Raw genomic sequence first — 115343 nt, forward strand, 5'->3', positions numbered from 1 at the left:
TAATCGCGTTCAATGCATTTTCATCACTGTTGATGGGGGCTATGGCCCCCATTTTTATTGGCTAAATAACTATGACTGATATCAGCCGTACGCAGGCGTGGCTCGAAAGTCTGCGTCCAAAAACGCTTCCTCTGGCTTTTGCCGCCATTATCGTCGGTACCGCACTTGCCTGGTGGCAGGGGCATTTCGATCCCCTGGTGGCTGGTCTGGCGCTTGTCACCGCCGGGCTACTGCAAATCCTCTCTAATCTCGCCAATGATTACGGCGATGCGGTAAAAGGCAGCGATAAACCTGATCGTATCGGGCCGCTGCGCGGGATGCAAAAAGGGGTGATTACCCAGGCACAGATGAAGCGGGCGCTGATTATCACCGTGGTGTTGATTTGCCTGTCCGGCCTGGCGCTGGTGACGGTCGCCTCGAAAACCACCAGCGATTTCATTGGCTTCCTGGTGCTGGGCTTGCTCGCCATTATTGCAGCAATTACCTATACCGTCGGGACGCGTCCTTACGGGTATATTGGTCTGGGCGACATCTCCGTACTGGTGTTCTTCGGCTGGCTGAGCGTCATGGGAAGCTGGTACTTGCAGGCGCATACGGTGATCCCCGCCCTGTTCCTGCCCGCGACCGCCTGCGGTCTGCTGGCGACGGCGGTGCTGAATATCAATAACCTGCGCGACATCGACAGCGACCGTGAGAACGGTAAGAACACGCTGGCCGTGCGTCTGGGCCCGGTGAATGCCCGCCGCTATCACGCCTGCCTGCTCATCGGCGCGCTGGTCTGCCTGGCGCTGTTCAATCTGATCTCTCTGCACAGCCTGTGGGGCTGGCTGTTTGTGCTCGCCGCACCGCTGCTGGTTAAGCAGGCCCGCTATGTCATGCGTGAACTCAGCCCGGCTGCCATGCCGCCGATGCTGGAGCGCACGGTAAAAGGCGCGTTGCTGACTAACCTGCTGTTCGTCATCGGGATTGTCTTAAGCCAGACGCTGAGTTAGCTGACAAATATCAATTAACAATTGATGATTTTGCCAACAAGGCATTTCGCACGATATACTGAACACATTCGCAGCAACAGAGCGTTAAACCTATGAAATACGATACCTCCGAGCTTTGTGACATCTACCAGGAAGATGTCAACGTCGTTGAACCCCTGTTCTCCAACTTTGGTGGACGGTCGTCGTTTGGCGGACAAATCATCACGGTGAAATGTTTCGAGGACAACGGGTTGCTATACGATCTGCTCGAAGAGAACGGCCGTGGCCGCGTTCTGGTGGTCGACGGCGGCGGTTCCGTGCGCCGTGCATTGATTGATGCTGAACTGGCGGGAATTGCCGTCCAGAACGAGTGGGAAGGCATTGTGGTGTACGGTTCCGTGCGTCAGGTGGACGATCTCGAAGACATGGATATCGGGATTCAGGCCATCGCGGCCATACCGGTAGGCGCAGCGGGCGACGGCATCGGCGAAAGCGACGTGCGCGTTAACTTCGGCGGCGTGACCTTCTTCTCGGGCGACCACCTTTATGCTGACAATACCGGCATTATCCTTTCTGAGGATGCGCTGGATATTGAGTAGTTAATCGGTAAGCGAGATGCATAAAAAAACCGCCAACAGCAATGTGGCGGTTTTTTTGTCCCTCGGGATTCGCGGTCCGTTGGGTGATATTGCAACCTTTAACCAGGATTTTTATCTTACCCTGATTCATTCCTCAGGTAACCCCTGTCGACCCTTTATGAATTCCTAATTATGTGTGGGAACCTTAACTCCGCAGGTGTTGCTCATTATGATGCTGTGTCCCTTTCCGCCATCTCGCAAATGGGCGCCGGTCCAGGGAAAGGTGTATTCACAACCGTAAAGCAACCTTTAACCGGGCTTGTGTCCACCGACTTATCACCGGTGGTGAACGGTGTAGCGGTAAGCAGCAGGGACCGCATAATGAAACGCTATTTATGTATCGCGTTCATTGTCGCCAGCGTACTCGTTGTAAAGAGTGATGAACCGAGTGGGTTTGTTGCTTATGCTATGACAGCGCAGGACAAGTAGCGTTAAGGCCGCCTCTGGCGGCCTTTTTTATGGTTGAAATCCGTGAGCAATAACCATAAAAAAGCCGGGTGGCGGCTTCGCCTTACCCGGCCTACTCAATTCATTCCCAAAGGAAATCAGACTTCTTCCATACGTCCCAGCAGTGCCTGCAGGCGATCCTGCCAGCCGTTCTGCTGTTCGCGCAGCTGGTTGTTTTCGCGCTCCAGTTCTTCACGGCTGTGCTGAGCATTCTGAACTTCCTGGGACAGGGAGTTGTTTTTCTCTTTCAGCTCTTCAATTTCCATCTGCAGCAGGGTGATGGTGTCGATCGCCTGCTGTACTTTCGATTCCAGTTTCTCAAACACTTCTAAAGACATGATGCTACCTCTCCTGAATTGCAAGGCGACGCTTTAACGTAAACGCGCACGACATATACCGTCGATTGTATGGAGCGCGGCGCTCTGTGTCCAGCGACACACCGCGCAGATCGCGGTTTGCAACACTTTTAGGTCTGGTCCTGGTGCGTTCGCGGCATATACCCCTAAATTGTTAACTCTTTAGTTAATGAAATGATTCAGCTCACATTATACCGTTGATGCAAAAACGCGCTTTATGGCGCGAAAACGCTCATTTTATTGACACAGACCACACATTTTGATTTCGATATTTCTCGTTTGTGCTCGTTAACGATAAATTAACACTATGTCTACAGGGCATCGTGGCTGTCACGGGCGGTCACGCAAACAATAAACATTACTCTTTTGCAGGATTCCGATTATGAGTCAGACATCAACCTTAAAAGGCCAGTGCATTGCCGAGTTCCTGGGTACCGGGTTGTTGATATTCTTCGGAGTAGGCTGTGTCGCTGCACTGAAAGTGGCAGGTGCCAGTTTTGGTCAGTGGGAAATCAGTATTATCTGGGGTTTGGGCGTGGCGATGGCCATCTACCTGACCGCAGGGGTTTCCGGCGCACATCTTAACCCGGCGGTGACCATCGCGTTGTGGCTATTCGCGTGCTTTGACGGACGCAAAGTTGTCCCTTTCATCATTTCACAATTTGCCGGCGCCTTTTGCGCAGCGGCGTTAGTTTACGGGCTTTATTACAATCTTTTCACCGACTTCGAACAGACGCATCATATGGTGCGTGGCAGTGTCGAAAGTCTGGATCTGGCAGGCATTTTCTCAACGTATCCGAATCCGCATATTAATTTTGTGCAGGCGTTCGCAGTTGAAATGGTGATTACCGCTATTCTGATGGGCGTCATTATGGCGCTGGGCGACGACGGAAACGGCATTCCGCGCGGCCCGCTGGCACCACTTTTGATTGGCCTTCTGATTGCGGTAATTGGCGCATCCATGGGTCCGCTGACCGGCTTTGCGATGAATCCGGCGCGTGACCTGGGTCCAAAAACCTTCGCCTTCTTTGCAGGATGGGGCGATGTCGCCTTTACCGGCGGCAAAGACATTCCTTACTTCCTGGTACCGCTGTTCGGGCCAATCGTAGGGGCGGCGCTGGGCGCATTCGGCTATCGCAAATTAATTGGTCGCCACTTACCGTGCGACACCTGTGTGGAAGAGGAAAAAGAGACGACTTCCACCACACAACAAAAAGCTTCGCTGTAATCTGACTACGGGACACATACCATGACCGAAAAAAAATATATCGTTGCGCTCGACCAGGGCACTACCAGCTCCCGCGCTGTCGTAATGGATCATGACGCGAACATTGTCAGCGTGTCTCAACGCGAATTTGAGCAAATCTATCCGCGTCCAGGCTGGGTTGAACACGACCCGATGGAGATCTGGGCGTCACAAAGCTCCACGCTGGTGGAAGTGCTGGCGAAAGCCGACATCAGTTCTGACGAGATTGCCGCTATCGGTATCACCAACCAGCGTGAAACCACCGTTGTCTGGGAGCGCGAAACCGGTAAGCCCATCTACAACGCCATTGTCTGGCAGTGCCGCCGCACCTCAGAGATCTGCGAAAAACTGAAGCGCGACGGAATGGAAGAGTACGTGCGCAGTACAACCGGTCTGGTCATTGACCCCTATTTCTCCGGCACCAAAGTGAAGTGGATCCTCGATCACGTGGAAGGTTCACGCGAACGTGCACGACGCGGCGAGCTGCTGTTTGGCACCGTCGATACCTGGCTTATCTGGAAGATGACTCAGGGACGCGTTCACGTCACCGACTACACCAACGCCTCGCGCACCATGCTGTTCAACATCAACACCCTGGAGTGGGATGACAAGATGCTGGACGCGCTGGACATTCCGCGTGCGATGCTGCCAGACGTGCGCAAATCTTCAGAAGTATACGGCCAGACCAACATCGGCGGTAAAGGCGGCACCCGTATTCCTATCGCCGGTATTGCCGGTGACCAGCAGGCGGCGCTGTTCGGCCAGCTGTGCGTCAAGGAAGGGATGGCGAAGAACACTTACGGCACCGGCTGCTTTATGCTCATGAACACCGGCGAGAAAGCGGTGAAATCAGAAAACGGTCTGCTGACCACCATCGCCTGCGGCCCACGCGGTGAAGTGAACTATGCCCTGGAAGGGGCGGTGTTCATGGCGGGTGCCTCCATTCAGTGGCTGCGCGACGAGATGAAGCTGATCAGCGATGCGTTTGACTCCGAATACTTCGCGACCAAAGTGAAAGACACCAACGGCGTATACGTGGTGCCAGCGTTTACCGGTCTGGGCGCACCGTACTGGGATCCGTACGCCCGCGGCGCGATTTTCGGCCTGACGCGCGGTGTGAACTCAAACCACATTATTCGTGCGACCCTGGAATCCATCGCCTACCAGACGCGCGACGTGCTGGAAGCGATGCAGGCGGACTCCGGCATTCGTCTGCACGCCCTGCGCGTGGACGGCGGTGCGGTAGCCAACAACTTCCTGATGCAGTTCCAGTCCGACATTCTGGGTACCCGCGTTGAACGTCCTGAGGTGCGAGAAGTAACGGCGCTGGGCGCGGCGTATCTGGCAGGTCTGGCGGTTGGCTTCTGGCAAAACCTTGACGAGCTTCAGGAAAAAGCGGTGATCGAACGCGAATTCCGTCCTGGCATCGAAACCACCGAGCGCAACTACCGCTACAGCGGCTGGAAGAAAGCGGTGAAACGTGCCCTGGCATGGGAAGAGCACGACGAGTAAGACAGACTCACCCCTCACCCTAACCCTCTCCCCAAAGGGGCGAGGGGACTTAAAACACCCTCTCCCCTTTGGGGAGAGGGCCGGGGTGAGGGGCTCAGACTGCACCACCCCTCCCCCTCCCCACTCTGTGATAAACTTCGTGCAATTCCTTTTGATTGTACGAGTACCTCATGAAACGTGAACTTGCTATCGAGTTTTCCCGCGTCACCGAAGCTGCCGCCCTCGCAGGCTACAAGTGGCTGGGCCGTGGCGACAAAAATACCGCAGACGGCGCAGCCGTCCACGCCATGCGCATTGTGCTTAATCAGGTCAATATCGATGGCACTATCGTCATTGGCGAAGGCGAAATCGACGAAGCCCCGATGCTCTACATCGGTGAAAAAGTCGGGACGGGCAAAGGCGATGCGGTGGATATCGCGGTCGACCCGATCGAAGGCACGCGCATGACGGCGATGGGCCAGGCCAATGCGCTGGCGGTGCTGGCGGTGGGCGATAAGGGCTGCTTCCTCAACGCGCCAGATATGTACATGGAAAAGCTGATTGTCGGTCCTGGTGCTAAAGGCGCTATCGACCTTAGCCTGCCGCTGGATGCCAACCTGCGCAATATCGCAGCGGCGCTGGGTAAACCGCTCAACGAACTCACCGTGACCATCCTGGCGAAACCGCGCCACGACGCCACCATCGCTTATCTGCAAGCACTCGGCGTGCGCGTATTTGCCATTCCTGATGGCGACGTTGCCGCCTCTATTCTGACCTGCATGCCGGACAGCGAGGTCGACGTGCTTTACGGCATCGGCGGCGCGCCGGAAGGTGTGGTCTCTGCGGCAGTGATCCGCGCGCTGGACGGCGATATGCAGGCGCGTCTGCTGCCACGCCATGAGGTCAAAGGCGACAGCGACGAGAACCTTCGCATTGGTGAAGACGAACTGGCGCGCTGTGCGGCGATGGGCATCGAGGCCAATAAAGTGCTCGCGCTAAACGAGATGGCTCGCAGCGATAACGTGGTCTTCTCCGCAACCGGCATCACCAAAGGCGATCTGCTGGATGGCATCACCCGCAAGGGAAACATGGCCACCACTGAAACCCTGCTGATCCGCGGCAAATCCCGCACCATTCGCCGCATTCAGTCCATTCATTATCTCGACCGCAAAGACCCGGACGTACAGACGCACATTCTGTAAAACCGTTTGATCGATAGAGCTTTCCGGCCCGAATGGGCTGGAAATGTTTCCCACAAGTACGGAAGATAGAAGAGAGAAACAGCACAGGAGAAGATCATGGCGGACTGGGTAACAGGTAAAGTCACAAAGGTACAGTTCTGGACCGATGCGCTATTTAGCCTCACGCTGCACGCTCCCGTTCATCCGTTTACCGCCGGGCAGTTTGCCAAGCTCGGGCTGGATATCGACGGTGAACGCGTACAGCGCGCCTACTCTTACGTTAACGCGCCTGATAACCCGGATCTCGAATTCTATCTGGTCACCGTCCCGGACGGTAAGCTCAGCCCGCGCCTCGCCGCGCTGAAACCGGGCGATGAGGTGCAGATTGTCTCCGACGCGGCGGGGTTCTTCGTGCTGGATGAAATCCCCGACTGTGACACGCTCTGGATGCTGGCGACCGGCACGGCCATCGGCCCGTATCTCTCTATCCTGGAGTACGGCAAAGATCTGGAGCGCTTTAAGAATATCGTGCTGGTTCACGCCGCGCGCTACGCCGCAGACCTGAGCTATTTGCCGCAGATGCAGGCGCTGGAACAGCGATATGGCGGGAAGTTAAAAATTCAGACGGTGGTCAGCCGCGAAACCGCAGCTGGCTCGTTAACCGGCCGCGTTCCGGCGTTGATTGAAAGCGGCGCGCTGGAAGAGGCGGTGGGTTTACCGATGAATACCGAAACCAGCCACGTGATGCTGTGCGGTAACCCGCAAATGGTGCGCGATACGCAGCAACTGCTGAAGGATACCCGGCAGATGACGAAACACCTTCGCCGCCGACCGGGCCATATGACCGCCGAACACTACTGGTGATCAGCGGTACTTCACCTCAAGGGTATCTTTTCCGTATTTGTTCTCGCTCTGGGTGCCGATAAACGCGCCCAGTTCGACAACCATCATCACAAAGATAACCGTCGGCAGCAGTCTGCCCACCACCCACGGGAGGATGGAGGGCAGCATTGACCAGTTCCCCGCCACCAGCATCCACGCCAGAATAATCAGAAAAGCCCAAGCGCCGGAGCGACCGCGATCGTGCAGACGTTTCACCACCACGGCGGCGGTTGGCCACAGTAAACAGACCAGCGCAAAAGCCGCAGTTTGCGTGCTCAGCCAGGCGTTATAGGCAACAAAAAACAGAAGCAGCATGGCGACAACCCACGCTGCCATCCAGATCCAGAAGTCACGGCGTCCAATACGCCCTTTGAATGAAAACAACCACTGCTGTATGGTCATGTAAGGTTCCTTATTATTGTTTAGCCCGCATTTTACCCTGGAGTTGTGACCTTTTGACAAGCCGACCAGATATCGTTTTAATCATGGGCAATGACGGCCAGGGGCAAAGTTGATGAAAAGTTCGGCACACTCTCTTTATTTGTGTTTAGCGATGCTGAGCGCCAGTTTTTCTCTGCACGCCGCGGAACCGGCTTCCCCGGTCACCGCCCCCTACCTTCTGGCGGGCGCCCCCTCTTTCGATCAATCTATCAGCCAGTTCCGCGAAGCCTTCAATAAAGAAAACCCCTCGCTTGCGCTGGGGGAGTTCCGTGCGATTGACGGTGCCCGCGATACGCCAACCCTGACCCGCGCTGCCAGCAAAATTAACGAGAATCTATATGCTTCCACTGCCCTTGAGCGCGGAACGTTAAAAATCAAAAGTATGCAGATCACCTGGCTGCCGATTCAGGGCCCAGAGCAGAAAGCGGCGAAAGCGAAAGCGCTGGAGTATATGAGCGCTATTCTGCGCGCCTTTACCCCCACCTTCACGAAAGCGCAAAGCCAGCAAAAGCTGCAAAAACTGCTTACCGCCGGGAAAAACAAACGCTATTACGCCGATACGGAAGGTGCCGTTCGCTATGTCGTCGCAGATAACGGCGAAAAGGGGCTGACCTTCGCGGTTGAACCGATTAAGCTGGCCCTATCAGACGCACTCGAGGGGGCGAATTAATGACAAAAAGCAAAGCCTTTCGAGGGAAAATCTCTATACTGATTCACAGACCATGCTGCCCTTAAGGGTGGCCATATTCCTTAATTCGCTTATTGAGCGTGGAGAATTGAAATGCGACATCCTTTAGTGATGGGTAACTGGAAACTGAACGGCAGCCGCCACATGGTAAACGAACTGGTTGCTAACCTGCGTAAAGAGCTGGCTGGCGTGACCGGCTGCGCGGTTGCTATCGCTCCGCCGGATATGTACCTGGATCTGGCTAAACGTGCCGCTGACGGCAGCCACATCATTCTGGGCGCGCAGAACGTTGACGTTAACCTGTCTGGCGCGTTTACCGGTGAAACCTCCGCTGAAATGCTGAAAGACATCGGCGCGAAATACATCATCATCGGCCACTCTGAGCGTCGCACCTACCACAAAGAATCTGACGAGTTCATCGCGAAGAAATTCGCTGTGCTGAAAGAGCAGGGTCTGATCCCGGTTCTGTGCATCGGTGAAACCGAAGCAGAAAACGAAGCGGGTAAAACCGAAGAAGTGTGCGCACGTCAGATCGACGCTGTGCTGAAAACCCAGGGCGCGGCAGCGTTCGAAGGCGCGGTTATCGCTTACGAGCCAGTCTGGGCGATCGGTACCGGCAAATCTGCAACTCCAGCGCAGGCACAGGCGGTGCACAAGTTCATCCGTGACCACATTGCAAAAGCAGACGCGAAAGTGGCTGAGCAGGTCATCATCCAGTACGGCGGTTCCGTTAACGCATCAAACGCAGCTGAGCTGTTCACCCAGCCAGACATCGATGGCGCGCTGGTTGGCGGCGCATCCCTGAAAGCAGACGCTTTCGCGGTGATCGTTAAAGCGGCAGAAGCGGCTAAGAAGGCGTAATTGCCTTTGGGGCGGGTGGCGCTTCGCTAACCCGCCCTACAAAACCACTACAAACGTCCTAATACGCTAAACCACAAATAATCCAGCGGCAGCAGCACCAGATACGTCGCAATCGCCAGCGCCAGGCAGAGCAGCATCCCCGCCTTCGCAGGCACTTTCCCTAAGCCCATCGCCACCACGATCGGCGACGCCTGATACGGCAGCAGCGGCGTGGAATACCCCAGCACCTGAATCATGATCACCGACAGCAGCGGGAAGCCGGTCGCGTCGGAGAAGCTCTGCGCCAGCGTGGTGTACAGCGCCGGAACGCCGTTGGCGGTCATAATGAAGTTGAGCGCCGTGGTGATCCCCGTCAGCGCCAGGAAGCTGGTAAACGGGCGGTCTGCATCCAGCGGCATGATATGGAGCAACGCATCGCCTACGGCCGCACCGATACCGGTCTGCGTCACCGTAATGGCCAGCCCGAGTATACCCGCGACGTAAATACAGGTGCGCATATTCACCCCCGCCGAGAACTCCTCGCCGGTGATAAATCCGATGCGCGGCAGCATAACGATGACCGAGGCCGCCAGCCCTGTCCACGCTGGGCCCACGCCGTGCCAGCTCTCCGTTACCCACATCGTCAACACCACCGCCAGCAGCCAGGCGAGTCGTTTTTCGTCACGCCCCATCGATTCCGATGGCGCGAGATCCTTCGCCGGTTTTGGGTTGCCGGGAAACAGCCAGCAGATCAGGCCAATCAGAATCAGGCCTTTGAGAATACCCAGCACCGGCGTGTGCAGCAGCAGATACGGGACATAGTTGAGGTGGATGCCGTATGAGCCCTCCGCCGCGCCGCTCATCACCAGGTTTGGCACGTTAGCGGGCAAAATAGTGGCCGAGAGCTGGAAGGTGCCAAACCCGACCGCCAGCGCCAGGCCAAACCAGGCCCGCGAGCCATCAGGAATGCCGGCCCGCTTCGCCATCGCGGCGACAATCGGCATCAGCAGCGCAATACGTCCCATGTTCGACGGCATCACGAATGCCAGGGCATAGCTCAGCAGCACAACGCTTGCCACCATCAGCACCCAGGAGTCGGTAAGCTTTGCCGACAGCGCCCGGGCGGCCCTGTCCGCCAGGCCGGTTTTCCGAATCGCCACGCCCAGCACAAAGCCGCTGAACACCAGCCAGAAGGCAGACGAGGCGAAGCCGCCAAAGATCACTTCCGGCGGGGCGATTCTGGCGGTCATCGCCGCCGTAAAGAACAGCAGCGCGGTGATAAATTCCGGCAACAGCGACGTCGCCCACAGCACGATGGTGACGCCGACGATCAGCGAGGGAAGCAGCAGAGGATGTGTTAACCAGAGCGACATACCTGTCTCCTGTAGAATTTTTCAGCAAGTCTACGGCGACAGGCAGGGCGAGTAAACGCTATTTATAGTGGGGTCACTTCAGGATATCGCATTGATGATCCTGCAATTCCTCAGCCGACGCACGGTTAAAGGTCAGCAGGTTACGCTCCGTCGCCAGCAGTACAAACGAGCCGTCCGACTGCTGCGCCATCGCCAGCGCGAAGCGTCCCATATGGTCGCGCGCTTCCGGCAGCTCTTCCGCCAGCATCATAAACGGGCTGCGCTGCACCAGTTCGTTCTCCGTCACCCGACGGGCAAGGTACTCATGCCCTTCCAGCCCGCCCGGAAGCGGTAGCCACTGGGTGCTGATTTGCCCCTGCGCCGCGTTCAGCTTCTCGCGCACGTCCGGGCGCAGGCAGGAGATGTGGATATGAAAATGGTTCTGCGTGCGCCCGGTCGGGGAGTTGATGGTCAGAGAAACAGCGCTGTCAGGCACGTCGGCTCCCCGTTTCATGCTCATAAAATGACGAGACTGCCATGCCAGCCAGAAGAAATTCGGTGTCTGAGGCTCAGTCAGCAGCGGGCTTTCGGTGCCGTTGATACGGTACGTGGGCATCAGCAGGTATTGCAGCGGTCCGTTGCGGTCCTTGAACACCACGTAGCCCGCATCTGGCATCACCTGCGCACACGGTGCCGGGTTACGGTTATGCAGCTGGTTGGGCACACACTGGTCGAGAACGATATGACGCAACGCATTCGGATTACCCGCTTTCATCCAGTACACGCCGCCTGCGGCAAGGGCGATAACGATCAGAATCAGTAAGATAATTTTTTTCACAACGCGTTCCCTGTTTTCAATAGAGGCAAAAGAGTAACGCAAAATGATGACCAAATAAAAAACCCGGTGGATTTCTCACACCGGGTTACCGTGTCGTTCTTTGTAAAACGCTTAGCGCTTGCTGATCTGGTCGAAGGTGCCGCCGTTAGAGAAGTGCTCTTTCTGCGCTTTGGTCCAGCCGCCAAAAACATCATCGATAGTAAACAGCTTCAGTTTCGGGAAGGCGTTTTCGTATTTCTTCGCGACGGCCTCATCGCGCGGGCGGTAGAAGTTTTTCGCCGCAATTTCCTGCCCTTCCGGTGAGTAGAGGTACTTCAGGTAGGCTTCCGCCACCGCTTTGGTGCCCTTCTTATCAACAACCTTATCGACGACGGAGACGGTCGGCTCAGCCAGGATGGATTCGCTCGGGGTCACGATCTCGAATTTGTCTTTACCCAGCTCGTTGGTCGCCAGCAGGGCTTCGTTTTCCCAGGCAATCAGCACGTCGCCGATGCCGCGCTCGACGAAGGTGTTAGTTGCGCCGCGCGCGCCGGAGTCCAGCACTTCGACATTTTTAAACAGCGCTTTCACGAATTCCTGCGCTTTAGCCTGGTCACCGTTGTTGTGGTGCAGGGCGTAGCCCCAGGCCGCCAGGTAGTTCCAGCGTGCGCCGCCGGAGCTTTTCGGGTTCGGCGTGATGACAGACACGCCCGGCTTAATCAGGTCGTTCCAGTCTTTAATCTGTTTCGGGTTGCCTTTGCGCACCAGGAAGACAATGGTCGAGGTGTATGGCGCAGAGTTGTCCGGCAGGCGCTTGATCCAGTTTTTGTCGATACGGCCACGCTCCGCGATCGCGTCTACGTCATAAGCCAGCGCTAGGGTAACCACATCGGCTTCAATGCCGTTGATCACCGATGTCGCCTGCTTACCTGAACCGCCGTGAGACTGGCGAACCACCACGTTATCGCCGGTTTCCTGTTTCCAGTGCGCCGCAAAAGCTTTGTTGTACTGGTCGTACAGTTCACGCGTCGGATCGTACGACACGTTCAGTAACTGAATGTCCTTTGCCAGAACGCTGGTCGATGCCAGCAATAATGTTAACCCCACGCCCCATTTATTCATCGCCCGGCTCTCTTGTGTAGTGTTTTGATGAATGCAGCGTGCCAGAAAGCTAACCGATGATTAAAGAATAAAAAAAGATTGGCTATAACGTGGAGGAATAAAAAAAGGATGGGCACAAAAAAGCCGGGTGGCGGCTACGCCTTACCCGGCCTACGATCCGTGCTTTTGTAGGCCCGGTAAGCGCAGCGCCACCGGGCAACAGAGCCGATCAGTACAGTTTTTTCGCGCAGTCCAGCCAGTCACCTTTGAACGGACGCTTCATGTTTTCAATGGCGTCGATGATGTCATGGTGAACCAGTTTCTCGTTCTGAATACCGACGCAGCGGCCGCCGTGGCCCTGTAGCAGCAGCTCGATCGCGTACGCACCCATGCGGGACGCCAGGATACGGTCGTACGGGCCTGGGGAACCGCCACGCTGAATGTGACCCAGAACGGTCGCGCGGGTTTCGCGTTTGGTTTCGGTTTCGATGTACTTCGCCAGCTCGTCAACGTCACAGATGTGCTCGGTGATAGCAACGATGGCGTGTTTCTTACCTTTCGCGATGCCGGCTTTGATCTCTGCGACCAGATCTTCACGGCTGAACTCTACTTCCGGAACTACCACGAACTCACAGCCACCGGCAATGGCCGCCGCCAGGGTCAGGTCACCGCAGTAACGGCCCATCACTTCAACAATGGAAATACGCTGGTGAGAGGAAGAGGTGTCACGCAGGCGGTCAATCGCTTCCACAACGGTACCCAGCGCGGTGAAGTAACCGATGGTGTAATCAGTGCCTTTGATGTCGTTGTCGATGGTGCCAGGCAGGCCGATGCACGGGAAGCCCATTTCAGTCAGACGTTTTGCACCCATGTACGAGCCGTCGCCGCCGATAACCACCAGCGCATCCAGACCCCGTTTTTTCATGTTTTCGATAGCCACTTCACGGATGTGTTCGTCACGGAATTCCGGGAAGCGCGCGGAACCGAGGAAAGTACCGCCACGGTTGATCATGTCAGACACGCTGTAGCGGTCGAGCTGAACCATGCGGTCTTCATACAGACCCAGGTAACCGTCATAGATACCAAAAACTTCCAGACCTTCCGTCAGCGCTGCACGGACAACCCCACGGATTGCCGCGTTCATACCCGGCGCATCACCGCCGCTTGTCAACACACCGATTTTCTTAATCATGACTACCTCTGAACTTAGGAATGCAAAATTGAAATCTGCTGCCGGAAGAAACTGTTCAACCGTCGAATACTGCAAATAGTATATCAATCCCTTCCAGCTGAATTGATTCAGGTCAGGCCATATGGCGGTAATTTATCCACAAAATGCTGGTCTGGCTCACTTTTTTACAACGAATTACGAAAGCTCAAAACGCCCTGGGGACGACAGAGCACGGATCCTGGTGAATAATGACGTCTGACCCAGGGAAACGCTGCAAAATCGCCTGCTCCACCTGTTCAGCGACCATATGCGCCTGAACCAGTGGCAGGTTGTCTTCCATTTCCAAATGAATCTGAATAAAGCGGGTCGGCCCTGACTGCCGCGTACGAAGATCGTGAGCACCACTGACGCCAGGCCAGTGGGTCACGATGGCATAAATTTCATCACGTTCTGCATCCGGAAGCGCACGGTCAAGAAGCGACTGTACCGCGTCATACCCCATCCGCAACGCGCTGTATAAAATATAGATCCCTATCCCTAACGCAAACAACGCATCGGCACGATGCCAGCCATACCAGGCCAGACCGAGCGCAATAAGAATAGCCCCATTCATCATAACATCAGACTGATAATGAAGCATATCGGCCCGTACAGCCTGGCTTTGTGTTTTGCGTACAACCCAGCGCTGGAACGTTACAAGAACAAGTGTGCTTATAAGTGCAACTACGGTTACGACCACACCAACGCCCGGATCGTTCATCGGAGAAGGCGAAATAAGATGCTGAATGCCGGTCAAAAACAGGAAAAGCGCGGAGCCCGAAATAAACATACTTTGTGCCAGCGCGGCCAGCGATTCCGCTTTGCCGTGGCCAAACGTATGCTCTTCATCTGCCGGTTGCAGCGAATAGCGCACCACCAGCAGGTTGGTCAGCGAGGCGGCAATATCCACAAGTGAATCCACCAGCGCCGCCAGAATACTAACCGACCCGGTGTACCACCACGCGAAAATTTTAATGATCAGCAAACACGACGCCGTCACCGTCGCGGCTATTGCGGCCCGGCTTACCAGCCGTCCATAGGATTGATTCATAAACACTCCTGTCATGCCATGGCGCTAGTATAACGGATGGCGGTGGAGTGAAAGGATGAATAAAGCGTTAACAACACTGAACGATGGGCAAAAAAAACCCCCACATCATGTGGGGGAAGACAGGGATGGTGTCTATGGCAAGGAAAACAGGGTTTACTGGTTACTACGGGTACTGCTATTGCTACTGAAAAGCGTCATATCTGAGCTTCGCTGCATCCGTGCAACCTCACGCAACTGGTTCATACGTTGCTGATGTTTGGTATTCAAAACCGCTTGCTGCTCGGGCGTTAGCAGGTGGAACATCTGGTTGCGAACCTTCGCCATTTCTACCTGGCGGGCAACCTGTTCCTGCGCCATTTTTTCTGCCTGAGCGCGTACAGCGCTTTCGTCAAAATTTTCTGCGGTGACAAGGCGATGCATTGTCTCCATTTCGCTAACATTAACAGGGGGCTGGTCGTGTCGTGCCCTCTGCATCAGATCTCGCATCTGTTGACGCTGATGTTCGGTTAAACTTATGCCGTCAAACATATGGCTTTGGCTGCTGTGCTGCGTTGCGCCCTCTGCTGAGGAACCGTTATCGCTGTTGATAGCTACAGCAGCCTGGCTAAACGCACAGAAGGCCAGCGTTGAGGCCATGACGGCAGCGGTAACTTTGCGCATCACTTGCTCCCAAAATCTTTCGTGTCGCGATTCAACGAGAGACAGTCTACGATTCAGGCTGCAAACATGCGTCAGGGGGTGTAAAACAACGTAAAGTCATGGATTAGATAGCCTTGATGTCGTAATTTCTGCCTCGGAGGTATTTAAACAATGAATAAAATCCTGTTAGTTGATGATGACCGAGAGCTCACATCTCTTTTAAAGGAGTTGCTCGACATGGAAGGTTTCAACGTCCTGGTTGCCCATGATGGGGAACAGGCGCTGAGTCTCCTTGACGACAGCATCGATTTACTTTTGCTCGACGTCATGATGCCGAAGAAAAACGGTATTGATACGTTGAAAGAGCTTCGCCAGACACACCAGACCCCCGTCATTATGCTGACCGCGCGCGGCAGCGAGCTTGACCGCGTACTCGGCCTTGAGCTGGGTGCGGATGACTATTTACCTAAGCCGTTCAACGACCGTGAACTGGTGGCCCGTATTCGCGCGATCCTGCGCCGCTCTCACTGGAGCGAGCAGCAGCAGAATACCGACAACAGCTCACCTACGCTGGAAGTGGACTCCCTGAGCCTGAACCCGGGCCGCCAGGAAGCGAGCTTCGACGGTGAAACGCTGGAGCTAACCGGCACCGAGTTCACCCTGCTGTATCTGCTGGCGCAGCATCTCGGCCAGGTGGTGTCGCGTGAACACTTGAGCCAGGAAGTGCTGGGCAAACGCCTCACCCCGTTTGACCGCGCCATCGATATGCATATCTCGAACCTGCGCCGTAAACTGCCGGAGCGTAAAGACGGTCACCCCTGGTTTAAAACCCTGCGTGGTCGCGGTTATCTGATGGTTTCCGCTTCATGATAGGCAGCTTAACCGCCCGCATCTTCGCCATCTTCTGGCTGACGCTGGCACTGGTTTTAATGCTCGTTTTGATGTTGCCAAAACTCGACTCACGCCAGATGACGGAGCTGCTCGACAGCGAGCAACGTCAGGGCGTGATGATCGAGCAGCACGTGGAAGCGGAGCTGGCAAACGATCCGCCGAACGATTTAATGTGGTGGCGCAGGCTGTTTCGCGCTATCGACAAGTGGGCGCCCCCCGGACAACGTCTTTTACTGGTCACCAGTGAAGGCCGCGTGATTGGGGCCGATCGCAATGAAATGCAGATTATCCGCAACTTTATTGGCCAGGCGGATAACGCCGATCACCCGCAGAAAAAGAAATATGGTCGGGTAGAAATGGTGGGCCCTTTCTCGGTGCGGGATGGGGAAGATAACTACCAGCTCTACCTGATTCGCCCCGCGAGCAGTTCCCAGTCCGACTTCATCAACCTGCTGTTTGACCGTCCGCTGTTGCTGTTGATTGTCACCATGCTGGTTAGTTCCCCACTGCTGTTATGGCTGGCGTGGAGCCTGGCGAAACCGGCGCGTAAGCTGAAAAACGCGGCGGACGAAGTGGCGCAGGGCAACCTGAGGCAGCATCCGGAGCTGGAATCCGGGCCGCAGGAATTCCTGGCCGCCGGAACCAGTTTTAACCAGATGGTGAGCGCGCTTGATCGAATGATGACGGCCCAGCAACGTCTGCTGTCGGATATCTCCCACGAGCTGCGGACGCCGCTCACGCGTTTACAGCTGGGTACCGCCCTGCTGCGCCGTCGCAGCGGTGAGAGCAAAGAGCTGGAGCGTATTGAGACGGAAGCGCATCGCCTGGACAGCATGATCAACGATCTGCTGGTGATGTCGCGCAATCAGCAGAAAAACGCGCTGGTGAGCGAAACGGTGAAAGCCAATCACCTCTGGCATGAGGTGCTGGACAACGCGGCGTTCGAAGCGGAACAGATGGGCAAATCCTTCACCGTCAATTTCCCGCCGGGCCCGTGGCCGCTGTACGGTAACCCCAACACGCTGGAAAGCGCGCTGGAGAATATCGTGCGTAACGCCCTGCGCTACTCGCACACGAAGATTGAAGTGGCGTTTTCGGTGGATAAAGACGGGATCACTATCATCGTGGACGACGACGGTCCAGGCGTCAGCCCGGAAGATCGCGAGCAGATTTTCCGTCCGTTCTACCGTACCGACGAGGCGCGCGACCGTGAATCTGGCGGTACGGGGCTGGGTCTGGCAATTGTTGAAACAGCCATGCAGCAGCACCGTGGCTGGGTGAAAGCCGATGACAGCCCGCTGGGCGGGCTGCGGCTAACGCTGTGGCTGCCGCTGTATAAGCGTTCGTAATCCCCTCACCCTAACCCTCTCCCCATAGGGGAGAGGGGACGGCTCGGTGCGGTCTTTTCACCCTCGCCCCTTTGGGGAGAGGGCCGGGGTGAGGGGCAATTATTTCCCCCATAATCTCCGCGAACTGCTCTCGATCTTGCCGCTTATCCGCCGCTTCTGCATCGTTCTGGTCCAGCTGGTGGATAATCCTGCCGCTGACAGCAGGCGGTGAAACTGTTCATCGTCGAACGGCATATGCCAGGCAATGGCACAGGCCTCGAATACCGACACCTCACTCAGGCGCGAAGCCAGCTCAATCGGCGCATCCGCCGAAACCTGTCCCGCCTGCACAACGCGATACAGCCAGCCGGTTTTACCCGCGTTTTGCAGCTGGGCCGACATATCCTGAATGCCAAAATGGTAGTTAAGTTTGAAGCACGGCGAGCGCGGCTGGGTGACCTGAATCAGAGCATCGCCCCAGCGATAAATATCGCCAATAAAGACGTTCTTCTCCGTCAGCCCTTCCGTTGAGAGATTTTCGCCAAACGCGGGGGCGACGAAAAGGTCCGCCTGTTCAGGAAATTCGGTTTTCCAGTGCTGATAGTGCTCGCGCGGATAGTGGCACAGCGCACGATCGGGCCCGCCGTGGATTTTCTTTTCGGCCTGCTGGTCACCCGCCAGACCAAGCTCGGTAAGCGTCAGCTCACCGTCGACCTGCACTTTGGCTATAGCGCTCGAGCGACTGCCTTCGTACTCCCTTACCTTGCCTGTAAACACATTCACCGGGTAATGCATCTCCACTCCTTCAGATACAAAAAAAGCGAGTCATCAGACTCGCTTCTCACAGGCGTCAATGCAACCTTATTTTTTAGCGGCGAAACGCGCTGCTGCTTCGTCCCAGTTCACTACATCCCAGAAGGCTTTGATGTAGTCAGGGCGACGGTTCTGGAACTTCAGGTAGTAAGCGTGTTCCCACACGTCCAGACCCAGAATTGGGAAGCCGGATGCGCCAGAGATAGCTTCACCCATCAGCGGGGAGTCCTGGTTTGCGGTTGAAACGACCGCCAGTTTGTCACCTTTCAGGACCAGCCACGCCCAGCCAGAACCGAAACGGGTTGCAGCGGCTTTTTCGAATTCCGCTTTGAAGTTGTCAACGGAACCGAAGTCACGCTCGATAGCCGCTTTCAGGTCGCCCTGAAGGGTGGTGCCGGTTTTCAGGCCTTTCCAGAACAGGCTGTGGTTAGCGTGACCGCCCGCGTTGTTGCGCAGCACGGTTTTCTTGTCTGCTGGCAGCTGGTCCAGTTTGGTGATCAGCTCTTCAACAGGCAGATTAGCGAACTCTGGCAGGCTTTCCAGCGCAGCATTCGCATTATTCACGTAGGTCTGGTGATGTTTAGTGTGATGGATTTCCATCGTCTGCTTGTCGAAATGCGGTTCCAGTGCGTCGTAGGCATACGGCAGGGATGGCAGTGTATAACTCATAATCCTCTCCATTATTGTCGGGCGGCACAGCTGTTAATGCCGCGTAAGCAGTTGGTTCATTATAGTTAATTAAATGATATTGAAAATGATTATCAATGCCGTAGTTTTTATAAGGTTATTCGGTTTTTGAGAAATGAAGGAATTGTGAGTCTGCTCACGCGGTTAACGAGCTGATTGCCATTCAAAACAAAAGTGCGGCAACCTTCTGAAGGTTCCCAAACCGCCTAATTTTTACACTCATCAAGTCGGCGGGAAGCCTCCGGCTATAAAAACGATGAGGATGTAAAAATGAATCATGCGATTACGATGGGTATTTTCTGGCATTTGATAGGCGCGGCCAGTGCAGCCTGTTTCTATGCCCCGTTTAAAAAGGTGAAAGGCTGGTCATGGGAAACCATGTGGTCCGTTGGCGGTACCGTGTCCTGGCTGATTTTGCCGTGGACAATCAGCGCCATGCTGCTGCCCGATTTCTGGGGCTACTTCTCCTCCTTCAACGCCTCCACCCTGCTGCCGGTATTCCTGTTCGGCGCGATGTGGGGTATCGGTAATATCAACTACGGCCTCACCATGCGCTACCTCGGCATGTCGATGGGGATTGGCATCGCGATCGGCATTACGCTGATTGTTGGCACCCTGATGACGCCAATCCTCAACGGCAACTTCGATGTGCTGATCAACACCCAGGGTGGGCGAATGACGCTGCTGGGCGTGCTGGTAGCGGTGATCGGCGTGGGAATTGTCACCCGCGCGGGCCAGTTGAAAGAACGCAAGATGGGCATCAAAGCCGAAGAGTTCAACCTGAAGAAAGGGCTGCTACTGGCGGTGATGTGCGGCGTCTTCTCGGCGGGCATGTCGTTCGCGATGAACGCCGCCAAACCGATGCACGACGCCGCTGCAGCGCTGGGCGTCGACCCGCTGTACGTTGCCCTGCCAAGCTACGTGGTGATCATGGGCGGCGGCGCGCTGGTAAACCTCGGCTTTTGCTTCATTCGTCTGGCAAAAGTGAAGAATCTGTCGGTAAAAGCCGACTTCTCGCTGGCAAAACCGCTGATCGTCACCAACGTCCTGCTTTCCGCCCTCGGCGGTCTGATGTGGTATCTGCAATTCTTCTTTTACGCCTGGGGTCACGCCAGTATTCCGGCGCAGTATGACTACATGAGCTGGATGCTGCACATGAGCTTCTACGTGCTGTGCGGCGGGCTGGTTGGGCTGGTGCTGAAAGAGTGGAACAACGCCGGGCGTCGTCCGGTTGGCGTGCTGAGCCTGGGCTGCGTGGTGATAATTATTGCGGCCAATATCGTCGGCCTCGGCATGGCGAACTGATTACGCTGCCTTTCGACTGCGATGACGCCACTGAACCGGCGTCATCCCCACCTCACGGTTAAACACCACCGAAAAGTAGTTACTGTCCTCAAAGCCGCAGCGCATCGCCACTTCACTCACCATCAGCTCAGTATGCTGTAACAGATACTGAGCGTGGCAGATGCGCAGCTGGCGCAGATAGTGGTTTACCGTCATCCCCGTCTGGGTGCGGAACTGCTGGCGCAGCGCGCGCTCGCTGCACTGCTCCTGCTCGCAGAATTTTTCCAGCACGAAACTCTTGTTAAGACTGCCCGCAAGCCGGGTGATGAGCTTATCCAGCAGCGCTTCCTGCGTGGTGGCAGAGGGATTATCCGTAGCGTAACGATGGCGCTTCAGGGTCATCACCAGCTGGGCAAAAAGCAGCTCCGACATCTGGTTTGCCACCGGATCGCTCTTCTGGCTCTCCTGCTCCAGCTGGGAAATCGTCTGGCGCACCTGAGCCATGCCGTTGCTGCTTAAGCGCCAGTGCGGTTCGCCTCTGGCATCATGTAAACCGGGGATATTGCCCGCCCAGTCGACATTCAGTTTAAGCCTGTCAGGGCAGTAGATGACGTTCTGCAACACCAGATCGTTAACCGAGGCGTAAGAGTGTTTATCTTCGGCGCGGATGTAGAACAGGTCTCCGCGCGTGATGCGGTAGGGACGGTCGTTGAGGACGTGCAGGCCGTTGCCCCGCCACACCAGCACCAGCTCGCAGAACTCGTGGGTATGCTCGGCAAAGACGTTTTGCGGATAGCGGTCCGCCACCGCGACGGCCTGACTCGCGGAGGCAAAAAAATCATCTTTACGAAGAATTAACTGAGCAGCCACACCACAACCTCGACGGCGAATAACCGGACATTATTAGCCTTTCTGCGGTAAAAAAACGGTGACTGCCCTCGCGTTACTGAAGCAACGCGTCTTTCCCCTGACGGATATCGCGCGGCGACCAGCTAAATTCCCGACGAAACAGCGTTGAAAAGTGGTTACTGTCGCCGAAACCGCAGCGATAGGCGATATCCGTGACGCTTTCATCCGTGTGCCTTAAAAGGTGACGCGCTTTGATCAGGCGCAGACGGTTGAGGTAGCGCTGCGGCGTCAGCCCGGTATGCTGCTTGAGCTGACGATGCAGCGTGCGCAGCGAGAGCGAAAAGTCATCCGCCAGCGTTTCCCAGCAGACATCTTCGGCAAAATGATCTTCCAGCCAGGCCATCAGCTGATTCAGGCGCGCATCGTTATTTTCCAGCCCTTCCACCAGGCTGCTGCGCCGCAGCAGCACCAGCAGCTGCATAAACAGCATCTCGCGGGTAGCAATGGCGTGCGTCTCCTGTCCATCCTCGCTCTGCTCCATCTGGCTTACCAGCTGACGCACCTGCTGCAACGTGGACTGATTCACCCGCCAGTGCGACGGGTAGTGGCCGTCCTTCTCCTGCGGCAACAGCTGATTCAGCCCGGAGAGAAACTGAAACGCATCCGGAGAACGATAGAGCACATTGGTCAGGCACAGGTTATCGGTATGTTCATACAGGTGCCTGTCGTGATCGCGCACGAAGCACACCGTACCGCCGCTGATGGTATACGGCTGACCGTTAAACACGTGGATGCCCGTTCCGTGCTCAACAATCACAATTTCATGAAAATCATGATGATGTTCCGGGAACGCAGCCTGAGGCAGCCGTGGCTCAATCGCAACCGGCGAAGCCCCCGAAGGAAAAAAATCGACGCTGTGCAGTACGGTCATAACGGCCTCTACCAATGAGAAAAGTTCTCAAAATAGTAATTAAGGCCTTCCCCGCTCACCTTAAATTTTTGACAGCAAACCGCGCAAAAGCTGCCGGTTTTTCAAGAAACAGGCGGAAAGATCGGGAAATGCGGTCAGCGTCACACTGCCTGCAAACCCCGCGATTACTGGAAACTGTGAACTCCCTCACGTTCATCTTTGCTTTCTTGCCAGCGCGAGATTTGGTCTGTCAGTGGCGAGAAGGTGGCTATTTCTTCCCTTTCTTACACTCCTCGCTAATGACTTAAGAAAGGACCCGACCATGACTTTTCGCCATTGTGTGGCTGTCGATTTAGGCGCATCCAGCGGCCGTGTAATGCTCGCCACCTGGGACTGCGACCTGCACACCCTTACGCTTCGCGAAATGCACCGTTTCGCCAATTGTCTGCAAAAACAGGACGGTTTTGTTACCTGGGATATCGACGCCCTGGAAGCAGAGATCCGCACCGGACTTCACAACGTCTGCGAAGACGGTATTCGCATCGACAGTATCGGCATTGATACCTGGGGTGTGGATTACGTGCTGCTGGACAGTCACGGCGAACGCGTCGGCCTGCCGGTCTCCTACCGCGACAGCCGCACCGATGGGCTGATGGCGCACGCCATCGCGCAGCTTGGCAAGGAGAACATCTATGGTCGCAGTGGCATCCAGTTCCTGCCGTTTAACACGCTGTATCAGCTACGTGCGCTGGTTGAGCAACAGCCTGAGCTGGTCGAAAAGGTGGCGCATGCGCTGCTGATCCCGGACTACTTAAGCTACCGTCTGACCGGCAATATGAACTGGGAATACACCAACGCCACCACCACGCAGCTGGTCAACATCAACACCGATAACTGGGATGAACATCTGCTGGCCTGGACGGGCGCCTCGCCGTCCTGGTTCGGCGCACCAACCCATCCGGGCAATGTGATCGGCCACTGGCTTTGCCCGCAGGGGAATGAAATCCCTGTTGTCGCCGTCGCCAGTCACGACACCGCGAGCGCGGTCATTGCCTCGCCGCTCGCCGACAAAGATGCGGCCTATCTCTCTTCCGGCACCTGGTCGCTGATGGGCTTCGAGAGCAAAACCCCGTACACCAGCGATGCCGCGATGGCGGCGAACATCACCAACGAAGGCGGTGCCGAAGGCCGCTACCGGGTGCTGAAGAACATCATGGGGCTGTGGCTGCTCCAGCGGGTGCTGAAAGAGCAGGCCATCACCGACCTGCCCGTGCTTATCGCGGAAACCGAAACGCTGAATGCCTGCACCTTCCTGATCAACCCGAACGACGATCGCTTTATCAACCCGGTGCACATGAGCGCCGAAATCCAGGCCGCCTGTTTTGAAGCGGGGCAGCCGGTACCTTCCCGCCCCGCCGAGCTGGCACGCTGCATTTTTGACAGCCTCGCCCTGCTGTATGCCGACATCCTGAGCGAGCTGGCTGACCTTCGCGGCAAACCGTTCACACAACTGCATATCGTGGGCGGCGGCTGCCAGAACCAGCTGCTGAACCAGCTCTGCGCGGATGCCTGCGGCATTACCGTGGTGGCAGGTCCGATTGAAGCCTCCACGCTCGGCAATATCGGCATTCAGCTGATGACCCTGGACGAACTTTCAAACGTCGACGATTTCCGTTCGGTGGTGACGGCGAATAACAGCCTGACCACCTTCACCCCCCATCACTGCCATGAAATTGCCCGCTACCGGGCGCAGTTTCAGCAAAAACGACTGACTAAGGAGCTTTGCGCATGACCACTCAACTTGAACAAGCCTGGGACCTGGCTAAACCGCGTTTCGCCGCCGTCGGCGTGGATGTCGAAGAGGCGCTGCGCCAGCTCGACCGTCTGCCCGTCTCCATGCACTGCTGGCAGGGTGATGACGTCGCCGGTTTCGAGAACCCGGGCGGTTCCCTGACGGGGGGTATTCAGGCCACGGGTAACTACCCGGGCAAAGCGCGCAACGCCACCGAACTGCGTGCGGATCTGGAGCTGGCGCTGAGCCTGATCCCCGGGCCAAAGCGCCTGAACCTGCACGCCATTTATCTCGAATCCGACGAGCCGGTCGCGCGTAACGAAATCAAACCGGAACACTTTAAGAACTGGGTGGAGTGGGCGAAGGCCAACCGGCTGGGTCTGGATTTTAACCCATCCTGCTTCTCGCACCCGCTGAGCGCGGACGGGTTTACCCTTGCGCACGCCAACGACGAAATCCGCCAGTTCTGGATCGACCATGTCAAAGCCAGCCGCCGCGTCTCGGCGTATTTCGGCGAGCAGCTTGGCACGCCATCGGTAATGAATATCTGGATCCCGGACGGCATGAAGGACATCACCGTAGACCGACTGGCCCCGCGTCAGCGTCTGCTGGCCGCGCTGGATGAAGCTATCAGCGAAAAACTGGACCCGGCGCACCACATCGACGCCGTCGAGAGCAAGCTGTTCGGCATTGGCGCAGAGAGCTACACCGTGGGCTCAAACGAGTTCTACATGGGTTACGCCACCAGCCGCCAGACCGCGCTGTGCCTGGATGCCGGCCACTTCCACCCAACCGAGGTGATCTCCGACAAAATCTCCGCCGCCATGCTCTACGTGCCGCGCCTGCTGCTGCACGTCAGCCGCCCGGTGCGCTGGGACAGCGACCACGTGGTGCTGCTGGATGACGAAACCCAGGCCATTGCCAGCGAAATCATCCGCCACGACCTCTTTGACCGCGTACATATTGGCCTCGACTTCTTCGACGCCTCCATCAACCGCATCGCGGCGTGGGTTATCGGCACCCGCAACATGAAGAAAGCCCTGCTGCGCGCGCTGCTGGAGCCTGTCGCCGCCCTGAAACAGCTGGAAGAAAACGGCGACTACACCGCGCGCCTGGCGCTGCTGGAAGAGCAGAAATCCCTGCCGTGGCAGGCGGTGTGGGAGATGTACTGCCAGCGTCACGATGCGCCTGCGGGCAGCCAGTGGCTGGACAACGTGCGGGCATATGAGGAAGACGTGTTGAGTCAGCGCGGGTAACTGCCCCCTCACCCCTGCCCTCTCCCCAAAGGGGAGAGGGAGCAAACCATCCCCTCTCCCCTTTGGGGAGAGGGTTAGGGTGAGGGGTTCAACCTCACCGCGATAACTGGAAATGAAAACTATGCAGACCATCACCACTTCCTGGTTCGTCCAGGGCATGATCAAAGCCACCTCTGACGCCTGGCTCAAAGGCTGGGATGAGCGCAACGGCGGCAACCTGACGCTACGCCTGGACGACGCGGATATCGAGCCATTTGCCGCCGATTTCCACCAGAAGCCGCGCTATATCGCCCTGAGCCAGCCGATGCCGCTGCTCGCCAGCACGCCGTTTATCGTCACCGGTTCCGGGAAGTTCTTCCGCAACGTCCAGCTCGACCCGCAGGCCAACCTTGGCGTGGTGAAAGTGGACAGCGACGGTGCGGGCTACCACATTCTCTGGGGTCTGACGGACGACGCGGTACCGACATCCGAACTCCCGGCACACTTCCTCTCCCACTGCGAGCGCATCAAGGCGACCAATGGCAAGGACCGCGTAATCATGCACTGCCACGCCACCAACCTGATCGCCCTGACCTACGTGCTGGAAAATAATTCTGATTTCTTCACCCGCAAACTGTGGGAAGGCAGTACCGAGTGTCTGGTGGTGTTCCCGGACGGCGTCGGCATTCTGCCGTGGATGGTGCCGGGCACCGACGAAATCGGTCAGGCAACCGCAACGGACATGCAGAAGCACTCACTGGTGCTGTGGCCGTTCCACGGCGTCTTCGGCAGCGGCCCGACGCTGGATGAAACCTTCGGCCTGATCGACACCGCCGAGAAATCCGCGGAAGTGCTGGTGAAGGTCTATTCCATGGGCGGCATGAAGCAGACCATCACCCGGGAAGAGCTGATCGCCCTGGGCAAACGCTTTGGCGTCACCCCCATGCAGTCGGCGTTAGATCTTTACCAATAACAACATCGCGCCCCGCTCATTGAGACGGGGCGAAAACCACCTGCAATCCCTACAACTAACTCAAGTCAGTGGAGTAAAAGCAATGAAAATAAAAGCAAGCTTGATCCTCACCGTTGCCGCTCTGGCGTTGTCCGGTTCCGCTTTAGCAGAAGTGAAAATCGCCCTGGTGGCGAAGTCCTTAGGAAATGGATTCTTCGAGGCAGCGAACGTCGGCGCGCAGGAGGCGGCCAAAGAGTTAGGCGATGTGAAAGTGATTTATACCGGCCCGACCACCACCACGGCGGAAGCGCAGATCGAGGTGCTGAACGGGTTGATCGCCCAGGGCGTGGATGCGATCGCGATTTCCGCGAACGATCCGGACGCCGTCGTGCCGGTGCTGAAAAAAGCGATGCAGCGCGGCATTAAGGTTGTGTCGTGGGACTCCGGGGTGGCGAAAGCCGGACGCCAGATCCACCTCAACCCGTCCAATAATGCCCTGATTGGCGAAACCAACGTGAAGCTCGCCGCCGACGCGCTGAAAGCGCTGAATGTCGAGAAAGGCGACGTGGCGGTGCTGAGTGCCACGCCAACCTCCACCAACCAGAATACCTGGATTGCGGAGATGAAAAAGGTGCTGCCGAAGTACCCGTCCGTCAATCTGGTGACCGTGGCCTACGGAGACGATCTCTCTGACAAAAGCTACCGCGAAGCGGTCGGCTTGCTGAAAACCTACCCCGAACTGAAAGTGATTGTTTCGCCATCGTCCGTGGGCATCGTGGCCGCTGCGCAGGCGGTGAAGGACCAGGGCAAGATTGGCAAAGTGTACGTCACCGGTTTAGGCCTGCCGTCCGAGATGGCGGGCGCGGTGAAGTCCAGCGCGAGCAAGAGCTTTGCCATCTGGAACCCGATCGACCTCGGCTATGCGGCAACCTACCTGGCGGATGACCTGGTGAAAGGCACGGCCACGAAAGGTGAGGCCAGCATGGGCAGACTGGGCAAAGTGAAGCTGGATGCTGACGGCAACGGCGCGATGGCCGAGCCGTTCGTCTACGATGCCAGCAATATTGATAAGTTCTCGAAAATCTTTTGATGCAATTTGTAGGCCGGATAAGCGTAGCGCCATCCGGCAAAAGGCGGGTGGCGCTGCCGCTTACCCTCCCTACAAATTCCTCTGTCCAGGAGAACTATCATGACCCCATTGCTACAGCTTTCTGGCATCACCAAGGTGTTCCCCGGCGTGCGTGCTCTTGAGAACGTGCAGCTTGCGCTGTGGCCCGGCAAAGTGACCGCCCTGATAGGCGAAAACGGCGCGGGCAAGTCGACGCTGGTCAAAGTGATGACCGGCATTTACCAGCCCGACGAGGGAGAAATTCTCTACAAGGCGATCCCCGTTCACCTTCCGACGCCGGAGTCGGCGCATAAAATGGGCATCACCGCCATTCACCAGGAAACCGTCCTGTTCGATGAACTCTCGGTCACCGAGAATATCTTTGTCGGTCAGTACCTTCACAAAGGCTTCCTGAAAAAGCTCGACTGGCCGGAAATGCACCGCCGGGCGCAGGCGATCCTCACGCGGCTGGAAGTGCAAATCGACCCGCGCGCGACGCTGAAAACCCTGAGCATCGCCCAGCGTCACATGGTGGCGATTGCCCGCGCGCTGTCGTTTGAGGCGCAGGTGGTGATCCTCGATGAACCGACGGCGGCGCTGTCGCAGCATGAAATCCTCGAGTTTTACCAGATTGTGGAGCGCTTAAAGCAGGAGGGCAAAGCCATCCTGTTTATCTCCCACAAGTTCGACGAGATTTTTGAGCTGGCCGATCACTACACTATTTTGCGCGACGGCGCGTTCGTCGGTGCAGGTGCAATAAATGAGATCACCGAGGAGCGGATGGTGTCGATGATGGTCGGGCGCGCCATTACCCAAACTTTCCCTAAAATCGACTGCGAAAAAGGCGAGACGGTGCTGGAGGTGAAAAACCTCTGCCATCCGACCGAGTTTGCGCATATCTCGTTCTCCCTGCGTAAAGGGGAAATCCTCGGCTTTTACGGGCTGGTGGGGGCCGGGCGTACCGAGCTGATGCAGGCGCTTTCTGGCGTCACGCGGCCATCGTCCGGGGAAATTATCCTCAACGGACAGCCCCGGCGCTTCCGCCAGCCTGCGGATGCGATCAAAGCCGGTATCGTCTGCGTGCCGGAAGAAAGACAGAAACAGGGGGCGATTATCGCCCTGCCGATTGCCCAGAACATCAGCCTGCCTCAGCTCAGCAAGCTCAATCCGAACGGTGTGCTGCATGACGACCGTGAATGGAAGCTGGCGGACGAGTACGCCAAACGCCTGCAAGTGAAAGCCTTCAGCTGGAAGCAGGCGGTGGAGACCCTCTCTGGCGGCAACCAGCAAAAGGTCGTGATCGGCAAATGGCTGGCGACGCACCCTGACGTGATTATCCTCGATGAGCCGACAAAAGGCATCGATATCGGCTCAAAAGCAGCCGTGCATCAGTTTATGTCCGAGCTGGTCAGTCAGGGGCTGGCGGTAATTATGGTCTCGTCCGAACTGCCGGAAGTGATGGGCATGGCGGATCGCATTATCGTCATGCACGAGGGGCTGATGGTGGCCGAGTACCAGGCGGGAGACGCGACGGCGGAAACCATCGTCAGCGCCGCCAGCGGTGCAAAACAGGAGGCGGCATAATGCTTAGCTCACTCTTAAAACACCGCGAAGCCCTGCTGGGCGCGGTGATTATCCTGATGATCGTCGCCATTGGCAGCCGCGTGCCATCGTTTATCGCGCCGGGCAACCTGGTGGAGATGTTTAACGACACCGCCATTCTGATCGTCCTCGCGCTCGGGCAGATGATGGTGCTGCTCACGAAAGGCATCGACCTGTCGATGGCGGCCAATCTGGCCCTGACCGGGATGATTGTCGCCCTGATTAATTTCCATTACCCGGACGTGCCCGTCTGGGCGCTGCTGATCCTTGCCAGCGTGCTTGGGCTGCTGATGGGCGCGATAAACGGCCTGCTGGTGTGGAAGCTGGGCATTCCGGCGATTGTGGTAACGCTCGGCACTATGAGCATCTACCGCGGAATGATCTTTTTGCTCTCCGGCGGCGGCTGGGTGAACTCAAACCAGATGGGTACAGATTTCCTCGGCCTGCCACGTGCGTCAGTGCTGGGCTTGCCGGTGCTGAGCTGGTGCGCCATCGCCGCGCTGCTGCTGGTGGGCTACTTCCTGCGCTACAGCCGCACCGGACGAGCGCTCTACACCGCAGGCGGTAATGCCACGGCAGCGTACTACACCGGGATCAACGCCGGAAAAATGCAGTTCATTAGTTTCTGCCTTTCCGGTCTGCTGGCCGGGTTCTGCGGCTACCTGTGGATATCGCGCTTTGCCGTTGCGTATGTTGACGTCGCTAACGGTTTTGAATTGCAGGTGGTGGCAGCCTGTGTGATTGGGGGGATCAGCACCATGGGCGGTACCGGGCGCGTGCTCGGCTGTCTGTTTGGCGCACTGTTCCTCGGGGTGATTAACAACGCCCTGCCGGTGATCGGCGTCTCCCCGTTCTGGCAGATGGCGATTTCCGGCACGGTAATTGTGATAGCGGTGCTGCTGAACGAGCGCGGCAATAAACGTAAAGGCCGATTGATACTGCGCGATGCGGCGCTGGCACGTCAGAAACTGGCGGTGAAATCATGAGCAAAATGATGACATCTGAAGCAATCAAACCCACTTCTGCGCCGGGCATCTTCCAGCGTCTGCTGTGCTGGGAGGGCTTCCTGCTGGCGGTGACGCTGGCGGTGTTCGTGGTGAACGCGCTCGCCTCACCCTACTTTCTCAATATCTGGAACCTCTCCGACGCGACGTTCAACTTCACCGAAAAAGCGATCATCGTGTTGCCGATGGCGATGCTGATTATCGCCAGGGAAATTGACCTGTCGGTAGCCTCCACCATCGCGCTAAGCTCCACGGTGATGGGCTTTTGCGCGGCAGCGGGCGTCGATACGCCACTGCTGGTCTGCGTCGGATTAGGCGTCGGGCTGCTGTGCGGACTGTTCAACGGCATTCTGGTGACGCGCTTTAACCTGTCGTCCATCGTCATCACCATCGGCACCATGAGCCTGTACCGCGGGATCACCTACATCCTGCTCGGGGACCAGGCGCTGAACAGCTACCCGGAGAGCTTCGCCTGGTTCGGCCAGGGCTACGTCTGGGGCGCGCTGTCGTTTGAGTTCGCGCTGTTTATCGTGCTGGCCGCTCTGTTTGCCTTTGTGCTGCACCGCACCAACTTTGGCCGCCACACCTACGCCATCGGCAATAACCCGACCGGCGCGTGGTACTCCGGCATCAACGTGAAGCGCCACAACCTGATCCTCTTCGCGCTGGTTGGGCTGATGTCCGGCCTGGCGTCGGTGCTGCTTACCTCGCGTCTGGGCAGCACCCGCCCGACCATCGCGATGGGCTGGGAGCTGGCGGTGGTGACGATGGCGGTGCTCGGCGGCGTCAATATTCTCGGTGGGTCCGGCAGCATGGTGGGCGTGATTATCGCCGCCTTCCTGATGGGGCTGGTGACCTTCGGCCTGAGCCTGCTCAACGTGCCCGGCATTGTGATGTCGGTGATTATCGGCGCGATGCTGATCGTGGTGATTTCGCTGCCGATTATTACCCGCCGGATGATGCAGCGAAGACGGAATTAAATTGCCCCTCACCCCTGCCCTCTCCCCTGAGGGGAGAGGGTGAAAAGCCGCACCGAGCAGTCCCCTCTCCCCTCCGGGGAGAGGGTTAGGGTGAGGGGAACGGATTACCTTAAAAGCATATTAAGGAGAATTATCATGAGCTTTATGTTGGCACTCCCCAAAATCAGCCTGCACGGCGCGGGCGCGATCGGCGATATGGTCAATCTGGTGGCAAACAAACAGTGGGGAAAAGCGCTGATTGTCACCGACGGCCAGTTGGTGAAGCTGGGCCTGCTCGACAGTTTGTTTAACGCGCTGGACGCCCATCAGATGTCGTATCACCTGTTCGATGAGGTATTCCCGAATCCGACGGAAGCGCTGGTGCAAAAAGGCTATGCGGCATATCAGGATGCGGAGTGTGATTACCTGATTGCCTTTGGCGGCGGCAGCCCGATTGATACCGCCAAGGCAATCAAAATCCTCACCGCCAACCCCGGTCCGTCAACCGATTATTCCGGCGTCGGCAAAGTAAAAAACGCGGGCGTGCCGCTGGTGGCGATCAACACCACCGCAGGCACGGCAGCGGAGATGACCAGCAACGCGGTGATCATCGACGCCGCGCGTCAGGTGAAAGAGGTGATCATCGATCCGAACATCATCCCCGAAATCGCCGTGGACGATGCCAGCGTGATGCTCGATATTCCGGCCTCCGTAACCGCCGCAACCGGCATGGACGCGCTAACCCACGCCATTGAAGCTTACGTGTCCGTAGGTGCACACCCGCTGACCGATGCAAACGCGCTGGAAGCCATTCGTCTGATCAACCTCTGGCTGCCGAAAGCGGTCGACGACGGTCACAACCTGGAAGCGCGCGAGCAGATGGCTTTTGGGCAGTATCTGGCGGGCATGGCGTTTAACAGCGCCGGGCTGGGGCTGGTGCATGCTCTGGCGCACCAGCCGGGCGCGACGCACAACCTGCCGCACGGCGTCTGCAACGCCATCCTGCTGCCGATCATCGAAAACTTTAACCGCCCGAACGCGGTCGCCCGATTCGCCCGTGTGGCACAGGCGATGGGCGTTGACACGCGCAGCATGAGCGACGAAGCGGCCAGCATGTCCGCCATTCAGGCGATTCGCGATCTGAGCGCCCGGGTCGGCATTCCGTCCGGATTTAGCCAGCTCGGCGTCACCAAAGCCGATATTGAAGGCTGGCTGGATAAAGCGCTCGCTGACCCGTGCGCGCCGTGCAACCCACGTACCGCCAGCCGCGATGAGGTCCGCGAGCTGTACCTGGAGGCATTATGATCCGCAAAGCGTTTGTGATGCAGGTAAACCCGGATGCGCACGAGGAGTATGCGCGCCGCCACAACCCGATCTGGCCTGAGCTGGAAGCGGTACTGAAAGCCCACGGCGCGCACCACTACGCCATTTACCTCGACAAAGCCCGCAACCTGCTGTTTGCGACAGTGGAGATTGAATCGGAAGAGCGCTGGAACGCGGTGGCAAACACCGACGTCTGCCAGCGCTGGTGGAAACATATGGCTGACGTTATGCCGTCTAACCCGGACAACAGCCCGGTGAGTGCGGAGCTGAACGAGGTGTTTTACCTGGACTGATGTGTTAACGCTGCTGCCCCTGCGGTAGCAGCAATCTCCCGCCTGCCACTCAGCGTAAATGCCGACACCACCGTAATCGCCAGCACGAAGCAGCCCAGCATCAGGTACGTCTCCTGGAAGCCGACCCGGTCATACATATTTCCGGCAAAGGCGGAGAGGAAGATCGCCGCCGACTGTTTGGCAAACTGGAAGCCAATCAGGTAGATGGTGGCCGACAGGCGCGTATCAAACACCCCGGTGATGTACTTGAATGCCCCCACCAGCAGGAACGGGACTTCCAGCGCGTGCAGCATCTTCAGGGCAATCACCTCCACGGCGGTTGTGGCAAACGACGATCCGATAATGCGCGTCGCCATGATCACCCCGGCAATCAGCAGCGTGTTTTTCGCACCGATGCGGTTAATGATCCACGGCGAGCAGAACATGATGATCGCGTTACAGATTTCCCCCGCTGTGGTGGCGAAACCAAAGGCGCGGGTCCCCTCCTGCGGCGTGGCGAAGAAGGTTTTGAAGAAGGTAGCAAACTGCTGGTCGAAGACGTCATATACGCAGGCCACGCCAATCACGTACAGGATGAACATCCACATTCTGCGCTGGCGGAACAGGTTGAACACGGTTTTAGCAGTGATCTGCCGCTGGTTCGCGCCCAGGGCGTTCATGACCTGCGCCGTCTGGTTGGGCTTCGGTTTCGCGACCATCAGCAGCAGCATCAGCAACAGCGCCGCCGCCGATCCCATCCAGAAAACATACGACGGATCGATGCCGAACAGGATGCCGCCCGTTGAAGCGCACAGCCCCCAGCCGAGGCAGCCAAACATGCGCGCCTTACCGTACTCAAAAAAGCTGTTGCGGCTCACGCGTTCAATGTAGGCCTCAATCGCCCCGGATCCGGCTGAAAAAACAAAGCCGATATACACCCCGCCGCTCAGCGCGCCCAGCCAGATATTGGCTTTCAGCAGTGGTGCAAAGACGTACAGGAAAAACGGCGCGAACAAAAACAGCAGCACCGAAATGATCCACAGCAGGTGTTTTTTCAGCCCCAGCTTGTCCGAAATGACCCCCAGCACCGGCTGGAAGGCAATGGCCGACAGCGAGATGCAGGAGAACACAATCCCGGTATGGGTTTTGTTCAGGCCGATGATGTCCGACAGCCAGATCGGCAGGAACGGAAAACAGGTGGCCATGATGAAGAAGTAGAGAAAGAAGAACAGCCCGAAGATCCAGAAGTTAGGGTTGTCTTTGTGGGTACAGGTTGTTGTGTTCATTATTTTTATCCTCAACGGAGGGCCGGTTGCCCGGCCCGTCACCCTTACACGCGTTCCACACCAATCAGAATGGCGGTTTCCGGATCCAGAATTGGCAGCGCAATACCCGCCTGCATCAGCCATTCACCGCTTACCGTTTGCGGCGCGTCCATCCACGCCGGCAGCTTGCGCATGGTGTGCCCGCCCTCGCCCGTAATCTGAATGTTCGGGTGATCGAGCAGCGTGATGCGGTACTGCGCGCTGGCGTCTAACCCCGGCATGCGCAGCGGCATCATCAGGGTGTAATCCGGCATCGCGAGCTGGCTGACCAAAAACAGCCCCTGCGTCTTGTCTTCGCTCACTATACCCTGCGCCAAAGTGGTGGCGTCCGGCATATCCACACGCCACTGGGTGCCGCGATGAATGACCTCGCGCCACCGCTTATACAGCGCGGCGTAATGGCGATAGCCTTCACGCTCCTGCGCATCGACGGTGAGCGGATCCAGCTCCAGCCCCATGTGACCAAACAGCGCCGTCAGCCCGCGGAACTGAATGCTGTGCTGGCGGAAGGTGGCGTGACATTTATGATGACCGATATGCGCCCCCATCACCTCCGGTGGGAAGAAGTAGCTCATGCCGCGCTGGATAGTGTTGCGCTCCAGCGCGTCGTTATTGTCGGACGCCCAGAAGCGGTGGCAGCGGGTCAGCACTTCATAATCGATTCGCCCGCCACCCGACGAGCAGGATTCAAACTCAATGTGCGGGAAACGCTCGCCCAGCACGTCCAGCAGGCGATAAAACTGGCGGGTCTGGGCATCGGCGGCGGCTTTGCCCTTGTGCCCTGGCTGCACCAGCTCGCGGTTCATGTCCCACTTCACGTAGTCGACCGCATGCTCGCCCAGCAGCCAGCTCATGCGCTCGACCAGATAATCAAAGGCCTGCGGAATATTAAGATTGAGCACCAGCTGATGTCGCCCGGTCGCCTGGGCGTAGCCCGGCAGCGCCAGCACCCAGTCAGGGTGCGCGCGATACAGATCGGAATCCGGGTTAATCATCTCCGGCTCAACCCAAATACCAAACTCCATGCCAAGCTGTTTAACGTGATCGATCACCGGCTTAAGGCCGTTCGGGTATTTTTTCTCGTCCAGATACCAGTCGCCCAGCGCCGCGTGGTCATCGTTGCGGCCTTTGAACCAGCCGTCGTCGATAATAAAGCGCTCCACGCCCAGCGCTGCGGCCTCGTCGGCCATGCGCATGATGTAGTCCGGATCGTGGTTGAAGTAGATCCCCTCCCAGGTGTTGAGGTGCACCGGGCGCGGTTTATCTTCCGGGAAGCGGATAACGTTGTCGCGCAGATAACGGTGGAACTGCTGGCTCATGCCGTTCAGCCCGTGCGGGGAGTGGCTGGCATACAGGCGCGGCGTCCAGAGCGTTTCCCCCTCTTCAATCGCCATTTCACCCGGCAGGTAGAGCGCTTCGGCCTGCATATAGCGGCGGCCATCGGTTTTCACCTCTGCGCGCAGGCGGTGGTTGCCGCTCCAGCCCAGATGCACACCCCAGACGTGGCCGTGCATTTCACTGAATGACGGCGTACCTGAAATCAGTGCCGGGAAATGTTCGTGGGAGGTTTTACCCCGGCGGTTTTCAATCACGAAGCTGTCGTGCTCAAGCATCACGCGGTGCGGCTGAAACTCCCTGATCCAGCGTCCGTGGAAGGCCATCACCTCCTGCGCGCGCTCGGCAATCGGGAGCGTCACGGCAAAGCGATCCACCTGCCACGCCTGCGTTTTCAGGTTGGTTAACCCATGGCGCACCACCAGTACGCCGCTGGCATCCAGCGTTAATTCACTGGTCAGGCGCAGGCCCGCCTGTTTATCTTCCGCCGTTACCGTCAGGGTTTGCCCCTGCTGTTGTACGCCTGTGGTGGTGAAGACAGGCGATCCGTCCAGCCCCTGACGATGCCCCTCGATGCCGGGCGAACCAAACAGGCCGTGCCCCAGCTCTGCCATCAGCGTGACGGGGGAGTCGACGTCCAGCCTGCCGTTAGCAACCGGGCGCGCAATACTCAGGACATCCTGCGGCGAGAAGTGCTGAAGGTGCGGCCCCCAGTAGAGAATTTCGGCGAAAGGGTGGGTTTTTAGCACCACGTCAACCGTATTGCTTTCAAGTCGAAAAATGGCATCTTGCATCGGACATCTCCTGTCATCGGGATGTCCTGAGTTTTGATCCGAAACGTTTCGGATATAAACCACAACGTTTCGGATCTGTGATCGAGTTTTGAATTTTTGGTGTAATCAGGCCGTCTGGCCTGGGGAAAATTCCGGCTGCCAGAGCACCTGAAGCGTATCAATGTCGTCGCCGTTAATCAGCTGGCGCACCATATCGGCAATCTGTTTCCCGACGCCCTGACGGGTAGACTGGATCACCGCCGCGACGTCGATATCGACAATGCTGTCCTGCGGTAAACCGTCATAGACCACCAGCGAGACGGCATTTTCACCGGTTAAGCGCCCCATCTGCGCCAGAGCCATCGCTGCGCCGTCGCCGTGAGTGTTGCAGTCGGTAATGATGGCCGTGGGCGGCTGCGGCAGGGAGAGAAGTTCTTGCGTGGTGGCATACCCCACGCGGCGCGAAGGGGGCAAGGCGCGCAGCCATTCGCTGGAAAGACCGGCTTCCCGCAGCGCGTCCAGGAAGCCCTGGCGACGCTGGGTGATGAATGCCTGGTTGTTGCTTTCGCCCAGCAGCGCAATGCGCTGATGGCCTTTCTCGATCAGCCAGCGGGTGGCCTGATACGTACCGGCATAGTTGTCGAAATCGAACCACGCGTACGGCTGCGGCAGCTGGCTGCGGCCGAGCGCCAGGAACGGGAACCCGGCGGCCTGAAGCTGCTCAAGACGCGGATCGTGATCCAGCGTATGCGCCACTATCAGCGCATCCACGCGTCGGCTCTGCACCATGCGCATATAGCTGTGTTTGTCCGCCAGATCGTCGTCAGCGATGAGCAGCAGGTCAATCTCATGTCGCGCCAGTTCGTGGCTAATTTCGCCGACCATGTCCATAAAAACGCTGTTATTGAGCGGAACAGGATGCACCGGAAACACCAACCCGACGGCGTCGATTTTGCCCATCTTCAGGCGACGGGCAAAGGTATTTGGTCGGTAGCCACGGCGCTGGGCCTCCGCTTCCACGCGGGCGCGCGTCTCAGCAGAAACGTCGTCATATCCGTTGAGGGCGCGGCTGACGGTGGTAACAGACAGCCCCAGTTCTTTGGCAATGGCTTTAAGCGACATGATTTTCCGTATCTTCGTTAGTTTTGTTCCGCCACCAGCAGCGCGTGCGTATCTGGCTCCAGCGCCTTAAAGATATGCGGCTGGTCAGCGGGATAGCAAATGTAATCCCCCGGGCCGAGCTCTTCCGCCGCGTCGATCAGGCCGACCATCGCCCGCCCCTGGGTCACGATAATATGCTCAACCGACCCTGGCGGATGCGGCTGGGAAATACGGTCTGCCCCCGGCTGAGTCAGCAGCAGGTAGATATCACGACGCGCCCCCGGCGGACACGCCGCGAGCAAAATCGCCTCGTAGTTCGCCTGCCCGGCGACAACTTTTGTGCCCTCGCCGCGGCGGATCACCTGCGTGACGGGCTGCTGTGGCTCCAGTAACCGGGCAAACGGAATATCCAGCGCCACGCAAAGCGACCAGAGCGTTTCCAGGCTAGGGTTGCCGTTGCCAGACTCCAGTTGTGAAAGCGTGGATTTGGCGATCCCGGCACGGCGGGCGATCTCCGCCAGCGAAAGTCCGGTTCGCAGGCGTTCTCGCACCAGGCTTCTGGCGATTACGCTGATTGGCTGCGTCATAATAACGGCCTCATTCTCTCTATAACGAACGAATCGTTCGCCTTGTAAAACGTTTTTGATGCGTTCATTATAATGGAAATACGTTCGATATGGCTAAAATGGTATGAAGAATCACCTCTCTTGCCTGAAAGGCGACACGATAAAAGCGATCGTCCTGGTCTGCCTCGCGGTGGGCGTGGTCGGCATGTCCTACGGCTCGCTGGCGATGGCCTACGGCTTCCCGCTGTGGGTGCCATTTGTCCTCTCCCTCACGGTGCTGGCAGGCGCATCCGAGTTTATGTTTATCGGCATCGTGGCGAGCGGCGGCAATCCGCTGGCGGCGGCCGCTGCGGGTTTACTGGTAAACGCGCGCCATGTGCCGTTCGGCGTGACGGTGCGTGACCTGGTGGGCAAGCGCGGCCTGAGCTTTCTGGGCTGTCATATCATGAACGATGAAAGCGTGGTGTTTGGCCTGTCGCAAAAAACCGCCGAGCAGCGTAAAGCGGCCTACTGGCTGTGCGGGTTAGGCGTTGCAATCATCTGGCCGCTGGGCGCGGTGCTGGGGGCGATGGTCGGCAAGCTACTGCCAGACCCGGAAACCATCGGGCTGGACGCGGTGTTCCCGGCGATCCTGCTGGCGTTAGTGGTGCCGGCATTTAAAAACCGTACCACGCTGATCCGCGCCTGTAGCGGCGCGTTGTTGTCGCTGGCAGCCGTGCCGTTCGCACCGGTGGGCCTGCCGGTGCTGCTCTCTTTGCTCGGCCTTGCCGCGAGGAAAAAATAATGGAAAACATGACGGTCTTTATTCTCGGCATCGCCATTCTTTCTGCCGGAACCTATCTGATGCGTCTCGGCGGGGCAAAACTCGGCAGCCGGCTGGCGCTTTCTGAACGGTCGCAGGCGCTGCTTTCAGATGCGGCTACCGTTTTGTTGTTCTCCGTCGCGCTGGCGACAACGTTTTATGAAGGGGACCATTTTGCCGGGATGGCGCGCGTGCTGGGGGTGGGGTTCGCGGTGTTTTTGGCCTGGCGCAAAATGCCGTTAATTGTGGTGATCGTCGCGGCGGCGGTGGTGACGGCGCTGCTGCGTCTGGCGGGCATAAACTAAAAAAGCGCCCCAGGGGCGCTCTTTCGACGGTACTGCGAAATTATTTGTTCAGTTCAGCGGTCATGTGTACGCGGTTACCGGTGAATGCCTGAGTAATTTTGTAGGATGACGCGCCCGCTTCCTGAGCCTGTGCGGCGATTTTAGCTTCTGCACCGTCCAGCGTAGAGGCGGATGCGGTCACAGTCTGCGCAGCGAAAGAACCGAAAGATGTAGCCAGAGCGATTACTGCGACAAAAGTTTTGATGCTTTTCATGAGATAAACCCTTTCGTTAAGTTGTTTAGATAAGGCACCGTGCCTTGATGAGATAAATACTAGACCTCATCATGAACAACTAAAAGCGGAAGGATTTGCTATACTCATTCAAAATTACTGATTAACAATTAATCGCTGCGGATGGGTGTAAATTGTCGCCCTGCCTGGCTTGCAGAACCCCACCAGCGTCAGGTTGCAGCGCTCCGCCACTTCAACCGCCAGCGTGGTTGCCGCTGACACCGCAAACAAAATTTCCACGCCGCACATGGCGGATTTTTGCACCATCTCGTAGCTGGCGCGGCTGGAAACGAGCGCGGCCCCTTGCTGCCAGACGTTGTTTTCCCGAGCGCGACGGCCCAGCAGCTTATCCAGCGCGACGTGGCGGCCAACATCTTCATGCCCGCCTGCAATGCTCCCCGACGGCAATACCCACGCCGCCGCATGCGTACAACCGCTGAGCTGGCCGATGGGCTGAACGTCATTCAGGTGCTCAAGCGCCCGATCAAGATGCGCCAGATTGAACGTCTGGGTGAACGGCAGCGGGATAATGGGTTTGCCGATATCGTTAAGCTGTTCAACACCGCACACGCCGCAGCCGGTACGTCCGGCCAGCGCCCGGCGGCGCTCTTTCAGCCCCATAAAGCGGCGGCTGGAGAGTTCGATTTGCACTTCGAGACCGTTACAGGCCGGTACGACGTCCATGCCGTAGATCTCCTGCGGATGCGCAATGATGCCTTCCGAGAGGGAGAAACCGATGGCGAACAGCTCGAGATCTTTCGGCGAGGCCATCATCACCACATGCGAAATCCCGTTGTAAACCAGGGCAACGGGGACCTCTTCCGCCAGAAAATCCGGCGTGGCATGTGAAATGTGAGGCGGTCTGTGTACCGACAGTTCCACAATGCCCGCAGGCAGTGGCGACGCGTGGGTAGCACGGTTTTGTTTAAACACGACGGTATTCCTGAACAACCACGGAAGTGAGCCTGCTATTGCACCACAAACAGCGGACCTTACGCATAGTATGGATCAACTTTTCAGCATCCATTCTCCTACTCAATTCGGAGGGGTGCAACCGGTCATCTGCTACACACCCTTAACATCCGCAGAGAGAAATGTGATTGATATCACACTTTATAATCAATGCCGTGATAATACGTTCACTTTGTTTTAACGCCGTTGGAACAGGCGTACCGACATTGTGGTATTCTGGGCTTATCCCTCGGAGAAATGAGGGATTAACGCAAATTTTTCTCCTTTGCGGTTAATTCTCAACCGCAAAGTAAAACTACATAGCAATGTCGTAATGAACCAAGGAGTGACCCATGCAGGTCAGCAGAAGGCAGTTCTTTAAGATCTGCGCTGGCGGTATGGCAGGCACCACGGCGGCGGCACTGGGCTTTGCGCCCGGCGTAGCGCTGGCGGAAACTCGGCAGTATAAACTGCTGCGCACCCGCGAAACCCGTAACACCTGTACGTACTGCTCCGTCGGCTGTGGGCTGTTAATGTATAGCCTCGGCGACGGTGCGAAAAACGCCAAAGCATCTATTTTCCACATCGAAGGCGATCCGGATCATCCGGTCAACCGTGGTGCGCTGTGTCCGAAAGGGGCCGGTCTGGTAGATTTTATCCACTCCGAAAGCCGCCTGAAGTTTCCTGAGTACCGCGCTCCCGGCTCTGACAAATGGCAACAAATCAGCTGGGAAGAGGCGTTCGATCGCATCGCTAAGCTGATGAAAGAAGACCGCGATGCCAACTTTATTGCGAAGAATGCCGAAGGCACCACCGTTAACCGCTGGCTCTCCACCGGCATGCTGTGTGCTTCAGCGTCCAGTAACGAAACCGGCTATTTAACCCAGAAATTTACGCGCGCACTCGGTATGCTCGCGGTCGACAACCAGGCGCGTGTCTGACACGGACCAACGGTAGCAAGTCTTGCTCCAACATTTGGTCGCGGTGCGATGACCAACCACTGGGTCGACATCAAGAACGCCAACCTTATTGTGGTGATGGGCGGTAACGCCGCTGAAGCGCACCCTGTCGGGTTCCGCTGGGCGATGGAAGCCAAAATCCACAACGGCGCGAAGCTGATTGTGATCGATCCCCGCTTTACGCGTACAGCGTCAGTGGCGGATTTCTACACCCCTATTCGTTCAGGTACTGACATCACTTTCCTGTCAGGCGTATTGCTGTACCTGATGACCAACGAAAAATATAACCGCGAGTACACCGAAGCCTATACCAACGCCAGCCTGATCGTGCGTGAGGATTACCACTTCGAAGATGGCCTGTTCAGCGGTTATGACGCCGAAAAACGCAGGTACGACAAAACCAGCTGGAACTACGAGCTGGACGAAAACGGCTTTGCGAAGCGCGACACCACCCTGCAACACCCGCGCTGCGTGTGGAACCTGCTGAAAGAGCACGTGTCCCGCTATACGCCAGAGGTTGTCGAAAACATCTGTGGGACGCCGAAGGCGGACTTCCTGAAGGTGTGCGAGCTTATCGCCGAAACCAGCGCCAAAGATAAAACCGCGTCGTTCCTGTATGCACTCGGCTGGACGCAGCACTCCATCGGCGCGCAGAACATCCGCACCATGGCGATGGTTCAGTTGCTGCTCGGCAACATGGGGATGGCAGGCGGCGGCGTTAACGCCCTGCGCGGTCACTCCAACATCCAGGGTCTGACCGACCTTGGCCTGCTGTCTCAGAGCCTGACGGGTTACATGAACCTGCCGAGCGAGAAACAGACTGACCTGCAAACCTATCTGACGGCCAGCACGCCAAAACCGCTGCTCGAAGGCCAGGTAAACTACTGGGGCAACTATCCGAAGTTCTTCGTCTCGCTAATGAAAGCCTTCTACGGCGACAAGGCGACGGCGGAAAACAGCTGGGGCTTTGACTGGCTGCCGAAGTGGGACAAAGGGTACGACGTCCTCCAGTACTTCGAAATGATGCACCAGGGCCAGGTCAACGGCTATATCTGCCAGGGCTTTAACCCGGTGGCGTCGTTCCCGAACAAGAACAAGGTTGTCGAGTCTCTGTCGAAACTGAAGTACCTGGTGACGATTGACCCGCTCAATACCGAAACCTCGACGTTCTGGCAGAACCACGGTGAGTCGAACGATGTCGACCCGTCGAAGATTCAGACCGAAGTGTTCCGTCTGCCGTCCACCTGCTTCGCGGAAGAGAACGGCTCTATCGTCAACTCTGGCCGCTGGTTGCAGTGGCACTGGAAAGGCGCGGACGCCCCGGGCATCGCCCTGAACGACGGCGAGATCCTGGCCGGTATCTTCTTACGCCTGCGTAAAATGTACGCGGCTGAAGGCGGCGCAACGCCTGAGCCGGTGCTGAACATGACCTGGAACTATTCGACGCCGGAAAACCCTGCGCCGGAAGAAGTGGCCATGGAGAGCAACGGTAAGGCGCTGGCGGACGTTATCGACCCGGCGACCGGCACCGTGCTGGCGAAGAAAGGCGATCAGCTCAGCACCTTCGCACACCTGCGTGACGACGGTACGACGTCAAGCGGCTGCTGGATCTTTGCCGGTAGCTGGACGCCGAAAGGCAACCAGATGGCCAACCGCGATAACGCCGACCCGTCGGGCCTCGGTAATACGCTGGGCTGGGCATGGGCATGGCCGCTTAACCGCCGCATCCTCTATAACCGTGCCTCTGCTGACCCGCAGGGCAACCCGTGGGATCCGAAGCGTCAGCTACTCAAGTGGGACGGCGCGAAATGGGGCGGCGTGGATATTCCGGACTACAGCACTGCCGCACCAGGCAGCGATGTCGGGCCGTTTATCATGCAGCCTGAAGGGATGGGGCGCCTGTTTGCTATCGATAAGATGGCGGAAGGTCCGTTCCCGGAACACTATGAGCCGTTTGAGACGCCGCTGGGTACTAACCCGCTGCACCCGAACGTGGTCTCTAACCCGGCAGCCCGTATCTTCAAGGGCGATTTTGAAGCGCTGGGTAAAAAGGACAAGTTCCCGTATGTCGGCACCACTTACCGTCTGACTGAGCACTTCCACTACTGGACCAAGCACGCGCTGCTGAATGCCATCGCGCAGCCGGAACAGTTTGTGGAGATCGGCGAGAAGCTGGCGAACAAACTCGGCATCGCCCATGGCGATACCGTGAAGGTCTCCTCTAACCGCGGCTACATCAAAGCCAAGGCGGTGGTGACCAAGCGTATTCGCACGCTGAACGTTCATGGTCAGCAGGTGGATACCATCGGCATCCCAATTCACTGGGGTTATGAGGGCGTGGCGAAGAAAGGGTTCATTGCGAATACCCTGACGCCGTTCGTCGGTGATGCGAACACGCAGACGCCGGAGTTTAAGGCCTTCCTCGTGAACGTGGAAAAGGTGTAACGGAGACGACTTATGGCTTATCAATCTCAAGACATTATCCGTCGTTCCGCGACTAACGGTTTCACGCCCGCGCCTCAGGCGCGGGACCACCAGCAGGAAGTGGCGAAACTTATCGACGTGACCACCTGTATCGGCTGTAAAGCCTGTCAGGTGGCTTGTTCAGAGTGGAACGACATCCGTGACGAAGTGGGTCACAACGTCGGGGTGTACGACAACCCGGCGGACCTGACCGCCAAGTCCTGGACGGTAATGCGTTTCTCGGAAGTGGAACAGAACGACAAACTGGAATGGCTTATCCGCAAAGACGGCTGTATGCACTGTGCGGATCCGGGCTGCCTGAAGGCGTGTCCGTCAGAAGGGGCTATCATTCAGTATGCCAACGGCATCGTCGACTTCCAGTCTGAGCAGTGTATTGGCTGCGGCTACTGCATCGCGGGCTGTCCGTTCGACGTGCCGCGCATGAACCCGGAAGACAACCGCGTCTACAAATGTACGCTGTGCGTTGACCGCGTAAATGTCGGTCAGGAGCCAGCCTGCGTGAAGACCTGCCCAACCGGCGCTATCCACTTTGGCTCTAAAGAGGATATGAAAACGCTGGCGGCAGAGCGCGTGAGCGAGCTGAAAACCCGTGGTTACGATAACGCGGGCCTGTACGATCCGGCCGGGGTTGGCGGTACGCACGTGATGTACGTGCTGCACCACGCCGACAAGCCGAATCTGTACCATGGCCTGCCGGAGAACCCGGAAATCAGCGCCACCGTGAAGTTCTGGAAAGGTATCTGGAAACCGCTGGCCGCGGTCGGTTTTGCGGCCACCTTTGCAGCGAGCATCTTCCACTACGTCGGCGTTGGTCCGAACCGCGCGGAAGAGGAAGACGATAACCTGCATGAAGAGAAAGACGAGGTGCGCAAATGAGAAAACGTGACACCATCGTGCGCTACACCGCGCCGGAACGCATCAACCACTGGGTCACCGCCTTCTGCTTCATGCTGGCGGCGATAAGCGGGCTGGGGTTCTTCTTCCCCTCCTTCAACTGGCTGATGCAGATACTGGGCACGCCGCAGCTGGCGCGCATCCTGCACCCGTTCGTGGGTGTGGTGATGTTTGCCTCGTTTATCATCATGTTTTTCCGCTACTGGCACCATAACCTAATCAATCGGGATGATATCTTTTGGGCGAAGAATATTCGTAAGATCGTCGTCAACGAGGAAGTGGGTGATACCGGGCGTTATAACTTCGGCCAGAAATGCGTATTCTGGGCGGCGATTATCTTCCTGGTCCTGTTGCTGGTGAGCGGCGTGATCATCTGGCGTCCGTACTTTGCGCCTGCTTTCTCAATCCCGGTGATCCGATTTGCGCTGATGCTGCATTCATTTGCCGCAGTGGCGTTAATTGTGGTTATCATGGTGCATATCTACGCCGCCCTTTGGGTGAAAGGCACCATTACCGCGATGGTGGAAGGATGGGTAACCAGTACGTGGGCGAAGAAACATCACCCGCGCTGGTACCGTGAAGTCCGCCAGAAACAGGAAAAGTCATCTGAATGAGTATTCGCATAATCCCGCAAGATGAGCTGGGGTCGAGCGAGAAACGCACGGCGGATTATATTCCGCCGTTGTTGTTCCCCAGACTCAAGAACCTCTACAACCGCCGCGCAGAGCGTCTGCGCGAGCTGGCAGAGAACAACCCGCTGGGCGATTTTCTGCGTTTTGCCGCGCTGGTCGCCCATGCGCAGGAAGTGGTGCTATACGACCACCCGCTGCAAATGGATCTGACCGCACGCATCAAAGAAGCCAACGCGCAGGGCAAGCCGCCGCTGGACATTCACGTTCTGCCGCGCGACAAGCACTGGCATAAGCTGCTGCATTCGCTGATTGCCGAGCTGAAGCCCGAAATGAGCGGCACGGCGCTGGCGGTCATTGAGAACCTGGAAAAAGCCTCAGAGCAAGAGCTGGAAGAGATGGCGAGCGCGCTGTTTGCCTCCGACTTCTCGCTGGTGAGCAGCGATAAAGCGCCGTTCATCTGGGCTGCGCTGTCGCTCTACTGGGCGCAAATGGCGAGCCTGATCCCGGGTAAAGCCCGCGCTGAATATGGCGAAGCGCGCCAGTTTTGCCCGGTGTGCGGCTCAATGCCGGTCTCCAGCATGGTACAGATTGGTACGACGCAGGGGCTGCGCTACTTGCACTGCAACCTGTGTGAAACCGAGTGGCACGTGGTGCGCATCAAGTGCAGCAACTGCGAACAGACCCGCGATCTGAACTATTGGTCGCTGGAAAACGAAGACGCGGCGGTGAAAGCCGAAAGCTGCGGCGACTGCGGGACCTACCTGAAGATTCTGTATCAGGAAAAAGACCCGAAAGTCGAAGCGGTAGCCGACGATCTCGCCTCGCTGATCCTGGACGCGAAGATGGAGCAGGAGGGCTTTGCCCGTAGCTCGATCAACCCGTTCCTGTTCCCGGGGGAAGGGGAGTAATCTCCACTAAAGCCCGGCGAGCCTCTGTGCAACCGGGCTATTTACTGCGATAGGGCTGGGATGACATGTTGAGGGTCGTTAGCAATGGCGCGCAATAGCGCTTTAGCGGGGCCTGTAGGTGAGCGTCTGCCTTGTTCCCAGTTACGCAACGTATCAACGCTAACTGAGATTAAGTTCGCGAATTTACTCTGCGACAACCCGGACGCCTGACGAATTTCTTTTATTTTCATCGCATCAATTTGAAACGTACGCGACGGCTCTCGTTGGCCCTCGGCAATTTCGTTGATTTGCGCAATGCTTTGGGTTAATCGCTCAAACAGCGCCTTATCCATTTACCACCTCTCAATCATCTTTTTCAGTATGGCTTTTTCACCCGCGGAGAGGTCATCTTTGATCCCTTTGCGATAGATGAGCAGCAACCTGATTTCACACTCACGCGTACGGTGAAAATATATAACTCTGACTCCACTACGCTTTCCCTTACCGCCAGCAAGCCAGCGAATCTTTCGCAAGCCTCCCGTATTCTGGATCAGATCGCCGTAATCCGGTTGCGTTGCCAGGAATATTTGGAACCTATGATATTCGTCGTCATCCAGTAACGTTTTGACGTCTTCTGTAAAAATATCCGTTTCAATGAATAGCATATATTCATACGCCATTGGCTTATAGTAGCAAACATCCAATGTACGTCAATGACGTACCCCTAGCTGATTACGTTAATGGGATACGCTAAATAAAGCGAAGTATAATTCCTGCTACGTTGTGTATTTGCGAGCCGCTTTCCAGACGACTGCTACTCCTCCTCGTTCCCGCCCTCTTCATACGCGCCATACGGCTTCGCAGGCAGAACGATATAGGTGCCTTCAAACACCGCGCCCGGCGTTTCATCGCCGAACAGCTCAACCTGCATTTGTACGCGTGCTTTACGCCCACGCGCCAGACGGTCGAGATCGCCGCCCAGTGCGCCCAGGTCAGCTACCGCGCTCGGCTTGCCGCTGATCGGCGCGCTGTAGCGGATATGGGCATCGGCCAGAATAATGGTGCCGCCGAGATGACGTTCGCGCAGCATCAGCCAGATCAGTCCCCAGCCGGTGAGCGTGGCGAGTGAAAAAAGGCTACCGGCAAACAGGGTATGGTGTGGGTTCTGGTTGCCGGTTTCCGGCATGGTGGTAATAAATTTTTGCCCGGTATATTGCTGAATACGCACGCCCATTTTTTCACTGAGCGGAATGTGCTGATACCACGCCTGCTGGAGCTGCCCGCACCAGTCGGCACGATGGAGAATATCGTCCAGGGTGGCGATGGGTTTGATCATCAAAAAGTGACGAATCGGCGTAGTTTGCGGGGCGGTGATTTCCCCCTGATTCACGAAACCAAGCTTGGCAAAGAACTCGACGGCATCTTCACGGGCGCTACAGGTGACGCGCTTGACCCCTTCCTGACGGGCGACGGATTCCAGCGTCATGGCCATTAGCGTTCCGAGGCCTTTGTCCTGCACGGAGGGGTGAACGGCCATAAAGCGGATTGAAGCTTCGTTGTCGGCATTGATATACAAACGCCCCACGGCAACCAGATTGCCCTCTTCATCAACCACCATCTGGTGGTGCGCCATCGCGTCCCAGGCGTCGCGTTCAGACCCTTTCGGTTGATGCAGTGGCTTGCGCAGCATTTCCCAGCGGAAATGGTAATAAACCTCTAACTCTTCTTCCGTTTGCGGTACTCGAAGGTGATACATAGCTGTACTCTCTCTTGTTACCCGCGGCCAGGCCGCCAGTTGGCTCATACCTGGAGCCAGAATGTGACGGGGCCATCGTTCACCAGCGAAACCTGCATATCCGCAGCGAATCGTCCGGTTTGTGTATTCATGTCCTGTTGGCGACAGCGCTCAACAAAGTACTCGTAAAGGGCTTCTGCGCGATCCGGTGCCGCGCCCTTCGAAAAACTCGGCCGCATGCCGCGTTCGGTATCCGCAGCCAGCGTAAACTGGGACACCACCAGCACGCTGCCGCCCGCCTGCTGAACGTTCAGGTTCATCTTGCCTTCCGCATCGCTGAAAATGCGGTAGCCCAGCACGCGCTCACACAAGCGGTTGGCTTTTTGTTCGTCATCATCCTTTTCGACACCCAGGAGCACCAAAAGTCCTGGGCCGATTTCACCCGTCACCTCATCCGCCACGGTGACGCTGGCACGGATTACGCGCTGAATCAATGCAATCATGGTTGGTCTGCTTCTTGTTGTTTTTCAGCTTCTGCTGCTTTTTTAAGTTCGCGGTAGACCCCGAGAGTGACAGTTATTTCGGCGCCAAGCAAGACGATGCACCACGTCCAGTAGACCCAGACAAACAAAATGGGGATCACCGCCAGTACGCCGTAAATCAGCTGATAAGAGGGGAACATGGTGATATAAAGCGCGAATCCTTTCTTGCCCAACTCAAAGAGCAACGCCGCGACCAGCGCACCCACCACGGCATCACGGTTGGGTACGCGCGTAGTTGGCACCACGCTATAAAGCAGCCAGAACGAAAGCCACGATAAAATCAGCGGGAAGATGCGCAGCACGTTATCGATCACGCTGTTTAAATCGCTCGCCCAGCGCAGCGAAAGAAGGTAGGAGCTGATCGCCAGGCTCGCCCCCGCCAGCAAGGGGCCGAGGGTTAAAATCATCCAGTAGACGGCAAAGGAATAGACCTTTGGGCGGACTTTTTTGCTCCGCCAGATAGTGTTGAGCGCACTGTCGATGGAGTACATCAGCAGCAGCGCGGTAACAATAAGCCCACACGCCCCCACCGCCGTCATCTTGCTGGAGTTAGCGACAAACTGTTCAATGTAGTTCTGGATCACATCGCCGGTGGCAGGAATAAAGTTTGCGAAAACAAAATGGCGAAGCTGCATGCTCACATCGGCAAACATCGGAAACGCCGAAAAAAGCGCAAAAATCACCGCCACCAGCGGAACCAGCGAGAGCAAGGACACGTAAGCGAGATTGCCCGCCAGCGTGGTCATGTTGTCCTCATCAATGCGATGCCAGAGGAGTTTCAGCCACGCCCTCAGCGGGCGCGTGTGGTGATTGGCTTTTTGATGAACGGTTTTTAGCATAACTGCTTCGCAAAGTAGTTCGGTATCGTCTCTTTTCCGGTCACCAGAATGGAGGTGATACCTAACTGATTAGCCCCTTCTATATTATCGGCGTTGTCGTCAAAAAAGACCGCATCCGCTGCCGTGAATCCTTCTTCCTGCAATACCGCCTGATAGATGCGCGCCTCAGGTTTACGCATCCCCATCTCCTGGGAGAGATACACTTTATCTGCCGCCGCGTGAATTTCCGGGTATTCATCCGGCCAGAAGGTGGTATGCAGGCGGTTGGTATTAGACAGCACGACAACGCGATGCCCCTGCTCGCGCAGCTTGTGCATGATGTCGATCACTTCGGGGCGGATCGCGACAAATATAGCCTGCCAACCGTGGGAAAATTGCTCGTAGCTTAACGAGAGACCCATTTCCTGACAGAAACGCTCTGCGAACGCTTCGTCGCTGATCTCACCGCGCTCGTGCAAATGGAAAGTCTCACCCATCGCGAAATTCTGCTTTAACGTCGCCAGCGGAACACGGCTAAAATCGCTCCATGCGCCCAGCACCCGGTTAAAATCGATATCGACGATTACATTTCCTAAGTCAAAGATATAAAGCATGTTTATCTCCTTTCGCCGTGGAAAAGTAACTGTAGCGGGAAAGAGAAAGTTTAGCTATGCGCCAGATTCAGCTTAGAGAAAGGAAAGGCCCGAATCGCAATATCGGGCCATAAGACGATCAGCCAGCCTGCTGCTCTTCTCCGGAATTCACTTCGACAACCTCAACCTTGCTGGATTTTAGGTGACTTTGCAGCGCCGGGCCGGGCAGCTCATCGGTGAACAGTGCCGTCGCCTGCGCCACGTTGCCAATTTCAACCGCTGCGGAGGCGTGGTATTTCGTATGATCGGCCGCCAGTAAAATGTGACGGGAGTGGGCAATCATGGTTTTCACCACGCTGGCTTCGTTAACGTCAAATTCCATCATCGCGCCGTCGTGCTCTATCGCCCCCACGCTGGTCACGAGGTAGTCCGCCCGGAAGCCAGACACAAACGCCGTTGCCGCAGGCCCGATAATGCCGCCGTTATGCGGGCGCAGCGTACCGCCAGGTACCATCACCTCAAAACGCGGGTTCTTATAAAGAATGTGCGCCACCCGCAGGCTGTTGGTGATGATGCGCAGATGATTATGGTTAAGCAGTGCCCGGGCAACGTGCTCCACGGTCGTCCCGATAGTGATAAAGATGGTCGAGCCATCCGGGATATAGTCCGCAATCGCTTCGGCAATCGCCCGCTTCTCTTCGGTAAGCGAAACTTCACGCTGTTCGAATGCCGTATTGACCACGCTGGATGCCCTGCCCGCACCGCCGTGATGACGGGTGATCAGCCCCTGCTCGCTAAGCTTGCGGATATCCCGGCGCACGGTTTGCGTCGACACATCCAGCAGCTGCGCCAGCTCATCAATGTTCATATAGCCGCGATCGGCAATCAGCGTCAGCAGCTGATCGTGACGCGGGTTGCCGGTCAGTTCGGTAAGGCTCATGGGCTGTCCTCTGAAAACCATCACGCCCCGCATTTTATACAAAAAGTGACAAAAAAGAGCGGGTTTGATCACAGTCGGGTATACCCGCGCGCCCGCCGGGCTTTGTGCATTTCAGTGCTGCGACGGCGCTGGCAAAACGCACGGCGTCTGCGGCGGGCAATTTCTGCCCCAGGCTGACCGCCAGCGCACCGTGGAACACGTCGCCCGCGCCGGTGGTATCAATGACCTTCACTTCAAATCCAGGCTGATGACATAGCGCGCCGTTTTCCAGCCAGAAACAGCCGTCTCGCCCCTGCGTGACATACACATGTCCATTTGTGAGCATTTGTGCTTTTTTTAATGCGTCTTCTGTTTCATCCAACTGCGTTAAACGCCGCAGTCCCGGCGCAGAGAAGGCCGCGTGATCGCTTAAGGCGATCAGCTCCGCGATATCCTGCGGGGTAACATCCGCATCCAGCAACGTCAGAACGCCCTGCTGACGGGCCAGGGTAAATGCCTGTTTTGCCCCGTCATGCCAGCGCACGTCGGCTAAGACAATGTCCCACTGAGAGAAGTCGATTTCATGCAGCCAGCCTGCCTCGGCGGGCAGATCGGGGCTGGGGTAGTTGGCAATCACTCTTTCCCCACCTGCGTCCACCAGCACCGCCGATTGCGACGATCGGGCCCCCTTAACTACGCGCGTATAGCGGGTGTTCACCCCCAGGGATTCCAGCTCCGCAAGCAACCGTCTGCCGGTATCGTCGTCCCCCACCCGACCAATAAAATCCACTTCCGCGCCCAGTTTCGCGGCTGCCACTGCCGCCGTTGCCGCCGGGCCGCCGCCCACTTCCGTGTAGTCTTTTGCGACATATTTCCCACCTTCTTTTGGTAAATCATCGAGATACCAGATGCGATCCAGCACGGTAATGCCGACACAAACGATGCGAGTCATGGTGATTCCTTCTGCGATTTCTGATGCCTTCATTTTAATTTCACCAAATGTTTAAAAAGTGACCCGTGTCAATTTTTTGACTATAAATTACAAATACGATCAAAAACAGACACCACAAACGCGCAAAAATTGACACGATGTGACAGGAGAGAGGCATGTCAGCAATCGCATTTATCGGTTTAGGACAGATGGGCGCGCCCATGGCGAAGAATCTGTTGAAACAGGGCCACCAGCTTAACGTTTTTGATGTGAACCCGCAGGCGGTTCAGGCGCTGGTAGAGAGCGGCGCCCGGACGGCGGCAACGCCCGCACAGGCAGCAACGGATGCCGAATTCGTGATCACTATGCTGCCAAACGGCGACCTGGTGCGCAGCGTGCTGTTCGGCGAGCACGGCGTGTGCGAAGGATTATCCCGCGACGCGCTGGTCATTGATATGTCCACCATTCACCCGCTGCAAACCGACGCGCTGATCCGCGACATGGCAGAGCAAGGCTTCAGCCTGATGGACGTGCCCGTCGGGCGCACCTCTGATCATGCCATCGCCGGTACGCTACTCCTGCTGGCAGGCGGCACGGCAGAGCAGGTTGAGCGCGCCACCCCCGTCTTAATGGCGATGGGTAATGAACTGATTAACGCCGGCGGGCCGGGAATGGGCATCCGCGTGAAGCTCATCAATAACTACATGAGCATCGCCCTGAACGCCCTTTCCGCCGAGGCCGCCGTACTGTGCGAAGCGCTTGGCCTCTCCTTTTACGTGGCGCTCAAGGTGATGAGCGGCACACCTGCGGGCAAAGGCCACTTCACCACGTCATGGCCGAACAAGGTGCTGAAAGGGGATCTTTCACCCGCCTTCATGATCGACCTTGCGCATAAGGATCTGGGGATAGCCCTCGACGTGGCCAACCAGCTGCATGTCCCAATGCCGCTGGGCGCGGCTTCACGAGAAGTTTACAACCAGGCACGCGCCGCCGGGCGCGGGCGCGAAGACTGGACAGCCATTCTTGAACAGGTTCGCGCATCTGCCGGGCTGAAAAAATCACACTGATACGAAAGGACTGAGGAATGACGATGTACACCCTGAAAGATATCACCCGACCTTCCGGCGGTTTTGCGATGCTGGCCGTGGATCAGCGCGAAGCGATGCGCCTGATGTTTGCGGCGGCAGGCGTGCCGGTACCGGTAACCGACCAGCACCTGACGGATTTTAAAGTCAACGCGGCAAAAATTCTGTCGCCGTACGCCTCTGCCATTCTCGTCGACCAGCAGTTCTGCTATCGCCAGATTGTCGAGCAGCGGGCCGTGGCCAAAAGCTGCGCGATGATTGTGGCAGCCGACGAGTTTATTCCGGGGAACGGTATTCCGGTCGACAGCGTGGTGATCGACAAGAGCATTGACGCGCAGGCGGTCAAACGCGACGGCGGCAAGGCGCTGAAGCTGCTGGTGCTGTGGCGCAGCGATGAAGATCCGCAGCAGCGCCTGGAGATGGTGAAAGCGTTCAATACGCTGTGCCACGATAACGGTCTGTTGAGCATTATCGAGCCGGTTGTGCGTCCACCGCGCCGCGGCGCCGCGTTTGACCGCGAGCAGGCGATTATCGATGCGGCCAAAGAGCTGGGCGACAGCGGTGCCGACCTCTACAAAGTGGAAATGCCGCTGTTTGGTAAGGGCACGCAGCAGGAGCTGCTGGCGGCCTCGCAGAAGCTGAACGAGAACATCGCCATGCCGTGGGTGATCCTCTCGTCCGGCGTTGACGATAAGTTATTCCCGCGCGCGGTGAGCGTGGCGATGCAGGCGGGGGCATCGGGCTTTTTAGCCGGTCGCGCCGTCTGGTCCTCTGTGATTGGCCTGCCGGACACCGAGTTGATGCTGCGTGATATTTCCGTACCAAAACTTCAGCGTCTGGGTGAGATCGTCGACGAAATGATGGCTCGCCGTTAAGAAAGGATCCGAACATGAAATGGTTTAATACCCTGAGCCATAACCGCTGGCTCGAACAAGAGACCGACCGCATTCTCGATTTCGGTAAAAACGCCGCCGTACCGACCGGCTTTGGCTGGCTGGGCAATAACGGGCAGGTGCGTAGCGATATGGGCACCCATCTGTGGATCACCGCCCGCATGCTGCACGTTTACGCGGTGGCGGCGAACATGGGACGTCCTGGTGCGTACGCCCTGGTTGAGCACGGCATTAATGCCCTGAACGGTCCGCTGCGCGACAAGCAGCACGGCGGCTGGTACGCCTGCGTAAACGATGAAGGCGTGATTGATGCGTCCAAGCAGGGCTATCAGCATTTCTTCGTCCTGCTGGGCGCGGCGAGCGCCGTCACCACCGGCCATCCGCAGGCACGCAAGTTGCTGGACGACGCCATCGAGGTGATTGAGCGCTACTTCTGGAGCGAACAGGAGCAGATGTGCCTGGAGTCCTGGGATGAAGCCTTCAGCAAAACGGAAGATTACCGCGGCGGTAACGCCAACATGCACGCCGTGGAAGCCTTCCTGATCGTTTATGACGTGACCCACGACCGCAAATGGCTCGACCGCGCCCTGCGCATCGCCTCGGTGATTATTCACGACGTGGCGCGCAAAGGGGAGTACCGCGTTAACGAGCATTTCGACACCAACTGGAACCCGATCCGCGACTACAACATCGATAACCCCGCCCACCGCTTCCGCGCCTACGGCGGCACGCCGGGGCACTGGATTGAGTGGGGTCGCCTGATGCTGCACCTGCGCGCCGCCCTGGAAGCGCGCTGTGAAACCCCGCCGGAATGGCTGCTGGAAGATGCGAAAGGCCTGTTCCACGCCACTATCCGCGACGCCTGGGCACCCGACGGGGCCGATGGATTTGTCTACTCCGTAGGCTGGGACGGCAAGCCAATCGTCCGCGAACGCGTGCGCTGGCCAATCGTCGAAGCGATGGGTACGGCTTACGCGCTCTACACCGTCACCGGTGAGGCGCAGTACGAAGCCTGGTATCAGAAGTGGTGGGATTACTGCATCAAGTACCTGATGGATTACGAAAACGGTTCATGGTGGCAGGAGCTGGACACCAATAACGAAGTGACCACCAAAGTCTGGGACGGCAAGCAGGATATTTACCATCTGCTGCACTGCCTGGTGATCCCCCGCCTGCCGCTGGCGCCGGGCTTAGCGCCTGCCGTAGCCGCCGGATTACTGGATAGCCTGGCCAAATAATAAAGACGGAGTTTTTATGCGTACCCTACACAATATTGACCTGAAAAATAACGAAAGTGGTTTTACCCTGCGCTGGCAGGACCGTCTGATTTTATCCCACTCTGCGGATGCCCCTTGCCTGTGGATCGGCGCAGGTGAGGCGGATATCGAGATGTTTCGCGGCAACTTCAGCATCAAAGACAAGCTCAACGAAAAGATTGCCCTGACGAACGCGACCGTTACGCAGCAAAGCACGGGCTGGGCAATCCGCTTTACCCGCGGCGACGCGGTGAGCGCGACGTTATTGGTGGGCGTGGATGGTGAAGGCCGTCTGGAGCTGAAGCTGAAAAATGACGCCGCCAGCCATAACCGCATCTGGCTGCGGCTGGCAGCTCAGCCTGACGATCATATCTACGGCTGCGGCGAGCAGTTCTCGTATTTCGATCTGCGCGGCAAGCCGTTTCCGCTGTGGACCAGCGAGCAGGGCGTGGGCCGCAATAAGCAGACCTATGTCACCTGGCAGGCCGACTGCAAAGAGAACGCGGGCGGCGATTACTACTGGACCTTCTTCCCGCAGCCTACCTTCGTGAGCACCCAGAAGTACTACTGCCACGTGGATAACAGCTGTTATATGAACTTCGACTTCAGCGCGCCGGACTTCCACGAGCTGGCGTTCTGGGAAGATAACGCCACGCTGCGCTTCGAATGCGCAGAAACCTACGTCGATCTGCTGGAAAAACTGACCGGCCTGCTGGGGCGTCAGCCTGAACTGCCGGACTGGGTTTACGACGGCGTGACGCTGGGTATTCAGGGTGGCACCGAGGTGTGTCAGCAGAAGCTCGACGCCATGCGCGAGGGCGGTGTGAAGGTCAACGGCATCTGGGCGCAGGACTGGTCCGGCATCCGGATGACCTCCTTCGGCAAACGCGTGATGTGGAACTGGAAGTGGAACAGCGCGCTCTATCCGCAGCTTGATGAGCGGATTGCGCAGTGGAAACAGGAAGGCGTGCAGTTCCTCTCCTATATCAACCCGTACGTCGCCAGCGATAAAGATCTCTGCGAAGAGGCGGCGAAACGCGGCTATCTGACCAAAAACGCCAACGGCGAGGATTACCACGTTGAGTTCGGCGAGTTCTACGCGGGCGTTATCGACCTGACCAACCCGGCAGCCTACGGCTGGTACAAAGAGGTCATCAAAAAGAACCTGATCGAACTGGGCTGCGGCGGCTGGATGGCCGATTTCGGGGAATATCTGCCGACCGATACCTTCCTGCACAACGGCGTTAGCGCGGAGATCATGCATAACGCCTGGCCTGCCCAGTGGGCGAAATGTAACTACGAAGCACTGGAGGAGACCGGCAAGCTCGGGGAGATCCTGTTCTTCATGCGCGCGGGCTACACCGGCAGCCAGAAGCACTCGGTGATGATGTGGGCGGGGGATCAGAACGTCGACTGGAGCCTGGACGACGGTCTGGCGTCCGTCGTACCGGCGGCGCTGTCTCTGGCGATGACCGGGCACGGGCTGCACCACAGCGACATTGGCGGCTATACGACGCTGTTCGAGATGAAGCGCAGCAAAGAGCTGCTGCTGCGCTGGTGCGATTTCAGCGCCTTTACGCCGATGATGCGTACCCACGAGGGCAATCGCCCTGGCGACAACTGGCAGTTCGACAGCGACGCCGAAACCATCGCGCACTTCGCGCGCATGACCACCGTGTTCACCACTCTGAAGCCGTACATCAAAGCTGCGGTTGCGCAGAACGCGAAAAGCGGCCTGCCGGTGATGCGTCCGCTGTTTCTGCACTACGAGGACGACGCGCGCGCCTACACGCTGAAATACCAGTACCTGTTTGGCCGCGATCTGCTGGTGGCGCCGGTTCATGAAGAGGGACGCCGCGACTGGTCGCTCTATTTGCCGCAGGACAGCTGGGTCAATGCGTGGACGGGGGAAACCTGCCAGGGCGGTGACGTGACCGTTGATGCCCCGCTCGGCAAACCGCCGGTCTTCTATCGCCAGCAAAGCGAATGGGCAGATCTGTTTAGCACCTTACGTCATATCTGATAAGGCTCGCCCGCGGGGAAACCTGCGGGCAGACGGAGAACAATAATGAGTCAACATACTTCTGACCCGGCAACCCTGCGCCTGCCGTTTAAAGAAAAACTCGCCTACGGGATGGGCGATCTCGGCTCTAACATCCTGCTGGATATCGGCACGCTGTATCTGCTGAAGTTCTACACCGACGTGCTGGGACTGCCCGGTACTTACGGGGGGATTATCTTCCTGATTGCGAAGTTTTTTACCGCCTTCACCGATATGGGCACCGGGATCATGCTCGACTCCCGGCGCAAGATTGGCCCGAAAGGGAAATTCCGCCCGTTCGTGCTGTATGCAGCCTTCCCTGTGACGCTGCTGGCGATTGCCAACTTCGTCGGCACACCGTTTGAGATGACCGGCAAAACGGTGATGGCAACGGTGCTGTTCATGCTGTACGGCCTGTTCTTCAGCATGATGAACTGCTCTTACGGCGCGATGGTGCCCGCCATTACCAAAAACCCGGACGAGCGAGCCTCGCTGGCGGCCTGGCGTCAGGGCGGCGCCACGCTCGGCCTGCTGCTCTGTACGGTGGGCTTTGTACCGGTGATGAACCTCATTGAGGGCAATGACCAGCTTGGCTACATCTTTGCCACCACCCTCTTCTCGCTGTTCGGGTTGTTCTTTATGTGGTGGTGCTATAAGGGCGTAACCGAGCGTTACGTTGAGACGCAACCTGCTAACCCGGCGCAGAAACCGGGGCTGTTGCAGTCGTTTCGCGCCATCGCCGGGAACCGTCCGCTGTTTATCCTGTGCATCGCTAACCTGTGCACGCTGGGTGCCTTTAACGTCAAACTCGCCATTCAGGTCTACTACACGCAGTACGTGCTGAACGACCCGATCCTGCTGTCGTACATGGGCTTCTTCAGCATGGGCTGTATTTTTATCGGCGTCTTTATGATGCCTGGCGCGGTGCGGCGCTTTGGTAAGAAAAAGGTCTATATCAGCGGGCTGGCAATTTGGGTGGCAGGCGATCTGCTTAACTACTTCTTTGGCGGCGGCTCGGTGAGCTTTGTGGCGTTCTCCTGTCTGGCGTTCTTCGGTTCCGCGTTCGTGAACAGCCTGAACTGGGCGCTGGTCTCCGATACCGTGGAGTACGGCGAGTGGCGCACCGGCGTACGCTCCGAGGGGACGGTCTATACCGGCTTTACCTTCTTCCGCAAGGTATCGCAGGCGCTGGCGGGCTTCTTCCCGGGGATCATGCTTACGCAGATTGGCTATGTGCCCAACGTGGTGCAATCCGCCAGCACGGTTGAAGGGCTGCGGCAGCTGATATTTATCTACCCGAGCCTGCTGGCGGTCATCACCATCGTGGCGATGGGCTGCTTCTACAACCTCAACGAGAAGATGTATGTGCGCATCGTGGAAGAAATTGAGCTGCGCAAACGTACGGCATAAATGACGTGATTGAGCGCCCTGCGGGGCGCTTTGAGGATCGACCATGACACACAATACTGATCCGTTAACCCTGAAATTGAGCCTGCGAGAGAAGTGCGCCTACGGGATGGGCGATTTTGGCTCGAACCTGATGCTCTGTATTGGCACGCTGTATCTGCTGAAGTTTTACACGGACGAGCTGGGCATGCCCGCGTTCTACGGCGGCATCATTTTTCTGGTCGCCAAGTTCTTTACCGCGTTTACCGACATGCTGACCGGGGTGCTGCTGGACTCCCGGCGTAATATCGGCGCGCGGGGGAAATTCCGGCCATTCATTCTCTACGCCTCCGTCCCGGTGGCGCTGGTGGCCACGGCGCAGTTTATGGCCAACGACTTTAGCCTGACGGTGAAAACGGCCCTCGCCACCGTGCTCTTCATGATGTTTGGCCTCTGCTACAGCCTGATGAACTGCGCCTACGGTGCAATGGTTCCGGCCATCACCAAAAACCCGAACGAGCGCGCGCAGCTTGCGGCGTGGCGTCAGGGCGGCGCAACGGTAGGACTGTTGCTCTGCACCGTCGGCTTTATGCCGATTCAGGCGCTGTTCGTCAGCCAGCCCTCACTCGGCTATCTGGTGGCCGCGCTGGTGTTCGTCACCGGGGGGCTGTTCTGCATGTGGTGGTGCTACAGCGGGGTGAAAGAGCGCTACGTCGAGCTTACGCCCGATCACCATAAGCCCGGCATTCTGAAATCATTCTGCGCAATTTTCCGCAATCCGCCGCTGCTGGTGCTGTGCATCGCCAACCTCTGTACCCTCGCCGCGTTTAACATCAAGCTGGCGATTCAGGTCTATTACACCCAGTATGTGCTGAACGATCTGCATCTCCTGTCGTGGATGGGCTTTTTCAGCATGGGCTGCATTCTGATTGGCGTGTTTCTGGTGCCCGGTGCGGTAAAGCGCTTTGGCAAGAAACCGGTCTATCTGGGCGGGCTGGCGCTGTGGGCGGTGGGCGACGTGCTGAATTTCTTCTGGGGGACCAGCTCCCTGCTGTTTGTGCTCTTTTCCTGCATGGCCTTCTTCGGCACGGCGTTTGTGAACAGCCTGAACTGGGCGCTGGTGCCGGATACGGTTGATTACGGCGAGTGGAAAACCGGGATTCGCGCCGAAGGGTCGGTGTATACCGGCTATACCTTCTCGCGCAAAATCTCCGCGGCGCTCGCCGGTTTTCTGCCCGGTATCATGCTGACCCAGATTGGCTACGTTCCCCATGCCGTGCAGAGCGCGGGCACGCTGCTGGGTTTGCGTCAGCTGATTTTCCTCTGGCCGTGCGGCCTGGCGATCGTTGCTGCCGTGACCATGGGGCTGTTTTATAAACTCAACGAAGCGCGCTTCGCCTTTATTATCGAGGAGATTGGAAAACGGAAAAAACAGACAGCAAATACCCCTGAGATAACCACCAACAATAAAGCGTCAGCAGTCACTTTATAACTATAAATCCGGCCAATATGTCCTTCCTGTTAATCAGGAGGGAGGCCTTTCTGTACCTGATACATGGACAAATTATGAATAGAATCATCACCGTACTGATCGTGTCGTCTGTGTCCTGCCCGGTTTTTGCCGGGGCCTATGTCGAAACGCGCGAAGCGTACAATACGGCCTCTGAGCTGCACGAGGTGATCCTGCGTGCGGGCTATAACTTCGATATGGGCGCGGGGCTGATGTTCACCAACGCTTATAACGTGGGGAAATGGGACGAACTGAAGCACAGCTATAACGAAATCGAGGGTTGGTATCCGCTCTTCAAACCGACCGACAAACTCACCTTCCAGCCCGGCGGCTTGATCAATGACAGCAGCGCAGGATCGGGTGGAGCACTCTATTTAGATACTAACTATAAATTTACGGACTGGTTCAATCTGACGTTCCGCTATCGCTATAACCATAACAATTACGATACGCCGGACTATAACGGGCAGATGGATAAAAACGACACGCACGAATTCGCCAACTACTGGAATTTCAAAGTGACGGATGCGTTTTTCTACACCTTTGAGCCGCACTTTTTCCAGCGGGTGAATGATTACCACAGCAAAAATGGCAAAGATCATCACTGGGAAATTACCAACAAGTTCAGCTATAAAATCGACAGAAACTGGCTGCCGTACCTCGAACTCCAGTGGCTGGACCGATGGAATGATTACAACCGCGAGCAGTACCGGATTCGGTTAGGGTTACGTTATTCCTTCTAATAAAAAAGCCGCTGATCGCTCAGCGGCTTTTCGTTGCCGGGTGGCGCTTGCGCTTTACCCGGCCTACGGCATAACCGAATTACTCTTCTTTCGCACCGCGCATAGCACGTTTACGATCGTTCTCGGTCAGGTGACGTTTACGGATACGAATTGACTGAGGCGTCACTTCTACCAGTTCGTCATCATCGATGAATTCCAGAGCCTGCTCCAGCGTCATCTTGATCGGTGGAACCAGAACCGTTGCTTCGTCAGTACCGGACGCACGCATGTTGGTCAGTTTCTTACCGGTCAGGCAGTTTACCGTCAGGTCGTTAGAACGGCTGTGAATACCGATGATCTGGCCTTCGTAAACTTCAGCACCGTGACCCAGGAACAGCTTACCGCGATCCTGCAGACCGAACAGCGCAAACGCAACCGCTTTACCCTGACCGTTGGAGATCAGTACGCCGTTGTTACGCTGGCCCACTTCGCCCGGACGGATGTCGTCATAGTGGCTGAAGGTGGAGTACAGCAGGCCGGTACCGGAGGTCATGGTCATGAACTCAGAACGGAAGCCGATCAGGCCACGGCTTGGAATCACGTAGTCGAGACGTACGCGGCCTTTGCCATCTGGATTCATGTTTTTCAGGTCGCCTTTACGCTCACCCAGTGCCTGCATGACAGAACCCTGGTGCTGCTCTTCAACGTCCAGCGTTACGTTTTCGAACGGCTCTTGTTTACGGCCATCGATTTCGCGGAAGATAACTTTCGGACGGGATACCGCCATCTCGAAACCTTCACGACGCATGTTCTCAATCAGAACAGACAGGTGCAGCTCACCACGACCGGAAACGCGGAATGCATCAGCGTCTTCGGTTTCTTCAACGCGCAGCGCAACGTTGTGCACCAGCTCTTTGTTCAGGCGGTCAAGGATCTGACGAGAGGTAACGAACTTACCTTCTTTACCACAGAACGGAGAGGTGTTGACGTTGAAGAACATGGATACGGTTGGTTCATCAACGGACAGGGCCGGCAGCGCTTCGACGTTCTGCGGATCGCAGATGGTATCGGAGATGTTCAGTTCACCCAGACCGGTAATAGCGATGATGTCGCCCGCTTCAGCGATGTCGCTCTCGATACGCTCAAGACCCAGGTGAGTCAGTACTTTACCGACTTTACCGTTACGGGTTTTGCCTTCGCTATCGATGATAGTGACCTGCTGGTTAGGCTTCACTTTACCGCGCTTGATACGACCAATGCCGATTACGCCAACATAGTTGTTGTAGTCGAGCTGGGAGATCTGCATTTGCAGGGTGCCTTCCAGGTCAACGTTTGGCGCAGGAACGCGGTCAACAATCGTCTGGTACAGCGGAGTCATGTCTTCCGCCATGTCTTCGTGATCCAGACCGGCGATACCGTTCAGCGCAGACGCATAAACGATAGGGAAGTCCAGCTGTTCGTCGGTCGCGTCGAGGTTAACGAACAGGTCGAAGACCTGGTCAACAACCCAGTCAGGACGCGCGCCAGGACGGTCAACCTTGTTGATCACAACGATAGGTTTCAGGCCGTGGGCAAATGCTTTTTTGGTCACGAAGCGCGTTTGCGGCATAGGGCCATCAAATGCGTCAACCACCAGCAGCACGGAATCCACCATGGACATCACGCGCTCAACTTCACCACCGAAGTCGGCGTGCCCTGGGGTATCAACGATGTTGATACGGTAGTCATTCCATTTGATAGCGGTGTTTTTGGCGAGGATGGTAATCCCACGCTCTTTCTCCAAATCGTTGGAGTCCATCACACGCTCTTGAGTTTCGGCACGAGCATCAAACGTACCGGACTGCTGTAGCAGCTTGTCAACCAGGGTAGTTTTACCATGGTCGACGTGCGCGATGATGGCGATATTACGCAATTTTTCGATCACAACTTTGCCTCAGGCATTTAGAAATAGCGCGTTATTGTACACGGATTAATCGCACTACAAAACAGGATCACAAACATCCCCCGCAAACAAGTATTGCAGAGATGCTTTGTGATCGCTTTCACGGAGCGGTAAAAGGGCACTTTAACGTAAATTGCACCAATATGGTGCTCAATGTTCACACTGAAGCACTATAATGGTGCAACGAATCCAATGTGGTGCAGCCCTTCTGCACTATGGTGCGCATGATAACGCCTTTTTGGGGTGTTTTAAAAGTTGGCACAGATTTCGCTTTACAGAAATACAGTAAAAATATGGCAGCCCAGCCGATTTGAAGACCTCGTTACCACGACGACAATGACCAATCTGGAGAGTTAAGTATGTCCGCTGAACACGTTTTGACGATGCTGAACGAACATGAAGTGAAGTTTGTTGATCTGCGCTTCACCGATACCAAAGGTAAAGAACAGCACGTCACGATCCCTGCTCATCAGGTGAACGCCGAATTCTTTGAAGAAGGCAAAATGTTTGACGGCTCCTCCATTGGCGGCTGGAAAGGCATTAACGAATCCGACATGGTTCTGATGCCAGATGCAACCACTGCGCTCATTGACCCGTTCTACGAAGAACCTACGCTGATCATCCGCTGCGATATCCTGGAACCTGGCACGCTGCAAGGCTATGACCGTGACCCACGCTCCATCGCAAAACGCGCTGAAGAGTACCTGCGTTCTACCGGTATTGCAGACACCGTTCTGTTCGGGCCAGAGCCAGAGTTCTTCCTGTTCGACGACATCCGTTTTGGTGCTTCCATTTCTGGTTCCCACGTCGCTATCGATGACATCGAAGGCGCATGGAACTCTTCCACCAAGTACGAAGGTGGTAACAAAGGTCACCGTCCGGGCGTGAAAGGCGGTTACTTCCCGGTTCCTCCGGTCGATTCTTCTCAGGACATCCGTTCTACCATGTGTCTGATCATGGAAGAGATGGGCCTGGTTGTTGAAGCGCACCACCACGAAGTGGCAACGGCTGGCCAGAACGAGATCGCTACCCGCTTCAACACCATGACCAAAAAAGCGGATGAGATTCAGATCTACAAATACGTTGTACACAACGTTGCGCACCGTTTCGGTAAAACCGCGACCTTCATGCCAAAACCAATGTTTGGCGACAACGGTTCCGGCATGCACTGCCACATGTCCCTGTCCAAGAACGGCACTAACCTGTTCTCTGGCGACAAGTACGCGGGTCTGTCCGAGCAGGCGCTGCACTACATCGGTGGTGTTATCAAACACGCTAAAGCGATCAACGCCCTGGCGAACCCAACCACTAACTCCTACAAGCGTCTGGTCCCTGGCTACGAAGCACCAGTAATGCTGGCGTACTCTGCCCGTAACCGTTCTGCTTCTATCCGTATCCCGGTGGTTGCGTCTCCGAAAGCGCGTCGTATCGAAGTGCGCTTCCCGGACCCGGCGGCTAACCCATACCTGTGCTTCGCAGCACTGCTGATGGCCGGTCTGGACGGTATCAAGAACAAGATCCACCCGGGCGAAGCCATGGACAAAAACCTGTACGACCTGCCGCCAGAAGAAGCGAAAGAGATCCCACAGGTTGCCGGCTCTCTGGAAGAAGCCCTCCAGGCGCTGGACGCAGACCGCGAGTTCCTGACCGCTGGCGGCGTGTTCACCGATGAAGCTATCGACGCTTACATCGCGCTGCGTACCGAAGAAAACGACCGCGTTCGCATGACGCCGCACCCGGTTGAGTTCGAACTGTACTACAGCGTTTAATTGATTTGTTTTACCCGGCGCATACGCGTCGGGAGTCGTTGCCGTGGAAACTTTAGCCCATCTTCGGATGGGCTTTTTTCTCCACCAACAACCTGATCTCACGCGCTTTTTACCTCTAAAACGCTATACTGCACTAAAATAGTGCAACGACTCCAGGAGACTGCTGAATGGCAACTGGCACGCTGCCCGATGCTGGGCAGATCCTCAATTCTTTAATTAACAGTATTTTGCTGGTCGACGACGAGCTGGCGGTGCATTACGCCAACCCGGCGGCGCAGCAGCTGCTCGCCCAAAGCGCCCGTAAACTGTTTGGCACGCCGCTGCCAGAACTGCTGAGCTATTTCTCGCTGAATATTGGCCTGATGCAGGAGAGTTTGCAGGCGGGTCAGGGCTTCACCGATAACGAAGTGACGCTGGTGATTGACGGACGCTCGCATATTTTGTCCCTCACCGCACAGCGCCTGCCAGATGGCATGATTCTGCTGGAAATGGCGCCGATGGATAACCAGCGTCGTCTCAGCCAGGAGCAGCTTCAGCATGCGCAGCAGATTGCGGCGCGCGACCTGGTGCGCGGGCTGGCCCATGAGATCAAAAACCCGCTGGGCGGCTTACGCGGTGCGGCACAGCTTTTGACCAAAGCGCTTCCTGACCCTGCCCTGGCGGAGTATACCAACGTCATTATTGAGCAGGCGGACCGTCTGCGTAATCTGGTCGATCGCCTGCTCGGGCCGCAGCAGCCAGGGATGCACGTTTCAGAAAGCATTCACAAGGTCGCGGAGCGGGTGGTGAAACTCGTCTCGATGGAGCTGCCGGATAACGTCACGCTGGTGCGTGACTATGACCCAAGCCTGCCGGAGCTGGCGCACGATCCGGACCAGATTGAACAGGTGCTGTTGAACATTGTGCGTAACGCGTTGCAGGCGCTGGGCCCGGAGGGTGGCGAAATTATTCTGCGTACCCGCACCGCGTTCCAGCTGACGCTGCACGGCGTACGTTATCGTCTGGCAGCACGTATTGATGTGGAAGATAACGGACCGGGGATCCCGCCGCATCTCCAGGACACCCTGTTCTACCCGATGGTCAGCGGTCGCGAAGGCGGCACCGGGCTGGGGTTATCCATAGCCCGAAATTTGATTGACCAACACTCCGGCAAAATTGAATTTACCAGTTGGCCGGGACATACCGAGTTTTCGGTTTTCCTGCCGATTAAAAAATAAAGGTGACGTTTATGCAACGAGGGATAGTCTGGGTAGTCGATGACGATAGCTCCATCCGTTGGGTGCTTGAACGCGCGCTCACAGGAGCGGGATTAAGCTGCACGACGTTTGAGAGTGGCAGCGAGGTGCTCGACGCGCTCACCACCAAAACGCCGGACGTTCTGCTCTCGGATATTCGCATGCCGGGTATGGACGGACTGGCGCTCTTAAAGCAGATCAAACAGCGCCACCCTATGCTTCCGGTCATCATAATGACCGCCCACTCCGACCTGGATGCTGCCGTCAGCGCGTACCAGCAGGGCGCGTTTGATTACCTGCCAAAACCGTTTGATATCGACGAAGCCGTTGCGCTGGTTGAGCGCGCTATCAGCCACTATCAGGAGCAACAGCAGCCCCGCAATGCCCCCGACTTTGGACCGACGACGGACATCATCGGTGAAGCGCCGGCCATGCAGGACGTGTTTCGCATCATCGGGCGTCTGTCGCGTTCGTCTATCAGCGTCTTGATTAACGGTGAATCAGGGACCGGTAAAGAGTTGGTCGCACACGCCCTGCATCGCCACAGCCCGCGAGCGAAAGCCCCCTTTATCGCCCTGAACATGGCAGCGATCCCTAAGGATTTAATTGAATCTGAGCTGTTCGGCCACGAAAAAGGGGCGTTTACCGGAGCCAATACCATTCGTCAGGGACGCTTTGAACAGGCTGACGGCGGCACGCTTTTCCTGGATGAAATCGGCGATATGCCGCTGGATGTACAGACCCGACTGTTGCGCGTGCTGGCAGATGGACAGTTTTACCGCGTGGGAGGGTATGCGCCGGTGAAGGTGGACGTACGCATTATCGCCGCGACGCACCAGAACCTGGAGCTGCGCGTACAGGAGGGGAAATTCCGTGAGGATTTATTCCATCGTCTGAACGTGATCCGCGTCCACCTGCCGCCGCTGCGCGAGCGTCGGGAAGATATCCCGCGTCTGGCGCGCCATTTCCTGCAGGTGGCGGCCCGCGAGCTGGGCGTGGAAGCCAAGCAGCTTCATCCGGAAACGGATGCCGCCCTCACCCGTCTGGCGTGGCCGGGCAACGTGCGTCAGCTGGAAAACACCTGTCGCTGGCTGACGGTGATGGCCGCCGGCCAGGAAGTGCTGATTCAGGATTTACCGGCAGAACTGTTTGAAGCCACCGTGCCCGAGAGCACCGCAGGACATACGTTGCCGGACAGTTGGGCAACGCTGCTGGCGCAGTGGGCAGATCGCGCTCTGCGTTCCGGTCATCAAAACTTGCTCTCTGAAGCCCAGCCTGAAATGGAGCGCACGCTGTTGACCACCGCGCTTCGTCATACCCAGGGCCACAAACAGGAAGCGGCTCGCCTGTTGGGATGGGGTCGAAACACCCTGACGCGCAAGCTGAAAGAGCTGGGAATGGAGTGATCTTACTCCGCTGTGTAAAGGTTACTAATTGAGCGCAAAGTGCCGTTATTTTGCGCTTTACTGTTCCGATGAGTTTTGTATGATCGTGCCCGGAAACTGGAGGGGTGCATCATGCTGGAATCATTAGTGACCTTGCTTTCGAGCGGTGCAGCAGAAAGCCACACGCCACAAACTGCCGTTGCGGCGGTATTGTGTGCGGCACTGGTTGGGCTGTTTAGCTAACGAGCTGTCGATGAAAAGCCGGGTGGCGGCTTCGCCTTACCCGGCCTACATAAGTGCGAGTTGTAGGCCGGGTAAGCGAAGCGCCTCCCGGCATTGCAACTTAAATCACGCGCGAGAACTGCTGTAAACGCGCTTTCTGGCGCAGATAGGCATCGAAGCACATGCAGATATTACGAATCAACAGACGCCCCTTCGGCGTGACGACCACCGCGCTCTCCGACACATCCACCAGCCCGTCCTTCGCCAGCGGCGCCAGAAGCTTCAGGTCTTCGGCAAAGTAATCGCTGAATTGCAGATCCCATTGCGACTCCACCTCGCGGAATTCGAGACGGAAGTTGCAGATAAGCGCCTTAATCACATCACGACGGATGCAGTCGTCGCGCGTTAACGCAATGCCGCGCCACAGCGCGTTGCCCGTTTCATCAACCTGCTGGTAATACAGCTTCAGCTCTTTTTGGTTCTGGGCGTAGCAGTCGCCAATCATGCTGATAGCGGAGACACCCATTCCGAACAGATCGGTATCTCCCTGGGTGGTGTATCCCTGGAAGTTACGATGGAGAACACCTTCGCGCTGGGCAATCGCCAGTTCGTCGTCAGGGCGGGCAAAGTGATCCATCCCGATAAACTGATAGCCGGTTTCGGTCAGCGAGGCGATGGTCTCCTGCAAAATGTCCAGCTTCTGCTGGGCGGAAGGCAGATCCGCATCTTTGATTTTGCGCTGCGCGGCGAACAGCGACGGCAGGTGCGCATAGTTAAAGACGCTCAGACGGTCCGGGTTGAGCTCAGCCACGCGTTTAAGCGTGTAGGCGAAGCTCTCCGGCGTCTGCTTCGGCAGGCCGTAAATCAGGTCTATATTCGTTGAGGTAAAGCCGATCTCACGCGCATGGTTGAGTAAGGCAAAGATAAACGCTTCGTCCTGCTCCCGGTTGACCAGGCGCTGCACTTCTTTGTTGAAGTCCTGTACGCCCATACTCAGGCGGTTGAAGCCTTCGGCGCGTAAATGATCCAGCACATCCAGCTCGATTTCACGCGGATCGACCTCGATCGAAATTTCAGCGTCGTGGTTAAAACTGAAATTGCCGCGCAGAAGCGCCATCAGGCGGCTGATCTGCGCTTTGTTCAGATAAGTTGGCGTACCGCCGCCCCAGTGAAGCTGGCTGACGTGACGGCCTTTAAACAGCGGTGCGCGGTGCAGAATTTCCTGTTCAAGCGCATCGAGGTATTGATCGGCTTTGTGCTGCTGGCGGGTAACGATTTTATTGCAGCCGCAGAAGTAGCAGAGCTTGTGGCAGAACGGAATATGGACGTAGAGCGACAGCGGGCGCTCGGGATAGCGCGCCACAGCATGCTGAAAATCCGCCTCGCCGAAAGCGTCAGAAAACTCCAGCGCGGTGGGGTATGAGGTATAACGCGGCCCGGAATAGTTATATTTCTGGATCAGGGCCAAATCCCAGTCGATAGATGGTACAGACATGCTCACTCCTTCCGTTGGTGTCGCGTTCGTATACGGCGGCCCGTTCTGGTCCCGTTGCGGGCCATCATTCGGGTGCGCAGCCACTTCTGTCGCCGCGACAACCGCCGTAGTTTAACGAATAACCACACCAGATAACATATAACCGGAAGGGTTATAAGCAGGACGAGTGTACCTGCCGGGTGCAAATGTTAGTTTCCACCTTTCAGCAGACGCATCATATCTTCCTGCTTTTCGTCTTCCTCTTCGTCTTCTTCATCATCGTAGGACAGACCCAGCTTCTGCATCAATTCATCAATGCGATCCAGTTTGGCATCTACCCAGGACTGCTCTTCAGCGGTCAGGGTTTCACCCTCTTCAAGACGTTCCAGCAGCGCATCCAGGCGCTCATCGTTCTCCAGCATATCCAGCTCAGCCTGCGGTGAAAGCATAGGTTTCTCGCTCTTTGGTTTGTGCTGCTTAGTGACCGGCGTGTCTGTCACGCCCAGTGGAATGGGAGTTTTACTGCCGATACGAGGATCTTTCTGCTGTTTGCCTTTTGCAGAAGCGCCTGCGGCACCGCCACCGTTAGCACGGCTACCCGCAGTATGGCCACGATGCTTTTTATCGCGTTTGCGATCGCGCGCTTCCTGATTCAGTTCTTCGCGCGTTTTGCGGCGGGCTTTTGCAGGGCGTTTCGCGCCCGCAGCGGAGGTCGGTTTTTTCATGATGTTTTATCTTTAAGTCGTTTTCTTCAGTATAGAATTGCGGCGAAATCTAGCAGAAAGCAAGCAAAGAAAAAAGGCGACAGAGCAATCTGTCGCCTTTTTTCCTGACTCACAACCCTTAACGGGTCAGACATTCCCTGTTTGCCTTCAACAAACCCTGTTTATCCCTTGGCTACTACCGTCCGTGATACGGTTCCGTTTCCTGTTAAAAACGCCTCCAGGCGCCGGTCGTCCTGACAATCCTGAGTCTTCGCCTCCTGGCGCTCCTGACCCTTATCCTTAAGTCGTTTTCCTGCTGGCATCCTCGCCTTGACGCACACTTTACCTTGTTCTCTTAAACTAACAAGCAACGAAAAGGTACTAAACCGGATTTTCAGATAATTACTCATTAATAACTCTTTGAATTTTAATATTTTGAGTTTTTTAGCGCCTGCGATTTCTCTTAAATTTCTCATACGCTTAAGGGCAGATCTCTTACATTCCGTAGGGCTTTCACTTACACGTCAATGACGAAGGGAAAAGCCTTTTGCCCGCATTCAGGTATAATCCCCCGCAGATTACGATTTTTGGAGACGACCACGTGACTACCTGGAACTACCAACAGACGCATTTTGTCACCAGTGCGCCCGATATTCGCCACCTGCCCTCAGACACAGGGATTGAAGTGGCATTTGCTGGCCGCTCCAATGCGGGAAAATCCAGCGCCCTGAATACGCTGACCAATCAGAAAAACCTGGCGCGTACCTCAAAAACACCTGGCCGTACTCAGCTGATTAACCTGTTTGAAGTGGCTGAAGGCAAACGCCTGGTCGACTTACCGGGCTACGGTTACGCGCAGGTACCGGAAGAGATGAAGATCAAATGGCAGCGTGCGCTGGGTGAATACCTGGAAAAACGCATGTGTCTGAAAGGTCTGGTGGTGCTGATGGATATTCGACACCCGCTAAAAGATCTCGACCAGCAGATGATTGACTGGGCGGTGGCAAGCGATATTGCGGTGCTGGTGCTGCTGACAAAAGCGGATAAGCTGGCGAGCGGCGCGCGCAAGGCGCAGGTGAACAAGGTGCGTGAAGCGGTGCTGGCATTCAACGGTGATGTACAGGTTGAACCGTTCTCCTCGCTGAAAAAGCAGGGTGTGGACAAACTGCGACAGAAGCTAGACAGCTGGTTTAACGATCTGGAACCGGCGACAGAAGCGGAAGCAGAGTAACAACAGGCGCGGCGATGACCGCGTTTTTTTCGCCCGAAACTTTCCTTCCCGCAATAAAAAACGCCCCAGTCATTACTGACTGGGGCGGCTAAAATATTCAGCCAAATCCGATTACGTGAAGTAAAAGGTCTGAAAGATAGAACATCTTACCTCTGTACCCTACGTCGTTAACTCTACTCTTTTTTTGTCTCTTGAAAAAGCACTTTTTGTAGTTTTTTTTCATTCTTTACATAGGGAATTCTAATGATCGTCACAAAACGCGCGTACTTATGTTGCTTACTTACATAAAACGCGCGTTATTCCGATAACGCTTAGTGAGCCTGATCCCAGTTTTCGCCGCTACCCACTTCCACCAGCAACGGAACGTCCAGCTTCATGCTGTTTTCCATCAGTTCATGGATCTTCTGAGAGACCTTTTCCAGGTCGTCTTTATGGACTTCAAATACCAGTTCATCGTGTACCTGCATGATCATTTTCACGCGCGGTTTCTCTTTTTCCAGCCAGGCATCAACGGCGATCATCGCGCGTTTGATGATATCTGCCGCAGTGCCCTGCATCGGGGCATTGATAGCAGCACGTTCAGCGCCAGCACGGCGCGCGGCGTTGCTGGATTTGATGTCCGGAAGGTAAAGACGACGGCCATCCAGCGTTTCAACGTAGCCTTTCTCTTTCGCCTGCGCGCGGGTACGCTCCATATATTCCAGCACGCCCGGATAGCGCTCAAAGTAGAGATCCATATACTTCTGCGACTCTTTACGCGGAATGTTGAGCTGGCGTGAAAGGCCAAATGCGCTCATGCCGTAAATAAGGCCAAAGTTAATCGCTTTAGCGCTACGACGCTGTTCGTTTGTCACGCTGTCCAGCGGCAGGCCAAACACTTCGGCAGCTGTCGCCCGGTGGATATCCTTCCCTTCAGCAAATGCCGTCAGCAGGCCTTTGTCACGCGACAGGTGCGCCATAATACGCAGTTCGATTTGCGAGTAGTCTGCGGAGACAATCAGATAATCCTCTGGCGCAATGAAAGCCTGGCGTATACGGCGGCCCTCTTCATTACGCACCGGAATGTTTTGCAGGTTAGGATCGGTTGACGAAAGCCGCCCGGTCGCCGCTACAGCCTGGTGATAGGAGGTGTGCACGCGACCCGTTTTCGGGTTGATCATCAACGGCAGTTTGTCGGTATAGGTCGATTTCAGCTTCGCCAGACCACGGTACTGCAGGATAACTTTTGGCAGCGGATAGTCCAGCGCCAGCTCTTCCAGCACCTCTTCAGAGGTTGAAGGCGCGCCGCCCGGCGTTTTCTTCAGCGGTTTAATACCCTGCTTTTCAAACAGGATGGTTTGCAGCTGTTTCGGTGACGACAGGTTAAATGCCTCTCCAGCAAGCTCATGCGCTTTCTGTTCAAGCTCGGTCAGGCGCTGCGCCAGCTCGCCAGAGTGATTATGCAGCACCGTTGGGTCGATTTTGACGCCGTTACGCTCAATGCGGGACAGCACAGGCACCAGCGGCATCTCAATGTTCTGGAAAACATTCAGCGGCCCTTCGTGCTTCTGCAATTTCGGCCACATTTTGAGATGCAGCTGTAGCGTAACATCAGCGTCTTCCGCGGCGTAGCGGCCTGCTTCTTCCAGCGCGATCTGGTTAAAGGTCAGCTGATTTTTGCCCTTACCGGCAATTTCTTCAAAGGTGATGGTTTTGTGTTTCAGCCAACGATCGGATAAGGAATCCATATCATGGCGGCCCGCCACGCTGTCCAGAATGTAAGATTCCAGCATGGTGTCAAAAGCGATACCACGCAGTTCAATGCCGTAGTTTTGCAGAATACCGCGGTCGTACTTCAGGTTTTGCCCGACCTTCAGCGCTTTCTCGTCTTCCAGAATCGGCTTCAGCAGTTCTAAGGTGCGCTCGCGCGAGATCTGCTCCGGCGCATCCAGATAGTCATGCGCTACCGGAACATAGGCTGCCATACCCGGCTCCGTCGCGAATGACAGGCCCACCATATTGGCAGATATGTTATCGAGACTGTCCGTTTCGGTATCGAACGCAAATACCGGTGCTTTTTTCAGCTTTTCAATCCAGGCGACGAGCTGCGACTCTTCAAGGATGGTTTCATAGTTATCGAATGAGAGCGCTGCCGCTTCTTCTTCTGCCTGCTCTTCGGCATCGACAACAATAGTTTCTTTCGGCTTCGCCGCAGCTTTTGCCCCTTTCGCCTGAAGCCATTTCCCGGCTTCGACATCCGTGGTCCAGCGTTTAAATTCGTATTTTCTGAACAGGCCAAGCAGTTCTTCTGCGGCGGGTTCCTGCACTTCAAGCTGGTCGCAGGTAAGTTCCAGCTCGACGTCGGTTTTGATGGTGGCTAACTGATAAGAGAGGTAAGCCACCTCTTTGTTATCGGCGAGCTTTCCGGCCATGGTTTTTGCACCACGGAAGGTAAGTCCGGCAATTTTGTCGGACTCAGCGTACAGCGTATCCAACCCACCTAACCCTTGCAGCAGCGCCTGAGCTGTTTTTTCGCCCACGCCCGGCACGCCAGGGATGTTATCCGAGGAATCCCCCATCAGGGCGAGGAAATCAATAATGAGTTCTGGCGGCACGCCATATTTGGCAACCACTTCTTCCGGGCCAAGAATGGTATTGGTCATGGTATTAATCAGCGTGATCCCAGGTGTTACCAGCTGCGCCATGTCTTTATCACCGGTACTGATCAGCACCGGGCGGCCAGCCTTTTCAGCTTCGCGCGCCAGGGTGCCAATAACGTCGTCAGCCTCAACGCCCGAGACAGCCAGCAAAGGCAGCCCCATCGCTTTGACCATAGCGTGCAGCGGTTCAATCTGCGCACGCAGATCGTCAGGCATGGGAGGACGGTGAGATTTGTAATGCTCAAATAATTCATCGCGGAAGGTTTTCCCCTTCGCATCAAACACCACGGCCGCATGGGTTGGGTGGTATTGCAGAATCAGGCTGCGTAGCATATTCAGCACGCCGTACATTGCGCCGGTAGGTTCCCCTGCGCTGTTGGTCAGAGGAGGAAACGCATGATACGCCCGATAAAGGTAAGAAGAGCCATCGACGAGTATAAGTGGGTTTTCTGGGATCTGAACCATAATGTCCGTGCCTTTAATTAATTTATGGGTAAAGGATGCCACAGAAGGATGAAAACATCAGGTTTTAGCGCTTTATACAGAAAAAGATTTTGCGATCGTGAAGATCGATCGCAAAAACAAACTGTGGATAAGTTTGTGCATATTTTTAATACAGGTGAATAACAGTTCTATAAAACTGATACTGAAAACTTATTTATCAAATAAAATCAATTAGTTGAAATTAGATCACTTAAGATCCCACCCCGCTGATGGTTATTTAGTCTATGTGGATATAAGACGTAAGCACCCTGTCTATATAGAAAATTTCGCTGCATGGCAGGAAAAGCCGCAGCCTCTTCGTGCGAAAGCGCCCTGGTCTGGGCCAATATCTGATAAGATCGGCGCCCAGCACCGGATAGCCGGCTGCTTAATTACAGCTAACTATCTGAAAAAATTCATTATGTCGAAAATACTCGCTGCGATAACCTTATTGCTAAGCGTCATTTTAACTATTCTGGTTACCATCGCCTGTTCTGTGCCAATCATCGTTGCCGGAATAATTAAGCTCCTGCTGCCCGTCCCTCCGGTATGGCGTGCAGTGTCTGCTTTTTGTAATTTTATGATGTACTGCTGGTGTGAAGGGCTGGCGATCCTGTTGTATCTGAACCCCTGGTTAAAGTGGGACGTTCAGGGCCTTGAGAAGCTGAATAAAAAGAACTGGTATCTGCTGATCTGCAATCATCACAGCTGGGCCGACATCGTTGTATTGTGCGTGCTGTTTCGCAAACATATTCCGATGAACAAATACTTTCTGAAACAGCAACTGGCATGGGTGCCTTTCATTGGTCTGGCCTGCTGGGCGCTGGATATGCCGTTTATGAAACGCTATTCACGCAGCTATCTGATTCGTCATCCGGAACGCCGCGGTATGGACGTGGAAACTACGCGCCGTTCTTGCGAGAAGTTTCGCGCGCATCCCACCACCATAGTTAATTTCGTCGAAGGTTCGCGCTTTACCGAAGAGAAGCGCCAGCAGACTCGCTCTCCGTATCAGCACCTGTTGCCGCCAAAGGCAGCGGGTATCGCAATGGCCCTCAACGTGCTGGGTGAGCAGTTTGATAAATTGTTGAACGTAACGCTCTGCTATCCGGAAAACGACAGGACGCCGTTCTACGATATGCTCAGCGGCAAGCTGACGCGTATCGTAGTCCGCGTTGATCTGTTGCCCATCGATACGGAACTGCACGGTGATTACGTTAACGATAAAAACTTCAAACGTCGTTTCCAGCTTTGGCTCAATACACTCTGGAAAGAGAAAGACGAACAGATAGCGGAGTTAAAATCTTCATACAAAAACGCCGGTCAATGACCGGCGTTTTCTTTATGTTTGTTACTTCATCTCAACCAGGTGTTTCACGGTATCAGCGTACTGTTGTACGAAGATATCCATACTGGTGGTGTCCATACCACGCATATTTACCTGGTATTTACCGTTAACATACATCGCTGGCACGCCCTGCAACTGGAAGTCAGCGGCAGCTTTTTCCTGCTGTGCCACGAGAGATTTCACCACAAAACTGTTCCAGGCAGCGTCGTAGTCTTCACCTTTCACACCGGCATCAACAAACACTTTACGGATATCTGCCGTAGTTTGTACGGTCTGGGTTTTCTGTACGGCTTCAAACATAGGCGCGGTGATCTTATCTTCCACACCCAGCGCAATCGCAACCGCCCATGCCTGAGTCAGATCTTTACCCAATGGGCCAAGGAACTCAACGTGGTATTTCGTCATTTTGGTGCCTTCCGGCAGCTTTTTCTTCACGTTGTCAGAAACATGAAGTACCTGCTCAAACTCGTAGCAGTGCGGGCAGTAGAAGGAGAAGAACTCCAGCACCTGAGGCTCGCCAGCTACAGGCTTGTCCAGCGTAATGTACTGCTTGCCGTCGGTAAACTGCGCAGCAGTTGCGCTAAATGCCAGAATCATACCAGCCAGCGCCAGCCAAATTTTTTTCATGATTAACTCTCTCCTGGGTGTGTCCAATTAATACATCGGCGTTAATTGCAGAGGGGGTTCCTGTAGAACCTTAACCTGCTCGGTAAATGTGGATATCTGGTTGCGCCAGTAATCCTCCCCGGTAAGCCAGGGGAAATTTCGGGGAAAAGCCGGGTCTTCCCAACGCCTGATTAACCACGCGAGATAATAAACAAATCGCATCGCACGTAAAGGCTCTATCAGGGCAATTTCGTCTGAATTAAAGGGGCTAAATTCTTCATAAGCTTCAATTATGGTCTCAAGCTGCATGCGCTGCTCGGCTTTATCACCGTTAAGCAGCATCCACAGATCCTGCACCGCAGGTCCCATACGAGCGTCATCAAGATCGACAAATAGCGGGCCGTCGCGCCAGAGAATATTCCCGGCGTGGCAGTCACCGTGCAGGCGTAGAGCGGTAATATCATCCCGCCAGCAGGCTTTTACAGCATCAATAAGCTTATCGGTCGCCGTGAGGAAATTATCCTTAAGCGCCTTTGGGATCAGCGCCGATGTTTCGAATACCTCTCGCGGCTCAATAAGATATTCCTGAACACCAATCGTCGGTCGGGCAACAAACGATTTTTTACGTCCCGTCTGATGAATGCGCCCCAGATAACGGGCAACCCATTCCATCTGATCGATATTATCTGCCTCAAACTGTCTTCCGCCCAGGCTCGGAAATACCGCGTAGTAAAAACCCTGATGGGTCAGCAGCGTTTGGTTATTAAATTTGAGCGGTGCCGCAACGGGAACATCGTCATCCAGCAGATCGTGGGCAAACTGATGCTCTTCCTGAATTTGTTCTGCGGACCAGCGCTGTGGCCGGTAAAACTTTACGACAAAGCGCTGGCGCTCTTCGTCCTGAAATTGGTAGACACGGTTTTCGTAGCTGTTTAAAGGGGTTAACCCGGAATCCACCCGAATACCCTGCTCGAACAGCGCATCCATAATGGTATCCGGGTGTAGTGTCTGGAAAGTAAAAGCCTGGTCGTTCATCCGATCATCCGGAAATTATACGAATGATTCAGGATATCATCTTGTGGCGATTTCGGTGGCTCCGCTTACAAGCTTTTACTCTTTAATTACGCCTCGGGCGCGCAGTAATGCGGTTTTAAAATCCTCTTCATAATCTTTCTGAATACCAGGAATAACAGCATCTTTAGCCGAGTCACGCATTTTGAGGTGGTAGATCAGGATGTCGTCAGAAAGGTCTGCCAGTTCGCCATCAAAACCTGACTCTTTCGCCAGTTTCTGTAAAAATTGCATCAGATTCAGCTCTGGCTCTTTTTGCCAGGCCGGCTGGAGAAGCTCAATGACTTCATTAAGACGTTTACATTTCATGGTAGTGCTCCTTTCATTTAGAGAGACACGTTAGCAGGGTCAATCCCACAATAAAAGAGGCGATATTCGTGAATCAATGCCAGGAAATCATCGGGGTCGTTCTTGCCGGAGGCAGGGCAACGCGAATGGGCGGAAAAGATAAAGGTCTTCAGCTCCTGAACAACACCCCCTTATGGCAGCATGTTGCTGATACCCTGGCAAATCAGGTGTCGTCGATGGCGATCAGCGCTAACCGACATGTTGATATTTATCAGCGCAGTGGATATCCGGTTTATCAGGATAAGCTTGTGGACTACCCCGGCCCGCTGGCGGGAATGCTTTCCGTTATGCAGCAGTCGCACGGAGAGTGGTTTCTCTTTTGTTCATGTGATACGCCCTTCATCCCGTCCTGTCTGGTTGAACGTCTGGTGCAGCGGTGCGAGGGTGCTCCCGTCGTCTGGGTACACGACGGCGAACGCGACCATCCGACGATCGCATTGATTAATCGCTCGTTAATATCTGCGCTGGAAGATTACCTGGCCGCAGGAGAGCGACGCGTCATGGTATTTATGCGCCAGTCAGGAGGGCATTCCGTTGATTTCAGCGACATGAAATCGGCGTTTGTGAATGTAAACACGACGGAAGATTTGCAGATGATGCAGGAGAAGAAATGATACCCGTATTAGCGATCTCTGCCTGGAGCGGCACCGGGAAGACTACGCTGCTAAAAAAGCTGATACCTGCACTTTGCGCTAAAGGTATTCGTCCCGGATTGATTAAGCACACGCACCATAACATGGATGTCGATAAGCCGGGGAAAGATAGCTATGAGCTGCGTAAGGCTGGCGCTGCACAAACGATGGTGGCGAGTAACCAGCGCTGGGCGTTAATGACAGAAACTCCGGATGAAGCACCGCTGGATCTCGCTTATCTTGTCAGCCGGATGGATCATTCCACGCTGGATCTGGTGCTGGTTGAGGGGTTTAAGCACGAGGCTGTTGCGAAGATCCTGCTGTTCAGAAACGGTGCCGGGCATGATGTAAGTGAGTTAACGCTGGATGAACATGTGATTGCTGTGGCCAGTGACGCTGCGTTGACGCTGGAAGTACCGGTTCTGGATTTGAATAATGTGGAGGGGATTGCAGAGTTTATTTTGGCGTGGTGTGCAGTCTGAGTTGCCGGGTGACGGCTTCGCCTTACCCGGCCTGCCGTTTTTCAGCAAACAAACGCAAAAAGGCCATCCTTCCGGATGGCCTCTTCACTTGTTTGATGCCTGGCAGTTCCCTACTCTCACATGGGGAGACCCCACACTACCATCGGCGCTACGGCGTTTCACTTCTGAGTTCGGCATGGGATCAGGTGGGACCACCGCGCTAAAGCCGCCAGGCAAATTCTGTTAATCTGTATCAGGCTGAAAATCGTGTCTGTCTCTCTTCGCCAAAACAGCTTCGGCGTTGTAAGGTTAAGCCTCACGGTTCATTAGTATCGGTTAGCTCAACGCATCGCTGCGCTTACACACCCGACCTATCAACGTCGTCGTCTTCAACGTTCCTTCAGGAGACTCAAGGTCTCAGGGAGAACTCATCTCGGGGCAAGTTTCGTGCTTAGATGCTTTCAGCACTTATCTTTTCCGCATTTAGCTACCGGGCAGTGCCATTGGCATGACAACCCGAACACCAGTGATGCGTCCACTCCGGTCCTCTCGTACTAGGAGCAGCCCCCCTCAATTCTCCAGCGCCCACGGCAGATAGGGACCGAACTGTCTCACGACGTTCTAAACCCAGCTCGCGTACCACTTTAAATGGCGAACAGCCATACCCTTGGGACCTACTTCAGCCCCAGGATGTGATGAGCCGACATCGAGGTGCCAAACACCGCCGTCGATATGAACTCTTGGGCGGTATCAGCCTGTTATCCCCGGAGTACCTTTTATCCGTTGAGCGATGGCCCTTCCATTCAGAACCACCGGATCACTATGACCTGCTTTCGCACCTGCTCGCGCCGTCACGCTCGCAGTCAAGCTGGCTTATGCCATTGCACTAACCTCCTGATGTCCGACCAGGATTAGCCAACCTTCGTGCTCCTCCGTTACTCTTTGGGAGGAGACCGCCCCAGTCAAACTACCCACCAGACACTGTCCGCAACCCGGATTACGGGTCTACGTTAGAACACCAGCCATTAAAGGGTGGTATTTCAAGGTTGGCTCCACGCAGACTGGCGTCCACGCTTCAAAGCCTCCCACCTATCCTACACATCAAGGACCAGTGTTCAGTGTCAAGCTATAGTAAAGGTTCACGGGGTCTTTCCGTCTTGCCGCGGGTACACTGCATCTTCACAGCGAGTTCAATTTCACTGAGTCTCGGGTGGAGACAGCCTGGCCATCATTACGCCATTCGTGCAGGTCGGAACTTACCCGACAAGGAATTTCGCTACCTTAGGACCGTTATAGTTACGGCCGCCGTTTACCGGGGCTTCGATCAAGAGCTTCGCGTTGCCGCTAACCCCATCAATTAACCTTCCGGCACCGGGCAGGCGTCACACCGTATACGTCCACTTTCGTGTTTGCACAGTGCTGTGTTTTTAATAAACAGTTGCAGCCAGCTGGTATCTTCGACTGATTTCAGCTCCGTCCGCAGGGACTTCACCTACATATCAGCGTGCCTTCTCCCGAAGTTACGGCACCATTTTGCCTAGTTCCTTCACCCGAGTTCTCTCAAGCGCCTTGGTATTCTCTACCTGACCACCTGTGTCGGTTTGGGGTACGATTTCGTGTTACCTGATGCTTAGAGGCTTTTCCTGGAAGCAGGGCATTTATCACTTCAGCACCGTAGTGCCTCGTCATCACACCTCAGCGTTAATAAGGTACCGGATTTACCTGGAACCTCCGCCTACATGCTTAAACCGGGACAACCGTCGCCCGGCTGACATAGCCTTCTCCGTCCCCCCTTCGCAGTAACACCAAGTACAGGAATATTAACCTGTTTCCCATCGACTACGCCTTTCGGCCTCGCCTTAGGGGTCGACTCACCCTGCCCCGATTAACGTTGGACAGGAACCCTTGGTCTTCCGGCGAGCGGGCTTTTCACCCGCTTTATCGTTACTTATGTCAGCATTCGCACTTCTGATACCTCCAGCACCCCTCACAGGACACCTTCAACGGCTTACAGAACGCTCCCCTACCCAACAACGCATAAGCGTCGCTGCCGCAGCTTCGGTGCATGGTTTAGCCCCGTTACATCTTCCGCGCAGGCCGACTCGACCAGTGAGCTATTACGCTTTCTTTAAATGATGGCTGCTTCTAAGCCAACATCCTGGCTGTCTGTGCCTTCCCACATCGTTTCCCACTTAACCATGACTTTGGGACCTTAGCTGGCGGTCTGGGTTGTTTCCCTCTTCACGACGGACGTTAGCACCCGCCGTGTGTCTCCCGTGATAACATTCTTCGGTATTCGTAGTTTGCATCGGGTTGGTAAGCCGGGATGGCCCCCTAGCCGAAACAGTGCTCTACCCCCGAAGATGAGTTCACGAGGCGCTACCTAAATAGCTTTCGGGGAGAACCAGCTATCTCCCGGTTTGATTGGCCTTTCACCCCCAGCCACAGGTCATCCGCTAATTTTTCAACATTAGTCGGTTCGGTCCTCCAGTTAGTGTTACCCAACCTTCAACCTGCCCATGGCTAGATCACCGGGTTTCGGGTCTATACCCTGCAACTTAACGCCCAGTTAAGACTCGGTTTCCCTTCGGCTCCCCTATACGGTTAACCTTGCTACAGAATATAAGTCGCTGACCCATTATACAAAAGGTACGCAGTCACCCCATAAAGAGGCTCCCACTGCTTGTACGTACACGGTTTCAGGTTCTTTTTCACTCCCCTCGCCGGGGTTCTTTTCGCCTTTCCCTCACGGTACTGGTTCACTATCGGTCAGTCAGGAGTATTTAGCCTTGGAGGATGGTCCCCCCATATTCAGACAGGATACCACGTGTCCCGCCCTACTCTTCGAGTTCACAGCATGTGTGCTTTCGTGTACGGGACTATCACCCTGTACCGTCGGACTTTCCAGACCGTTCCACTAACACACAAGCTGATTCAGACTCCGGGCTGCTCCCCGTTCGCTCGCCGCTACTGGGGGAATCTCGGTTGATTTCTTTTCCTCGGGGTACTTAGATGTTTCAGTTCCCCCGGTTCGCCTCGTTAACCTATGTATTCAGTTAACGATAGTGCAACGAATTGCACTGGGTTTCCCCATTCGGACATCGCCGGGTCAAAGGTTCATATCACCTCGCCGGCGCTTTTCGCAGATTAGCACGTCCTTCATCGCCTCTGACTGCCAGGGCATCCACCGTGTACGCTTAGTCGCTTAACCTCACAACCCGAAGATGTTTCACTTCTGATTGCGAAAATTTGAGAGACTCGAACACACCATTAAAGATGTGTCGTTTCAATTTTCAGCTTGATCCAGATTTTTAAAGAGCAAATATCTCAAACATGACTCGCAAGTCAGTTTTGAGATATGACGGCAGGTGACTTTCACTCACGAACCAGCAAGTGGCGTCCCCTAGGGGATTCGAACCCCTGTTACCGCCGTGAAAGGGCGGTGTCCTGGGCCTCTAGACGAAGGGGACGTACAGTCTCAATCGCAAGACGCCTTGCTATTTACTTTTCATCAGACAATCTGTGTGGACACTACAAAGGCAGGTTCTTTAAGGTAAGGAGGTGATCCAACCGCAGGTTCCCCTACGGTTACCTTGTTACGACTTCACCCCAGTCATGAATCACAAAGTGGTAAGCGCCCTCCCGAAGGTTAAGCTACCTACTTCTTTTGCAACCCACTCCCATGGTGTGACGGGCGGTGTGTACAAGGCCCGGGAACGTATTCACCGTGGCATTCTGATCCACGATTACTAGCGATTCCGACTTCATGGAGTCGAGTTGCAGACTCCAATCCGGACTACGACGCACTTTATGAGGTCCGCTTGCTCTCGCGAGGTCGCTTCTCTTTGTATGCGCCATTGTAGCACGTGTGTAGCCCTACTCGTAAGGGCCATGATGACTTGACGTCATCCCCACCTTCCTCCAGTTTATCACTGGCAGTCTCCTTTGAGTTCCCGGCCTAACCGCTGGCAACAAAGGATAAGGGTTGCGCTCGTTGCGGGACTTAACCCAACATTTCACAACACGAGCTGACGACAGCCATGCAGCACCTGTCTCAGAGTTCCCGAAGGCACCAAAGCATCTCTGCTAAGTTCTCTGGATGTCAAGAGTAGGTAAGGTTCTTCGCGTTGCATCGAATTAAACCACATGCTCCACCGCTTGTGCGGGCCCCCGTCAATTCATTTGAGTTTTAACCTTGCGGCCGTACTCCCCAGGCGGTCGACTTAACGCGTTAGCTCCGGAAGCCACGCCTCAAGGGCACAACCTCCAAGTCGACATCGTTTACGGCGTGGACTACCAGGGTATCTAATCCTGTTTGCTCCCCACGCTTTCGCACCTGAGCGTCAGTCTTTGTCCAGGGGGCCGCCTTCGCCACCGGTATTCCTCCAGATCTCTACGCATTTCACCGCTACACCTGGAATTCTACCCCCCTCTACAAGACTCTAGCCTGCCAGTTTCGAATGCAGTTCCCAGGTTGAGCCCGGGGATTTCACATCCGACTTGACAGACCGCCTGCGTGCGCTTTACGCCCAGTAATTCCGATTAACGCTTGCACCCTCCGTATTACCGCGGCTGCTGGCACGGAGTTAGCCGGTGCTTCTTCTGCGGGTAACGTCAATCGACAGGGTTATTAACCCTGTCGCCTTCCTCCCCGCTGAAAGTACTTTACAACCCGAAGGCCTTCTTCATACACGCGGCATGGCTGCATCAGGCTTGCGCCCATTGTGCAATATTCCCCACTGCTGCCTCCCGTAGGAGTCTGGACCGTGTCTCAGTTCCAGTGTGGCTGGTCATCCTCTCAGACCAGCTAGGGATCGTCGCCTAGGTGAGCCGTTACCCCACCTACTAGCTAATCCCATCTGGGCACATCCGATGGCAAGAGGCCCGAAGGTCCCCCTCTTTGGTCTTGCGACGTTATGCGGTATTAGCTACCGTTTCCAGTAGTTATCCCCCTCCATCAGGCAGTTTCCCAGACATTACTCACCCGTCCGCCACTCGTCAGCGAAGCAGCAAGCTGCTTCCTGTTACCGTTCGACTTGCATGTGTTAGGCCTGCCGCCAGCGTTCAATCTGAGCCATGATCAAACTCTTCAATTTAAGTTTGATGCTCGTGAATTAAACTTCGTAATGAATTACGTATGTTCACTCAGAGACTTGGTATTCATTTTTCGTCCGAGGACGTTAAGAATCCATGTCACTTTGAGTGCCCACACAGATTGTCTGATAAATTGTTAAAGAGCAGTGCCGCTACGTTTTCGCTGCGGCGCGGGGTGTGCATATTACGCTTTCCCGCTTCAGAGTCAAGCGTTTATTTTGCTTTTCTCTGCTGACCCGGCGGCTTGCGTGCCGTTGTTCCGTGTCAGTGGAGGCGCATTATAGGGAGTTCTTCTGAAGTGACAAGAGGTAATTTAAAAAAAGTTTCTGACCGTGTTTTTTTTCACCAAAAGCGATGAGATCAAGCTACAAATTGTTCTAATTGATGTATCTGCAACCACAATCACCCCTGAGATGGCATAATTAGCCGCATCAATATTTAAGGAATAAAAGCGATGCCATTAAGCGCACAACAGCTGGCAGCTCAAAAAAACCTGTCCTATGTGCTGGCAGAAAAGCTGGCTCAGCTGATCTTAGCGGGTAAATATGCCCCAGGTAGCATCCTGCCCAGCGAGATGGAGCTGGGGGATCAGTTTGGTGTAAGCCGTACCGCCGTTCGCGAAGCGGTAAAAACATTAACGGCGAAAGGGATGGTGCTTCCACGCCCGCGCATTGGCACCCGCGTTATGCCTCAGGGGAACTGGAACTTTCTCGATCAGGAGTTACTCACCTGGTGGATGACCGAAGATAACTTTAATCAGGTCGTCGATCACTTTCTGGTCATGCGCAGCAGTCTTGAGCCTCAGGCCTGTCTGCTTGCCGCCACGCTCGGCACAGCAGAGCAAAAAGCGCAGCTCAATACTTTTATGGAAGAGATGGTGGATCTGAAAAAGCACTTTAACCGCGAGCGCTGGATAGAGGTCGATATGGCCTGGCATGAACATATCTATAATATGAGCGGAAATCCTTTCCTGACCTCCTTTGCTTCTTTATTCCATTCTGTGTACCACACTTACTTTGCCTCTATCACACAGGATGAGGTGGTGAAGCTGGATCTGCATCAGGCGATAGTCGATGCCATTCAGGAAAGCGAGGGGCAGCGAGCCCTGAGTGCGTGCCAGGCGTTGCTGGCCGCGCCAACCCACCAGCAGGTAAATAAATGACAGAGAAAAAAGCACGCAGTATGGCCGGATTGCCGTGGATTGCAGCCATGGCGTTCTTTATGCAGGCACTGGATGCCACTATCCTCAATACCGCCCTTCCCGCAATAGCCCAAAGCCTTAACCGCTCCCCACTGGCGATGCAATCCGCCATCATCAGTTATACCCTGACGGTGGCGATGCTCATTCCGGTCAGCGGCTGGCTGGCCGATCGTTTCGGCACGCGCAAAGTGTTTATGCTGGCGGTGACGCTGTTCACCCTCGGTTCTCTGGCTTGCGCCCTTTCTACCTCTCTGACGGAACTGGTTATCTTCCGCGTTCTACAGGGGATAGGCGGCGCGATGATGATGCCCGTCGCGCGTCTGGCGTTATTGCGCGCCTATCCGCGCAGCGAACTGCTCCCGGTGCTCAACTTTGTGACTATGCCGGGGCTGGTCGGCCCGATACTTGGCCCGGTTCTCGGCGGCGTACTGGTGACCTGGGCAAGCTGGCACTGGATCTTCCTGATTAATATTCCGATTGGTGTGGCAGGGCTAATCTATGCCCGCAAATATATGCCGAACTTCACCACACCACGACGCAGCTTCGATATGGGCGGCTTCTTCCTGTTTGGCCTGAGCCTGGTCCTGTTCTCCAGCGGGATGGAGCTGTTTGGCGAGAAAATCGTAGCGACGTGGCTGGCGCTGGCCATTATTCTTAGCGGTATTCTGCTGTTCCTTCTATATATCCGTCATGCGCGTCGCCATCCGACACCGCTTATCTCTTTATCTCTGTTTAACACCCGAACGTTTTCCGTCGGGATCGCGGGCAATATTGCCTCGCGTCTGGGCACGGGCTGCGTACCGTTCCTGATGCCGCTGATGCTCCAGGTCGGTTTCGGCTATCCGGCCCTGATTGCTGGCTGCATGATGGCCCCCACAGCGATGGGCTCAATTCTGGCAAAATCGACGGTCACGCAGGTGCTGCGCTGGTTTGGCTATCGTAAGACGCTGGTTGGCGTGACGATATTTATTGGATTGATGATTGCGCAGTTCTCCCTGCAATCTGCGGCGTTACCCATCTGGATGCTGATCCTGCCGCTGTTTGTGCTGGGTATGGCCATGTCGACGCAGTTTACGTCGATGAACACCATCACCCTTGGGGACCTCACCGACGAGAATGCCAGCAGCGGCAACAGCGTACTGGCGGTCACTCAACAGCTGTCGATCAGCCTCGGGGTTGCCGTGAGCGCGGCGGTACTGCGGTTTTATGAAGGGTTTGACGGTACAAATACCGTTGAGCAGTTCCACTATACCTTTATCACCATGGGCGCGCTTACCGTGGTATCGGCGGTGGTCTTTATGTTGTTAAAACCAAAAGACGGCCGGAACCTGATTAAAGAGCGTCATAAAGATAAGGCTAAACCGAACCGCGTTCCATCAGAACAGGAGTAAGCTGCAAACGTTGCTGTTGCAGCGTGGGCTGAGCCATGCGGTGGATCAACACATCGATGGCCAGCTCACCCAGTTCATCCTTCGGCTGATGAATGGTGGTCAGCGGCGGCGTCATGTAGCGCGCCAGTTCGATATCATCATAACCGACGATCGCCATGTCGTCCGGAACACGTAATCCCGCCTGATACAACGCCTGATAAGCTCCGAATGCCATCGCATCGTTACCGATAAACACCGCCTGCGGGCGCGGCTCTTGCGCCAGCAGTTTCTGCATAGCTTCAAATCCACCATTAAATTCGAAATCGCCGGTGATGCGATAGCCATCAGGAATGGCAAGCCCCGCCCGTTCCATGGCCGAAAGATAGCCTTCCAGACGCAAGCGCGCCGGGGTTTTATCCAGCGGGCCGGTAATACAGGCAATGCGGGTATGACCTTTGTCGATCAAATGCTGAGTCGCCATATCGCCACCCAGCAGCGAGTTATCCTGGATCAGATCGCTGGTGCCGTCGAACGGCGCCCAGTCCATCATGACCGTAGGAATAGAAGGGTAGCGCTGGATAATCTCTTTCGAGGGTTGATGCGTTTCGGTACAGAGCAGCAGCAGCCCGTCGACGCGTTTTTGCATCAGCGTCTCCAGGTTTCGGTTCATGCGCTGCTCATCGCCTTCGGTATTGCACAGCACCAGGCTGTAGCCGCGCTCGAAGCAGCTGCGCTCCACGCCGCGCACCAGTTCAGAATAAAAAGGGTTGGTACTGGCGGTGATCAGCATGCCGATGGTGCGCGTCTGGTTAAGCTTCAGGCTGCGGGCCAGCGCAGACGGCGCATAGTTGAGTTCTTTAATTGCAGCGTCAACTTTCTCCCGAATCGCCTCGCTGACGAAGCGATCCTTATTGATAACGTGGGAGACAGTCGAGGTAGAAACGCCCGCCATACGGGCGACATCTTTCATTGTGGCCAAGCGTTACCCCTGCTGACTTAAGAATTCATCAATCTCTTTACGCCATGGAACAGAAGGCTGAGCGCCTTTACGCGTCACCGCAATCGCGGCGGCGGCATGCGCGAAGCGAATCGCGTCATCCATTGCTTTTCCTTCCAGCAGCGCCGTTACCAGCGCACCGTTGAAGGTGTCACCTGCGGCGATGGTATCAATGGCTTTGACCTTAAAGCCCGGTACGCGACGGCCTTCGCCATTGACGCTAGCCCACACCCCACGGCTGCCGAGGGTGATGATCACGGTGCCGATGCCTTTATCATGCAGCGCAAGCGCGGCACGCGCGGCATCGTCATCATTTTCGACACGGATACCCGTCAGCTTTTCCGCTTCGGTTTCGTTCGGGGTGATGATATCCACCAGCGCCAGCAGCTCGTCTGATAATACACGGGCAGGCGCCGGGTTAAGTACGACAGACGTATGATTTTCATGCGCAATTTTCGCAGCGGCCAGCACGCTTTCAACCGGTGACTCTAGCTGCATCAGCAGAGCTTCCGCTCCGGCGATGATCCCACGCTGCGCTTCGACGCGTTCAGTCGTTAACGCGGCATTAGCCCCCGCATGAATACCGATGACATTCTCACCTTCCGCATTGACAAAAATCAGCGCCACGCCGGTAGATTCCCCTGCAACCACGCTGACGGGTGCGATGTCGATGTTGTCGCTTGCCAGCTGTTTGCGTACGCGCTCGCCGGTATCGTCATCACCCGTACAGGCGATAAACGCGATATTTGCCCCGCTGCGTCCGGCGGCAACTGCCTGGTTTGCACCCTTACCGCCGAACGCGACCTGATACTGATTGCCGGTGACGGTTTCGCCCGGAGTGGGGAACGTTTCAAGGTTAAGAATGTGATCGGCATTGATACTGCCAAGGACGACGAGGTTGCCTGCGGTTTTCATGTATTGAGGTGTCCATCTGAGAGCGCCACCGGTATTACCCGGTGGCGTATGCCACACTTTTCTTTTATTTGGTGTCCCTCAGGCAGCCAGCGACTGCCTGAATCGCCTTTACTGCTTAATGACCAGTTTCAGGTCAACAGGATATTTGGCCTGAACTTTTTCGCCCTTCAGCACTTTATCGGCAGTTTGCACGCCAGTCGCGCCAATCTGCTCAGGCAGCTGAGCAATGGTCGCAGCCAGTTTGCCATCATTTACTGCTTTTTCACCATCCGGCGTGCCGTCAAATCCGACAACCATCACATCTGATTTACCCGCAGTCTGGAGCGCACGCAGCGCACCGAGCGCCATTTCGTCGTTCTGTGCGAATACCGCCTGCACATCAGGATGCGCGGTCAGCAGGTTCTGCATGACGTTCAGACCCTTTGTACGGTCGAAGTCTGCCGGCTGGCTCGCCAGCACGTTAAATTTGTGCGCCGCTACAGCCTGCTGGAAACCTTCACCACGTTCACGGGCCGCGGAAGTCCCGGCGATACCCTGCAACTCGATCACTTTCGCGCCTTCACCTGCTTTCTTCGCGATGTAGTCACCGGCGATTTTGCCGCCCAGTACGTTATCAGACGCAATATGGCTAACAACGTCGCCTTTGGTCGCCTGACGGTCCAGGGTGATTACCGGGATCTTCGCCTGGTTTGCCATCTTCACGGCGTTACCGACCGCGTCGGAATCGGTTGGGTTGATCAGCAGGATTTTGGTACCACGAACGGTTAAGTCCTGAACGTTAGCCAGCTCTTTCGCCGGGTTGTTCTGAGAATCCAGCACCACCAGGTTGTAACCCAGTTTGTCTGCTTCTTTCTGCGCGCCATCCTTCAGGGAGACGAAGAACGGGTTGTTCAGGGTAGAGACAACCAGCGCGATGGTATCTTTCGCCATGGCGTTAGCACTTACGGTTGCGCTCAGCGCGACAGCAGAAACCAGGGTAGCCAGTTTTTTCATGTTCATATCTAAGATGTCCTGTAGTGTCGTCAGTTACTGTTTTTTGTTGTCTACCAGTACCGCCAGCAAAATCACCACTGCCTTAACGATCATCTGGTAATAGGAGGAAACACCTAACAAATTCAAGCCATTATTCAGGAAACCGAGGATCAGTGCGCCGATCAATGTCCCAACAATGCGACCTTTACCGCCCGCAAGGCTCGTACCACCCAGAACCACTGCCGCGATGGCATCCAGCTCATAGCCCGTACCCGCCGTTGGCTGCGCGGAAGAGAGGCGCGCCACTTCGATGATGCCCGCCAGAGATGCCAGCAGACCGCACAGGGAGTAAACGATAATTTTAACTTTGTTGACGCTAATACCGGACAGACGCGTTGCCGATTCGTTACCGCCCAGCGCATAAATATAACGACCCAGACGGGTATGATGCAGCATGTACCATGCCGCCAGGAAGACGATAGCCATAATCCAGACTGGCGTCGGGATACCCAGCGGGCGTCCGATACCAAACCAGCCAAACAGATCGGCGTTTTCGGTAAAGCCGGTATTCACCGGGCTACCGTTGGTGTACACCATGGTGACGCCGCGCAGCAGCAGCATCATCACCAGCGTGGCGATGAACGCCTGTACGCGGCCTTTTGCCACAATCACGCCGGTTACCGCGCCAATCGCCGCGCCAGCCGCCAGCGCAGCGGCAACGGCCACCAGCGCGTTGACCTCAATACCGACAATCGACGCGGCAATCGCACCGGTGAGCGCCAGCAGGGAACCGACGGACAGATCGATACCCGAGGTCAAAATCACCAGCGTCATCCCCACCGCCATAATGGCGTTGACGGAGGTCTGCTGAAGAATGTTGAACAGGTTATTAACGGTAAAAAAGTTCGGGCTCATGGTCGAGACAATCGCGATCAGCACCAGCAGGGCAATCAGCGATTTTTGTTCCATCAGCCATGCCTTTGTGAAATAGCGGCGACCAGAAACAGCCTGGGTAGTCATCTTCTTACTCCTGATTCACGCGATTAAGCTTGCCCACAGCGGCAGCCATCAGAACTTCCTGGGTGGCCTGCTCGCGAGTGAATTCACCACCGAGATGCCCTTCATGCATGACGATAATGCGATCGCTCATGCCTAATACTTCTGGCATCTCGGAAGAGACCAGAATGATGCTCAGACCGTCGGCCTTGAATTGGTTAATCAGCTGATAGATCTCTTTTTTCGCGCCCACGTCAACGCCGCGAGTTGGCTCATCGAGGATCAGTACTTTCGGGCGAGTCATCAACCCGCGGGCAATCGCCACTTTCTGCTGATTACCGCCGGACAACAGGCCAATCGCCTGCTCCATCGATGGGGTTTTAACGTTAAAGAGACGGATAAAATCGCTGACCGCCTGCTGCTCATCTTTGTGTTTCAGGCTGCCGCCGCTGCGGCTGAAATAGCGTAGCGCGGTCAGGGACATGTTCTCTTTTACCGACATGCCCAGCACTAAGCCGTCACGCTTACGGTCTTCGGAGATATAGACAATGCCGTTCGCCAGGCCATCCTGCGGCGAGCGGGTGACCACCTCATGGCCGTCAAGGGTAACGTAGCCGCTGGTGCGCGGCAGTGCGCCATAGAGCACTTTCATCAGTTCGGTACGTCCAGCGCCCATCAGGCCCGCGACGCCAAGGATCTCGCCCTTGCGCAGGGTAAAGGAGACTTCATCCACACCCGGCCCGCAGAGGTTATCCACCTTCAGGCGGATCTCTCCTGGCGCTTTGTCCAGACGCGGATACTGTTCTTCGAGCTTACGTCCCACCATCATTTCAATCAGCGAATCTTCGGTCAGCGTGGCCACTTCACGCTCGGCAATGAACTGCCCGTCGCGGAAGACGGTGACGTCGTCGCAGATCTCGAAAATTTCTTTCATGCGGTGAGAGATATAGACAATGCCGCGCCCCTGGGATTTCAACTCACGGATCACGCGGAACAGGGATTCGGTTTCGGTATCGGTCAGGGCGTCGGTCGGTTCATCCATAATGATGACCTTCGACTCGAAGCTCAGCACCTTCGCGATCTCCACCATCTGCTGATCGCCGATGGAAAGGTCGCCCACCAGTCGGTCGCTCTTAAAGCGCAGATTCAGCTTCGCCAGCAGTTTGTCCGCTTCGGCATACATGGTTTTCCAGTCGATTTTGCCAAACCGGTTCACGAACTCACGGCCGAGGAAGATGTTCTCCGCAATGGTGAGCTGCGGGATCAGGTTCAGCTCCTGGTGGATGATGCCAATGCCCGCTTCCTGAGAGGATTTCGGGCCGTTGAAGGTGGTCTCTTTACCCAGCCACAGCAGCGAACCGGCATCGCGTTGATAGATCCCGGTCAGCACTTTCATCATGGTGGATTTGCCCGCGCCGTTTTCGCCCACCAGCGCCATTACGCGCCCGGAATAGACGTTCAGCGCCGCGCCAGAGAGGGCTTTAACGCCCGGGAACGACTTATCGATCCCTTTGAGTTGCAGTAATGCGTCCATGATGGCCTCAGAAGGTGACGCCAGCACAGAGAATGATATTCGCATACGGGGAACACTCCCCGCTGCGAATCACCGCCTGACTGTCTGCGGTTTGTTGTTTGAACTGCTCGTGCGTTGTGTAACGAATTTCTATGGTGTTTCCCTGGTGCTGTTGCAGTTGCTCAATGTGGCTGAGCAACGTTTCGTGGAGTTGCGGATTATGTTGTTTGATTTCCGCCGCGAGAATGGCCGCCTCAACCTGCATCTCCGCCGTCACGACTTCCAGTACCTGCATGAACGAGGGTACGCCCTGCGTTAACGCCATATCGATACGGGTTGTGCTGCGCGGAACCGGTAAGCCTGCATCGCAAACCACCAGCGTATCGGTATGCCCAAGACGGGAAATCACCGATGATATTTCTGAGTTGAGTACTGTGCCTTTCTTCATTTTTTGCTCCACTAGCGAAACGTTTCGCTAAAAACAGTGTAGCCGCAGAAGTGTTCAGAAAACCATCATGACGTAACGGATTTGTGATCGGCGTCGAAACGTTTCGCTAAGTGAAATGCAAAGGAGGTAAATGCAAAACGGTAACCGTCAGGTTACCGTTTTTTATGGTTGCGCCCTCTCCCTGTGGGCTGAGGGTTCCCCACAAATTAATGCGAGCACTGAGCAATCCCCTCGCCCCTCCGGGGAGAGGGTTAGGGTGAGGGGAACATACGGCGGTGGTGGTCATTCCGTTCACTTTATGTTCCTTGCTACTCTGTAACGACTTGACCGGTGAACGTGCCAGGGTGGCTCAGTCGCCACCACCCTGGCGACCCGGGCTCCCGGCGGTAAATCGCCGCTTCGCGGTGACCTCGGCTTATTCCTTCCGGCTTATCGGGTACGGGCGGAGGCAACGTCCCTGTAAAGCCGCCCTCTCGGCGCATCCCTGCGCCTCGCCCCGGCCGGAAGGCAAACGCCTCAGCGATTTACAGCCGGACCAGGGCATCGCTGACAGCCCTCAGTCATTTAGAATGCAACTTTATTGCTTCTGCATAAAAAAATTACTGGGGATCCCTCAGCCCTGTGGGAGAGGGGCAGGGTGAGGGCATCAGGCCGCACTGAGAATTAAATCTCGACCTGCGTCCCCAGCTCAATCACGCGATTGGGCGGGATCTCAAACTGGTCAGGCGCACGCAGGGCGTTACGTTGCAGGATGAGATACAGCTTGCCGCGTAGGCGCAGATACCATGGGCGCTTGCCGATGATCAGCGACTCGTGGGACATAAAGAACGATGTCTCCATCATACGGCAACTCAACCCTTCCAGACCGCAGCGGTGGAATACCTCTTCCACGTTCGGCGTTTCGCGCCAGCCGTAGCTTGCCACCACGCGCCAGAAGGTTGGCGACAGCTGCTCAATCTGTACGCGTCGCACGTTGTGAACATACGGCGCATCTTCGGTACGCAGCGTCAGCAGGATCACGCGCTCGTGCAGCACTTTGTTGTGCTTAAGGTTATGCATCAGCGCAAACGGGATCACGTTCAGCGCACGAGACATATACACCGCCGTACCCGGCACACGCACCGGCGGGGATTTCTCCAGCGAGGCGATCATCGCCTCCAGAGAATTACCGTGCTCATGCATACGTCGCAGCAGGCGGAAACGTTCGCTCTTCCACGTCGTCATCACGATGAACATCACCAGACCCAGCGTCAGCGGCAGCCAGCCACCGGAGACAATCTTATCGAGGTTCGCAGAGAACAGCGGTACGTCGATGCAGAGGAAGCCAACCAGGATCAGCCCCACGAGGAACTTATTCCAGTGCCAGTTACGGTACGCCACGGTGGTAGAGAGAATAGAGGTCAACACCATCGTTCCGGTTACCGCGATACCGTACGCCGCCGCCAGGTTACTGGAGTGCTCGAAGCTGACGATAACAATCACCACCGCGAAATAGAGCAGCCAGTTGACGAACGGAATGTAGATCTGGCCTGACTCCATCTCAGAGGTATGGATAATGCGCATTGGGGAGAGATAACCCAAACGCACGGCCTGACGCGTCAGGGAGAATACGCCGGAAATAACAGCCTGAGAGGCAATGACCGTCGCCAGCGTCGCCAGGATCAGCATCGGAACCAGCGCCCAGTCCGGCGCCAGCAGGAAGAACGGGTTTTTAATCGCTTCAGGATGGGCAAGCAGCAGCGCGCCCTGGCCGAAGTAATTCAGCACCAGTGAAGGCAGAACAACGCTAAACCAGGCGACGCGAATTGGGAGTTTCCCGAAGTGGCCCATATCTGCATACAGCGCTTCAACACCGGTAATGGAAAGCACTACCGCGCCCAGCGCCACAAACGACACCACTTTATATTCCAGGAAGAAATGCACCGCCCACATTGGGTTCAGCGCGTGCAGGACATCCGGGTTGGCAATAATACTGCGTAAGCCCAGCGCCGCCAGGATCAGGAACCAGGCCAGCATAATAGGCGCGAACAGCTTACCCACCAGCCCGGTACCGTGTTTTTGTATAGCAAACAGCAACGTCAGCACGATAATAGCGAGTGGCACCACCCACGTATCAAGCTGTGGCGCGACAATCTCCAGCCCCTCTATGGCCGACATCACCGAAATCGCTGGCGTAATCACGACTTCCCCATAGAAGAAGCTGCCGCCAATCAGGCCAATGATGACCAGCACGGAGGTCATTCTTGCAGACGTATTGCGCCCCGCAAGGGACATCAGGGTCAGAATACCGCCCTCGCCCGCGTTATCAGCCCGCATAACGAAAGAGAGATACTTAAGGGAGACCACCAGGATCAGCAGCCAGAAGATGAGCGAGAGGAAACCAAATACGGCGTCACGCTCTACACCAAAACCAAACTGACCGGACAAACATTCACGAAGCGTATAAAGCGGGCTGGTGCCGATATCACCGTAGACAACCCCGATCGCTGCAAGCGTTACTGCGGGTAATGATTGCTTATTATCAGTGCTCATAGACTAGTCTTTTCGTTTGAATAACAAATGTGTGCTTAGTCCCTTGGCCCACAAAAAGCGCACAGTATGCACGATTCAATGCAAAATCGTACCCCTAAATGCAGCCGCATTAATGTAGCGCAAAGAAAATAGCGCCGCACTTCAGCCTATTACCAGGCCAGACCGAAACGTCTATACTCGCTTCAATTAGCCGCCACGACGGCGAAAGGATGCAAAACTATTATGGCTCACTCACATTTATTAGCAGAAAGAATTTCCCGCCTCAGCAGTGCGCTGGAGAAAGGCCTTTACGAGCGTAGCCACGCCATTCGCCTCTGTTTACTGGCGGCGCTGAGCGGGGAAAGCGTGTTTCTGCTGGGTCCGCCGGGCATTGCCAAAAGTCTGATCGCACGCCGCCTCAAATTCGCTTTCCAGAACGCTCGCGCATTCGAGTATTTGATGACGCGCTTCTCCACGCCGGAAGAAGTTTTCGGCCCGCTCTCCATTCAGGCGTTAAAAGATGAGGGACGCTATGAACGTCTGACGGCGGGCTATCTCCCGGAAGCGGAAATCGTCTTTCTTGATGAGATCTGGAAAGCCGGCCCGGCCATTCTGAATACCCTGCTGACGGCAATCAACGAACGCCGCTTCCGCAACGGCGCGAGCGAAGAGAAGATCCCCATGCGGTTGCTGGTGGCCGCGTCTAACGAACTTCCCGAAGCCGACAGCAGCCTGGAAGCGCTGTATGACCGCATGCTGATCCGCCTGTGGCTGGATAAAGTCCAGGACAAATCGAACTTCCGCTCAATGCTGGTAAGCCAGCAGGACGAAAACGAAAATCCGGTGGCACCATCATTACAGGTCACGGACGAAGAGTATGACCAGTGGCAGGAAGAGATAGGTAAAATTAAGCTGCCCGATGCCGTCTTTGAGCTGATCTTCATGCTGCGCCAGCAGCTTGATTTATTGCCCTCCGCGCCTTACGTCTCCGACCGTCGCTGGAAAAAAGCCATTCGTCTGCTTCAGGCAAGCGCCCTGTTCAGCGGCCGCGATGCTGTCGCCCCCATCGATCTGATCCTGCTGAAAGACTGTCTGTGGCACGACGCAGAAGGGATGAATCTGATGCAGCAGCAGCTGGACGTTTTGATGACCGGGCACGCGTGGGGTCAGCAATCCATGCTTAATCAACTGGGGGCGATTGCCCAACGTCGTCTTCAGCTTCAGCAGCAGCAAAGTGACAAAACCGCGCTGAAGGTGAACCGTCTTGGCGGGATGTTTGCCCGTAAACCGCACTATGAACTGCCAGCCGAGCTGACTGACGCCTCGCTCACGCTTCTTCTTCAGCAGCCGCTAAAGCTTCATGATATGCAGGTGGTGCACGTGACGATCGAACGCGTTGCGCTGGTTCAGTGGCTGGATAAGGGCGGCGAGATCCGCGGTAAACTCAACGGTATCGGCTTTGCACAGCCGCTGTCGATGGAAGTCGACAGCAGCCAGCACCTTGTGATCCGCGACGTCAGCCTTCAGGGATCGCGCCTGGCGCTGCCGGGCACGGCCTCTGACAGTCTTCCGGAGGAGATCAAACAGCAGCTCGAAGCGCTGGATAACGAATGGCATCAGCAGCACACGCGCTTCAGCGAGCAGCAGAAATGCCTCTTTATCCATAGCGACTGGTTAGGTCGCATTGAAGCCAGCTTGCAGGATGTCAGCGCGCAGATTAAACAGGCGCGTCAATGCTAACGCTGGACACGCTTAACGTCATGCTGGCGGTTAGCGAGGAAGGGTTGATCGAAGAGGTCGTCATTACCCTGCTCGCTTCACCGCAGCTGGCGGCCTTCTTTGAAAAATTTCCGAAGCTCAGAAAAGCAATGACGGACGATCTTCCCCGCTGGCGCGATAACCTGCGCCAGCGGTTTAAGGAGACGGAAGTCCCGCCGGAACTGACAGAGGAAGTGGCTGGTTACCAGCAGTGCCAGCGGCTTTCAACGCCGCAGTTTATTGCCCAGCTACAGCAAACCCTGACGCTGCTAGATAACGTTCACTCCCCGTTTGCCAGCCAGGCCAGAGCGCTGGTCACGGACAACCCCAGCTTTACTCCCGCCCTGCATACGCTGTTTTTACAGCGCTGGCGGCTCAGTCTTGTCGTTCAGGCCACCTCTCTCAACCAGCAGTTGCTGGACGAAGAGCGCGAACAGCTGTTAAGCGAAGTTCAGGAGCGGATGACGTTAAGCGGCCAGCTAGAACAGGTGCTGGTGGAGAATGAAAACGCCGCCGGTCGACTCTGGGATATGAGTGCCGGTCAGTTAAAACGTGGCGATTATCAGTTGATCGTGAAGTACGGCGACTTTCTGGCACAACAGCCGGAGCTGATGAAGCTTGCAGAACAGCTTGGTCGTTCCCGGGAGGCCAGGTCAATTCCAAAGAAAGATGCGCCGATGGAAACCTTCCGTACGCTGGTACGCGAGCCCTCCACCGTACCGGAGCAGGTGGACGGCTTACAGCAAAGCGATGATATCCTGCGCCTGTTGCCTACGGAACTCAGCACGCTGGGAATGACCGAACTGGAGTATGAGTTTTATCGCCGTCTGGTGGAAAAACAGCTTCTTACCTATCGGTTGCATGGCGAAGCCTGGCGCGAAAAAATCAGCCAGCGCCCGGTGGTGCATCAGGACTTTGATGAGCAACCGCGCGGTCCATTCATTGTTTGCGTAGATACGTCCGGATCGATGGGGGGATTTAACGAGCAGTGTGCAAAAGCGTTCTGCCTGGCTCTGATGCGCGTGGCGCTCGCCGATCGTCGTCGCTGCTACATCATGTTATTTTCCAGCGAAGTGGTGGGGTATGAACTGACCAGCCCACAGGGGCTGGAGCAGGCGATCCGCTTTTTAAGCCAGCGCTTTCGCGGCGGCACCGATCTGGCCAGCTGTTTTCGCAGCATCATTGAGCGCATGCAGGGCGGAGACTGGTACGACGCGGATGCGGTGGTGATTTCCGATTTTATTGCCCAGCGGCTGCCCGACGACGTCGTGAATAAAGTGAAGGAGATGCAGCGCGTGCATCAGCACCGCTTCCATGCCGTGGCGATGTCTGCACATGGAAAACCCGGCATCATGCGCATCTTCGATCACATCTGGCGCTTTGATACCGGGTTGCGTAGCCGCCTGCTCAGACGCTGGCGACGTTAATTAAAGAAGAGAACCGACGCTCTCACGTACCTGCTGCGGCCAGACCCCACACTGTACCTGACCGATATGGGACAGTTGCAACAGCAGCATGGTCAGACGAGACTGGCCAATACCACCGCCGATGGTCTGCGGCATTTCACCGCGCAGCAGCGCCTGGTGCCATTCCAGTTGCAGACGATCTTCATCACCGGTCACGGCCAGCTGACGCTTCAGTGCTTCAGCATCCACGCGGATCCCCATCGAAGAGAGTTCAAACGCATCTTCCAGAACCGGGTTCCAGACCAGAATATCGCCGTTCAGACCGGCATATTCGCTCTCGCCCACGGTGCTCCAGTCATCGTAATCCGGCGCACGGACGTCGTGACGTTTACCATCAGACAATTTCCCGCCAATGCCGATCAGGAATACCGCGCCCAGCTCTTTGGCGATCGCGCGTTCACGGCCTTTGGCATCCAGATCCGGGAAACGGCTCAGCAACTCCTGACTGTGAACAAAGTGGATCGTTTCCGGCAGGAACGGTGCCAGACCAAACTCTTTGCTCACGGCCGCTTCGGTCGCTTTGATCCCGGCGTAGATCGCCTCAACGGTGGATTTCAGCGTACCGACGTGACGCTCGCCGTCACCCATTACGCGCTCCCAGTCCCACTGGTCAACGTAGACAGAGTGAATGGGGGAGAGGCGGTCTTCATCGGGGCGAAGGGCTTTCATATGCGTGTAAAGCCCTTCGCCCGCGCTGAAGTCGTGTTGTCCCAGGGTTTGACGCTTCCACTTCGCCAGGGAATGAACCACTTCGAACTGGGCGTCTGGCAGTGTTTTCACTTTTACCTGTACCGCTTTTTCGCAACCAGACAAGTTATCCTGCGTCCCGTCACCCACGCGGCTCAGAATCGGCGCCTGCACTTCAATAAGGCCAAGCTTCTCTTCCAGCTGCCGAGAAAAATGGGATTTAACGAAACTGATCTGGCGTTGTTTTGCGATGTAAGCGGTTTTCATTATTTATACTCCTGCGTCCTGTTGATAATGATTAAGCAACAGAACAGGCGCTTAATTCAATAACCCATCAACAAAAAGCCACCTTCACTTTTGATTCGTTAAAATAAGACGCTAGAATAGAAGGAATCATTAATCTTCATAAGAAAAACCTATGGAAAATTATCAGATCGACAATCTGGACCGCGGCATTCTGGAAGCGCTCATGGCCAACGCACGCACCGCGTATGCCGAACTGGCGAAACAATTTGGCGTCAGCCCGGGGACCATTCACGTTCGCGTAGAGAAAATGAAGCAGGCCGGGATCATCACCGGCGCACGCATTGATGTCAGCCCGAAGCAACTCGGCTACGACGTCTGCTGCTTCATTGGCATTATTCTGAAAAGCGCCAAAGATTACCCCTCCGCGCTGGAGAAGCTGAACGCGCTGGATGAAGTCACTGAGGCGTACTACACCACCGGGCACTACAGCATCTTTATAAAGGTCATGTGCCGATCCATCGACGCTCTCCAGCAGGTACTTATCAACAAGATCCAAACAATCGATGAAATTCAGTCCACCGAAACCCTGATCTCTCTGCAAAACCCGATCATGCGTACTATCCGCCCGTGATCGGGCAATTTCATTCCCACATTTTCCACAGGTAGATCCCAGCTCGTTCACAGCGTACAATGGCCGCCTCTTTATCTGAGCGAGCGATCAATGGCGGACATTACTCTTATCAGCGGCAGCACCCTGGGCGGTGCGGAATATGTAGCGGAACATCTGGCTGAGAAGCTGGAAGACGCGGGCTTTTCTACACAAACGCTGCACGGACCGCTGCTGGAAGATCTCCCGACTGACGGGGTCTGGCTGCTGATCACCTCCACGCACGGCGCGGGCGATCTGCCGGATAACCTGCAACCTTTATATGACGAACTGCTGGAACAACAGCCCGATCTGGCAAACGTCCGGTTTGGCGCTGTAGGGATCGGCAGCCGTGAATATGACACTTTCTGTGGCGCCATAGAGAAAGTAGAAGCTGCGGTGACCGCCTGCGGAGCAAAACAGCTGGGTGAAACACTGAAGATCAACATCCTCGATCATGATATTCCCGAAGATCCAGCTGAGATCTGGCTCGCGGAATGGAAAAATTTACTCAAAAACGATTAAAGATCGTGCGATCAGATGTGGATAACTCTGGTTAAAAGCTCGTATTAACCCGTAGTTATCCAAAGAACAACGTTAGTTTAGTTTTTGACCTGTGTATAAAGTGGCGATCTGATCCCAGCTTATACGGTCCAGGATCACCGATCATTCACAGCAAACGATCCTTCCTAACTGCATGATCTTATTTATGGGATCGGACTTATCCACAAAGGTCTGCGATCCTAATAAGAGATCACAATAGAACAGATCTCTAAATAAAAAGATCTTCTTTTTAATAGCCCAGGATCCCAATGCTTTCTCGAAAGACTAAAGTTGAGTAGAATCCACGGCCCGGGCTTCAATCCATTTTCATACCGCTTTACGCGAGGCAGACCACCATGTTTTATCAGGATCCTTTTGACGTCATCATCATTGGCGGGGGTCACGCAGGCACTGAGGCCGCAATGGCCGCAGCGCGAATGGGTCAGCAGACCCTGCTTTTGACACACAATATCGACACGCTGGGACAAATGTCCTGTAATCCGGCGATTGGCGGCATTGGGAAAGGACACTTGGTAAAAGAAGTGGATGCACTTGGCGGCCTGATGGCGAAAGCGATCGATCATGCGGGCATTCAGTTTAGGATACTAAACGCGAGTAAAGGTCCGGCTGTTCGCGCCACCCGTGCACAGGCAGACCGCGTGCTTTACCGTCAGGCTGTGCGCACCGCGCTGGAAAACCAACCGAACCTGATGATCTTCCAGCAGGCTGTAGAAGATCTTATCGTGGAAAACGATCGTGTTGTTGGCGCCGTGACCCAGATGGGTCTCAAGTTCCGCGCAAAAGCGGTGGTGCTGACGGTCGGGACATTCCTGGACGGTAAAATCCATATTGGTCTGGACAACTACAGCGGAGGCCGTGCGGGCGATCCGCCGTCGATTCCGCTGTCTCGTCGTCTGCGTGAGCTGCCGCTGCGCGTAAGCCGCCTGAAAACCGGTACGCCGCCGCGAATTGATGCGCGTACCATTGATTTCAGCGTACTGGCACAGCAGCACGGTGATAACCCGATGCCGGTATTCTCGTTCATGGGCAATGCGGCGCAACATCCGCAGCAGGTGCCGTGCTACATCACGCACACCAATGAAAAAACCCATGACGTGATCCGCAATAACCTCGATCGCAGCCCAATGTACGCCGGCGTGATCGAAGGGATCGGCCCACGTTATTGCCCGTCGATCGAAGATAAAGTGATGCGCTTTGCCGATCGTAACCAGCATCAGATCTTCCTCGAACCTGAAGGGCTGACCTCGAACGAAATTTACCCGAACGGCATCTCCACCAGCCTGCCGTTCGACGTGCAGATGCAGATTGTGCGTTCAATGCAGGGGATGGAAAACGCGAAGATCGTTCGTCCTGGCTACGCTATTGAGTACGATTTCTTCGATCCGCGTGACCTGAAGCCGACGCTGGAAAGCAAATTCATCCAGGGTCTGTTCTTCGCAGGCCAGATTAACGGCACTACCGGGTACGAAGAAGCTGCCGCACAAGGGCTGCTGGCCGGTCTGAACGCCGCTCGCTTCTCTGCCGAGAAAGAGGGCTGGGCACCGGCGCGTTCTCAGGCTTACCTGGGCGTTCTGGTCGACGATCTCTGCACGCTGGGGACCAAAGAACCGTACCGCATGTTTACTTCTCGTGCGGAATATCGCCTGATGCTGCGTGAAGACAATGCCGATCTGCGTCTGACCGAGGTGGGCCGCGAATTGGGTCTGGTGGATGACGAACGCTGGGCGCGCTTCAACGAGAAGCTGGAGCGTATCGAACAGGAACGTCAGCGCCTGAAAACCACCTGGGTGAATCCGCAGGCGGAAACTGCTGCTGAAGTGAACGCTCACTTAACTGCGCCGCTTTCGCGCGAAGCCAGTGGTGAAGATCTGCTGCGCCGTCCTGAAGTCACCTACGAGAATCTGGTCAAACTGACCGCGTTCGCACCGGGCCTTGAAGACGCTGAAGCGGCTGAACAGGTCGAGATTCAGGTGAAATACGAAGGTTACATCGCGCGTCAGCAGGATGAGATCGAAAAACAGCAGCGCAACGAAAATACGCTGCTGCCGGAAATGCTGGACTATCGTCAGGTGACGGGGCTTTCCAACGAAGTGATCGCTAAGCTGAACGATCACAAACCTGTGTCGATTGGCCAGGCCTCACGTATCTCCGGTGTCACACCTGCCGCGATTTCGATTCTGCTGGTGTGGCTGAAAAAGCAGGGTATGCTGCGCCGCAGCGCGTAATTAACATTGCTTTTGGCGGGTGGCGCTTCGCTTACCCGCCCTACTTAATCGTAGGCCCGGTAAGCGGCAGTGCCACCGGGCGAAAAATCTCTCAATAGGTATCCACCGTGCTCAATAAACTCTCTCGTCTGCTGGAACAGGCAGGTATTTCGCTCACCGATCACCAGAAAAATCAGCTGGTGGCCTATGTCGATATGCTGAACAAATGGAATAAAGCGTACAACCTCACCTCCGTACGCGATCCCAACGAGATGCTGATTCGCCATATTCTCGATAGCATCGTTGTGGCGCCGTATCTTACCGGTGAACGTTTTATCGACGTGGGCACCGGTCCGGGCTTGCCGGGCGTTCCGTTGTCTATTGTTCGACCGGAGAGTCATTTCACGCTGCTGGACAGTCTGGGCAAGCGCGTACGCTTTTTACGACAGGTTCAGCATGAGCTGAAGCTGGAAAACATCACGCCCGTGCAGAGCAGGGTAGAGGAGTTCCCTGCAGAGCCACCGTTTGACGGCGTTATCAGCCGCGCATTTGCCTCACTCAATGACATGGTGAGCTGGTGCAAACACCTGCCGGCGAATAAGGGCCGTTTTTATGCGCTGAAAGGACAACTTCCGGGGGACGAAATAGAGCAGCTTCCGGACGGTTTTGCAGTGGAATCCATTGAAAAACTCCAGATCCCTCAGCTCGAAGGTGAGCGTCATCTGGTGATAATTAAGCCAAACACATTTTAAAAAATTAATAAAAAATGTGGAATTTGTGCTGTTCTGATGGTGTTAAAAAGCAGCACATCCAGTCTGATTTGGCCGTAGTTAATTTAACCTTGTTGTCACCATGGATTTTCTTATGGTTAACCTGAAGTGATTCGTTCACCCTGAAGATAGTCAACCATGAAAATATCAGCCTGCTAAAAGTGGGTAAAGGCAACAAGAATGAAATGTTAAATATTTATTAAGAATGTCAATAAAAGGTTTTTGTTGTATACGGCTCTGTTTTAAAAATAGTTGCGATTTTTTTGCTTTAATTTCAATCGGATGAAATAAATCGTTTTACGTCTTTGATAAATACCACTTTATCGCAAATGTGTATTTTGTGATCTCGTGCACGCTTTATCACCAACGTTTCCGCGCTGTTTGCAGTTTTGCCTGAAGGTTGGCACTGAGTTCAAAAGTTGAAAAATAGGACTGGGGAAAAATATTTAAACATTTATTCACCTTTTCGCTACTTAATGTTTGAAATCACGGGTACGCGCCGTATAATTTGACCGCTTTTTGATGCTTGACTCTGAGCCTTAAAGGACGTTTTATACGACACGCGGCATACCTCGAAGGGAGCAGGAGTAAAAACGTGATGTCTGTGTCGCTCTTGAGTAGAAACGTTGCTCGTAAGCTTCTGTTCATTCAGTTTCTGGCTGTGATAGCAAGTGGACTGCTGTTTAGCCTCAAAGACCCCTTCTGGGGCATCTCCGCCGCGTGCGGAGGTTTGGCGGTGGTTCTGCCAAACGTGTTGTTTATGATTTTTGCCTGGCGTCATCAGGCGCATACACCCGCCAAAGGCCGCGTGGCCTGGTCCTTCGCTCTCGGCGAAGTGTGTAAGGTGTTACTGACCTTTGCTCTACTGGTGATGGCGCTGGCGGTTTTGAAAGTGGTATTCATGCCGCTGATAGCAACGTGGGTTTTGGTGCTGGTGGTACAAGTTCTGGCTCCAGCTGTAATCAATAACAAAGGGTAAAAGGCATCATGGCTTCAGAAAATATGACGCCGCAGGATTACATAGGTCACCATCTGAATAACCTTCAGCTGGACCTGCGTACATTCTCGCTGGTGGATCCACATAACCCCCCGGCCACCTTCTGGACGATCAACATCGACTCCATGTTCTTCTCGGTGGTTTTGGGTCTTCTGTTCCTGGCCATGTTCCGCGGTGTTGCTAAACGAGCGACCAGCGGTGTTCCAGGGAAATTCCAGACGTTCATCGAGATGATCATCGGCTTTGTCCATGGCAGCGTCAAAGACATGTACCATGGTAAGAGCAAGCTGATTGCTCCGCTGGCCCTGACCGTGTTCGTTTGGGTCTTCCTGATGAACCTGATGGACCTTCTGCCTATCGATTTCCTGCCGTGGATCGGCGAGCATGTCTTCGGTCTGCCTGCCCTGCGCGTGGTTCCGTCTGCCGACGTGAACATCACCCTGTCGATGGCGCTGGGCGTATTTATCCTGATTCTTTTCTACAGCATCAAAATGAAAGGCGTAAGCGGCTTTGTGAAAGAGCTTACCTTGCAGCCGTTCAACCACTGGGCGTTTATTCCGGTCAACCTGATCCTGGAAGGCGTTAGCCTGCTGTCCAAACCTGTTTCACTGGGTCTGCGACTGTTCGGCAACATGTATGCGGGTGAGCTGATTTTCATTCTGATCGCGGGTCTTCTGCCGTGGTGGTCACAGTGGATTCTGAATGTGCCATGGGCCATTTTCCACATCCTGATCATTACGCTGCAAGCCTTTATCTTCATGGTTCTGACGATCGTCTATCTGTCGATGGCGTCTGAAGAGCACTGATTTTTTACCAACACTACTACGTTTTAATTGAAACAAACTGGAGACTGTCATGGAAAACCTGAATATGGATCTGCTGTACATGGCTGCCGCTGTGATGATGGGTCTGGCGGCTATCGGTGCTGCGATCGGTATCGGCATCCTCGGGGGCAAATTCCTGGAAGGCGCAGCGCGTCAACCTGATCTGATTCCTCTGCTGCGTACTCAGTTCTTTATCGTTATGGGTCTGGTGGATGCAATCCCAATGATCGCTGTAGGTCTGGGTCTGTACGTGATGTTTGCTGTCGCGTAGTAGTTGTTTTAAAACCCCAAGCCACAGAAATTTAAGAGGTATTGTGCTGTGAACATGAACGCAACAATCCTCGGCCAGGCCATCGCGTTTATTCTCTTTGTCTGGTTCTGCATGAAGTATGTATGGCCGCCTTTAATGGCTGCCATCGAAAAACGTCAGAAAGAAATTGCTGACGGTCTGGCTTCCGCAGAACGCGCTAAGAAAGATTTGGACCTTGCACAGGCCAACGCGACAGACCAGCTGAAAAAAGCGAAAGCTGAAGCTCAGGTAATCATTGAACAGGCTAACAAACGCCGTTCTCAGATCCTGGACGAAGCCAAAGCTGAAGCAGAACAGGAACGTACTAAGATCGTGACACAGGCTCAGGCTGAAATTGAAGCTGAGCGTAAACGTGCTCGTGAAGAACTGCGTAAGCAGGTTGCGATTCTGGCTGTTGCTGGCGCCGAGAAGATCATCGAACGTTCCGTGGATGAAGCTGCTAACAGCGACATCGTGGACAAACTTGTCGCTGAACTGTAAGGAGGGAGGGGCTGATGTCTGAATTTGTTACGGTAGCTCGCCCCTACGCCAAAGCAGCTTTTGACTTTGCTGTCGAACACCAAAATGTCGATCGCTGGCAGAATATGCTGGCGTTTGCCGCTGAGGTGACGAAAAACGAACAAATGGCCGAGTTGCTTTCTGGTGCGTTAGCGCCTGAAACCCTCGCCGCGTCGTTTATCGCCGTGTGCGGAGAGCAACTGGATGCCAACGGCCAGAACCTGATTAAGGTGATGGCGGAAAATGGTCGTCTCCGTGTGCTCCCGGATGTTCTCGAGCAGTTTGAGCACTTACGTGCCCTTAGTGAAGCTACCGCTGAAGTTGAAGTAACTTCCGCGACTGAACTGAGTGATGAACAGCTTGCGAAAATCACCGCCGCGATGGAAAAACGTCTGTCACGCAAAGTTAAGCTGAATTGCAAAATCGATAAGTCTGTAATGGCAGGCGTAATCATCCGTTCGGGTGATATGGTCATTGATGGCAGCGTACGCGGCCGTCTTGAGCGCCTTGCAGACGTCTTGCAGTCTTAAGGGGACTGGAGCATGCAACTGAATTCCACCGAAATCAGCGAACTGATCAAGCAGCGCATTGCTCAGTTCAGTGTTGTGAGTGAAGCTCACAACGAAGGTACTATTGTTTCTGTAAGTGACGGTGTTATCCGCATCCACGGCCTGGCCGATTGTATGCAGGGTGAGATGATTTCCCTGCCGGGTAACCGTTACGCTATCGCACTGAACCTGGAGCGCGACTCCGTAGGTGCCGTTGTGATGGGTCCATACGCTGACCTTGCCGAAGGCATGAAGGTTAAGTGTACTGGCCGTATTCTGGAAGTGCCGGTTGGCCGTGGCCTGCTGGGTCGCGTTGTTAACACCCTGGGTGCGCCAATCGACGGTAAAGGTCCGGTTGAGCACGATGGCTTCTCTCCAATCGAAGTTATCGCACCAGGCGTTATCGACCGTCAGTCCGTTGATCAGCCAGTGCAGACGGGTTATAAGTCCGTTGATGCCATGATCCCAATCGGTCGTGGTCAGCGTGAACTGATCATCGGTGACCGTCAGACCGGTAAAACCGCGATGGCAATCGACGCCATCATCAACCAGCGTGATTCCGGCATCAAATGTGTGTACGTGGCTATCGGCCAGAAAGCGTCCACCATTTCCAACGTGGTTCGTAAACTGGAAGAGCACGGCGCATTGTCTAACACCATCGTTGTGGTAGCTACCGCGTCTGAATCTGCTGCACTGCAATACCTGGCACCATACGCTGGTTGCGCAATGGGCGAATACTTCCGTGACCGCGGTGAAGATGCGCTGATCGTATACGATGACCTGTCTAAACAGGCTGTTGCTTATCGTCAGGTTTCCCTGCTGCTCCGTCGTCCACCAGGACGTGAAGCATTCCCGGGCGACGTATTCTACCTCCACTCTCGTCTGCTGGAGCGTGCTTCCCGCGTTAACGCGGAATACGTCGAGAACTTCACCAAAGGTGAAGTGAAGGGTAAAACAGGTTCTCTGACCGCTCTGCCGATCATTGAAACCCAGGCGGGTGACGTTTCTGCGTTCGTTCCGACCAACGTAATCTCCATTACCGATGGTCAGATCTTCCTGGAAACCAACCTGTTTAACTCCGGTATTCGTCCGGCGGTTAACCCGGGTATCTCCGTATCCCGTGTGGGTGGTGCTGCTCAGACCAAGATCATCAAGAAACTGTCCGGTGGTATCCGTACCGCGCTGGCACAGTATCGTGAACTGGCTGCGTTCTCTCAGTTCGCATCCGATCTGGACGAAGCAACCCGTAAACAGCTGAGCCACGGTCAGAAAGTGACCGAGCTGCTGAAGCAGAAACAGTACGCGCCAATGTCTGTTGCTCAGCAGGGCCTGGTACTGTTCGCGGCTGAACGCGGTTACCTCGAAGATGTGGAACTGGCGAAAATCGGTAGCTTCGAAGCCGCTCTGCTGGCTTACGTCGACCGTGATCACGCTCCGCTGATGCAAGAGATCAACCAGACCGGTGGCTATAACGACGAAATCGAAGGCAAGCTGAAAGCTATCCTCGATTCCTTCAAAGCAACCCAATCCTGGTAATCGTCCGGCGGCTTGTCTCAGGACAAGCCGTCTGGCATTGAGGAGAAGCTCATGGCCGGCGCAAAAGAGATACGTAGTAAGATCGCAAGCGTCCAGAACACGCAAAAGATCACTAAAGCGATGGAGATGGTCGCCGCTTCCAAAATGCGTAAATCGCAGGATCGCATGGCGGCCAGCCGTCCTTATGCAGAGACCATGCGCAAAGTGATTGGTCACCTTGCAAACGGTAATCTGGAATATAAGCACCCTTACCTGGAAGAACGCGACGTTAAGCGCGTGGGCTACCTGGTGGTGTCGACTGACCGTGGTCTGTGTGGCGGCTTGAACATTAACCTGTTCAAAAAACTGCTGGCGGATATGAAAGGCTGGTCCGATAAAGGCGTTCAGTGCGATCTGGCACTGATTGGCTCTAAAGGCGTCTCTTTCTTTAACTCCGTTGGCGGCAACATTGTCGCTCAGGTGACCGGTATGGGTGATAACCCGTCCCTGTCCGAACTGATCGGCCCGGTTAAAGTGATGTTGCAGGCCTACGATGAAGGCCGTCTGGACAGACTGTACGTTGTCAGCAACAAATTTATTAACACCATGTCTCAGGTGCCTACGCTCACTCAGATGCTGCCGTTACCGGCATCAGAAGATGACGAGCTGAAACAGAAAGCCTGGGATTACCTGTATGAACCCGATCCGAAACCGCTGCTGGATACCCTGCTGCGTCGTTACGTTGAATCTCAGGTTTATCAGGGCGTTGTAGAAAACCTGGCCAGCGAGCAGGCCGCACGAATGGTGGCGATGAAAGCCGCGACCGATAATGGCGGCAGCCTGATTAAAGAGCTGCAGTTGGTTTACAACAAAGCTCGTCAGGCCAGCATTACTCAGGAACTCACCGAGATCGTCTCGGGGGCCGCCGCGGTTTAACCAGGTTTACGAATTACGTAGAGGATTCAAGATGGCTACTGGAAAGATTGTCCAGGTAATCGGCGCCGTGGTGGACGTCGAGTTCCCTCAGGACGCCGTACCACGCGTGTACGACGCGCTTGAGGTACAAAATGGTAACGAGAGCCTGGTGCTGGAAGTTCAGCAGCAGCTCGGCGGCGGTATCGTGCGTACCATCGCCATGGGTTCTTCCGACGGTCTGCGTCGTGGTCTGGAAGTGAAAGACCTTGAGCACCCGATCGAAGTCCCGGTAGGTAAAGCAACACTGGGTCGTATCATGAACGTATTGGGTCAACCAATCGACATGAAAGGCGACATCGGTGAAGAAGAGCGTTGGGCTATCCACCGCGCGGCACCTTCCTACGAAGAGCTGTCCAGCTCTCAGGAACTGCTGGAAACCGGCATCAAAGTTATCGACCTGATGTGCCCGTTCGCGAAGGGCGGTAAAGTTGGTCTGTTTGGTGGTGCGGGTGTAGGTAAAACCGTAAACATGATGGAGCTGATCCGTAACATCGCGATCGAGCACTCCGGTTACTCCGTGTTTGCGGGTGTTGGTGAACGTACTCGTGAGGGTAACGACTTCTACCACGAAATGACCGACTCCAACGTTCTGGATAAAGTATCCCTGGTTTACGGCCAGATGAACGAGCCACCAGGAAACCGTCTGCGCGTTGCGCTGACTGGCCTGACGATGGCTGAGAAGTTCCGTGACGAAGGCCGTGACGTTCTGCTGTTCGTTGATAACATCTACCGTTACACCCTGGCCGGTACTGAAGTATCTGCACTGCTGGGTCGTATGCCTTCAGCGGTAGGTTATCAGCCTACGCTTGCGGAAGAGATGGGTGTTCTTCAGGAACGTATCACCTCTACCAAAACTGGTTCTATCACCTCCGTTCAGGCGGTATACGTACCTGCGGATGACTTGACTGACCCATCTCCAGCCACCACCTTTGCTCACTTAGATGCAACCGTGGTACTGAGCCGTCAGATCGCGTCTCTGGGTATCTACCCGGCCGTTGACCCGCTGGACTCTACCAGCCGTCAGCTGGATCCACTGGTTGTTGGCCAGGAACACTACGACACCGCGCGTGGCGTACAGTCCCTGCTGCAACGTTACCAGGAACTGAAAGACATCATCGCCATCCTGGGTATGGATGAACTGTCTGAAGAAGACAAACTGGTGGTAGCACGTGCGCGTAAGATCCAGCGCTTCCTGTCCCAGCCGTTCTTCGTTGCGGAAGTATTCACCGGTTCTCCAGGTAAATACGTTTCCCTGAAAGACACCATCCGTGGCTTTAAAGGCATCATGGAAGGCGAATACGATCACCTGCCAGAGCAGGCGTTCTACATGGTTGGTTCCATCGAAGAAGCCGTGGAAAAAGCCAAAAAACTTTAACGCCTTAATCGGAGGGTGATATGGCAATGACTTACCACCTGGACGTCGTCAGCGCAGAGCAACAAATGTTCTCTGGTCTGGTCGAGAAAATCCAGGTAACGGGTAGTGAAGGTGAACTGGGTATTTTCCCGGGTCACGCACCGCTGCTCACCGCCATTAAGCCTGGTATGATCCGCATCGTTAAACAGTTCGGTCATGAAGAGTTTATCTATCTGTCCGGCGGCATTCTTGAAGTGCAGCCAGGCAGTGTGACCGTTCTGGCCGATACCGCTATTCGTGGCCAGGATCTCGACGAAGCGCGAGCCCTGGAATCGAAGCGTAAGGCTGAAGAGCACATTAGCAGCTCTCATGGTGACGTGGATTACGCTCAGGCGTCTGCGGAGCTGGCCAAAGCGATCGCGAAACTGCGCGTTATCGAGTTGACCAAAAAAGCGATGTAACACCGGCTTGAAAAGCACAAAAGCCAGTCTGGATCCCAGGCTGGCTTTTTTTTTCGGCCTTAATTCATGATGAAAAAGATGTAGAATTTTAAGCATCAAACGTTTTTACTTCTCACACAAACTACCGTCAGGATGCGTATGTTAAACAGTGCGATGAGCGTGGTGATCCTTGCTGCAGGCAAAGGTACCCGCATGTATTCCGATCTGCCTAAAGTGCTCCACACACTGGCAGGAAAGCCAATGGTGCAGCATGTTATTGATGCAGCTAATGAATTAGGCGCCAGCCAGGTGCATCTGGTTTATGGACATGGCGGCGATCTGCTGAAAAAAACGTTGCGTGACGACAATCTCAACTGGGTGCTTCAGGCAGAACAGCTGGGTACGGGTCATGCAATGCAGCAGGCTGCACCCTTCTTCGCTGATGATGAAGACATCCTGATGCTCTACGGCGACGTCCCGCTGATCTCCGTTGAAACCCTCACTCGCCTGCGTGAAGCCAAACCGCAGGGTGGCATTGGGTTGTTAACCGTCGTGCTGGACGATCCAACCGGCTATGGCCGCATTACGCGTGAAAACGGCAAGGTAACCGGGATTGTTGAGCATAAAGATGCCACTGACGAACAGCGTCAGATTCAGGAGATCAACACCGGCATCCTGATTGCGAACGGTGCAGATATGAAGCGCTGGCTGTCCAAACTCAATAATAACAACGCGCAGGGTGAATACTACATCACCGACATCATTGCGATGGCGTACCAGGAAGGGCGTGAGATTGCCGCCGTTCATCCGGCGCGTATCAGCGAAACGGACGGGGTAAACAACCGTCTACAGCTGTCACGCCTGGAGCGTATTTACCAGTCCGAGCAGGCAGAAAAACTGTTGCTGGCGGGCGTGATGCTGCGCGATCCGGCGCGTTTCGATCTGCGTGGCACGCTGACCCACGGGCGCGACGTTGAAATAGATACTAACGTTATCCTGGAAGGTAACGTCACGCTGGGCAACCGCGTCAAAATCGGCACCGGCTGTGTGATTAAAAACAGCGTGATCGGTGACGACTGCGAAATCAGCCCGTACAGCGTTGTAGAAGATGCGCGTCTGGATCCCGCCTGTACCATCGGCCCGTTTGCGCGTCTGCGCCCGGGCGCTGAGCTGCTGGAAGGCGCTCATGTAGGTAACTTCGTGGAAATGAAAAAAGCACGTCTCGGTAAAGGCTCGAAAGCCGGTCATCTGACCTATCTGGGCGATGCGGAAATTGGCGACAACGTGAACATCGGTGCAGGGACGATTACCTGTAACTATGACGGTGCCAATAAGTTTAAAACCATCATCGGTGATGACGTGTTTGTAGGTTCCGATACCCAGCTGGTGGCGCCTGTTACCGTGGGCAAAGGCGTGACCATTGCCGCCGGGACAACCGTTACGCGCGATGTGGCCGAGAACGAGCTGGTGTTAAGCCGCGTTCCGCAGGTCAGTAAGCAGGGCTGGAAACGCCCGGTGAAGAAAAAGTAACGACAATATACACCCCTCACCCTGACCCTCTCCCCATAGGGGAGAGGGGAACTGAATGGTGCGGTTTTCACCCTCTCCCCTTTGGGGAGAGGGCTGGGGTGAGGGGATAACATAATCCTCCCCCCACCAGCAGTACCCATAAAAATAACCCCACTCTCTACAAGGCTCGGGGTGCCCGGAAAGGGCAAATACAGGTCAGCGACAACGCATGGCATAACGCCATAATCAGGAATCTAACTATGTGTGGAATTGTTGGCGCAGTTGCGCAGCGTGATATTGCTGAAATCCTTCTCGAAGGTTTACGTCGTCTGGAATACCGTGGTTATGACTCAGCCGGTCTGGCTGTCGTCGATGCAGAAGGTCATATGACCCGTCTGCGTCGTCTCGGTAAAGTGCAGATGCTGGCCCAGGCGGCGGAGGAACATCCGCTGCACGGTGGCACCGGTATTGCGCATACCCGCTGGGCGACTCACGGTGAGCCATCTGAAGGCAACGCACACCCGCATGTGTCTGAACACATTGTGGTGGTGCATAACGGCATTATCGAAAACCACGAACCGCTGCGTGAAGAACTGAAAGCGCGCGGCTATACCTTCGTCTCTGAAACCGACACCGAAGTAATTGCTCACCTGGTGCACTGGGAGCTGGCACAGGGCGGTACACTGCGTGATGCGGTGCTGCGCGCTATCCCTCAGCTGCGTGGTGCTTACGGTACGGTGATCATGGATTCCCGTGACCCGTCCACGCTGCTGGCCGCGCGTTCCGGTAGCCCGATGGTGATTGGTCTGGGCATGGGTGAAAACTTTATCGCTTCCGACCAGCTGGCGCTGCTGCCGGTTACCCGTCGCTTTATCTTCCTGGAAGAGGGCGACATTGCCGAGGTGACACGTCGCAGCGTGACCGTATTCGACACGAAAGGCGAGCAGGTTAAGCGCCAGGAAATCGAATCAAACCTGCAATACGACGCGGGCGACAAAGGCGCTTACCGTCACTACATGCAGAAAGAGATCTACGAACAGCCAAACGCCATTAAAAACACTCTGACCGGGCGCATCAGCCATGGTGAAGTGGATCTGAGCGAGCTGGGCGCCAATGCCAACGAAATGCTGAGCAAAGTCGAGCACATTCAGATCGTGGCCTGCGGTACCTCTTACAACTCCGGTATGGTCTCTCGCTACTGGTTTGAATCCCTGGCGGGCGTGCCGTGCGACGTCGAAATCGCATCTGAGTTCCGCTATCGTAAATCCGCTGTGCGCCGTAACAGCCTGATGATCACCCTTTCCCAGTCTGGCGAAACGGCCGATACCCTGGCGGCGCTGCGTCTGTCTAAAGAGTTGGGTTACCTGGGTTCGCTGGCCATCTGTAACGTACCGGGCTCCTCGCTGGTGCGTGAATCCGATCTGGCGCTGATGACTAAAGCGGGCACCGAAATCGGCGTCGCTTCCACCAAAGCGTTTACCACTCAGCTGACCGTTCTGCTGATGCTGGTGGCGAAGCTGGCGCGTCTGAAAGGCGAAGATGCTTCCGTTGAGCATGATATCGTTCACGGTCTCCAGGCGCTGCCGAGCCGTATCGAGCAGATGCTGTCTCAGGACAAGCGCATTGAGGCGCTGGCTGAAGATTTCTCTGATAAGCACCACGCTCTGTTCCTGGGCCGTGGCGATCAGTACCCTATCGCGCTGGAAGGCGCGCTGAAGCTGAAAGAGATCTCCTACATCCACGCGGAAGCCTACGCGGCAGGCGAGCTGAAACACGGTCCGCTGGCGCTGATCGACGCGGATATGCCGGTTATCGTGGTGGCACCGAACAACGAACTGCTGGAAAAACTGAAATCTAACATCGAAGAGGTGCGCGCCCGTGGTGGTGTACTGTACGTCTTTGCGGATAAAGATGCCGGTTTCGCCAGCAGCGACAACATGCACATCATCGAGATGCCGCATGTGGAAGAGGTGATTGCGCCGATCTTCTACACCGTACCGCTGCAACTGCTGGCTTACCACGTCGCGCTGATCAAAGGCACCGACGTTGACCAGCCGCGAAATCTGGCGAAGTCCGTTACCGTAGAATAATCCTTCCAGGCTCCGCCATCCGGTGGAGCCTTTTTTTATGACAATCCGTCATTTTCAGCTATTTTATCAGTGTCACATAAAGAAAATATTACTGAAAACAAGCTGTCATAATAATCATTAAGTTTATGATTTACTTATGGATTTTTGCTTAATTTTAAGTGAAATTTTCTTTGTCATAAAACTGTCATATTTCGTACATTTATCTGTCACCTGTTTGTCCTATTTTGCTCATCGTAGCCACTTAAACAATGATTTACGAAATCCTTGCAGGAGACATTATGAAAGTTATGCGTACCACTGTCGCAACTGTTGTCGCCGCGACCTTATCTCTGAGCGCTTTCTCTGCTTTCGCAGCAGCAAGCCTGACTGGCGCTGGTGCAACCTTCCCTGCGCCGGTGTATGCCAAATGGGCGGATACCTACCAGAAAGAGACCGGTAACAAGGTCAACTATCAGGGTATCGGCTCCTCCGGTGGCGTAAAACAAATTACCGCGAATACCGTTGATTTCGGCGCATCCGACGCTCCGCTGTCTGATGAGAAACTGAATCAGGAAGGCCTGTTCCAGTTCCCGACCGTGATCGGCGGCGTTGTGCTGGCTGTTAACATCCCTGGCCTGAAATCAGGCGAGCTGGTGCTGGACGGCAAAACCCTGGGTGATATCTACCTGGGCAAAATCAAAAAATGGGATGACGAAGCCATCACGAAACTGAACCCGGGCGTTAAGCTGCCTTCGCAGAATATCGCGGTGGTTCGTCGTGCTGACGGCTCTGGTACCTCTTTCGTGTTCACCAGCTACCTGGCGAAAGTGAACGAAGAGTGGAAATCTAAAGTCGGTTCCGGCTCTACCGTTAACTGGCCAACCGGTCTGGGCGGTAAAGGCAACGACGGTATCGCTGCCTTCGTACAGCGTCTGCCTGGCTCTATCGGCTATGTAGAGTACGCTTACGCGAAGCAGAACAACCTGGCTTACACCAAACTGGTTTCTGCTGACGGCAAACCGGTTAGCCCGACCGAAGAGAACTTCGCTAACGCCGCAAAAGGCGCTGACTGGAGCAAATCCTTCGCTCAGGACCTGACCAACCAGAAAGGCGACGATGCATGGCCTATCACGTCTACCACCTTCATTCTGGTCCACAAAGAGCAGAAGAAGCCTGAGCAGGGTGCTGAAGTGCTGAAGTTCTTCGACTGGGCATACAAAAACGGCGGCAAACAGGCGAATGACCTGGATTACGCCAGCCTGCCAGACAGCGTGGTTGAGCAGATCCGTGCTGCATGGAAAACCAACGTGAAAGACAGCAGCGGTAAAGCGCTGTACTAACAGGATATTTTTGACGAAGATGGCGGGTGGCGCGCAGCGATCCCGCCCTACGGTTCATCCTGTAGGCCCGGTAAGCGCCAGCGCCACCGGGCATATTCGTAAGACGTCTCATAAAGAAGAGTAATTTATGGCTGCAACCAAGCCTGCATTTAACCCTCCGGGTAAAAAAGGTGACATGATTTTCAGCGCGCTGGTGAAACTGGCTGCGCTGATTGTGCTATTGCTGCTGGGCGGCATTATCGTGTCCCTCATTTTCTCCTCCTGGCCGAGCATTCAAAAATTTGGTTTCGCCTTCCTGTGGACCAAAGAGTGGGATGCGCCGAACGATATCTACGGTGCGCTGGTGCCGATTTACGGCACGCTGGTGACCTCTTTTATCGCTCTGCTGATTGCAGTGCCGGTAAGCTTCGGTATTGCCCTGTTCCTGACGGAGCTGGCACCAGGCTGGCTGCGACGTCCGCTGGGTATCGCCATTGAACTGCTGGCGGCCATCCCAAGTATCGTTTACGGCATGTGGGGCCTGTTTATCTTTGCTCCGCTGTTTGCGACGTACTTCCAGGAGCCGGTGGGTAATGTTCTCTCCGCCGTTCCGTTTGTGGGCGCCCTGTTCTCTGGCCCGGCATTCGGTATCGGTATTCTGGCGGCTGGCGTGATCCTCGCCATCATGATTATTCCGTACATTGCGGCGGTCATGCGCGATGTCTTCGAACAAACCCCGGTGATGATGAAAGAGTCGGCCTACGGCATCGGCTGCACCACCTGGGAGGTTATCTGGCGCATCGTCCTTCCGTTCACCAAAAATGGGGTGATCGGCGGCATCATGCTGGGCTTAGGCCGCGCGCTGGGTGAAACCATGGCGGTGACCTTTATCATCGGCAACACCTACCAGCTCGACAGCGTGTCGCTCTACATGCCGGGGAACAGTATTACCTCTGCGCTGGCGAACGAATTTGCCGAAGCGGAATCCGGGCTGCACGTCG

General features: G+C 55.5%; 105 protein-coding genes, 1 tRNA gene and 3 rRNA genes (2 of these 109 only partly in view). 63 read left to right on the top strand and 46 right to left on the bottom strand.

Features of this window, described 5'->3' with window-relative positions; all coding sequences use genetic code 11:
- The 3 genes from hslU to rraA form a co-directional block, all read left to right on the top strand.
- A protein-coding gene (gene hslU / locus HWQ15_RS07565; protein WP_022649796.1) for an HslU--HslV peptidase ATPase subunit crosses the window boundary here: on the top strand, nucleotides 1–3 show its 3' portion. It extends 1332 nt beyond the left edge of the window; the window shows 3 of its 1335 coding nt (coding positions 1333–1335); its start codon lies off the left edge, out of view; it ends in the stop codon at nucleotides 1–3.
- Nucleotides 4–65: 62 nt separating this feature from the next.
- A complete protein-coding gene (gene menA, locus HWQ15_RS07570; protein WP_088581795.1) occupies nucleotides 66–992 on the top strand; it encodes a 1,4-dihydroxy-2-naphthoate polyprenyltransferase in 927 nt (308 codons plus the stop codon).
- A gap of 92 nt (nucleotides 993–1084) precedes the next feature.
- Nucleotides 1085–1570 carry a ribonuclease E activity regulator RraA gene (gene rraA, locus HWQ15_RS07575; protein ID WP_022649798.1) on the top strand — a complete coding sequence of 162 codons (486 nt, stop codon included), beginning with the start codon at nucleotides 1085–1087 and terminating at the stop codon, nucleotides 1568–1570.
- 584 nt (nucleotides 1571–2154) lie between these two features.
- Here rraA and zapB read toward each other — a convergent pair.
- On the bottom strand, nucleotides 2155–2394 hold the full coding sequence (gene zapB / locus HWQ15_RS07580; protein WP_022649799.1) for a septal ring assembly protein ZapB: 240 nt from the start codon (nucleotides 2392–2394) through the stop codon (nucleotides 2155–2157).
- Nucleotides 2395–2794: 400 nt separating this feature from the next.
- On the opposite strand from zapB, the gene HWQ15_RS07585 reads away from it, so the two are divergent.
- The 4 genes from HWQ15_RS07585 (at nucleotide 2795) to fpr (ending at nucleotide 7194) form a co-directional block, all read left to right on the top strand.
- Nucleotides 2795–3640 (top strand): MIP/aquaporin family protein, encoded by an 846-nt coding sequence (locus HWQ15_RS07585; protein WP_058646049.1) that lies wholly within the window; start codon nucleotides 2795–2797, stop codon nucleotides 3638–3640.
- 21 nt (nucleotides 3641–3661) lie between these two features.
- Complete coding sequence (gene glpK, locus HWQ15_RS07590) at nucleotides 3662–5170, top strand: glycerol kinase GlpK (RefSeq protein WP_022649801.1); 1509 nt, start codon at nucleotides 3662–3664, stop codon at nucleotides 5168–5170.
- Between the two features lie 170 nt (nucleotides 5171–5340).
- A complete protein-coding gene (glpX, locus tag HWQ15_RS07595) occupies nucleotides 5341–6351 on the top strand; it encodes a class II fructose-bisphosphatase (protein ID WP_023307187.1) in 1011 nt (336 codons plus the stop codon).
- A 96-nt stretch (nucleotides 6352–6447) separates the two neighbouring features.
- Nucleotides 6448–7194 (top strand): ferredoxin--NADP(+) reductase, encoded by a 747-nt coding sequence (gene fpr / locus HWQ15_RS07600; RefSeq protein WP_022649803.1) that lies wholly within the window; start codon nucleotides 6448–6450, stop codon nucleotides 7192–7194.
- Here fpr and HWQ15_RS07605 read toward each other — a convergent pair whose 3' ends face one another.
- A complete protein-coding gene (locus HWQ15_RS07605; RefSeq protein ID WP_022649804.1) occupies nucleotides 7195–7614 on the bottom strand; it encodes a DUF805 domain-containing protein in 420 nt (139 codons plus the stop codon).
- Nucleotides 7615–7726: 112 nt separating this feature from the next.
- On the opposite strand from HWQ15_RS07605, the gene HWQ15_RS07610 reads away from it, so the two are divergent.
- Together HWQ15_RS07610 and tpiA are read left to right on the top strand one after the other, a co-directional pair.
- The gene (locus HWQ15_RS07610; RefSeq protein ID WP_022649805.1) at nucleotides 7727–8323 is read left to right on the top strand and encodes a DUF1454 family protein; all 597 of its coding nucleotides are present in this window, start codon (nucleotides 7727–7729) and stop codon (nucleotides 8321–8323) included.
- A gap of 111 nt (nucleotides 8324–8434) precedes the next feature.
- Nucleotides 8435–9202: a triose-phosphate isomerase gene (gene tpiA, locus HWQ15_RS07615; RefSeq protein ID WP_048996423.1), complete on the top strand. Its 768-nt coding sequence runs from the start codon at nucleotides 8435–8437 to the stop codon at nucleotides 9200–9202.
- A gap of 47 nt (nucleotides 9203–9249) precedes the next feature.
- Here tpiA and HWQ15_RS07620 read toward each other — a convergent pair whose 3' ends face one another.
- From HWQ15_RS07620 to cpxP, 6 genes are all read right to left on the bottom strand, one after another.
- On the bottom strand, nucleotides 9250–10554 hold the full coding sequence (locus HWQ15_RS07620) for an SLC13 family permease (protein WP_063149395.1): 1305 nt from the start codon (nucleotides 10552–10554) through the stop codon (nucleotides 9250–9252).
- A gap of 73 nt (nucleotides 10555–10627) precedes the next feature.
- The gene (locus HWQ15_RS07625; protein ID WP_022649807.1) at nucleotides 10628–11371 is read right to left on the bottom strand and encodes a CDP-diacylglycerol diphosphatase; all 744 of its coding nucleotides are present in this window, start codon (nucleotides 11369–11371) and stop codon (nucleotides 10628–10630) included.
- Nucleotides 11372–11482: 111 nt separating this feature from the next.
- Complete coding sequence (locus HWQ15_RS07630) at nucleotides 11483–12472, bottom strand: sulfate ABC transporter substrate-binding protein (protein WP_023298902.1); 990 nt, start codon at nucleotides 12470–12472, stop codon at nucleotides 11483–11485.
- Nucleotides 12473–12680: 208 nt separating this feature from the next.
- Nucleotides 12681–13643, bottom strand: coding sequence for a 6-phosphofructokinase (gene pfkA, locus HWQ15_RS07635; RefSeq protein WP_003862009.1), 963 nt, complete (start codon nucleotides 13641–13643; stop codon nucleotides 12681–12683).
- Between the two features lie 184 nt (nucleotides 13644–13827).
- On the bottom strand, nucleotides 13828–14712 hold the full coding sequence (gene fieF, locus HWQ15_RS07640) for a CDF family cation-efflux transporter FieF (protein WP_023298903.1): 885 nt from the start codon (nucleotides 14710–14712) through the stop codon (nucleotides 13828–13830).
- Nucleotides 14713–14865: 153 nt separating this feature from the next.
- On the bottom strand, nucleotides 14866–15372 hold the full coding sequence (gene cpxP / locus HWQ15_RS07645) for a cell-envelope stress modulator CpxP (protein WP_023305089.1): 507 nt from the start codon (nucleotides 15370–15372) through the stop codon (nucleotides 14866–14868).
- A 150-nt stretch (nucleotides 15373–15522) separates the two neighbouring features.
- On the opposite strand from cpxP, the gene cpxR reads away from it, so the two are divergent.
- Together cpxR and cpxA are read left to right on the top strand one after the other, a co-directional pair.
- Entirely contained in the window at nucleotides 15523–16221 is a 699-nt protein-coding gene (gene cpxR / locus HWQ15_RS07650; RefSeq protein WP_003862004.1) for an envelope stress response regulator transcription factor CpxR, read from the top strand.
- Nucleotides 16218–17591 (top strand): envelope stress sensor histidine kinase CpxA, encoded by a 1374-nt coding sequence (gene cpxA / locus HWQ15_RS07655; protein ID WP_022649811.1) that lies wholly within the window; start codon nucleotides 16218–16220, stop codon nucleotides 17589–17591. Before cpxR ends, cpxA begins: the two co-directional genes overlap by 4 nt.
- A gap of 99 nt (nucleotides 17592–17690) precedes the next feature.
- Here the strand turns inward: cpxA and yiiM are convergent, their stop codons facing one another.
- Together yiiM and sodA are read right to left on the bottom strand one after the other, a co-directional pair.
- Nucleotides 17691–18365, bottom strand: coding sequence for a 6-hydroxyaminopurine reductase (gene yiiM, locus HWQ15_RS07660; RefSeq protein ID WP_063149396.1), 675 nt, complete (start codon nucleotides 18363–18365; stop codon nucleotides 17691–17693).
- A gap of 66 nt (nucleotides 18366–18431) precedes the next feature.
- Complete coding sequence (sodA, locus tag HWQ15_RS07665; protein ID WP_003861999.1) at nucleotides 18432–19052, bottom strand: superoxide dismutase [Mn]; 621 nt, start codon at nucleotides 19050–19052, stop codon at nucleotides 18432–18434.
- Nucleotides 19053–19340: 288 nt separating this feature from the next.
- Here sodA and rhaT point away from each other — a divergent pair, with 288 nt between their 5' ends.
- Nucleotides 19341–20375, top strand: a complete 1035-nt coding sequence (rhaT, locus tag HWQ15_RS07670) for an L-rhamnose/proton symporter RhaT (RefSeq protein WP_022649813.1) — start codon at nucleotides 19341–19343, stop codon at nucleotides 20373–20375.
- On the opposite strand, the gene rhaR is transcribed toward rhaT, so the two are convergent.
- Together rhaR and rhaS (HWQ15_RS07680) are read right to left on the bottom strand one after the other, a co-directional pair.
- Nucleotides 20376–21224, bottom strand: coding sequence for an HTH-type transcriptional activator RhaR (gene rhaR / locus HWQ15_RS07675; protein ID WP_022649814.1), 849 nt, complete (start codon nucleotides 21222–21224; stop codon nucleotides 20376–20378).
- A gap of 73 nt (nucleotides 21225–21297) precedes the next feature.
- Nucleotides 21298–22134, bottom strand: coding sequence for an HTH-type transcriptional activator RhaS (gene rhaS / locus HWQ15_RS07680; RefSeq protein WP_022649815.1), 837 nt, complete (start codon nucleotides 22132–22134; stop codon nucleotides 21298–21300).
- Nucleotides 22135–22435: 301 nt separating this feature from the next.
- Between rhaS (HWQ15_RS07680) and rhaB the strand changes: the two genes are divergently transcribed.
- From rhaB to rhaM, 9 genes are all read left to right on the top strand, one after another.
- Complete coding sequence (gene rhaB, locus HWQ15_RS07685) at nucleotides 22436–23905, top strand: rhamnulokinase (protein WP_063149397.1); 1470 nt, start codon at nucleotides 22436–22438, stop codon at nucleotides 23903–23905.
- Nucleotides 23902–25161, top strand: coding sequence for an L-rhamnose isomerase (rhaA, locus tag HWQ15_RS07690; RefSeq protein WP_063149398.1), 1260 nt, complete (start codon nucleotides 23902–23904; stop codon nucleotides 25159–25161). Before rhaB ends, rhaA begins: the two co-directional genes overlap by 4 nt.
- A 121-nt stretch (nucleotides 25162–25282) precedes the next feature.
- The gene (gene rhaD, locus HWQ15_RS07695; protein WP_176587435.1) at nucleotides 25283–26113 is read left to right on the top strand and encodes a rhamnulose-1-phosphate aldolase; all 831 of its coding nucleotides are present in this window, start codon (nucleotides 25283–25285) and stop codon (nucleotides 26111–26113) included.
- Nucleotides 26114–26195: 82 nt separating this feature from the next.
- The gene (rhaS, locus tag HWQ15_RS07700) at nucleotides 26196–27182 is read left to right on the top strand and encodes a rhamnose ABC transporter substrate-binding protein (RefSeq protein ID WP_063216235.1); all 987 of its coding nucleotides are present in this window, start codon (nucleotides 26196–26198) and stop codon (nucleotides 27180–27182) included.
- 99 nt (nucleotides 27183–27281) lie between these two features.
- Nucleotides 27282–28784, top strand: a complete 1503-nt coding sequence (locus HWQ15_RS07705) for a sugar ABC transporter ATP-binding protein (RefSeq protein ID WP_023305095.1) — start codon at nucleotides 27282–27284, stop codon at nucleotides 28782–28784.
- Nucleotides 28784–29788, top strand: a complete 1005-nt coding sequence (locus HWQ15_RS07710) for an ABC transporter permease (RefSeq protein WP_023305096.1) — start codon at nucleotides 28784–28786, stop codon at nucleotides 29786–29788. The genes HWQ15_RS07705 and HWQ15_RS07710 overlap by 1 nt, the downstream gene beginning before the upstream one ends.
- Complete coding sequence (locus HWQ15_RS07715; RefSeq protein ID WP_063149400.1) at nucleotides 29785–30786, top strand: ABC transporter permease; 1002 nt, start codon at nucleotides 29785–29787, stop codon at nucleotides 30784–30786. Before HWQ15_RS07710 ends, HWQ15_RS07715 begins: the two co-directional genes overlap by 4 nt.
- Before the next feature lie 135 nt (nucleotides 30787–30921).
- On the top strand, nucleotides 30922–32070 hold the full coding sequence (gene fucO / locus HWQ15_RS07720; RefSeq protein ID WP_063149401.1) for a lactaldehyde reductase: 1149 nt from the start codon (nucleotides 30922–30924) through the stop codon (nucleotides 32068–32070).
- Nucleotides 32067–32381 (top strand): L-rhamnose mutarotase, encoded by a 315-nt coding sequence (rhaM, locus tag HWQ15_RS07725; protein WP_022649824.1) that lies wholly within the window; start codon nucleotides 32067–32069, stop codon nucleotides 32379–32381. Before fucO ends, rhaM begins: the two co-directional genes overlap by 4 nt.
- Here the strand turns inward: rhaM and HWQ15_RS07730 are convergent.
- The 4 genes from HWQ15_RS07730 to HWQ15_RS07745 all read right to left on the bottom strand — a co-directional run bounded on the left by HWQ15_RS07730 (nucleotide 32369) and on the right by HWQ15_RS07745 (nucleotide 37481).
- Nucleotides 32369–33646 (bottom strand): MFS transporter, encoded by a 1278-nt coding sequence (locus tag HWQ15_RS07730; protein ID WP_063149402.1) that lies wholly within the window; start codon nucleotides 33644–33646, stop codon nucleotides 32369–32371. The two genes, rhaM and HWQ15_RS07730, sit on opposite strands and share 13 nt — an antisense overlap.
- Before the next feature lie 44 nt (nucleotides 33647–33690).
- Nucleotides 33691–35814 carry an alpha-galactosidase gene (locus tag HWQ15_RS07735; protein ID WP_063216239.1) on the bottom strand — a complete coding sequence of 708 codons (2124 nt, stop codon included), beginning with the start codon at nucleotides 35812–35814 and terminating at the stop codon, nucleotides 33691–33693.
- Between the two features lie 105 nt (nucleotides 35815–35919).
- On the bottom strand, nucleotides 35920–36915 hold the full coding sequence (locus HWQ15_RS07740; protein WP_023305100.1) for a LacI family DNA-binding transcriptional regulator: 996 nt from the start codon (nucleotides 36913–36915) through the stop codon (nucleotides 35920–35922).
- 17 nt (nucleotides 36916–36932) lie between these two features.
- Nucleotides 36933–37481: a helix-turn-helix domain-containing protein gene (locus HWQ15_RS07745; protein WP_023305101.1), complete on the bottom strand. Its 549-nt coding sequence runs from the start codon at nucleotides 37479–37481 to the stop codon at nucleotides 36933–36935.
- Nucleotides 37482–37584: 103 nt separating this feature from the next.
- On the opposite strand from HWQ15_RS07745, the gene HWQ15_RS07750 reads away from it, so the two are divergent.
- A complete protein-coding gene (locus HWQ15_RS07750) occupies nucleotides 37585–38244 on the top strand; it encodes an AzlC family ABC transporter permease (RefSeq protein ID WP_022649831.1) in 660 nt (219 codons plus the stop codon).
- Nucleotides 38244–38567, top strand: a complete 324-nt coding sequence (locus tag HWQ15_RS07755; RefSeq protein ID WP_022649832.1) for an AzlD domain-containing protein — start codon at nucleotides 38244–38246, stop codon at nucleotides 38565–38567. The genes HWQ15_RS07750 and HWQ15_RS07755 overlap by 1 nt, the downstream gene beginning before the upstream one ends.
- A gap of 40 nt (nucleotides 38568–38607) precedes the next feature.
- Here HWQ15_RS07755 and HWQ15_RS07760 read toward each other — a convergent pair whose 3' ends face one another.
- Nucleotides 38608–38820, bottom strand: coding sequence for a DUF1471 domain-containing protein (locus HWQ15_RS07760; RefSeq protein WP_003861966.1), 213 nt, complete (start codon nucleotides 38818–38820; stop codon nucleotides 38608–38610).
- Between the two features lie 114 nt (nucleotides 38821–38934).
- The gene (gene fdhD, locus HWQ15_RS07765; RefSeq protein WP_032626930.1) at nucleotides 38935–39771 is read right to left on the bottom strand and encodes a formate dehydrogenase accessory sulfurtransferase FdhD; all 837 of its coding nucleotides are present in this window, start codon (nucleotides 39769–39771) and stop codon (nucleotides 38935–38937) included.
- A 371-nt stretch (nucleotides 39772–40142) separates the two neighbouring features.
- On the opposite strand from fdhD, the gene fdnG reads away from it, so the two are divergent.
- The 4 genes from fdnG to fdhE are packed head-to-tail and all read left to right on the top strand — an operon-like array spanning nucleotide 40143 to nucleotide 45666.
- Entirely contained in the window at nucleotides 40143–43193 is a 3051-nt protein-coding gene (gene fdnG / locus HWQ15_RS07770) for a formate dehydrogenase-N subunit alpha (protein WP_124304381.1), read from the top strand.
- A gap of 12 nt (nucleotides 43194–43205) precedes the next feature.
- Nucleotides 43206–44108 (top strand): formate dehydrogenase subunit beta, encoded by a 903-nt coding sequence (fdxH, locus tag HWQ15_RS07775; protein WP_063149405.1) that lies wholly within the window; start codon nucleotides 43206–43208, stop codon nucleotides 44106–44108.
- The gene (gene fdoI / locus HWQ15_RS07780) at nucleotides 44105–44740 is read left to right on the top strand and encodes a formate dehydrogenase cytochrome b556 subunit (RefSeq protein ID WP_006808711.1); all 636 of its coding nucleotides are present in this window, start codon (nucleotides 44105–44107) and stop codon (nucleotides 44738–44740) included. Before fdxH ends, fdoI begins: the two co-directional genes overlap by 4 nt.
- Nucleotides 44737–45666, top strand: a complete 930-nt coding sequence (gene fdhE, locus HWQ15_RS07785) for a formate dehydrogenase accessory protein FdhE (protein WP_022649835.1) — start codon at nucleotides 44737–44739, stop codon at nucleotides 45664–45666. The genes fdoI and fdhE overlap by 4 nt, the downstream gene beginning before the upstream one ends.
- Nucleotides 45667–45707: 41 nt before the next feature.
- Here fdhE and nadS read toward each other — a convergent pair whose 3' ends face one another.
- The 8 genes from nadS to HWQ15_RS07825 form a co-directional block, all read right to left on the bottom strand.
- Nucleotides 45708–45998 carry a NadS family protein gene (gene nadS, locus HWQ15_RS07790; protein ID WP_032626927.1) on the bottom strand — a complete coding sequence of 97 codons (291 nt, stop codon included), beginning with the start codon at nucleotides 45996–45998 and terminating at the stop codon, nucleotides 45708–45710.
- A complete protein-coding gene (locus tag HWQ15_RS07795) occupies nucleotides 45999–46310 on the bottom strand; it encodes a hypothetical protein (RefSeq protein ID WP_022649837.1) in 312 nt (103 codons plus the stop codon). It abuts the gene before it with no gap.
- 149 nt (nucleotides 46311–46459) lie between these two features.
- Nucleotides 46460–47401, bottom strand: a complete 942-nt coding sequence (gene fabY / locus HWQ15_RS07800) for a fatty acid biosynthesis protein FabY (protein ID WP_022649838.1) — start codon at nucleotides 47399–47401, stop codon at nucleotides 46460–46462.
- A gap of 44 nt (nucleotides 47402–47445) precedes the next feature.
- Nucleotides 47446–47883 (bottom strand): D-aminoacyl-tRNA deacylase, encoded by a 438-nt coding sequence (dtd, locus tag HWQ15_RS07805; protein ID WP_063146849.1) that lies wholly within the window; start codon nucleotides 47881–47883, stop codon nucleotides 47446–47448.
- Nucleotides 47880–48761, bottom strand: a complete 882-nt coding sequence (locus tag HWQ15_RS07810; RefSeq protein WP_023298923.1) for a virulence factor BrkB family protein — start codon at nucleotides 48759–48761, stop codon at nucleotides 47880–47882. The genes dtd and HWQ15_RS07810 overlap by 4 nt, the downstream gene beginning before the upstream one ends.
- Nucleotides 48755–49354: a glucose-1-phosphatase gene (gene yihX / locus HWQ15_RS07815; protein WP_003861947.1), complete on the bottom strand. Its 600-nt coding sequence runs from the start codon at nucleotides 49352–49354 to the stop codon at nucleotides 48755–48757. The genes HWQ15_RS07810 and yihX overlap by 7 nt, the downstream gene beginning before the upstream one ends.
- A 118-nt stretch (nucleotides 49355–49472) precedes the next feature.
- A complete protein-coding gene (locus HWQ15_RS07820) occupies nucleotides 49473–50273 on the bottom strand; it encodes a DeoR/GlpR family DNA-binding transcription regulator (RefSeq protein WP_023298924.1) in 801 nt (266 codons plus the stop codon).
- A 34-nt stretch (nucleotides 50274–50307) separates the two neighbouring features.
- A complete protein-coding gene (locus HWQ15_RS07825) occupies nucleotides 50308–51204 on the bottom strand; it encodes a sugar kinase (RefSeq protein ID WP_063149406.1) in 897 nt (298 codons plus the stop codon).
- A 155-nt stretch (nucleotides 51205–51359) separates the two neighbouring features.
- Between HWQ15_RS07825 and yihU the strand changes: the two genes are divergently transcribed.
- The 7 genes from yihU to ompL all read left to right on the top strand — a co-directional run bounded on the left by yihU (nucleotide 51360) and on the right by ompL (nucleotide 60097).
- Nucleotides 51360–52250 carry a sulfolactaldehyde 3-reductase gene (gene yihU / locus HWQ15_RS07830; protein ID WP_063149407.1) on the top strand — a complete coding sequence of 297 codons (891 nt, stop codon included), beginning with the start codon at nucleotides 51360–51362 and terminating at the stop codon, nucleotides 52248–52250.
- A 17-nt stretch (nucleotides 52251–52267) separates the two neighbouring features.
- Nucleotides 52268–53143: a sulfofructosephosphate aldolase gene (gene yihT, locus HWQ15_RS07835; protein WP_063149408.1), complete on the top strand. Its 876-nt coding sequence runs from the start codon at nucleotides 52268–52270 to the stop codon at nucleotides 53141–53143.
- A gap of 14 nt (nucleotides 53144–53157) precedes the next feature.
- The gene (gene yihS, locus HWQ15_RS07840; RefSeq protein ID WP_063148340.1) at nucleotides 53158–54399 is read left to right on the top strand and encodes a sulfoquinovose isomerase; all 1242 of its coding nucleotides are present in this window, start codon (nucleotides 53158–53160) and stop codon (nucleotides 54397–54399) included.
- A 16-nt stretch (nucleotides 54400–54415) separates the two neighbouring features.
- On the top strand, nucleotides 54416–56440 hold the full coding sequence (locus HWQ15_RS07845; RefSeq protein WP_063149409.1) for an alpha-glucosidase: 2025 nt from the start codon (nucleotides 54416–54418) through the stop codon (nucleotides 56438–56440).
- Nucleotides 56441–56485: 45 nt separating this feature from the next.
- Nucleotides 56486–57868 (top strand): MFS transporter, encoded by a 1383-nt coding sequence (locus HWQ15_RS07850; RefSeq protein WP_063216241.1) that lies wholly within the window; start codon nucleotides 56486–56488, stop codon nucleotides 57866–57868.
- A gap of 43 nt (nucleotides 57869–57911) precedes the next feature.
- Nucleotides 57912–59336 carry an MFS transporter gene (locus tag HWQ15_RS07855; protein WP_022649849.1) on the top strand — a complete coding sequence of 475 codons (1425 nt, stop codon included), beginning with the start codon at nucleotides 57912–57914 and terminating at the stop codon, nucleotides 59334–59336.
- Between the two features lie 74 nt (nucleotides 59337–59410).
- Nucleotides 59411–60097, top strand: a complete 687-nt coding sequence (gene ompL / locus HWQ15_RS07860) for a porin OmpL (protein WP_032626918.1) — start codon at nucleotides 59411–59413, stop codon at nucleotides 60095–60097.
- A gap of 79 nt (nucleotides 60098–60176) precedes the next feature.
- Here ompL and typA read toward each other — a convergent pair whose 3' ends face one another.
- Nucleotides 60177–62000 (bottom strand): ribosome-dependent GTPase TypA, encoded by a 1824-nt coding sequence (typA, locus tag HWQ15_RS07865; protein ID WP_022649851.1) that lies wholly within the window; start codon nucleotides 61998–62000, stop codon nucleotides 60177–60179.
- A 377-nt stretch (nucleotides 62001–62377) separates the two neighbouring features.
- On the opposite strand from typA, the gene glnA reads away from it, so the two are divergent.
- The 4 genes from glnA (at nucleotide 62378) to HWQ15_RS07885 (ending at nucleotide 66650) form a co-directional block, all read left to right on the top strand.
- Nucleotides 62378–63787 carry a glutamate--ammonia ligase gene (glnA, locus tag HWQ15_RS07870; RefSeq protein WP_003861925.1) on the top strand — a complete coding sequence of 470 codons (1410 nt, stop codon included), beginning with the start codon at nucleotides 62378–62380 and terminating at the stop codon, nucleotides 63785–63787.
- A 167-nt stretch (nucleotides 63788–63954) separates the two neighbouring features.
- Nucleotides 63955–65004 (top strand): nitrogen regulation protein NR(II), encoded by a 1050-nt coding sequence (glnL, locus tag HWQ15_RS07875; protein WP_003861923.1) that lies wholly within the window; start codon nucleotides 63955–63957, stop codon nucleotides 65002–65004.
- A gap of 11 nt (nucleotides 65005–65015) precedes the next feature.
- Complete coding sequence (gene glnG / locus HWQ15_RS07880; protein ID WP_022649852.1) at nucleotides 65016–66428, top strand: nitrogen regulation protein NR(I); 1413 nt, start codon at nucleotides 65016–65018, stop codon at nucleotides 66426–66428.
- 111 nt (nucleotides 66429–66539) lie between these two features.
- The gene (locus HWQ15_RS07885) at nucleotides 66540–66650 is read left to right on the top strand and encodes a YshB family small membrane protein (protein WP_017382667.1); all 111 of its coding nucleotides are present in this window, start codon (nucleotides 66540–66542) and stop codon (nucleotides 66648–66650) included.
- Between the two features lie 100 nt (nucleotides 66651–66750).
- Here HWQ15_RS07885 and hemN read toward each other — a convergent pair whose 3' ends face one another.
- From hemN to HWQ15_RS23175, 3 genes are all read right to left on the bottom strand, one after another.
- A complete protein-coding gene (hemN, locus tag HWQ15_RS07890; protein ID WP_063149410.1) occupies nucleotides 66751–68124 on the bottom strand; it encodes an oxygen-independent coproporphyrinogen III oxidase in 1374 nt (457 codons plus the stop codon).
- Between the two features lie 188 nt (nucleotides 68125–68312).
- On the bottom strand, nucleotides 68313–68828 hold the full coding sequence (gene yihI, locus HWQ15_RS07895; RefSeq protein ID WP_022649854.1) for a Der GTPase-activating protein YihI: 516 nt from the start codon (nucleotides 68826–68828) through the stop codon (nucleotides 68313–68315).
- Nucleotides 68829–68989: 161 nt separating this feature from the next.
- Nucleotides 68990–69217 (bottom strand): hypothetical protein, encoded by a 228-nt coding sequence (locus tag HWQ15_RS23175; protein WP_022649855.1) that lies wholly within the window; start codon nucleotides 69215–69217, stop codon nucleotides 68990–68992.
- Nucleotides 69218–69408: 191 nt separating this feature from the next.
- Between HWQ15_RS23175 and yihA the strand changes: the two genes are divergently transcribed.
- Nucleotides 69409–70038: a ribosome biogenesis GTP-binding protein YihA/YsxC gene (gene yihA / locus HWQ15_RS07905; RefSeq protein WP_003861913.1), complete on the top strand. Its 630-nt coding sequence runs from the start codon at nucleotides 69409–69411 to the stop codon at nucleotides 70036–70038.
- Between the two features lie 311 nt (nucleotides 70039–70349).
- Here the strand turns inward: yihA and polA are convergent, their stop codons facing one another.
- Nucleotides 70350–73142 (bottom strand): DNA polymerase I, encoded by a 2793-nt coding sequence (gene polA, locus HWQ15_RS07910; protein WP_022649856.1) that lies wholly within the window; start codon nucleotides 73140–73142, stop codon nucleotides 70350–70352.
- Nucleotides 73143–73581: 439 nt separating this feature from the next.
- Here polA and HWQ15_RS07915 point away from each other — a divergent pair, with 439 nt between their 5' ends.
- Entirely contained in the window at nucleotides 73582–74490 is a 909-nt protein-coding gene (locus HWQ15_RS07915; RefSeq protein ID WP_022649857.1) for an acyltransferase, read from the top strand.
- 21 nt (nucleotides 74491–74511) lie between these two features.
- On the opposite strand, the gene dsbA is transcribed toward HWQ15_RS07915, so the two are convergent.
- The 3 genes from dsbA to HWQ15_RS07930 all read right to left on the bottom strand — a co-directional run bounded on the left by dsbA (nucleotide 74512) and on the right by HWQ15_RS07930 (nucleotide 76494).
- Complete coding sequence (gene dsbA, locus HWQ15_RS07920) at nucleotides 74512–75135, bottom strand: thiol:disulfide interchange protein DsbA (protein WP_022649858.1); 624 nt, start codon at nucleotides 75133–75135, stop codon at nucleotides 74512–74514.
- Nucleotides 75136–75162: 27 nt separating this feature from the next.
- Nucleotides 75163–76149: a serine/threonine protein kinase gene (locus tag HWQ15_RS07925; protein WP_022649859.1), complete on the bottom strand. Its 987-nt coding sequence runs from the start codon at nucleotides 76147–76149 to the stop codon at nucleotides 75163–75165.
- Between the two features lie 75 nt (nucleotides 76150–76224).
- Nucleotides 76225–76494, bottom strand: coding sequence for a YihD family protein (locus HWQ15_RS07930; RefSeq protein WP_003861904.1), 270 nt, complete (start codon nucleotides 76492–76494; stop codon nucleotides 76225–76227).
- Nucleotides 76495–76562: 68 nt separating this feature from the next.
- Here HWQ15_RS07930 and mobA point away from each other — a divergent pair, with 68 nt between their 5' ends.
- Together mobA and mobB are read left to right on the top strand one after the other, a co-directional pair.
- Nucleotides 76563–77147 (top strand): molybdenum cofactor guanylyltransferase MobA, encoded by a 585-nt coding sequence (gene mobA / locus HWQ15_RS07935; RefSeq protein ID WP_022649860.1) that lies wholly within the window; start codon nucleotides 76563–76565, stop codon nucleotides 77145–77147.
- Nucleotides 77144–77647, top strand: a complete 504-nt coding sequence (gene mobB, locus HWQ15_RS07940; RefSeq protein ID WP_022649861.1) for a molybdopterin-guanine dinucleotide biosynthesis protein MobB — start codon at nucleotides 77144–77146, stop codon at nucleotides 77645–77647. Before mobA ends, mobB begins: the two co-directional genes overlap by 4 nt.
- Before the next feature lie 97 nt (nucleotides 77648–77744).
- On the opposite strand, the gene rrf is transcribed toward mobB, so the two are convergent.
- The 4 genes from rrf to HWQ15_RS07960 form a co-directional block, all read right to left on the bottom strand.
- A 5S ribosomal RNA gene (rrf, locus tag HWQ15_RS07945) occupies nucleotides 77745–77860 on the bottom strand.
- A gap of 71 nt (nucleotides 77861–77931) precedes the next feature.
- A 23S ribosomal RNA gene (locus HWQ15_RS07950) occupies nucleotides 77932–80837 on the bottom strand.
- Nucleotides 80838–81020: 183 nt separating this feature from the next.
- A tRNA-Glu gene (locus HWQ15_RS07955) sits at nucleotides 81021–81096 on the bottom strand.
- An 84-nt stretch (nucleotides 81097–81180) separates the two neighbouring features.
- Nucleotides 81181–82722: ribosomal RNA gene (locus HWQ15_RS07960) — 16S ribosomal RNA — on the bottom strand.
- The 16S, 23S and 5S rRNA genes sit together here with 1 tRNA gene alongside, the layout of an rRNA operon.
- Nucleotides 82723–83174: 452 nt before the next feature.
- On the opposite strand from HWQ15_RS07960, the gene HWQ15_RS07965 reads away from it, so the two are divergent.
- Both HWQ15_RS07965 and mdtD read left to right on the top strand, forming a co-directional pair.
- Nucleotides 83175–83882: a FadR/GntR family transcriptional regulator gene (locus tag HWQ15_RS07965; protein WP_022649862.1), complete on the top strand. Its 708-nt coding sequence runs from the start codon at nucleotides 83175–83177 to the stop codon at nucleotides 83880–83882.
- Nucleotides 83879–85312 carry a multidrug transporter subunit MdtD gene (gene mdtD, locus HWQ15_RS07970; protein ID WP_022649863.1) on the top strand — a complete coding sequence of 478 codons (1434 nt, stop codon included), beginning with the start codon at nucleotides 83879–83881 and terminating at the stop codon, nucleotides 85310–85312. Before HWQ15_RS07965 ends, mdtD begins: the two co-directional genes overlap by 4 nt.
- On the opposite strand, the gene rbsR is transcribed toward mdtD, so the two are convergent.
- The 7 genes from rbsR to kup form a co-directional block, all read right to left on the bottom strand.
- Nucleotides 85278–86270, bottom strand: a complete 993-nt coding sequence (gene rbsR / locus HWQ15_RS07975; protein ID WP_072202236.1) for a ribose operon transcriptional repressor RbsR — start codon at nucleotides 86268–86270, stop codon at nucleotides 85278–85280. The genes mdtD and rbsR overlap by 35 nt on opposite strands.
- 3 nt (nucleotides 86271–86273) lie before the next feature.
- A complete protein-coding gene (gene rbsK / locus HWQ15_RS07980) occupies nucleotides 86274–87203 on the bottom strand; it encodes a ribokinase (RefSeq protein WP_003862399.1) in 930 nt (309 codons plus the stop codon).
- A 108-nt stretch (nucleotides 87204–87311) separates the two neighbouring features.
- Entirely contained in the window at nucleotides 87312–88202 is an 891-nt protein-coding gene (gene rbsB / locus HWQ15_RS07985; RefSeq protein ID WP_003862397.1) for a ribose ABC transporter substrate-binding protein RbsB, read from the bottom strand.
- Between the two features lie 27 nt (nucleotides 88203–88229).
- Nucleotides 88230–89195, bottom strand: coding sequence for a ribose ABC transporter permease (rbsC, locus tag HWQ15_RS07990; protein WP_022649866.1), 966 nt, complete (start codon nucleotides 89193–89195; stop codon nucleotides 88230–88232).
- A gap of 4 nt (nucleotides 89196–89199) precedes the next feature.
- The gene (gene rbsA, locus HWQ15_RS07995) at nucleotides 89200–90705 is read right to left on the bottom strand and encodes a ribose ABC transporter ATP-binding protein RbsA (RefSeq protein WP_063149687.1); all 1506 of its coding nucleotides are present in this window, start codon (nucleotides 90703–90705) and stop codon (nucleotides 89200–89202) included.
- A gap of 7 nt (nucleotides 90706–90712) precedes the next feature.
- Nucleotides 90713–91132, bottom strand: coding sequence for a D-ribose pyranase (rbsD, locus tag HWQ15_RS08000; RefSeq protein ID WP_003862392.1), 420 nt, complete (start codon nucleotides 91130–91132; stop codon nucleotides 90713–90715).
- A gap of 663 nt (nucleotides 91133–91795) precedes the next feature.
- Nucleotides 91796–93664, bottom strand: coding sequence for a low affinity potassium transporter Kup (kup, locus tag HWQ15_RS08005; RefSeq protein WP_006808744.1), 1869 nt, complete (start codon nucleotides 93662–93664; stop codon nucleotides 91796–91798).
- A gap of 222 nt (nucleotides 93665–93886) precedes the next feature.
- Between kup and ravA the strand changes: the two genes are divergently transcribed.
- Together ravA and viaA are read left to right on the top strand one after the other, a co-directional pair.
- Complete coding sequence (gene ravA, locus HWQ15_RS08010) at nucleotides 93887–95383, top strand: ATPase RavA (protein ID WP_022649869.1); 1497 nt, start codon at nucleotides 93887–93889, stop codon at nucleotides 95381–95383.
- The gene (gene viaA, locus HWQ15_RS08015; RefSeq protein ID WP_022649870.1) at nucleotides 95377–96828 is read left to right on the top strand and encodes an ATPase RavA stimulator ViaA; all 1452 of its coding nucleotides are present in this window, start codon (nucleotides 95377–95379) and stop codon (nucleotides 96826–96828) included. The genes ravA and viaA overlap by 7 nt, the downstream gene beginning before the upstream one ends.
- On the opposite strand, the gene asnA is transcribed toward viaA, so the two are convergent.
- On the bottom strand, nucleotides 96829–97821 hold the full coding sequence (gene asnA, locus HWQ15_RS08020) for an aspartate--ammonia ligase (RefSeq protein WP_003862385.1): 993 nt from the start codon (nucleotides 97819–97821) through the stop codon (nucleotides 96829–96831).
- A 151-nt stretch (nucleotides 97822–97972) separates the two neighbouring features.
- Between asnA and asnC the strand changes: the two genes are divergently transcribed.
- The 17 genes from asnC to pstC all read left to right on the top strand — a co-directional run.
- A complete protein-coding gene (gene asnC / locus HWQ15_RS08025) occupies nucleotides 97973–98431 on the top strand; it encodes a transcriptional regulator AsnC (RefSeq protein WP_003862383.1) in 459 nt (152 codons plus the stop codon).
- 90 nt (nucleotides 98432–98521) lie between these two features.
- The gene (gene mioC, locus HWQ15_RS08030) at nucleotides 98522–98971 is read left to right on the top strand and encodes an FMN-binding protein MioC (RefSeq protein ID WP_032626719.1); all 450 of its coding nucleotides are present in this window, start codon (nucleotides 98522–98524) and stop codon (nucleotides 98969–98971) included.
- Nucleotides 98972–99345: 374 nt separating this feature from the next.
- Nucleotides 99346–101235, top strand: a complete 1890-nt coding sequence (mnmG, locus tag HWQ15_RS08035) for a tRNA uridine-5-carboxymethylaminomethyl(34) synthesis enzyme MnmG (RefSeq protein ID WP_003862379.1) — start codon at nucleotides 99346–99348, stop codon at nucleotides 101233–101235.
- Between the two features lie 107 nt (nucleotides 101236–101342).
- Nucleotides 101343–101966 (top strand): 16S rRNA (guanine(527)-N(7))-methyltransferase RsmG, encoded by a 624-nt coding sequence (rsmG, locus tag HWQ15_RS08040; RefSeq protein ID WP_023305125.1) that lies wholly within the window; start codon nucleotides 101343–101345, stop codon nucleotides 101964–101966.
- Nucleotides 101967–102582: 616 nt separating this feature from the next.
- Nucleotides 102583–102963 carry a F0F1 ATP synthase subunit I gene (atpI, locus tag HWQ15_RS08045; protein ID WP_003862375.1) on the top strand — a complete coding sequence of 127 codons (381 nt, stop codon included), beginning with the start codon at nucleotides 102583–102585 and terminating at the stop codon, nucleotides 102961–102963.
- Between the two features lie 8 nt (nucleotides 102964–102971).
- On the top strand, nucleotides 102972–103787 hold the full coding sequence (atpB, locus tag HWQ15_RS08050) for a F0F1 ATP synthase subunit A (protein WP_022649873.1): 816 nt from the start codon (nucleotides 102972–102974) through the stop codon (nucleotides 103785–103787).
- Nucleotides 103788–103836: 49 nt separating this feature from the next.
- Nucleotides 103837–104076: a F0F1 ATP synthase subunit C gene (atpE, locus tag HWQ15_RS08055; RefSeq protein WP_000429386.1), complete on the top strand. Its 240-nt coding sequence runs from the start codon at nucleotides 103837–103839 to the stop codon at nucleotides 104074–104076.
- Nucleotides 104077–104124: 48 nt separating this feature from the next.
- Nucleotides 104125–104595 carry a F0F1 ATP synthase subunit B gene (gene atpF, locus HWQ15_RS08060; protein WP_003862370.1) on the top strand — a complete coding sequence of 157 codons (471 nt, stop codon included), beginning with the start codon at nucleotides 104125–104127 and terminating at the stop codon, nucleotides 104593–104595.
- Nucleotides 104596–104609: 14 nt separating this feature from the next.
- Nucleotides 104610–105143 carry a F0F1 ATP synthase subunit delta gene (gene atpH / locus HWQ15_RS08065; RefSeq protein WP_003862369.1) on the top strand — a complete coding sequence of 178 codons (534 nt, stop codon included), beginning with the start codon at nucleotides 104610–104612 and terminating at the stop codon, nucleotides 105141–105143.
- Between the two features lie 12 nt (nucleotides 105144–105155).
- Nucleotides 105156–106697, top strand: coding sequence for a F0F1 ATP synthase subunit alpha (atpA, locus tag HWQ15_RS08070; RefSeq protein WP_006808751.1), 1542 nt, complete (start codon nucleotides 105156–105158; stop codon nucleotides 106695–106697).
- A 51-nt stretch (nucleotides 106698–106748) separates the two neighbouring features.
- Nucleotides 106749–107612: a F0F1 ATP synthase subunit gamma gene (gene atpG / locus HWQ15_RS08075; protein ID WP_003862364.1), complete on the top strand. Its 864-nt coding sequence runs from the start codon at nucleotides 106749–106751 to the stop codon at nucleotides 107610–107612.
- 31 nt (nucleotides 107613–107643) lie between these two features.
- Nucleotides 107644–109026: a F0F1 ATP synthase subunit beta gene (gene atpD / locus HWQ15_RS08080; protein ID WP_003862362.1), complete on the top strand. Its 1383-nt coding sequence runs from the start codon at nucleotides 107644–107646 to the stop codon at nucleotides 109024–109026.
- Nucleotides 109027–109046: 20 nt separating this feature from the next.
- Nucleotides 109047–109466, top strand: a complete 420-nt coding sequence (locus tag HWQ15_RS08085; protein ID WP_006177560.1) for a F0F1 ATP synthase subunit epsilon — start codon at nucleotides 109047–109049, stop codon at nucleotides 109464–109466.
- 138 nt (nucleotides 109467–109604) lie between these two features.
- The gene (gene glmU / locus HWQ15_RS08090; protein ID WP_022649874.1) at nucleotides 109605–110975 is read left to right on the top strand and encodes a bifunctional UDP-N-acetylglucosamine diphosphorylase/glucosamine-1-phosphate N-acetyltransferase GlmU; all 1371 of its coding nucleotides are present in this window, start codon (nucleotides 109605–109607) and stop codon (nucleotides 110973–110975) included.
- 239 nt (nucleotides 110976–111214) lie between these two features.
- The gene (gene glmS / locus HWQ15_RS08095) at nucleotides 111215–113044 is read left to right on the top strand and encodes a glutamine--fructose-6-phosphate transaminase (isomerizing) (RefSeq protein ID WP_032626716.1); all 1830 of its coding nucleotides are present in this window, start codon (nucleotides 111215–111217) and stop codon (nucleotides 113042–113044) included.
- Nucleotides 113045–113322: 278 nt separating this feature from the next.
- Nucleotides 113323–114363 (top strand): phosphate ABC transporter substrate-binding protein PstS, encoded by a 1041-nt coding sequence (gene pstS, locus HWQ15_RS08100; protein WP_022649876.1) that lies wholly within the window; start codon nucleotides 113323–113325, stop codon nucleotides 114361–114363.
- Between the two features lie 127 nt (nucleotides 114364–114490).
- Nucleotides 114491–115343 carry the 5' portion of a phosphate ABC transporter permease PstC gene (gene pstC / locus HWQ15_RS08105; protein ID WP_022649877.1) on the top strand. The gene runs 107 nt beyond the window's last position, so the window shows 853 of its 960 coding nt (coding positions 1–853); the start codon lies at nucleotides 114491–114493; its stop codon lies beyond the right edge, outside the window.

The sequence above is a fragment of the Enterobacter sp. DSM 30060 genome, assembly GCF_013375955.1.
Lineage (GTDB): Bacteria > Pseudomonadota > Gammaproteobacteria > Enterobacterales > Enterobacteriaceae > Enterobacter > Enterobacter intestinihominis.

What these genes read in the sequence shown, in the direction of transcription:
- rraA (WP_022649798.1), top strand. Translation starts at nt 1,085, where the DNA reads ATGAAATACGATACCTCCGAGCTTTGTGACATCTACCAGGAAGATGTC.
- zapB (WP_022649799.1), bottom strand. Translation starts at nt 2,394, where the DNA reads ATGTCTTTAGAAGTGTTTGAGAAACTGGAATCGAAAGTACAGCAGGCG.
- HWQ15_RS07585 (WP_058646049.1), top strand. Translation starts at nt 2,795, where the DNA reads ATGAGTCAGACATCAACCTTAAAAGGCCAGTGCATTGCCGAGTTCCTG.
- glpK (WP_022649801.1), top strand. Translation starts at nt 3,662, where the DNA reads ATGACCGAAAAAAAATATATCGTTGCGCTCGACCAGGGCACTACCAGC.
- glpX (WP_023307187.1), top strand. Translation starts at nt 5,341, where the DNA reads ATGAAACGTGAACTTGCTATCGAGTTTTCCCGCGTCACCGAAGCTGCC.
- fpr (WP_022649803.1), top strand. Translation starts at nt 6,448, where the DNA reads ATGGCGGACTGGGTAACAGGTAAAGTCACAAAGGTACAGTTCTGGACC.
- HWQ15_RS07605 (WP_022649804.1), bottom strand. Translation starts at nt 7,614, where the DNA reads ATGACCATACAGCAGTGGTTGTTTTCATTCAAAGGGCGTATTGGACGC.
- HWQ15_RS07610 (WP_022649805.1), top strand. Translation starts at nt 7,727, where the DNA reads ATGAAAAGTTCGGCACACTCTCTTTATTTGTGTTTAGCGATGCTGAGC.
- tpiA (WP_048996423.1), top strand. Translation starts at nt 8,435, where the DNA reads ATGCGACATCCTTTAGTGATGGGTAACTGGAAACTGAACGGCAGCCGC.
- HWQ15_RS07620 (WP_063149395.1), bottom strand. Translation starts at nt 10,554, where the DNA reads ATGTCGCTCTGGTTAACACATCCTCTGCTGCTTCCCTCGCTGATCGTC.
- HWQ15_RS07630 (WP_023298902.1), bottom strand. Translation starts at nt 12,472, where the DNA reads ATGAATAAATGGGGCGTGGGGTTAACATTATTGCTGGCATCGACCAGC.
- pfkA (WP_003862009.1), bottom strand. Translation starts at nt 13,643, where the DNA reads ATGATTAAGAAAATCGGTGTGTTGACAAGCGGCGGTGATGCGCCGGGT.
- fieF (WP_023298903.1), bottom strand. Translation starts at nt 14,712, where the DNA reads ATGAATCAATCCTATGGACGGCTGGTAAGCCGGGCCGCAATAGCCGCG.
- cpxP (WP_023305089.1), bottom strand. Translation starts at nt 15,372, where the DNA reads ATGCGCAAAGTTACCGCTGCCGTCATGGCCTCAACGCTGGCCTTCTGT.
- cpxR (WP_003862004.1), top strand. Translation starts at nt 15,523, where the DNA reads ATGAATAAAATCCTGTTAGTTGATGATGACCGAGAGCTCACATCTCTT.
- cpxA (WP_022649811.1), top strand. Translation starts at nt 16,218, where the DNA reads ATGATAGGCAGCTTAACCGCCCGCATCTTCGCCATCTTCTGGCTGACG.
- yiiM (WP_063149396.1), bottom strand. Translation starts at nt 18,365, where the DNA reads ATGCATTACCCGGTGAATGTGTTTACAGGCAAGGTAAGGGAGTACGAA.
- sodA (WP_003861999.1), bottom strand. Translation starts at nt 19,052, where the DNA reads ATGAGTTATACACTGCCATCCCTGCCGTATGCCTACGACGCACTGGAA.
- rhaT (WP_022649813.1), top strand. Translation starts at nt 19,341, where the DNA reads ATGAATCATGCGATTACGATGGGTATTTTCTGGCATTTGATAGGCGCG.
- rhaS (WP_022649815.1), bottom strand. Translation starts at nt 22,134, where the DNA reads ATGACCGTACTGCACAGCGTCGATTTTTTTCCTTCGGGGGCTTCGCCG.
- rhaB (WP_063149397.1), top strand. Translation starts at nt 22,436, where the DNA reads ATGACTTTTCGCCATTGTGTGGCTGTCGATTTAGGCGCATCCAGCGGC.
- rhaA (WP_063149398.1), top strand. Translation starts at nt 23,902, where the DNA reads ATGACCACTCAACTTGAACAAGCCTGGGACCTGGCTAAACCGCGTTTC.
- rhaD (WP_176587435.1), top strand. Translation starts at nt 25,283, where the DNA reads ATGCAGACCATCACCACTTCCTGGTTCGTCCAGGGCATGATCAAAGCC.
- rhaS (WP_063216235.1), top strand. Translation starts at nt 26,196, where the DNA reads ATGAAAATAAAAGCAAGCTTGATCCTCACCGTTGCCGCTCTGGCGTTG.
- HWQ15_RS07705 (WP_023305095.1), top strand. Translation starts at nt 27,282, where the DNA reads ATGACCCCATTGCTACAGCTTTCTGGCATCACCAAGGTGTTCCCCGGC.
- HWQ15_RS07710 (WP_023305096.1), top strand. Translation starts at nt 28,784, where the DNA reads ATGCTTAGCTCACTCTTAAAACACCGCGAAGCCCTGCTGGGCGCGGTG.
- HWQ15_RS07715 (WP_063149400.1), top strand. Translation starts at nt 29,785, where the DNA reads ATGAGCAAAATGATGACATCTGAAGCAATCAAACCCACTTCTGCGCCG.
- fucO (WP_063149401.1), top strand. Translation starts at nt 30,922, where the DNA reads ATGAGCTTTATGTTGGCACTCCCCAAAATCAGCCTGCACGGCGCGGGC.
- rhaM (WP_022649824.1), top strand. Translation starts at nt 32,067, where the DNA reads ATGATCCGCAAAGCGTTTGTGATGCAGGTAAACCCGGATGCGCACGAG.
- HWQ15_RS07730 (WP_063149402.1), bottom strand. Translation starts at nt 33,646, where the DNA reads ATGAACACAACAACCTGTACCCACAAAGACAACCCTAACTTCTGGATC.
- HWQ15_RS07735 (WP_063216239.1), bottom strand. Translation starts at nt 35,814, where the DNA reads ATGCAAGATGCCATTTTTCGACTTGAAAGCAATACGGTTGACGTGGTG.
- HWQ15_RS07740 (WP_023305100.1), bottom strand. Translation starts at nt 36,915, where the DNA reads ATGTCGCTTAAAGCCATTGCCAAAGAACTGGGGCTGTCTGTTACCACC.
- HWQ15_RS07745 (WP_023305101.1), bottom strand. Translation starts at nt 37,481, where the DNA reads ATGACGCAGCCAATCAGCGTAATCGCCAGAAGCCTGGTGCGAGAACGC.
- HWQ15_RS07750 (WP_022649831.1), top strand. Translation starts at nt 37,585, where the DNA reads ATGAAGAATCACCTCTCTTGCCTGAAAGGCGACACGATAAAAGCGATC.
- HWQ15_RS07755 (WP_022649832.1), top strand. Translation starts at nt 38,244, where the DNA reads ATGGAAAACATGACGGTCTTTATTCTCGGCATCGCCATTCTTTCTGCC.
- HWQ15_RS07760 (WP_003861966.1), bottom strand. Translation starts at nt 38,820, where the DNA reads ATGAAAAGCATCAAAACTTTTGTCGCAGTAATCGCTCTGGCTACATCT.
- fdxH (WP_063149405.1), top strand. Translation starts at nt 43,206, where the DNA reads ATGGCTTATCAATCTCAAGACATTATCCGTCGTTCCGCGACTAACGGT.
- fdoI (WP_006808711.1), top strand. Translation starts at nt 44,105, where the DNA reads ATGAGAAAACGTGACACCATCGTGCGCTACACCGCGCCGGAACGCATC.
- fdhE (WP_022649835.1), top strand. Translation starts at nt 44,737, where the DNA reads ATGAGTATTCGCATAATCCCGCAAGATGAGCTGGGGTCGAGCGAGAAA.
- nadS (WP_032626927.1), bottom strand. Translation starts at nt 45,998, where the DNA reads ATGGATAAGGCGCTGTTTGAGCGATTAACCCAAAGCATTGCGCAAATC.
- HWQ15_RS07795 (WP_022649837.1), bottom strand. Translation starts at nt 46,310, where the DNA reads ATGCTATTCATTGAAACGGATATTTTTACAGAAGACGTCAAAACGTTA.
- fabY (WP_022649838.1), bottom strand. Translation starts at nt 47,401, where the DNA reads ATGTATCACCTTCGAGTACCGCAAACGGAAGAAGAGTTAGAGGTTTAT.
- dtd (WP_063146849.1), bottom strand. Translation starts at nt 47,883, where the DNA reads ATGATTGCATTGATTCAGCGCGTAATCCGTGCCAGCGTCACCGTGGCG.
- HWQ15_RS07810 (WP_023298923.1), bottom strand. Translation starts at nt 48,761, where the DNA reads ATGCTAAAAACCGTTCATCAAAAAGCCAATCACCACACGCGCCCGCTG.
- yihX (WP_003861947.1), bottom strand. Translation starts at nt 49,354, where the DNA reads ATGCTTTATATCTTTGACTTAGGAAATGTAATCGTCGATATCGATTTT.
- HWQ15_RS07820 (WP_023298924.1), bottom strand. Translation starts at nt 50,273, where the DNA reads ATGAGCCTTACCGAACTGACCGGCAACCCGCGTCACGATCAGCTGCTG.
- HWQ15_RS07825 (WP_063149406.1), bottom strand. Translation starts at nt 51,204, where the DNA reads ATGACTCGCATCGTTTGTGTCGGCATTACCGTGCTGGATCGCATCTGG.
- yihU (WP_063149407.1), top strand. Translation starts at nt 51,360, where the DNA reads ATGTCAGCAATCGCATTTATCGGTTTAGGACAGATGGGCGCGCCCATG.
- yihT (WP_063149408.1), top strand. Translation starts at nt 52,268, where the DNA reads ATGACGATGTACACCCTGAAAGATATCACCCGACCTTCCGGCGGTTTT.
- yihS (WP_063148340.1), top strand. Translation starts at nt 53,158, where the DNA reads ATGAAATGGTTTAATACCCTGAGCCATAACCGCTGGCTCGAACAAGAG.
- HWQ15_RS07845 (WP_063149409.1), top strand. Translation starts at nt 54,416, where the DNA reads ATGCGTACCCTACACAATATTGACCTGAAAAATAACGAAAGTGGTTTT.
- HWQ15_RS07850 (WP_063216241.1), top strand. Translation starts at nt 56,486, where the DNA reads ATGAGTCAACATACTTCTGACCCGGCAACCCTGCGCCTGCCGTTTAAA.
- HWQ15_RS07855 (WP_022649849.1), top strand. Translation starts at nt 57,912, where the DNA reads ATGACACACAATACTGATCCGTTAACCCTGAAATTGAGCCTGCGAGAG.
- ompL (WP_032626918.1), top strand. Translation starts at nt 59,411, where the DNA reads ATGAATAGAATCATCACCGTACTGATCGTGTCGTCTGTGTCCTGCCCG.
- glnA (WP_003861925.1), top strand. Translation starts at nt 62,378, where the DNA reads ATGTCCGCTGAACACGTTTTGACGATGCTGAACGAACATGAAGTGAAG.
- glnL (WP_003861923.1), top strand. Translation starts at nt 63,955, where the DNA reads ATGGCAACTGGCACGCTGCCCGATGCTGGGCAGATCCTCAATTCTTTA.
- glnG (WP_022649852.1), top strand. Translation starts at nt 65,016, where the DNA reads ATGCAACGAGGGATAGTCTGGGTAGTCGATGACGATAGCTCCATCCGT.
- HWQ15_RS07885 (WP_017382667.1), top strand. Translation starts at nt 66,540, where the DNA reads ATGCTGGAATCATTAGTGACCTTGCTTTCGAGCGGTGCAGCAGAAAGC.
- hemN (WP_063149410.1), bottom strand. Translation starts at nt 68,124, where the DNA reads ATGTCTGTACCATCTATCGACTGGGATTTGGCCCTGATCCAGAAATAT.
- yihI (WP_022649854.1), bottom strand. Translation starts at nt 68,828, where the DNA reads ATGAAAAAACCGACCTCCGCTGCGGGCGCGAAACGCCCTGCAAAAGCC.
- HWQ15_RS23175 (WP_022649855.1), bottom strand. Translation starts at nt 69,217, where the DNA reads ATGAGTAATTATCTGAAAATCCGGTTTAGTACCTTTTCGTTGCTTGTT.
- polA (WP_022649856.1), bottom strand. Translation starts at nt 73,142, where the DNA reads ATGGTTCAGATCCCAGAAAACCCACTTATACTCGTCGATGGCTCTTCT.
- HWQ15_RS07915 (WP_022649857.1), top strand. Translation starts at nt 73,582, where the DNA reads ATGTCGAAAATACTCGCTGCGATAACCTTATTGCTAAGCGTCATTTTA.
- dsbA (WP_022649858.1), bottom strand. Translation starts at nt 75,135, where the DNA reads ATGAAAAAAATTTGGCTGGCGCTGGCTGGTATGATTCTGGCATTTAGC.
- HWQ15_RS07925 (WP_022649859.1), bottom strand. Translation starts at nt 76,149, where the DNA reads ATGAACGACCAGGCTTTTACTTTCCAGACACTACACCCGGATACCATT.
- HWQ15_RS07930 (WP_003861904.1), bottom strand. Translation starts at nt 76,494, where the DNA reads ATGAAATGTAAACGTCTTAATGAAGTCATTGAGCTTCTCCAGCCGGCC.
- mobB (WP_022649861.1), top strand. Translation starts at nt 77,144, where the DNA reads ATGATACCCGTATTAGCGATCTCTGCCTGGAGCGGCACCGGGAAGACT.
- HWQ15_RS07965 (WP_022649862.1), top strand. Translation starts at nt 83,175, where the DNA reads ATGCCATTAAGCGCACAACAGCTGGCAGCTCAAAAAAACCTGTCCTAT.
- mdtD (WP_022649863.1), top strand. Translation starts at nt 83,879, where the DNA reads ATGACAGAGAAAAAAGCACGCAGTATGGCCGGATTGCCGTGGATTGCA.
- rbsK (WP_003862399.1), bottom strand. Translation starts at nt 87,203, where the DNA reads ATGAAAACCGCAGGCAACCTCGTCGTCCTTGGCAGTATCAATGCCGAT.
- rbsB (WP_003862397.1), bottom strand. Translation starts at nt 88,202, where the DNA reads ATGAACATGAAAAAACTGGCTACCCTGGTTTCTGCTGTCGCGCTGAGC.
- rbsC (WP_022649866.1), bottom strand. Translation starts at nt 89,195, where the DNA reads ATGACTACCCAGGCTGTTTCTGGTCGCCGCTATTTCACAAAGGCATGG.
- rbsA (WP_063149687.1), bottom strand. Translation starts at nt 90,705, where the DNA reads ATGGACGCATTACTGCAACTCAAAGGGATCGATAAGTCGTTCCCGGGC.
- rbsD (WP_003862392.1), bottom strand. Translation starts at nt 91,132, where the DNA reads ATGAAGAAAGGCACAGTACTCAACTCAGAAATATCATCGGTGATTTCC.
- kup (WP_006808744.1), bottom strand. Translation starts at nt 93,664, where the DNA reads ATGAGCACTGATAATAAGCAATCATTACCCGCAGTAACGCTTGCAGCG.
- ravA (WP_022649869.1), top strand. Translation starts at nt 93,887, where the DNA reads ATGGCTCACTCACATTTATTAGCAGAAAGAATTTCCCGCCTCAGCAGT.
- viaA (WP_022649870.1), top strand. Translation starts at nt 95,377, where the DNA reads ATGCTAACGCTGGACACGCTTAACGTCATGCTGGCGGTTAGCGAGGAA.
- asnA (WP_003862385.1), bottom strand. Translation starts at nt 97,821, where the DNA reads ATGAAAACCGCTTACATCGCAAAACAACGCCAGATCAGTTTCGTTAAA.
- asnC (WP_003862383.1), top strand. Translation starts at nt 97,973, where the DNA reads ATGGAAAATTATCAGATCGACAATCTGGACCGCGGCATTCTGGAAGCG.
- mioC (WP_032626719.1), top strand. Translation starts at nt 98,522, where the DNA reads ATGGCGGACATTACTCTTATCAGCGGCAGCACCCTGGGCGGTGCGGAA.
- mnmG (WP_003862379.1), top strand. Translation starts at nt 99,346, where the DNA reads ATGTTTTATCAGGATCCTTTTGACGTCATCATCATTGGCGGGGGTCAC.
- atpI (WP_003862375.1), top strand. Translation starts at nt 102,583, where the DNA reads ATGTCTGTGTCGCTCTTGAGTAGAAACGTTGCTCGTAAGCTTCTGTTC.
- atpB (WP_022649873.1), top strand. Translation starts at nt 102,972, where the DNA reads ATGGCTTCAGAAAATATGACGCCGCAGGATTACATAGGTCACCATCTG.
- atpE (WP_000429386.1), top strand. Translation starts at nt 103,837, where the DNA reads ATGGAAAACCTGAATATGGATCTGCTGTACATGGCTGCCGCTGTGATG.
- atpH (WP_003862369.1), top strand. Translation starts at nt 104,610, where the DNA reads ATGTCTGAATTTGTTACGGTAGCTCGCCCCTACGCCAAAGCAGCTTTT.
- atpA (WP_006808751.1), top strand. Translation starts at nt 105,156, where the DNA reads ATGCAACTGAATTCCACCGAAATCAGCGAACTGATCAAGCAGCGCATT.
- atpG (WP_003862364.1), top strand. Translation starts at nt 106,749, where the DNA reads ATGGCCGGCGCAAAAGAGATACGTAGTAAGATCGCAAGCGTCCAGAAC.
- atpD (WP_003862362.1), top strand. Translation starts at nt 107,644, where the DNA reads ATGGCTACTGGAAAGATTGTCCAGGTAATCGGCGCCGTGGTGGACGTC.
- HWQ15_RS08085 (WP_006177560.1), top strand. Translation starts at nt 109,047, where the DNA reads ATGGCAATGACTTACCACCTGGACGTCGTCAGCGCAGAGCAACAAATG.
- glmU (WP_022649874.1), top strand. Translation starts at nt 109,605, where the DNA reads ATGTTAAACAGTGCGATGAGCGTGGTGATCCTTGCTGCAGGCAAAGGT.
- glmS (WP_032626716.1), top strand. Translation starts at nt 111,215, where the DNA reads ATGTGTGGAATTGTTGGCGCAGTTGCGCAGCGTGATATTGCTGAAATC.
- pstS (WP_022649876.1), top strand. Translation starts at nt 113,323, where the DNA reads ATGAAAGTTATGCGTACCACTGTCGCAACTGTTGTCGCCGCGACCTTA.